Raw genomic sequence first — 113,422 nt, 5'->3', positions numbered from 1 at the left:
AGCCGGGAGGCGTAATCAAGTAGAAGCCATTCAACACTCGGCAACGGCTTTGGGTCGAAAGCAACCTGTCACCAATGGCATCACCTCCAACTCAAGGCGCATTCACCACCACATAAGTCACATCGCTGCCCTGATACTGCGGTTGATACCAGGTTGAACCGCATTGCATGTAAGCCGTGTTGTATTGGATGACTTGCACGCAACTGGTGGGCAGTTGCGCAGGCGTGAAGATGGACCCGACCACCGCTGCAGTCACCGCGACCGTTGCAGTGACGGCCGCCGCCGTGGCGATCGGATGGTAGTGATTGTCGTAGCCATAGCGGCCACGCCCGTCGACGTCGATGTCGACGTCGCGACTGTTGTCGATGTTGACGTTACGGGTGCTGTTGTTGATGTTGGTTCGGTTGCCGACAGTGTTTCCGGCGTTGACCCGATTCCCCGCATTGACCTGAGTCGCTCGTTGCGCGGTATTGCCGGTGTTGACGCGCTGCGCTCTTTGGGCAGTGGGCGCCGGCGCACGATTGACCGATGCCCTGGCGTGCCCTTGTGCGCGCTGGGGTCGGGCCTCCACATAAGTGACTAGGCTTAGCGTCAGTACCGAGGTGGTTGCGAGCGATAACAACAGGCTCCACGACATAGTCCTGTTCATCTCATTCCCCTTTCTGATCACTGGCTTTCTTCAAAGGAATCGCCACATCGCCTTTACCCGGTGCGAAGGTGAAGATCGAGTCCTTGATGCCCGGCTTCAGGTTCCAGTGGTAGATCGCGCTGTATTCCGGAAAGCCCGGCTGATCGGTGGTGGTGACCACCAGTTTGCACGGTAATGGTTTGTCGGATCGGGTGATCCACAACTGCCAGTCGATGCCTTCCTGCCGAAAGGCCAGGTGATCACAGAGTTGGCCTTTGATCGTCGATGGGCCTATGTACAGCGCCGCGTTCAGCGCATCGATCTGCGCCTGATCGCTGCCAAACAGAAACAGGTCCTCCATGGGTATCTGAATCCCGTAATGGTCTTCTATCAGGTGCAGCGTGTCGGACACTTTAGGCGGTGCATCCACGGTGGTGTAGTACTTGAGAAACGGCGAGTACTGGGTCAGTTTCTTGCCGTTGTAGAAGAACTCTCGCGTTCGAACATCACCTTCCGTCTTGGCATACATCCGATCACGACCCACCACTTTCAAGACAGTAGAGGCCTCGGTCTTGATCTTCTGGCCGGACTCCAGAACGACGTCGTGGGACACTTCGGCGTCTACCTGAAACGTCGACAGGCTGCGCAAATAGTTGCCCATATCGACGAGTTTATCGACCACCTGCGGGTTGACCGTCGGGGTGGCGTCCGGTGTTGGCGGATCGTCGGCACGCGCCACGGGGGTCAGCGTCAGGGTGAACAACAGGCAGAAAACACTCGCGTTGGCTTTCATTGATCCCGCTCCTGGCCTGTGCACGTGCTAAACGCCCGATATCAAGGCTGATTATTAAGCCTAGACGCGGCGTCATCCATTCGCCAGAAGGGCAAGAAACCCTATGGGCAAACCCGAGCGTAGCACTCTATGATTGAAGCCCATGACGACCACGCTTCCGATTCGCCCACCCTGCCCGCCCGGCGCCTGCGACTGCGGGCGTGACCCGCTGCTGGAAACACCGGGGGCGGACGTGCGCATTCTGTTCCTGACCCGTTCAGAGGAAAAGCGCCTGATCGAACGCCTGGAAAACCTCCAGAGCCTGAGTGACCTCGAGCGTCTGCAACAGCGGATGTACGAGCAGTTGGGCATCAGCGTGAGCATCGTTCCCGGTTTCAACGAAGTACGAACCATGCGCGGCATCGGTATCAATCTCGGCGATCAGCCGGGGCTATGCCGCAAAACCCGTCAGTCGATCCCGGCCGCGATTCGTCGCGGTCTGGAGCGGCGCCCGGAAATTGCCTACGCGCTGCTCAATGCCAACGACCTGTTGCGCGACGCGTGAAATCAGCCCCGCAACGAAACAGGATCAGCGGTCATACGCAGAGTCTGGGCCGCTGCTATGCCTTCTCATGGGAGTAGTGGTTTCAAGCCAGTCAGGATGAAGCTGGAAACACACGCGTGACCGTGGTCCCGGCACCAGCCAGGTGCGCGAAGAGAAACAGGTGCCAATCCGTAGCAGGAGGTGGCAGATGTTATTCATGGTCAGTTGGTCCATCAGTCCGGGAAACCGAAACGCCGTGATCAAGCGTTTTCTCGAAACCAAAGGCGCTCCACCCGAAGGCGTCAAGATGTTGGGGCGCTGGCATGCCGTCGGTGGTTCTAACGGTTTTGGCATCGCTGAAACGAGTGATGCCGTACAGATTCAGAAATGGGTGCTGCAATGGAACGACCTCATGAACATGGAAGTCCATGCGGCGTTGACCGATGAACAGGCGGCGCCGCTGCTGGCCGCCGCTGTCGGCAAGCAATAGTCGTTTGGGGCGGCGAGCCACGCTCGCCGCCTCATGCCTGCGTAGGGGCAACCGAACGTTTACCGCACGCATTCCAGAAATACCGGGTGGTGTCGTGGCCAAAGTGGTGCGTAAAGTCTTTGGCAGCACACTGTCAAACGCCAGCCAGAAGATCACCACCAAGGATTTCAAAGCGGCGATCGATAAACCGGGCACCGATTTGCAGGCGTTTATCAGGTAACTCATCAGGTAAAACCAACGTGACGCCAGCGCTCAGCGGCGTCTCGACTACTTCCTCATCCCGACCCGCCGCCGCATCTCGGCGGTGATCGACTGCCGGGTGCTCTTCAGGTCCGCCCAAGGTTCATCACCGACCTCGGCCAGGCGTTCATGCACGGTGTGCACGTTCCACTGATTCCCACCCTTGAGCTCGCCCACCTCCTCGCGAAAGATCGGCACCGACACCGGCAGCCCTTCGCGGGTGCGCACGGCGTAGGCGCAGATGGTCGTGGCGCCCAGACCGTTGCGCAGGTAATCGATGAAGATCCGCCCTACCCGGTTCTTCGGTCCGGACACGGCGGAAAAACGCTCCGGCAGCAACTTGGCCATGTGGCTGACAATCGCGTGACTGAAGTCTTTCACCTCGTCCCAACCGAGCTTGCGGGTCAGTGGCACCACCAGGTGAATCCCTTTGCCGCCGCTGGTCTTGAGGAACGCCTTGAGCCCCAACTCATCGAGTACCGACAGGGTCAGTTGAGTTGCCTCCACCATGCTTTTCCAGGGCAGCGCCGGGTCCGGGTCGAGGTCGAGGACGAAGCGGTCGGGTTTGTCGAGGTTGTCCGAGGTCGCGTTCCAGGTGTGCAGCTCAACGGTGCTCATTTGCACGGCGCCGATCAGGGCCTCGGCATTATTGATGATCATCACCGGTTGGCCGGTGAGTGCCTTGTCCAGGGTGGTGATCCCCGGAATGGCCAGGCGCTCCGCGTTTTTCTGGAAAAACAGTTCGCCGGCGATGCCGTCCGGGGCACGAACCAGCGCCACGGGTCGGTCCTTCAATTCGGGCAAAATCCATTCGGCGACGCTGGCGTAATATTCGGCCAGTTGCACTTTGGTGGTGCCGCTGCTGGCGTCGATCACCCGGTCCGGGTGAGTGATGCGCACCTTGCCCTCGCCCAGGCCGATTTGTGATGGCGCGGGCGCGGCTTGGGCGGTTTTCTTTTTGGCCGCGGCAGAGGGTTTTGCTGCGGGGGCTTGTTTAGCGGCTTTGGGCTTCACGGCTTTTGGACGCTCCTCGGTAATGTCTTCGGCAGGTTTGTCGTCACGCAGACCATGGAACACCGCATGACGGACTGAACCTTCTTTGGTCATTTCGGCAAAAGCGACCTCCGCCAGCAGCGTGGGCTTGAGCCAGTGCACACCCTTGGCGTCAAAACCGGTCGGTGGATTGACCACTGAACTCTTTTTGGTTTGCAACGGTTTCAGTTGCTCGTAGATGCGCTTGAGCGTCGTCTCGTTGAACCCGGTGCCGACCTTGCCCGCGTAACGCAATTCACCGCTGTCGCGGTCATGCAATCCCAGCAGCAGAGCACCAAAGGCATTGCGCGAACCTTTGGGATCGGTGAAGCCAACGACGACGAACTCCTGCCGATGCTTGCACTTGAGTTTGATCCAGTCGCTGCTGCGCCGTGAAACGTAAGGCGAGCCCAGGCGCTTGCCGATCAACCCTTCCATCTGCATTTGGCAGGCGCTGTTGAGCAACGCTTCCGGTTCTTCACTAAAGGCATCGGAGAAGCGCAGCAACGAGTCTTTATTGGGGGTGAGCACTGTCGACAGCGCAACCCTTCGCTCCTCGACAGGCACCTCGCGCAGGTCCACACCGTTGAGGTAAGGCATATCGAACAGGTAGTAGGCGATGTTGCCACTGCGGCCCGAGTCGAAGGCGTTTTGCAAGGCCTGAAAGTCCGGCACGCCCTGCTCGTCGGCGACCACCATTTCACCGTCGAGCCAGGCGGATTCGAGACCCAGCGAAGCCAACGCCTCGGCTTGTCTGGGCAGTTTATGGGTCCAGTCGTGACCGTTACGGGTGAAGAGTTTGACCTCGTCGTGATCGATGCGGGCCATGATCCGATAGCCATCGAATTTGATTTCATAGCTCCACTCGCCGTCCGGGGCTTTCTCGACCAGCGTCGCCAGTTCCGGCTTGAGCAAGTCCGGCAATTTGGCTTTGCGGGCGCCCGTCAATGGCGCCGACTGTTCCTTGCGCGCCGCGGCGGCGGGTTTTTTGATGGGTTTGGGTTTGGCAGCGGTCTTCGACTTTTTAGCAACGATGGTCCGATCACTGAGCACGCTGTCGGGCTCGGCGGCGACCACGTCGTAATCGCTTTCGGGTTTGGCTGCGCCGTCCTGATGCTTGATCAGAAACCATTGTTCCTGCTTGCCCGGCATGTGCGTTCGCACCAGGTTCCACAGGCCACCGAGCTTCTCACCTTGCAACTCGAACTTTAGCTTGCCCTTGGCGTACGCCTTGGCCGGGTCTTCCTGAGGAATCCACACCCCTCGGTCCCAGACAATCACGTCGCCGGCGCCGTAATGCCCCTTGGGAATGCTGCCCTCGAAGGTCGCGTAATCAAGCGGATGGTCTTCGACGTGGACCGCCAGACGCTTGACCTTGGGGTCCAGTGACGGGCCTTTAGGCACCGCCCAGCTTTTCAGCGCGCCATCGAGTTCCAGGCGAAAGTCGTAATGCAGCCGCGAGGCGTCGTGCTTCTGGATGCAGAACTGCAAGGCGTGGTCTTTCGCATTTTTTTTGCCCCCGCGTTTGGCGGCGGCCGGTTCAGAGGTCGCCGAGAAGTCGCGCATGCGATTGTAATCGTCCAGGCTCCTGGTCATGGCGCACCTGCGGACGACGTAACGATTCCCCCGATGCCTGGGCCGATGCGCGTGACGATGAGGGCGACGACGGCAATTCGTTCCACCCGTTGATAGCCAGGGGTTAACAGTTCTTCACCGAACACGTCAGGGTCGAGTTCGTGGTAAGTCCAGCCGAACATCGGCGATTCCAGACGCGGCGTCACCGCGTCCAGAAAAGGATCGAGGCCGTCAATCATCGCCACACCGGTGTACAGCACCAAAGAGCCACCGGGGGCCAACCTATACAGGGCTTGCTCGACAATGCGCAGCGACAATTGCGCGCCGAGCGCCCCGCCGCCATGCCGGTAAGCACGCTCGGCCGGGTCGGCCATGTAGGGCGGATTGGCGACGATCAGGTCGAAGTTGCCGTCGACGTCCTGCAGTACATCGCTGGCTTCAATGCTGACGTTAACCACCTCGGCGAGCGCGGCGTTGATCGCCGTCATGCGTAACGCCAACGGGTTGATGTCCACGGCCAGCACTTCGGCTTCACGGCGAGCGCGGGCAATCACAATCGCCCCAACGCCCGCACCGCAGCCGATGTCCACGGCGCGCCTGATCGGCGCGAAGCTCTGTTGCAGATGGGCGTGAATCAGCCGGGCAAAACGGTAGGTGTCGGGTCCGAAGAACACCGCATCAGCGGCGTCGGTGGGGTAGCCCGAATGCACGAACAGCAGGTCATCGAGGCTTGACCAGCGCACATGACTTCTCAGTCGACCATTGCCTTCCTCGAGGACGCCAGCCTGTTGCAACTGCCGCTGTTCATCCACTGACAACAGATCGGGTTCAAACGGCCGCGACCAGCCGAATACTTCGCGCAATGTCCGGGCGCTTTGCCCGAAGGCGCGATCATTCACCCGCTGATGGGTCAGCGGCGTTGGCGTGATGAATCGGTAACCGTCGGCCTGCAAACGGCGCCCCAGTTGCAATAAGGCCAGGTCGGGGACGCTAAGTTGTTCTTCCTGATTCATGAAGGGCTCCCTATCGAATTCCGGATTTGAGTTCGATGAACCGTCGCGTGGCCATCAGGCCAGCCGGGTGAGCGTGCCGATGGGCAGACAACCACGGAATCAAGACCTGCATTTGCTCGTCGGCGGCAAGCCCATTAAGTGTAGCTTGCAGGCGTTGGACATCCGGGTCATTGGCGGGCACTGGCGGTTCGGTCGCGACGCTGGAGCCACGTCGAACCGCTGCCGGCGAACGCTCAGGTCGCCAGTCTCCGGCGATCCAGTCGTGCAACAGCTGTTTTTCGTAGGGGCTGAACACCCCGAACATGGCCGCGCCGTTGCCATCGATCAATTGCCAGAAACGGCTGGCTTGCGGGTCTTGGTGACGTTTGATCCAGCCCTTGTTTTCCAGGGCGCTGAGGAAGCCTGGCAACTGCTCCGGCGACGACAGCCATTGATTGACAGTCTTGCCTTCAAACCGACAGTAGTCGGAATGCATGTGCTGACCAAACGGGCGCTTGCGCTCAAGCATGTTCAGCAACTCGCCGTACAAGTCGAACGACTCGATGATCGCGCGACTGCCCTGCCCCAGATCGTTGAGCCGATAACCCAACGCGACCCTGCGCAGAAAATCTTCGCGGTCACCTTCCACCGGCAGCAATTGCAGCACCGACTGCACGGCTTTTTGCGCATGACCGGTGCTGGCATTGTCGATGGTCACGTGCAGCGTGAAGTAATACGGATCGATACCCAACTCGCTGAGTTCATAGGCGCTGATCAGCAAATGCAGCGGCAATTGTTCATAACCGAGGTTGTAGCCAATCACCTCCGGCAAAAACGCGTCGCTGCAATAACCGAGCGCCAATTGCACCGCACCTTGCAGGTAACGCTCATCGGCGATGGAGCTGTTGTCTTGCAAGCCATGCTCGGCGAGCAGTTTGCGGTAGATCACCACATGATTTTGCGCCGGGTTGCCCTCGCCCAACTCTTCCAGATAGGTGCAAATCAGCCCGACGAAACGAGGGTCATGCCAGTGCCGCAGTAGGCCGTACAGCCACGCACCGTCCACCAGTTTGGTCGGGGCAACGGCTTGCAGGAAAAACAACGCGTGCGCTCTGTTAGTGAAGAACTGCCGAGGCCCGCCTTCCTTGCGCTGTTGCAGGTAGTCGGCGTATTGGCAAGCGACTTCGACGCAGTGCTGTTCGACAAAGGTTTGCAGTGCCGACAGGTCTTGCGGCATGTCCTCGGGCAGGTCCGCTGCGTGCGCAAGTTGAGCCTCGAGGAAAGTTTTGCCAAGTGCGCGCTGGTGTTCCGCATCGTCGCTCAGCAATAACTGTTCATAGATAAGCTTTACGCTGCCGGCGGTCGAAATCGAGCGTTCGTGGGCCGGCTGGGATTCAAGTCGTGTCAGGGCAGTCATGGGTGTGTCTCTCGGTCTGAGGCCAGTGGCAGGACGCTGAATCAGCACGTCTCTACATCAGCAGAGCGACATGCTTGGAAAAAAATTCCATCGGCGTTGAAATCGCCCAGACAGACGGGCTTGTGGCGAGGTGCTTGGCGGACGCTCGAGTGAATATACTCAGCGGGTGTGGACTCATCCTTCGGAGAGCAATCATGCGCACGGTTCATGTCATCGAGCCCCAGAAAACCCCCGACCCGGTCAATGTCGTGGGTGAGGCAATCACCATTCTCGCGGGCGGGGATCTGAGCAAACCCTTTGAAATGCATATTCAGGAAGGCGTTCAAGGGGGTGGGCCGCCCCCTCATTTTCACCCCTGGGACGAGGCGTTCTACGTCATTGACGGGCAGGTGGAAGTCACGGTTGCGGGCAAGTCCACCACCGTTTCACCTGGGGGGTATGTGCATATCCCTGGTGGGTCCATTCATGCTTACAAGAACATCAGCGCCACCGCGAAAATGATCGGTGTGGTGTCTGACCCGCGCGGTGGTCAGTTCTTTGCGGCGGTGGATCAGCTCAAAGTGCCGGAGGATCTGCCGCGGATACTGGAGATAGCCGAGAGTTTCGGCGTTACGTTTCTGGTGCCGAAAGCATCTGAAGCCCGGTAGAGGCCCGGGTTTCAGCAGCTTCAGTCAGTGTGATGGCGAGCGATCATCAGGCCACGCCACCTTTGGCCTGTTGCTCCAGATGCTGCCCACAGGATCAACGAACACATGGACCGCACTCTGATTGTCGTCAGCGACGTTATCGAACCTGAAGTCGAGCAAGTACTCAGCGCGGGGCTGAGTGCCTTCAATGATCAGATGACCGGAATCAACGACCGCCAGTCGCTGGCGGTAACCGTCCGCGACCCGGAGACCCATCAGGTGCTGGGCGGTATTACCGGGCGTACGTCGCTCGGCCTGCTGTTTCTCGATCTTTTCTACTTGCCCGAGTCACTGCGTGGCTCCGGGCTCGGCTCTCGACTGCTCAAGGCGTACGAAGACGAAGGTCGTCGTCGCGGTTGCCGCTCGGCGGTGCTCTATACCCTCAGTTTCCAGGCCCCGGAGTTCTATGAAAAAAACGGCTGGCAGCGATTCGGGGAAGTGCCCTGCGACCCGCAAGGCACGAGTCGGGTGTTTATGAGCAAGGTGCTGTGAATGAACCGATCTGCACCGGGTCAATCCGGAGATCGCCACATTTGAGTAAAAAGATCGCCCTGCGCCGATGTTTCATTTAATACCCCGAATTTATCCGGAGTATTTTTTTGCCGCCCAGCTAAGATTTACAGTTGGTGAACCTTATCCCCGGATACCCGGTCGATACATGCAACCTGACTTGGTTTGCCGACACCCCCAATTGAAGGGGTGATAACAGGCTTGCTTCACTTTCTGGAGAACGCCCCCGTGATATCGACCCTACACATCGCCAGGCTCAAAGCATGGGGCGCCCATGGTTTTACCGCCACTGGCGTGGTCACTGCCTTCCTCGCAACCCTTGCCTTGCTGGAAAACCAGGCCACAAACTGCTTGCTGTGGCTGGGCGTCGCCCTGATTGTCGATGGCCTGGACGGCGCGTTGGCGCGCAAGGTCAATGTCCAGTCGGTGCTGCCAGGTTTCGATGGCTCGATCCTCGATCTGGTCATCGACTACCTGACGTATGTGTTCATCCCAGCGCTGTTCATTTATCGCTACATACCTTTGCCGGACTACACGCTGCTGCTGACCGTGTCGCTGATTCTGGTCTCGTCGCTGTTTTGCTTCTGCAACGTCAACATGAAGAGCAAAGACAACTACTTCCAGGGCTTCCCCGCCGCCTGGAACGTGGTAGCCCTGTGCCTGTACATCATCGCCCCGTCGCCGTGGATCACTTTTCTCACTGTCATCGGCCTGGCACTGTTGACCGTGACCCGAATGAAGTTCCTTCACCCGTTCCGCGTGCGCAAGTTCATGCCGATCAACATCGCCGTGACGGCGATCTGGCTGCTGTGCAGTTTGTCGCTGGTGGTCAACCATCCGGTGATCAACCCGATGGTGATGGGGCTTTGGCTGCTGATGTCAGCTTATTTCCTGGGGATTTGCATCTGGCGCACGGCGCTGGAGTGGTTCGAAAGCTCGCGGGGATAATGGATTGTAGCGTGGCCGATTTCCGCCACAAACTGCAGAAATCGGCCAACGTCGCCCGCCGCGTGGCGTGCCGAAGGCCGAGGACGCCAAGGCGTGGGAAGTCTTCAAGCGAAGGACACAAGGATTGGGGTCTTCAAATGAATAACCAGATTCGACTCGCCACCCCTGACGATGCGGCAGCCATAAGCCAGGTCATCATTCAATCGCTGCGCAAGTCCAATGCCCTGGACTACCCGCCCGAAGTCATTTCGCAGGTAGAGAAAAGCTTTTCTGCCGAGGCCATCCGCGCTTTGTTGAAACAACGCTTGGTATTTGTCGCAACCATCGATAAGCGCGTGGTCGCCACGGCCAGCCTAGATCAAGACGTTGTGCGCAGCGTATTCGTCGAGCCACGCCATCAAGCGCGCGGACTCGGCAGGCAGCTGATGGCGACGCTTCATTCTGTCGCCCAAGACGCAAAAATCGAGGTACTGCGCGTCCCCTCCTCCATTACCGCAGAAGCCTTTTACTTCAAGCTGGGTTATCGAAAAGTTCGCGACGAATTTCACGGTGCCGAGCGCACGATCATCATGGAGCGGCGTCTGACACCCATTGTCGACGCCTCGAACTAATGGCTCATACGTGATTGACCTGGATATCTGAGGCAACACGACCCTGCGTCCTGCAAGCAGGCTGCAGAAACCCGAGCAAGGCCTGCTGGGTGTCATTCCAGGCCGTCGGGTGTTCCATATCAAGGAAGTGCCCGGTGTTCTTGATGGTATGGAACCGGGACTGAGGGGCGTGATCGGCGAAAAGCCGGGCGTCTTCCACCGAGGTGTACTCATCCCATTCGCCGTTGACAAACAGCAGCGGGATCTCGATGGCATCGACACAGGCGACGTAGCAATGGGTGTCTTGGGTCAGCACCTCATTGACGTGGAAATGCATCTGCCTGTACTCGTGTTCGGCCAGACTTCTGATATGGCGGTCATTAAAGCGTTTGAACAGCGATGGCAGGTGCTTGCCGATCGTGCTGTTGATCAAGCGACCGACATTGAGGCGGTCGCAGGCCTGGAGATGGTTCAGGCCGCTCTCCAGGTAATCGCGCATCGGCGTATTGATCCGCGCTGCGAATGAATTGATCACCGCCTTCTCGATTCGTCGCGGCCGCTGGGCCAGCGCCAACAAGGTAGCCGCGCCACCCCAGGAAAAGGACAGCACGTGGTGCACACAAAAGTGTTCGATTAATTCCAGCAGTATCGCTGCCTCGTCTTCCTTTCGGATCGGTTGGCCCTGGAGATTGTGTTGCCTCGACTGACCGGCGTAGGGCTGGTCATAGAGAACCACATTAAATCGCGGCTGCAGATAACGCACCGTTTGGGCAAAGGATGCAGTTGTTGCCAGCGAGCCGTTGACCAGAATGATGGTCTTGTCAGCGGCGGTGTTGAGATAGTGCTCGGTATACACCTTGTACTTCCCGCTGACCTCGACGATGGCAGTATTCGGCGTCATGTGATTTATTTCCTTGAACCCATTGGACTAAGCGCACAGCGTGAGGGATGCCCACAGGGCCCTATCGCAGAAAGCACAACACGTGGACCTGACAGTAAAGTGCCAGGCCAAAACATTAATAACTCAGGGTGGTTTTCCAGCGTCAACGCATAGGCCTCCTCGGGCTTAACCTGGCAACACGAACAAGCAACAACAGCGCGAGGGTGCTCCGATGGCTATCGTGACCAATGAGTCACTGACTGACCATTGATTCAGAGTTAAGCAGGGATTTCCTCGTCTGCAAGAACGCAGACGAGTTTTTGCGTCGGCCGCGCCTGTACCGTTCAAGAGACGGCATTTCTTAGGCGACTAGACGAGGCTCGGCCTCCTTGAGCTTTCGCAGGGATTCATCGACTCGATACTGACCGGGCGTCATACCGAACCAGCGGATGCAAGCTTTGTGGAAACTGCTGTGGTCGTGGAACCCGAGCAGGTGAGTCACGTGCTTCATATTGAAATGGGAATGGCGCAGGTAGAAGTCGGCCAACTGCCGACGCACATCGTTCAGCACGTCCTTGAACTGGGCGCCATCCTTCTCGAGTGCTCGTTGCAGCGTTCGCTTGCTGATGTTCAGCGCGGTGGCTATCGATTCCATATCACACTGCCCTTGCCCCTGACTCAGGCGCTCGGTGATCAGTCCACGAATCCTGCATACAATGGTGAAGCCGTACAATAGGTCCAGCTGAGCTTCGGCGAAACTGTCATGGAGTACAGCCAACGCCTCGTTGGCCATGCTCAACGGACGCAGAAGCTCTTGGCCATCGAACAGGATGCTGTCATAGGCCGCCCCGAAACGCAGCTCACAGCCAAACAGCCGCTGATGCTCCGAGATGTCTTCAGGTTCGGGATAGGTGAACTCCACGCTTAACGGTTGCGGCAATTTACCACCGGTCAGCCAACTACAGAATCCCAGCAGCGACGCGAGTCCGGCATCGGTGTACTGCCGTGGTTTGACCGAGTCGCACTGGTGATCCAGCCCGGCCAGTCGATAATTCTGCTCTTCTTGACCCAAGAACAGGCTAAGTCCAGAACTAATCAATGGGCTGAAACGCACGAGGCGTTCAAGCGCCCGCTTCAGATTCAAGCTGGACATCATCGTGTACCCCACAATCTGGAAGTTACTCGGATGTACATGCCCGTAGGCTTTCAGACCAATGTTCGAATCGCCAGACGCCTGCGCCGCCAATTCCCACAGACGGTAAATAACACTTCGTTTGTAGAAGGCTTGCTGCTGACTCAGAAGCATCATATCCAGCCCGGCTTCCCGGGATAAATTGATCACATCCAAGCCTTCAGCCGAGAGCGTATTCACCAACACACTGGTATAGCCTGTACCCACTCTATACATAACGACCTCAAAGACCTGTTGAACCAAGCATCCTTTAGTGAGCCATTGCGAATTTGCTCTGAAATTCATACTAATGGCCATTCATTACAGGGTCGTTATGCGAGTTGTTAAAGCCAATTCACGGCAAGCGTAGCCACGAGAGCTTGCTGCTGGCGAGCGCACGGTCCTGGGCCAGTACGCCTATGACTTCGCGCCACTCGGCATATTTCAGGTCTGTCTGGCCAACCGAACGCTGGCTGATTTTACGTAGCAACGCAGACTTCAAAACGGTGGATGCGTTTTCACACAGCCTGGGTCGAATTCGGTGGAAGACAAAACTGTCTTCGGTCTCGTCGAAATACTTGGCGATTGGCCCAGACCTTGCTTTGGTATCTTTTGCGGTGGGAGTAGACAACCGCGACGACGGAACCGACGAGATGGTCATGGTGGTGGAAGCAGCGGTGGCACTATTTATGGCTGCGCCCTGGACCTGAACATGTTGTTGATTATGGCAAACCTATAGGCGACTGCCGCCCCACTTTCAGGAATCCCCCCAACGTTGGGGAAACGCTCAGCGCGTTAATCAAATAATAAAATCTATAACAAGGGAATCCAACCTTGAAAATTTCAACGCTCTGCGTCGCGGGCATTCTTTTTGTTTCGGTCGCGGCTTCTGCTACAGGGGTTGTTCCCGTCATCGAACTGGACTTCACAAGGTCAGCTGCTGAAACGCTGAAAAAACGGGGCATCAACGACGCTTGTATCGTTGTCGCTTCAAACCCTAAAGCGTTCACTTATTGCCGAGAAGGATCGTCAACGCTCTGGAAGTATCAGGCTTTAGATCTGGAACAACAGGCGGCGATCCTGAGTGGCGAAAACCTGCACTTGACCGACTACGGGCAAATCACCGTGGTGGAAGTCGATAGCGCAGCCTGCCAACAAGATCACCCGATGCCATTCGTTAAACCGGCTATTACTCGTGGGCTGGCCTTCGGCCTGATCACCCTGTTTCTGTTGATGGGTTTGCGATACACCTACCGGGCAATCATGCACCGCCACGATGAACACGCCGCGCTTTCGGATCCCGACTTGCAGCGATTGACCGAATCCTTGCCAGCGCACAATTCAACGGCAAAGGCGTTGGGAGCGTTTGGTACCGCCGCTTCCGTGGCACTCGTTTACTTCGGCTACACAGGGTTTTGAACCCGACTGTAAATTGCGCCGCCCTTATTTGACGAGGCGCGTTTCCTTGGAAGGCCTGTATCCAAAGTACGAGCTATAGCATTTGCTGAAGTGGCTGGGCGATACAAAGCCGCAGGCAACCAACACGTCCACCTGGGACAGCTCTGTGTGCTGGAGGAGTCGACGCGCTTCGGTAATCCGCAATTCCATGTAATACCGTTGCGGCGTTGTGCCCAGTTGCTCCTTGAACAAGCGCTCGAGTTGTCGGCGAGAACGGCCTGCGTAAACTGCCAACTGCTCCAACTCCAGAGGCTCCTCGAGGTTGGCATCCATCAGTTTCACCACCTCGCGTAATGGCGCGCTCACACAGATATTTTCAGTCGGTTTTATGCGCCGATAACGAGACTCCTCGAAAGCCAGGATGTCCTCGATACCCTCGACGAGTGCTTTGTCGTGCAGCCCTTTGATCCAGTCCAACGCCATGTGGAACGCCCCCGAGGGACTGGAAGCCGTGAGCCGGTCTCGATCAATGACGTAGGGCTCACTGGTGACATGCGTCGCCTTGGAGATTTCCGCGAGTGCGGGGCGATGTTCGGGGTGAATCGCGCAACGATATCCGTCAAGCAAGCCTGCCCTCCCCAGGAACCATGCGCCATTCCACAACCCGGCCAGACTGACACCCTGGTCTGCCGCCGCTCTCAACAGACTGATGAAATCATCACTCGCCTTCAGTTCTGTTCGGTAGCCGCCGCAAATGACCAGCAAATCCAGGTCTTGGATCGCTGAACAATCGATACGGGCATCTGGCCGAATGACCAGGCCCAGATCACTGACGACTTCCCCATCGTTCAAGCCAAATGTTCGGGAACAGAACAACAGGGGTCGTAGTAGATTCGCGGTGACAATCGTATCCAGTGCTTGCGTGAATGCGGGCAGCGAGAAATGCTCGAGCAACAGAAATCCTGCTCGGACCATTTGAGTTTTCTCGTTGGGGCTCTCATTCAGATAGCGAAGATTTTTCCCCTTCATGCCTCCGCTAAATTGGCGTCGTTCGATCAATATTCGACCTACTCGGTTACGCGTTGATAAACCTCAATGCTAACTGTAGAAGTTTCAAAACCACTAGCGCCATTTTGTGATTGATCAGGCCAGCTGAAAGCCGTGACGCCGGGTAAAAAACCAAGATGATTACTCCTCGGCGAGCCGTGTCACTTTCGCTGAGGCTCGCAACTGAACCACCTGCGACTCCTCGCTCACAGTCGAGGTGACCATCGTTGCAACAAGTGACTTTAGCGCCAACTGCCCCACAGGCCGACCCTGACTGTCAGTGACCACCAATTCATCGAGTCCCGCTTCAACCAGTCGCTTGACCGCCGACTCGAGTGACGTCCCCATGGGCACTGCCAGCGTTGCTCCGGCCTTCACCCGAACAAACGGTCGCATGATGGACTCGACGCTGATCACCCGACCCCGGTTCACTTCCTTGACGAAATTGGCAATGTAATTGTCGGCAGGGCTCATGACGATCTCCTGCCGGGTGCCTTGCTGCACCACCTCACCGTCACGCAAGATTGCGATGCGATCACCAATGCGCAGCGCCTCATCAAGATCATGGGTAATGAACACGATGGTCTTCTTGATCTCTTTTTGCAGGTCCAGGAGCACTGATTGCATGTCCATGCGGATCAGCGGATCAAGTGCCGAGAAGGCTTCATCCATCAACAGGATCGGCGCGTCACTGGCCAGCGCGCGGGCCAGGCCAACGCGCTGCTGCATGCCTCCGGAAAGCTGATTCGGGTAGTGACGCTCGTAACCTTTGAGCCCTACCCGATCCAACCAGCCCATGGCGATCTCTACTTGTTTGCCACGGGGCAATCCCTGGATCTCCAGCCCATAAACCGCATTGTCGAGCACGGTCCGGTTCGGCAGCAGCGCGAACTTCTGAAACACCATGGAAATTTTATGCCGGCGAAATTCTCGCAGATCGTTCTGGCTCATCTTGAGCACATCCACGCCACCGACGATGACTTCGCCGGCCGTGGGTTCGATCAATCGGTTGATATGTCGGATCAAGGTCGATTTGCCCGAACCGGAAAGCCCCATGATCACCTGAATGCCGCCGGACGGCATGCTGATATTGATGTCCTTCAAGCCCAGTACGTGACTGTGACTGGACAGCAGTTCAGCCTTGCTCATGCCCCTTTTGACCCGTTCGATACTGGCGTGCGCCTGGTAACCGAAGATCTTGTAGAGATGCTTGATTTCGATGCCGAAATCGTTGGTCAGATTAGTGGCCATGAACCCTCTCCAGATGCTTTTGCAATCTTCTGCCATAGGCTTGGCTGACCCGGTCGAAGATCACCGCAATACCGACAATGGCCAGGCCGTTGAACATGCCCAAGGTGAAGTATTGATTGGAAATGGCTTTGAGCACCGGTTGCCCGAGCCCCTGAACCCCAATCATCGACGCGATGACCACCATGGCCAGGGCCATCATGATCGTCTGGTTGATGCCGGCCATGATCGAGGGCAACGCCAGTGGCAGCTGGACGTTTTTCAGTTTCTGCCAACTGGACGAACCAAAGGCGTCGGCGCACTCCAGCATCTCGGCGTCGACGTGGCGGATACCGAGATTGGTCAGGCGGATCATCGGCGGCAAGGCGTAGACCACGACCGCAATCAGCCCCGCAACCTTGCCGATTCCCAGCAACATCACCACCGGAATCAAATAGACAAAACTCGGCAGGGTCTGCATCACGTCCAGTACCGGGCTGACCAGGTTCTGCAAACGATTGGAGCGGGCCATGGCGATGCCGGTCGGCAAGCCGATGACAACGGATATCACCGTGCAGACGAAGATCATCGACAGGGTCTTCATCGTGTCGGACCACATGTCCAGATACCCGATAGCCATCAGCGTGAACACGCAACCCAGGACAATTTTCCAGCTACGACTGGCGAACCAGGCAATCAGGGCGACCAGCACAATGATGATCGGCCATGGCGTCGTGGTCATAAACCGTTCGGACTGATTGAGGAAAACTTGCAACGGCTGGAAAAACGCTTCGAAGCTATCGCCGTAAGTGCTGGTGAAGTTGCGAAAGGCACCGTCGATGGCCTTTTTCAAGGCCCGGAGTCTTTCGTCCTCCATATGTGGAAAGCTGAGTAACCACTCCATGACATTCCCCTTTCGTAGAAGACCGTAAAGACGCTGGCAGGTCATTTCAATACATGGGTGTTTTTATTGTTGTCTGCGCCCAAGGGCCAATGCAGCACGTCGCAACGGGCTGCATTGACCCGCGGGATTACAGCGCAGCCTTGATCTTGCCGGACGCTTCAGGCGTGACCCACTGACTCCAGAGCGCTTCGTTGTTTTTCAGGAAGTACTTGGCCCCTTCCTCACCGGTAGCCTGGTTATCGGTCATCCAGGCAATCAATTTGTTCACCGTCTCGTTGGACCAGGCGCGCTTGTTCAGGTACGCCATGACGGTCGGCGAACGAGCAGCGAAGGACTTGGTGGTCAAGGTAAAGACCCGATCGACCGGCCAGCCATTGGGTTTTGGATCAGGACAGTCGGCGACCGTATTGCAACGTTTCCACTCCGCCGGATCGACAGCATGACCATTTTCCAGCTTCACCATCGGGTACTTGCCCAACAAGGCGGTGGGCTCCCAATAAAACCCCAACCAGGGCGCCTTGCGCTCGTAGGCTTTGGCAATGGAACCATCCAGCGCCGCTGCCGAACCGGTATCCACTAGCACAAAACCGGCCTTCTCGAAGCCATAGGCCTTGAAGAACTGACTGGTCACCACGGTGCCGCCCCAACCTTGCGGGCCGTTGTAGATCGCGCCTTTTTTCTTGTCGTCAGGGGCCGGGAACAGTTCCGGATGCTTCTTCACATCATCGAAGCTCTTGATGTCGGGATGGGCGTCAGCGATGTACTTTGGAATCCACCAGCCTTGAGAACCACCGTCGGATAAGGAGCTTGCTGCCTGAACCAGGTTACCGCTTTGAATTCCCTTCTTCGCGACCTCCGGAACCAGGTCGATCCAGCCTTCGGGGGCGATATCGGGCCGACCCTTTTCAGTCATCGAAGTGATGGTTGGAACCGTATCGCCAGATACCAGATCGGCATTACAACCGTAGCCGGCATTGAGGATCAGCTTGTCGACATTGGCCATCACTTCGGCCGATTGCCAGTTCATGTTGGCGATCGTCACATCACCACACTCAGACGCTGACACCCAACCCGTGAAGGCAACAATCCCCAGTGCAAGTCCCGTCTTCGAGAAAGACTTTATAGTCATAAACGCTAACCTCGATTGCGGCCAGAGTTAAGGAGGGCCAACTACCGCGTCATTGGACCTTCTTTCGTGTCAGCAGAATGGGCAAATGGACTCATGGAACTGGCGACCGAAGCCGCCGAATCCAGACCTGCTTTTATTGTTTTATCGAAGCCGTCGGCGATCATGGCTTCGAGGCCCGCCGCCGTGACGCCGCGGTAACTGATGAGTGCCTGCAAGAGTTCGTCGACGGAGTGCCCATTGCCGATCAGTTGGCTGGCATCCACCACCACCGCATTGGCTGCGCGGTGGGCAATGGCGGGAGGCAAGCCGCTGCTCACGGCATGCTGAAACAGGCTGCGAGCCAGCAACGCCGGGTAAGCAGGCCCAGTTCCCACCAGCGCTGTCAGGTAGTTCAGTTGGTGTTCGGTAAAGACTTCATCGGCGCTACCGAAGGTTTCGAACAGCCGCTGGGCGAACGCTTTCTGCTCGTCGGTGACCTCTTGTGTGACCAACCAAGGTGTATAGGACTTGCCGATCTCTGCGGCGGCATTGGCCATGGCGCGAATCACCTGCCGACTGCCCGTACGCTGCACCACGTCTTCCAGGGACACGCCGGCCATCAACGAAATCACCAGTCGGTTTTCAGCAAAAATCTTTACGTCGACAAACTGCTCGGGGCGTACTGACACGATGACCACATCACAACGCTCCACCAGTGCCTGGTTGTCGCGCATTACCGTCACCTGCGACCACTTTGCGCCTAGCGGGTTGCTCGCGGAGCGGTTCGAAAGCACCAACGCACCGGGCTGAACAAAAGCCTTGTCGAGCATCGCCGAGGCTATCGAGCGGCCAAGCCATCCCGATCCACCGATAATACCTATCGTGGGTTCTTCGAACATTTGAACCTGCCTTCGTCAGTCAGAAGTCGCGGTCAGTCAGGGGTTGCCGATGAAACTTCATCCATCACATACCCATGGCGGGAGTAGAAGCGTTTCAATTCGCGCTCCAGGGGTTCCTCGCCGGTGAATATCTTCACGTACTCGGGAATCCGCCGCATTCGCTCCCCGACATCCTCTCGGGTGTTGGTGCTGATATAGCCAATCTGCGTCAGGTAAATCGTTCGAGCCCGCACATCGGCGGCGTCGAATGCAAAGTCGAAACGCACGAACATCCGAATCAGTGCTTCGCGCCTGGCAATGTCGGCTACCCGGATATGTTCGGCCACTTCAGCGGACTGCAAGGCCCAGCTGCGCATGGCAAATTCAAACTGTGAATCGAACAGTTCCGGGTTCAGCCAGCAGTCGAAAACGTTGAGCATCGCCTCGGCAATGCTGTCGGCATAACACTCCGTCTGGGCGATCAGATTGCCGGTGTTCTTCACCCGCCAGCGCTCGATCAATGCGGCGAGCAGCTCTTCGCGATCCTTGAAAAACCAGTAAAAACTGGTTCTCGACAACCCCAGTTTTTTGGCCAGCGGCATCACCCGCACCGTGTCGACACCGCACTCGGTCAGGCTTTCATACGCTGCATCAAGCCACCCTTCCAGGGACCCTCTCCAGCCGGTTTCTACTGCTTTGGTGTGTTCGTTCATGGCTCGATCCTAGTCGCTCACCCGACACCGCGCAAGCAAAATGTACACCTGTGTCCAGCTTGTTGACATAGGTGTACATTTCGCCCTAACGTCATTTCAACGTAGGTCCTTGCCCTCTTCCGGAGAGTCTTGACGATGCTGAATGATCCGCTCCTCCAACCCTATCAGTTGAAGTACCTGACTCTCAGAAACCGCATCATGACCACCGCCCACGAGCCGGCCTATCCCGTGGACGGCATGCCCAAGGACCTCTATCGCGCCTACCACGTTGAACGGGCGAAGGCCGGCGTGGCCTTGACCATGACGGCGGGGTCCGCTGCGGTTTCCCGGGACAGCCCACCGGTGTTCAACAACATCCTGGCCTACAAGGATGAGGTGGTCGGCTGGATGAGAGACCTCACCGACGCCTGCCACGAACATGGCGCTGCGGTCATGATCCAGTTGACCCACCTTGGCCGGCGCACGCGTTGGGACAAGGGCGACTGGCTGCCCGTGGTGTCGCCGTCATTCGAGCGCGAGGCCTCCCATCGTTCCTTCCCGAAGAAGATGGAAGACTGGGATGTGGAACGCATCATCAAGGACTATGCCGACGCCGCCGAGCGGATGAAATTTGCGGGTCTGGACGGCATCGAACTGCAAGCCTACGGGCATCTGATGGATCAGTTCTGGTCGCCGCTGACCAACGACCTCGAGGCCCCCTATGGCGGCTCCATCGATAACCGGCTGCGGTTTACCTTCGACATCCTCAGCGCCATTCGCCAGCGTGTCGGCCATGAGTTTATCGTCGGCGTGCGCTATACCGGCGATGAGCAACTGCCCGGTGGGCTGACCCCGGCCGATGGCCTGGACATCTCAAGACGCCTGAAAGACAGCGGCATGGTGGACTTTCTCAACGTTGTCCGCGGACACATCGACACCGACGCTGGCTTGACCGACCTGATTCCGATCCAGGGCATGCGCAACTCACCGCACCTGGACTTCGCTGGAGAGATTCGCGCCGCCACCGACTTCCCCACTTTTCACGCAGCGAAGATCCCGGACGTCGCCACCGCCCGCCATGCCATCGCCTCGGGCAAGATCGACATGGTGGGCATGACCCGCGCGCACATGACCGATCCACATATCGTGCGCAAGATTATCGAGGGTCGCGAAGAGGATATTCGTCCCTGTGTCGGCGCCAACTATTGCCTGGACCGGATCTACCAGGGCGGTGCTGCCTATTGCATCCACAACCCGGCCACCGGCCGTGAAACCAGCATGCCCCATGACATCCCCAAGGCGGCGAGCAAACGCAAAATCGTGATTGTCGGTGCCGGTGTCGCTGGGCTGGAAGCGGCGCGAGTGGCGGCCGAACGCGGCCATGAGGTGGTGGTGTTCGAAGCCGCCAATCAGGCCGGCGGCCAGGTTCGGCTCACCGCGCAATCGGAGCGGCGGCGGGAAATGATCAGCATCGTCGAATGGCGCATGGCCCAGTGCATGGCCCGAGGCGTCAGCTTTCGTTTCAATACCTGGGCCGAGGCCAGCACCGTCCACGACGAAAACCCGGACGTGGTGATCATCGCCACCGGCGGCCTGCCCCACACCGAAATTCTCACTGCAGGCAATGAGCTGGTGGTCTCGGCGTGGGACATTATTTCCGGGGATGTGAAACCCGGGCGCAATGTCCTGCTGTTCGACGACGCGGGCGATCATGCCGGTCTGCAAGCCGCCGAGTTCATCGCCAAAAGCGGCGCAAAAATCGAGATCATGACGCCGGACCGGACCTTCGCACCGGAAGTCATGGCGATGAACCTGGTGCCCTATATGCGCTCGCTGCAAGCCCTGGATACCACCTTCACCGTCACCTTCCGGCTGCTCGCCGTAGAACGCGACGGCCATGATCTGTTGGCGACCATCGACAGTGACTACGGCAGTGCGCGCAAAGTCCGACGCATCGATCAAGTGGTGGTCAACCACGGTACCCGACCGCTGGACGAATTGTATTTCGAGTTGAAATCCGTCTCCAGCAACGGCGGCGTGGTCGAACATCAGGACCTGATCGTCGGCAACCCACAAAGCGTGCTGACCAACCCGGACGGCAGATTCCAGTTGTTTCGCATTGGCGATGCAGTGGCTGCGCGCAACACCCACGCTGCGATCTACGATGCCTTGAGACTGGTCAAGGACTTGTAAACGAACCCAGGTGAAGAACCATGCAAAAAAATGAAACGCCATCCTGGAGAATTGCCGGGAAAAACGGCGTTCGGGGACCGGTCGAAGGTTCTCTCTATCTCTCGTCGCCGGCTGATGAATGGCTGCCAACAGCGGCCGAAGGCTTCTGGATCAAACCGCTGTTCGAGGACACCGAACACGGTGAAAAAACCCTATTGATGAAAGTCGATCCTGGCGCCCATGTCGCCAGCCATACCCACGAAGGGGAGCTTGAGCAACTGTTCGTACTGCAAGGCTCATTCTTTGATCAGGATCGAACGCTGAACGTCGGCGACTACTGTTGCCGTGCCCCGGACGCGGCACACAGTGCGGGCTCGGTACAAGGAGCCATCCTGATGGTGATCTATACACGCCGATGATCAGAAGCTGCGCGTGATGGACAGAAGCGCCTAAACGATAGCGGGATACCCATCGACACTGTCGGGCCAGCGGGTCAGAACCTCGAAGCCGTCGTCAGTGACCGCGACCATATGCTCCCACTGAGCCGAGAGTGAGTGGTCCTTGGTGACCACGGTCCAGCCATCAGCCAGCGTTTTCACATGGCGTTTGCCAGCGTTCAGCATGGGCTCAATGGTAAAGATCATGCCGGTTTTCAGTGTCAGACCCTGGCCTGGGTAGCCGTAATGAAGGACCTGCGGCTCATCGTGATAAACCTTGCCGATACCGTGACCGCAGTATTCGCGCACGACGCTGAATCCGTCTCTTTCGGCCACGGTCTGAATGGCATGGCCAATGTCGCCCAGCGTAGCGCCGGGGCGGACGACGCGAATACCGGCACACATCGCTTCATAGGTCGTCTTCGCCAGGCGTCGAGCTTCCGGGCCGGGCTCCCCCACGAAGTACATGCGGCTGGTATCGCCGTACCAACCCTCATTGATAACGGCGATGTCGATATTCACGATATCGCCATCCTTGAGTGCGTTGGCCGAAGGGATGCCGTGGCAGACCACCTGGTTGACCGATGTACACACGGTTTTCGGGAAGCCGTGATAGCCGACATTGCCGGGTATGGCTTTTTGCACGTTGACGATGTAGTCGTGACAGAGCTGATCAAGTTCGTCGGTAGTGACCCCCGCTTTGACGTGGGGAGCAATCATGGCCAGGACCTCGGCGGCCAGCGTGCCTGCAGCGCGAGACATAGCTATCTCTGCCCGGCTGTTGATAGCGACATTCGCCTTCATTGCTTGGCTCCTGGTGTTGCATGAACCTGGGAGCTTTGCGAAAAATCGGCGAGTGCGCAGAGCTGTTTTAAATCGAGGCCACCGGCCAGTTCGGCACGAATCAGCACACGGCAGAGGTCGCGGTGATCCAGGTCGGGATGTAACTCCGCAAGCATCCCTATGCGCATCCAGTGCTCAGCCTGGGCGTTGATCGAGCGACTCAGCGCATCGCTGGCGACGCGCAGATTCTCGTGCATGCCCTCTGAAATTTTTACGATACCCACTGACTCATCCAATATGAAATGCATATGAAACATATATTAATTGATGAGGGTGCGGGATTGCAATTTCACGGACAGAACGGGTGCACTGACGGCGCTGGCCGCGTTCGTCAATATCAGCGGATGTAGCCCGAATCGGTGAGAGGCTATTGAACTACTTGCGCCCTCGCTCTTCATACCACTGCATGAACGCTTCGGCGCTTACCGGTCGGCAGACGTGAAAACCCTGGGCCATGTCGCAGTGGTAACCGCCCAGCGCATCGAGCACGTCGGATGTTTCTACGCCTTCGGCGATGACCTCCATGCCAAGATTGTGACCAAGATCGACAATGCTCCGTACGATTAGCTCGTTGGCTTGATCGCTTTGCATGGCCAGTACAAAGGATTTGTCGATCTTGAGTTCACTGATCGGCAAATCCTTCAACTGAGCCAGACTCGTATAGCCGACGCCGAAATCATCGATGGCGATATGGATGCCCAGCGAATGTAACTGCCTCAGGAGGGTACGAGCAGCATCGGAATCGAGCATGATGGCAGACTCGGTCACTTCGAGTACGAGCATATTTGGGGTCAATTTGTGCTGCTTAAGCAGATCGACAATCTGAAACACCAACTTGTCGTCCAGCAGGTTGCGTGCAGAAATGTTCACGGCAACCGGTATGCATATCCCGTCGTCGGCCCAGACCCGCACTTGGGACAGCGCGAGGTTCAGCACGTAATGAGTCAGGGAGCCGATGATCCCGGTGAGTTCGGCAAACGGAATGAACTCATCCGGATTCACGAGGCCGCGCACCGGATGCTGCCAGCGCACCAACGCCTCGACTCCGGTGACTTCTCCTGTGCTCAGACTGACCTTGGGCTGGTACTCCAGAAACAATTCGCCGCGATCCAGACCTCGCCGCAGTTCGCCGAGCATTGCCAGGCGTTCCGGAGTGCGCCGATCCGCTCCCGGGTTATAGGCGAGTATGCCCTTTCCCTGCTTCTTGGCTGCATACATGGCGATGTCGGCGCGCTGCATGAGCGTCGCAGGATCGTCACCGTGCAGACCCGAAACCACTACCCCAAAGCTGGCCTCGACATCCAGTGCGACCCCATCGATTTCGAATGATGCGGTAATCACGGCGTGCAGCCGTTGCGCTGCTTTCAAAGCCCCCTCCAGGCCTTCGACGGAGGGGAGCAGAATCGCAAACTCATCACCTCCCAACCGGGCGACCGTGTCGATTTCCCGTGCTTCACTGATCAGCCGTTTGCCGATCTGGTCGAGCAGGCTGTCACCGTAGTGGTGCCCCAGGGTGTCGTTGACTTCCTTGAATCGGTCAAGGTCGATCAGCAACAGCCCCGTGGTTGACCCCTGGCGGCGCCCCAAGCGCAGTTCCTGCTCGAAACGGTCAGCCAGGAGCGTCCGGTTGGCCAGCCCGGTGAGCTTGTCATGCAGCGAAGCGTGCAAGGCGCTCTTACGTTGACTGTCGAGTTCGAAGCGCGTGCGCCGCAGTACTTGGGCGAACAGGCCGGCGAGAAGCAGCCCGGCGATAAAAACGATGGGAGTGGTACTGGCGTTGAAGGACTCCCGTGTGCGCAGCTTCTCCAGCGCCACGATAGACTCCTCGTGGTGATTGGCCGCTGCTTGCAGGACGACTTTTTCAATCTTTTCGAACCGTGGGTCGCCCTCATCATTGTCGATACGGCGCACCTCGGCATCATTCCCACGGTCAACTGCCTTGAACAACTTATTGACGCTTTCCAGATAAGGCGTCAGGGACGTGCGAACATCCTCGACAAGGAGGTGGTCGGCAGGTGACCCGGTGCGGTGAACACGATCAAGCGCACGCGTCAGCGCCTGCACGGCTCCGTTGAAGCGACGAAGCACTTGCGGCGTCGGTTCCAAGCGATACAGGCGTTCCAGCGACTCGGCGGCACCCACCGCAGTCGCAGCCGCAGTGTAGTGGTCGGACAGGACACTCGAGGCGATCGCCTCCTGCCCCAGACGTCCAGTGGTCACTGAAGACCATACCGCAAAGCCGCTGATTGCCAGCAACACGACAACCAGACCATTGCGCGCCCACCTGCTGGGAATTGTGTTGCTCCAGCGCACAAGCTTGAGTATGGCGGTCTGCTGTACAAAGACTTCAGGATGCTCCGAATTCGCTGGCGGTAAATTGCTCATGCGCTACCTCATGTAGACGTGGCTGCCTCCATTCTTACTGGCAATGCCCGCCAAAAATTGAGCATAGTCGAAAATGATAGGCCAAAGACGAGCCACACCTCTAACGCTTGCTCAAGGGACTTCAATAGCTGAGGGAATGAAGTGCTGAGCAATCATCGTTTGTACCCCTACTCGATGATGCTCAAGATTCGAGCCATAAACGGCAAATCATATTCGCCTCTTCACACCGCACTATTCGACTCAGGAGATAACAATGAATAAAACCATTTCTCGTCGTAGCGGAGGTCAGATATTGGTGGATGCCTTGCGCATCCATGGCGTCAAAAGAGCTTTTTGTGTTCCGGGAGAAAGCTACCTCGCGGTTCTCGACGCATTGCATGACGTGCAAGAAGAAATCGATCTGATCGTATGCCGTCAAGAAGGTGGGGCGGCTTATATGGCAGAAGCCTATGGCAAGCTGACGGGAGAGCCTGGCATCTGTTTTGTCACGCGTGGCCCGGGGGCAACAAATGCCTCTGTTGGCGTTCACACAGCGTTCCAGGACTCTACGCCGATGATCCTCTTCATCGGCCAGGTAGCTCGCGATCAGCAGTATCGCGAAGCCTTTCAGGAAATAGATTTTCGCCAGATGTTTGGCCCCTTGGCGAAATGGGTCGTACAAATAGACGACACCAGCAGAATCCCCGAACTGATCAGCCAGGCGTTCCACCGAGCGGTCAATGGCAGGCCAGGGCCAGTCGTGGTAGCACTGCCGGAAGACATGCTGACCGAAATGGCGGAAGTCAGTGATGCTGGCCCGTTCAAACGAGTCTTGATGACGCCAGCAGCCGAGCAAATGGCCGCCATGCAGCAACTGCTTGAGCAATCAGAGCGGCCATTGATGGTGGTGGGTGGCAGCGGCTGGGATAACGATTCAGTGCACAACATTCGTCTTTTTGCTGAGCAGCAAAATATTCCGGTGGCAGCCTCCTTTCGCTGCCAGGACCTGTTCGACAATCGACACCCAAACTATTCTGGTGATCTTGGATTCGCAGCGTCAGTACAGCTGTCGGCAGCCGTGAAAGACGCCGATCTGCTGCTGGTCGTAGGTTCTCGGATGGGAGAGGTTTCGACAGGTGGATACGCTGCTTTGGATATTCCCGTCCCCAAGCAAACCTTGATTCACATTCACCAAGGTATTGAGGAACTGGGGCGTGTCTACCAACCGGCGTTAGCGATAAACAGCAGCATGTCGAGCTTTGCGAAATTAGCAGCACGACTCCCGGCAACAACCCCGCAAAGAAACAGTGAGTGGACCCGCACGCTGAACCAAAACTATCAGCAAAACCTGGAACGCTCATCCTCCCCGGGCCCAGTCCAAATGGCCGACATCATTGAATGGTTGAATCGCAGACTTGCGGATGACGCGATCCTGACCAATGGTGCTGGAAACTATGCTGTCTGGCTTCAACGTTTCTATCAGTTCCGCCATTACCGCACCCAATTAGGACCTACCAATGGCTCGATGGGCTACGGCGTTCCTGCTGCTGTCGCCGCCAAACTGACTTGCCCGGATCGAGTGGTGGTTTCGTTTTCCGGGGATGGCTGCTTCTTGATGAACGGTCAGGAGATCGCGACTGCAGCGCAATATGGGGCCAACGTGATTTTCGTTGTGGTCAACAACGGAATGTACGGAACCATCAGAATGCACCAGGAACGCAACTACCCTGGACGCGTGTCAGGAACTGATTTGCACAACCCGGATTTCGCAGCACTTGCCCAAGCCTATGGACTGCATGGCGAGGTGGTCACAACGACGTCGGAATTTGCGCCAGCGTTCGAGCGCTGCCTTGAAATATCCCGGCCATCCTTGATTGAGGTCAGAGTCGACCCTGAAGCATTGACACCTCGACTTAGCCTGACTCAGATCAGAGAGCAATCCAGCAAAAAGTAAGCGGCCATTTCTTTTTTTTTCCTCTCTACAGACCAAGGAGCGACTGCTCCTCGGACGGTGGAGTATCGCCATCAGGGAAAAATTCGTGCGGTCGGACCGCCGGTACGTTTCGTTGCTCAAGGCTTCAAGCCCATCGACGGTCACTGGGAACGCCGACAAAATATCTCGAACTCAAGCCATATCGCTGAATCCAATGTTCAGGTCAATGGAGGTAAGCGATATGAACAACGATGACAGTGTTAACGACGTCGAAGGAGATCTTGAGGACAGGGACTCTGACGCCAAAAGTGAGGATGAAACCATTACGCCCTCTTCAACCCGAACCAAGGAGCAGGACGCTGAGGAGCTCAGTCGAAAAATAGCTGAGATAGAACGCAAGGTGGCGGACGGCAACTAGCAAGATGCTTGACGTTGGCAGGCGTCAAAAGCGGCCATTGACCTGGGTCGGGTTGGCCGCTTTTTTAGCATTGATGGATACACGTTGCCATTGCAATTGCCTGTGCCTTGAAATCAACTCATCCAGTTTCCACCGTCGACATTGTAGGTCTGAGCCACCACATATTCGCTCTCGGACGAAGCGAGGAATATCGCCATTCCCGTCAGGTCATCAGCGGTACCCATCCGTCCAAAAGGCACCTTGATCCCATGCTTGATCAGATCAATGGGCTCGGGTGAAAGGCAGGGATGGGTGAGCACCTATCCAGGGCTGACCGAACACCAGGCACTGGATGAGCTTCGCGCACTTAATCCAGTGGCTGAGATCCTGTTTACCCGAGGTGAACACGGCATGGTTCTGTACACCCCCGACGGCCGGTAGGGGCAGCCGGCTATCGCCGTAGACGTGGCAGATACGGTAGGCGCAGGAGACGCTTGCATGGCCGGTTGGCTGGCATCGGATTTGCTCGGAATGACCGATTTTGGGGATCGCTTGCGATTTTCAGCAGCCTGCGCATCCCTGTCCTGCCGCCATGCCGGAGCCCATGCTCCAACGTTAGCCGATGTGAAAGGTTTACTTGATGCGCCATAAGCTTGAAGACACGCTGCGCCTTCACCCATGTATTTGCAATGACGTTGGACGGAGCCAGGCCGGTTCCGGTGCTACGCTTTCATTTCCTCGAATAGAGAACGAAGCGATGTCCACCGAACCCTCAATCTCCAGACGTTCACGACTGCAGCCATGAAGCGGATCCTGACGGGTGGTATCACCGTGGCGATTATCGGCACGATGACGTATGGATTTTTCCAATGGAAAGTCGCCGAAAACTACAAACATGACGTTCTGTGTGGAGAGGCCAGGCAGGCTCTGAAAGGCGTGGAAATCCGAGCGCGGGCGTTGGCTGCCGGGCTGTCCGTAGACGCCTATGGCAAGGCTGAAGAAGACGAAGTGGCGACACTCATTGGTGCTCTCGACGCCGCCACTAGCGACGCAGAAGTTGACTCGGTCATCGAAGCGCACGCTGCCGCCATAGAAGCGGAGGATGCTGCAATTGACGCTGAGGTTGATACTCGAGGCGATCAGACATTCCTCGAGCAACGACTCATGAAACAGCGGATACCTGTCGATGTCAAAAAAGAACTGCAACGCGCCGCGAAGGCCGTTAACGTCACGTGTAGTTAAACATGGCCATGTTCATGCCGGCCATCGGCATCATTTTGCACATCATGCCGTCGTCCATCATTTCGCACGTCATGGTTGCCATCATCATCGGCATGCCCATCATCGGCATCATTGGCATGGTGGTATTCATCTTGGTTGTGCTCCCTGAATCATTGAATAGTTGGACGAAGCTGATGGAGCGAATGCTAAGGACTGGCGCAGGAGACCTGCAGACTCCGATCCCTGACCGCTATCCAAAGTCGCAATTTCGTAACTTCTCGCCGGTAACAAAACTTTTTTTTTCGTTGACACCGCACATGATATCAATGCGCCTTCAGTGCGCATTGCAGCAACAGACTCTGCCCCTTCGATCGCTCACCTTAATAAGGTGACTCAGGAATACCGGACTATGGAAAGTTGGAAAATCAGAACTCATCTGCTTCTACTCACCAGTGCGTTACTGCTTGGATTGTTGTGTGTCGGCGGGCTTGGACTCTTGGGCATGCAATCCGCTGTACACAGCCTGGAGACCGTCTATCTCGATCGAGTCGTCCCCCTGCGGGATCTGAAAAAAATCGCCGACCTGTACGCTGTGAACATCGTCGACGCTACCCACAAGGCGCGCAATAGCAACGTTACCAAGGCGGAGTCACTGAACCGGATCGAGCAGGCCCAGAGGGAAATCGACCAGACGTGGCAAGCCTATAAATCGACGCAACTGATTCCGGCAGAAACGCGTCTGATCGCGCAAATCAACCCACTGATGGAAGCCACCCGGGGGCCATTGGAAAATTTGCAGGGCATGCTGCGCCAGAACGACGACGCCGGTATCGCACGCTTTGCGACCGATCAGTTGTATCCGCTGATTGATCCTTTATCAGACAAATTTTCCGAGCTGATCGAGGTACAACTGGTGGAAGCCAAGACCCAGTTCGACCTCAACCAGATCGCCTACACCTCCAATCTGCAGATCAGCCTGCTGATTCTGGCGTTGGCACTGATTGCGGGCGCAGCCTATACCTTCTTTTTCTCCAGGCTGTTGAGTCGCCAGCTCGGCGCTGAACCCGCGGAACTTGCCGCCATCAGTTCAAACATCGCCCAGGGAAAACTGGCCCGTACGCAGCATGATCAGCAGCAGCCGTCGACGGGTGTTCTGCACTCCGTCCAGGCGATGCGCCACAGTCTGAGCGATATGATTGGCAAGATCAGCCAGGCCTCCGAGCAGATCGAGGGTGCCACGCTGCAATTATCTGCGTCCTCCGAGCAGGGCTTGAGCAGCGCCGCACTGCAAAGCGAGACAGCCTCCTCCATGGCGGCCACGGTAGAAGAGCTTTCCGTGAGCATCACCCACATCGCCGACAATGCTCGACAGGCTCAGAGCACCGCGCAGAAGGCGGGCGAAATCACCGGCGAAGGCATGGCGGTGATGCAAGCATCCATCCAGGAAATGGGCCAGATTGCCGATCTGGTTGCACAAAGCTCATCAGATATCGATCAACTGGCGATTCAGTCCAACGACATCAGTCTGATTGTCGGTGTGATTCGGGGCATCGCCGAACAGACCAATCTCCTTGCCCTCAATGCCGCTATCGAAGCGGCGCGCGCGGGCGAGCAAGGTCGCGGCTTCGCCGTGGTCGCCGATGAAGTGCGCAGCCTGGCCGCCCGCACAGCCCAATCCACCACGGAAATCGTTGCCTTGGTCAATGCCATACAAAACGGCATGGTCAAAGCCAAAGACAGCATGGCCGCTGGCTGTGAGCGCGTGACCCATGGCCAGAAACTTGTCGAAAGCGCGGGCCTTTCCATGAGCAGGATCAAGGGTGCACTGGACGAATCCCTTGCGGCCGTCAGTTTCATTTCGTTGTCGCTGCAGGAGCAGCGCGCCGCCAGTGAACAGGTCGCCTGCAACGTCGAAAGAGTGGCGCAAAGTGTGGAAGAAAACGCCACAGCCCAAAGCGGGATCGTGCGAACAACCCAGGAACTCAAGGCGATGTCCGACGGACTGGGCGTTATTCTGCAGCGGTTCAGTTTGTAAATGACCCTGGGAAACAAAAAAAACAGAGGACAACCTCAAGGCGTAATCGCAACCTTCATCACCCCGTCCCGCTGATGCGCAAACAACTCATAGGCGACTTCAATGTCCTCGAGTTTGAAGCGATGCCTCACCAACGACGACAGATCGACGCCACCGCGTTGTACCACCGCCATCAAGCGTCTCATGCGTTCTTTACCGCCGGGGCATAGGGTGCTGACGATGCTGAAATCCCCGAGCCCCGCGGCAAAGGCTTCGAGGGGCCAGCGGCCCGACCTCGGGGATCGGCTTGTCATCCAGCACGATGCGGTTTTTCTCAACGAATATCGCGGCTTTCATGGTTGCCATCGGGGGTTCTCCTGAGCGTTCACGTGCGCTTGAGTTCAGCACGAATCTCAGCCTGCACCCGGTTTACGGACGAGAGGTTGATCATGGTCAATACTTAGAGACTGGATGTACGTCGCACGAGCCGCACGTCGGGCGGCTAATCCCACGGGAGGTTCGTCATGTCTGGTCAATCCCGCTTCATGCTGGTTGCATCACCGCTGATGGAGCACAGCCCTGCTTTCGACAGGGCCGCTGCGCTGGCCAAGGCCGAAGACGCGGCGCTGCATATCGTCGCCTTCGATTATCTTGAGGGCCTGGCAACCGCCAGTCTGGTTAACGAAAAGGCCCTGGAACAGATGCGCCTGGGTTACGTCGATCGCCATCGCCAATGGCTTGAGGAACAGGCCCGCCCCTTGCGCAAAATCGGTGTGCACGTCACCACCGAAGTGGCCTGGGTCGAACGCCCATTGGAGGAAATCCTGATTCACCTCAAAGAGCAGCCGATGGACGTGCTGATCAAGGCGCTGGAGCACGAATCGCTGCTGTCGCGGCTGATGTTTACCCCGCTCGATGTGCATTTGCTGCGCGAATGCCCGGTGCCGCTGCATTTCGTGAGCCACGCCGTGCACGCCTTGCCGCGAAAGATCGTCGCGGCGGTCGACCCCTTTCATCGCGATGACCATTACAAAACCTTCAACGACCGAATTCTTCACGAAGCGGCGAAACTGGCGAGCGCCTGTAATGCCGAGCTCGATGTGGTCTACGCCTATGACCTTTCATCCATCAGCGCCGACGAATTCGGCTTCGACAACGGTTCGGCGTTCTTCTCGTCGGGCAAGGCCAAGACCGTGTTCGATTACCAGGAGGATGCCTTCAACGAACTGGCCGAGCGCAACGGCATCGGGCCGGAGCAGCGGCACATGATCATGGGCAACCCGGCCAAGGTCCTCACCCGCTTTGCCGATGCTTATGACGTCGACGTGATTGTCATGGGCCGGATCGGCCATCGCGGCATGGGCCGGCTGATTGGCAGTACGGTGGAGCATCTGCTGTACAAAATGCCGTGCAGTGTTTGGGTGGTGTACACCGAGCGGCTGGATGAGTGATTGATCTACCGGACAACACAAAACCCTGTGGGAGCAAGCTCGCTCCCACAGAGAGTTTTGTGTTGTGAGGTCAACGCCGGGTGATGACGACCTCAAGGTATTCACTCGGCACCACCAGCGATTTTTCTCCCGCTCTGTTCAGGCGGTTGATCAGTTCAGTCAGGTCGTTGTCCAGTGCCTGGGCGCCTTCAGGAGGCAGCGCCGCGAATGCCTTATGGACCGGGCCGTACCAGGTGCGGAACGTGTCGATGAAATGCGCGGCCGAGCGGTAACGGAAATTGAAGGCCTTGCGCGTCACCTGAACCAGAAAGTCACTTTCGTCAAAATGCGTGTGCAACCAGGCTTCGGTGCCCCACTGCGAAGGCGGTTGTGCCCCCGGCGGTGGCGGTAGGTGGCGACCGAGGGTCTTGAACATCTGGCCGACGAAACCTTCGGGCGTCCAGTTCGCCAGGCCGATCCGCCCTCCAGGTCGACAGACCCGCGCCAGTTCTGAAGCGGCCTTGGGCTGGTCCGGCGTAAACATCACGCCGAAGGTCGACAGCACGGCATCGAAGCTCGCATCCTCGAACGGCAAGGCTTCAGCGTCGGCCACTTGAAACATCACATCGAGGCGTTCTGCCCTGGCCCGGTCTTCGCCGCGTTCAAGCAGCGCGGCCACGTAGTCGGTAGACGTGACGTGGCAACCACGGCGCGCAGCCGCGAGCGTCGCGTTACCGTTGCCGGCGGCCACGTCGAGCACGCGTTCATCGCAAAGCAGGTCGCAGGCCTCGGCCAGTTGCTCGCCGACAATCTGCAAGGTGGTGCCGATCACGGCATAGTCGCCACTGGCCCACGAGGCCATCTGACGGTTTTTCAAGGCAGTAAGATCAATGGGTGTACTCATGAATTCCGCTCCGTTGCGGGCTGGACCTCTCATCTTGTTATTGATGACAGGGTCGGCAGACCCTGTTTGCCAACTATCGCGCCGGGCAACGCTGGCGTCCTGCCCGATCGTCGGCCAACCCTGTCCGATCGTCCGGAGATTTCACGCTCTGGCGCGACAGGCGCACAATCAAGCTCACCACCGGCGGCGTGGCGGCGCAGTCAGGAGAAAAAACCAATGGCCCACGGCGCGGAGCCTGTGAGCCATTGATTTGAAGCATTACGCAGCGGGCGCTTTAGCCTCTTCCAGCAACTGCTGGATCATCTTTTCTTGAGTCTCGTAGCGACCTTCACCAAAGTGGGTATAACGCACCTGACCTTTGGCATCGATCAGGTAGTGAGCAGGCCAGTACTGGTTGTCGAAGTTGCGCCAGATGGCGTAGTTGTTGTCGATGGCCACCGGGTAGGTGATGCCGAGCTTTTTCACCTGATCCTTGACGTTGCCGATGATGCGTTCGTAACCGTATTCAGGGGTGTGCACGCCGATCACGACCAGGCCGTCCTTCTCATATTTCTTCGCCCAGTCCTTCACGTAAGGCAAGGTGTGCTGGCAGTTGATGCAGTCGTAGGTCCAAAAGTCCACCAGCACCACTTTGCCTTTCAGCGAATCATTGCTCAGCGCCGGCGAGTTGAGCCATTCGACCGCACCGGACAGCGACGGCATGGCGCCTTTGGCGTTGTCCATGGACGAGTCTGCCTTGACCTTGCTGACGAAGTAATCGACGACTTTCGGTACAGTTTCCAACACGCGTTGTTCAACCGTGGTGACGCCTTCGGACGAAGTGCCGGCCAGCAGTGTTTTATCGGCACCGGTGGAAATCACCGCCGCAGCCGCCAGCACCGCAACACCGGTGCCGCGACGCAGCCAACCGGTAATCGGGATCGACGATTTCAAGCGATTGACCAGGCCGCGACCGGCAAAGATCAAGGTACCCAGGGACAGCGCGCTGCCCAAGCCGTACGCCACCAGTAACAGGCTGGTTTGAGCGTTTGCACCTTGCAGCATGGCGCCCGTGAGGATAACCCCGAGGATCGGCCCGGCACACGGTGCCCAGAGCAGGCCGGTGGCTACACCGATCATGACCGAACTCAACGGGCCGGACATTGTGCGGATGTCGGGGTTGATGCGATTGCCCAGCGCCACGAAAGGACGGGCCAGCCAGTCACCGACACGGGCGGAAATCAGCGACAGGGCGAACAGCACCATCACGATGAGGGCCACATGACGGCCGGTGTTGCTGGCGTGTACCACCCACTCGCTGCTGACCACGGCCAGGCTGGAGATCAGGGCAAAGGTCAGCACCATGCCGCCGAGGGTGAGCAAGATCGAGGAACGTGTACGTTTAACACCGGCGAACAGGAACGGCACGACCGGGAGGATGCAAGGGCTGAGGACGGTCAATATGCCGCCGAGGAAAGCGATGAGAAACATGGCTGTCACCTTGAAAATGGTGGTTAGGATTCGAAATCCACCCCTCACCCTAACCCTCCCGAAACGTCGGACCGCCCCAGAGGGGCGAGGGGGTTGATTGAGTGGTTTGTCCGAGCTGCTGCGACGTGAAATACCGAGTCGAACTCAGATTTTGAAAAGCATGGAGATCTGCCCCCTTTCCCCCTCTCCCCCATGGGGAGAGGGCTGGGGTGAGGGGTCGATTCCACTGACACCCTCAAGCAGTCTGGGTATCCAACAACTGCCCCTGCGGAGTCCGGCTACCACCGTTCTCTACCAGAAAGGCATTGCCACCCTTCTCCCCCACCGGCGTCAGTTGAAAGCAAGTCGTGCTACCACAGCTTTTCTGTTCAACAGCAGCGTTGGCATGGGCAGCGGCGCCAGCCACGGAGAAGGCAATGGCAGTCAAAAAGCGGGTGACGTTGTTCATGATGTTCTTCCTGTTTCAATTGGGATGGGCAATGGGTCAGCGCAGGACTCAGTTGTCTGAGTTGCAACCATCAGCAAATTTGCGGTAGTCCAGAAACTGGGTTTTGTTATGGGAATCCAGGTAGGTCAGTTGGGCATCCACAATTCCGCAGGAAGGTGAGGCGTCCTGTTTCAGCGACACCACTTTCTTGATGTCCAGGTGCGTGCCGTAGGTGTAGGTTTCAGGGGTGACATCGGCTTCAGCGCGGGCCGACAAGGTGCAGATGTTCAGGGCGGCAAACAGGCAAGCGGCGTAGACGGCTTTGGTGTTCATGGTGGTTTCCTCAAGGCTTCAATAGGTCAATCGTTTACTGGGCCGAGGCGACTTGGCTTGCCTCGATGGAACCTATTAGAAGCTCGCAAGGTATCCCGACTGTGTCGGGAACAGGCGCGTGTAAATCGGTACGTATCAGAACCGGCTCGGGATACAGACCGATACAAAAGCCCTGAAAATGAGTGTTTTTGCGTCCACGTGTATCCGTCGATACGCCAGATACACTGCAATACAAAGGGCGGCGGGCGAACGGGCCAAGGCTCGATAGACTGCGCGGCATCCCCCATCTACAGAGGCATGGCCAAATGGAACACGTCGATCACATTCTCATCGTGGACGATGACCGCGAGATCCGAGAGCTGGTAGGCAACTACCTCAAGAAAAACGGCCTGCGCACCACCGTCGTGGCGGATGGACGGCAAATGCGCGCCTTCCTGGAGTCCACGCCGGTGGACCTGATCGTGCTCGACATCATGATGCCGGGCGACGATGGCCTGATGCTTTGCCGTGAGTTACGCGCCGGCAAACACAAGGCCACGCCAGTGCTGATGCTCACCGCGCGCAACGATGAAACCGACCGCATCATCGGCCTGGAAATGGGCGCCGACGATTACCTGGTCAAGCCGTTCGCTGCTCGTGAATTGCTCGCCCGCATCAACGCCGTGCTGCGCCGCACGCGGATGCTGCCGCCGAATCTGGTGGTCACCGAAAGCGGTCGTCTGCTGGCCTTCGGGCGCTGGCGACTGGACACCTCGGCCCGGCACTTGCTCGATGAAGACGGCACCATGGTCGCGCTCAGCGGCGCGGAATATCGGCTGCTGCGGGTGTTCCTCGATCACCCTCAGCGGGTGCTCAATCGCGATCAATTGCTGAACCTGACCCAGGGCCGCGACGCTGATCTGTTCGACCGTTCCATCGACTTGCTGGTCAGCCGTTTGCGTCAGCGCTTGCTGGACGATGCCCGCGAACCGGCCTACATCAAAACCGTGCGCAGTGAAGGCTATGTGTTTTCCCTGCCGGTGGAAGTGCTCGGGGCGCCCTCATGAAACGCTCGATTCGTTGGCCTCGCACCCTGGCCTCGCGACTGTCGCTGATCTTCCTGATCGGCTTGATTCTCGCGCAGGCACTGTCCTTCGGCGCGCAGTACTACGAGCGATACGAAAGCACGAAGAACACCATGCTGGGCAATCTGGAAACCGACGTCTCGACCTCCATCGCCATCCTCGACCGCTTGCCGGCTGAAGAGCGCATGAGTTGGCTGCAACAACTGGATCGACGTAACTACCGCTATTTGTTGAACGAAGGCTCGCCCGGCATACCCATGAGCGATTCGCCAATAGCGATGACTTCGATCAAAGAGGCCATCGGCAAGGATTACCCGATGACGGTGACCGACATTCCCGGGGCGAATAAACATTTTCAGGTCCACCTGAAGCTGGCGGACGGCAGCCCGCTGACCATCGACGTGCGACCCTCGATGGTGCCGTTGTCGCCGTGGTTACCCATCGTATTGCTGGGGCAACTGGCACTGATGATCCTCTGCACCTGGCTGGCCGTAAGAATCGTCATTCGCCCCCTCACCCGTCTGGCTCAGGCCGTAGAAACTTTGGACCCCAACACCCATGCAGTGCACCTGGATGAAAAAGGCCCGACCGAAGTCGCGCATGCCGCCAAGGCGTTCAATTCGATGCAGGCGCGCATCGCCGCTTACCTGAAGGAGCGCATGCAGCTGCTGGCGGCGATTTCCCACGACCTGCAAACCCCGATCACCCGCATGAAACTGCGCGCCGAATTCATGGATGACTCCGCCGAGAAAGACAAACTCTGGAACGATCTTGGCGAGATAGAACACCTGGTGCGCGAAGGCGTGGCCTATGCCCGCAGCGTTCATGGAGCCACCGAGGAAAGTCGCCGCACCCATCTGGATTCGTTCCTCGACAGCCTGGTGTTCGACTATCAGGACATGGGCAAAGACGTGCAGCTCGGAGGCAAAAGCGACACGGTGATCGATACCCGACCGCACGCCTTGCGTCGGGTGCTGGTGAACCTGACGGACAACGCACTAAAGTTCGCGGGTGCCGCCGAGTTGTGGGTGGAAGAGAAGGCTGACGGCAGTTTGTCGGTGAAGGTGATGGACCGCGGGCCGGGGATTGCCGAGGAGGAATTGGCTCAGGTGATGGAACCGTTTTATCGCGTGGAGAACTCGCGTAACCGCAGCACCGGCGGGACCGGGTTGGGCTTGGCAATTGCGCAGCAGTTGGCGTTGGCGATCGGGGGATCGTTGACGTTGAGTAATCGTGAGGGGGGTGGGCTGTGTGCGGAGCTTAGATTGCCGGCTCAGTAACATGAGCATTCCCACGCTCTGCGTGGGAATGCCTCAAGGGACGCTCCGCGTTCCAGCTCTCGAAAGGGACGCGGAGCGTCCTGGGCTGCATTCCCACGCGGAGCGTGGGAACGATCATGCTACCGAGCCCAAAACCCCTTCTTCATGCATCTGCCGCAACAACCCCGCCCCACCCTCCATAAACTCCGGCGACCCAGCCATCCCCGCCTCCGCCGCCAACCCTTCCAGCTGCGCACGCCCGTCCAGCTGAGGAAACTCTTCAATCCGCTGCAACAACCGCCACGCCAACGGACTTAACTCGGAGAACTTCACGCTCCAGTCCTCAGCTCGACGAACCAATAACAACGTCGGCTGAGCCGGCGCCATCTCCGGTCGATAATCCGGCGCCACCAACTGCACTGGCCAGCCATACGCCAACGGCCAGGCCAGCGGCGACACCTGCAACGGTCGGTCCAGCAACGACCCGGCGTCGCTCAGCGGCAACGGCTCGGCCTCGGACTGCTGCAACACCATCTCAACCCACTCGTAATGCGCCAGCTCCACCATGAACGGCGGCCACGGCCCATCGCTCAACGCTTGCGGTTCCGAGGCCAGGAACTCGACAAGTTCCTTGGCTATCTCGCCGAATTTCGGCGTCTGCGCACGGTAGTCCCGCAGGAATATCCGCACCAGCGAACGCCAGCCATCATCGCCCAGGATTTTCACCAACACCGGAAAGGTGCCGCTGAGCAGCGATGACAGGTTGGAGAACACGAGGTCGCGGTAAACCTGCGCCCGTGCCACGTCCATTTCAGCCGGTGGCGCACAATGATCGGGATCGCGCAGGTACAGGCCCAAGGTGTTTTGCTGCTCAAACAAACTCGGCTTATCCACGGTTTACCCCCTCGGTTTGCAGACGGCGAATGGTCTGCAACTCAGCCACCAGTTCGGAAAAGGCCGGAAAGTTGAAATCCCGTTCTAGCAGTGTCGGTTGCGCACCGAATCGAGCGTAAGCCTCAGCCAGCAACGACCAAACCACCGGCTTCACTGAAGCGCCGTGGGTGTCGACTTTCAATGTATCGGACTCATCGAAATGCCCGGCCACGTGCATGGCAACCACCCGGTCCGAATCGATGCCGGCCAGAAATGCCTGCGGATCGAAACCGTGATTGATCGAGTTGACGTAGACATTATTGACGTCCAGCAACAGGTCGCAATCGGCTTCGCGCAGCACCGCATTGGTGAAGGTCTGCTCGTCCATGTCCTGCTGTGGCGCGGCGTAGTAGGAGACGTTTTCCACCGCCAGACGCCGACCCAGAATGTCCTGGGACTGACGGATTCGCGCGGACACGTGGTGCACCGCTTCTTCGGTAAAGGGTAACGGCAGCAGGTCGTACAGGTGGCCGTCATCGCTGCAGTAGCTCAAGTGCTCGCTGTACAGCGGCACGTTGTATTGATCGAGGAAAACCCGGACTTCCTGCACAAATTCAACGTCCAGCGGCGCCGGGCCGCCCAATGACAGGGACAAGCCATGACAGGACAACGGATAACGCTCGGCCAGGGCACGCAACGCATGGCCATGAGCGCCCCCGATGCCGATCCAGTTTTCCGGGGCAACTTCCAAAAAATCAAAATCGCCGGTGCGGGCGGCTTGAAGGTCCTTCATTAAACCGCGACGCAAGCCGAGCCCGACGGTCGCTTTCGCGGAGAGGGTGGGAGTTTGCATGATGTCGATCTCAATGATTGTCAGAACGGAATCACAGTTAATCGAAGCGGTGTATCGAGTCTGTGTTCGGCAGTGTCCTGGTGTTGGGGGGAACTGTATCGGGACGGGGGTTGGATACAGTGGGATACACGCCACAATCCCCCTGTCGGTGGCAGACAGGGAAATGTGGTCCGCAGGACTTTCGTCGCTCCGAGCAGCGCTGTACGGACCCCGGACTAAACTTACTGCACGCAGGGCGCGCTTATCGTCCTGATCATTCCCACGACCACCGCCCAGAGGTGAACGCCTCGAAAAAACAAGGCTTCTGGACCGTGATCCTGCTGAAGGAGCACACGTAATGGACGAGGCCAGACTCAATGATTTCATGGGTAAACTGGTGAACGACATGGGCGGCGCGGCGATGCTCGCCAATGTCATCCTCGGCGAAGAACTCGGACTGTACCGGGCCATGGCCGACAGTCAGCCAATTACCCCTGAAGCCCTCGCTGACAAAACCGGCTGCAACACCCGCCTGCTGCGCGAATGGCTCAGTGCCCACGCCGCTTCCGGCTACATGGAACACACCGACGGTCAGTTCCGCCTGCCCGAAGAGCAAGCCCTGGCGCTGGCGATCGAAGATTCGCCGGTCTATATAGCGGGCGGCATCGGGGTGGTCGCATCGTTTTTCCATGACAAGGACAAACTGGTCAAGGCCATGCGCGGCGACGGTGCCCTCGCCTGGGGCGATCACCATCCGTGCATGTTCAGCGGCACGGAGCGGTTCTTCCGGCCAGGTTATAAAGCGCATCTGGTCGCCGAATGGCTACCGGCTCTCGAAGGCGTGGTCGCCAAACTGGAGGCTGGCGCCAAAGTGGCGGATATCGGCTGCGGCCACGGCGCATCCACCGTGATCATGGCCCAGTCGTTTCCGGATTCGCGGTTCGTCGGTTTCGACTACCACGCGCCCTCCGTCACCGTCGCCACCCAGCGCGCCGAAGAAGGTGGCGTGTCCGGACGTGCGCGATTCTTCCAGGGCACGGCAAAAAGCTTCCCCGGCGATGACTACGATCTGGTCTGCTACTTCGACTGCCTGCACGACATGGGCGACCCGGTAGGCGCGGCGCGGCACGCTTATGACGCACTGAAACCGGACGGGACGGTGTTGCTGGTGGAACCGTTCGCCAATGACTCGCTTGACGACAACATCACCCCCGTTGGTCGGTTGTTCTACGCCGCCTCGACCTTCATCTGCACACCGAACTCGCTGTCCCAGGAAGTCGGCCTCGGGCTCGGCGCCCAGGCTGGCGAGGCGCGACTGCGCAAAGTCTTCACCGAGGCGGGGTTCAAGACGTTCCGTCGGGCCACGGAAACACCGTTCAACCTGATTCTGGAGGCGCGTAAATAGGTGCCGGATCATCACCCGGACGGCCAACCTGTCCGGGTGACTGGCAGATGCTACCCTGCAAGCACTCATGGCCCCCGGAGTGCTGAACATGCCAGGCAGCCCCATCCACGAACAACTCGACCGCCTCCAGCGGCTAATGGCTGACCAGCCGTTTGTGGTCCTGACCGGTGCTGGCATCAGCACCCCGTCGGGCATTCCGGACTACCGTGACAACCAAGGCGTGCGGCGTGGGCGGCAACCGATGATGTATCAGGAGTTCCTCGCCGCCCCCGAATCCCGACGGCGCTATTGGGCGCGAGCGATGCTCGGTTGGCCACGGGTGCGCCAGGCTCAGCCGAACGTGGCCCACGAGGCCTTGGCCAGTTTGCAAAGTTCGCAGCAGATCAGCGGGCTGATCACTCAAAACGTCGACACCCTGCACGACCAGGCCGGCAGCCATGACGTCATCGAACTCCACGGCAGCCTGCACCGGGTCCTGTGCCTGGACTGCGGGAAGCGCAGCGAACGGGATTCGATCCAGCAACTGATGGAAGTGCAAAACCCGTATCTGGCCGGGGTGGACGCAGTGCAGGCACCGGATGGCGATACCCTGCTCGACGCGGCGTTTGAGGCGCGCTTTCAGGTGCCGCATTGTCCGCACTGCGCCGGGGAACGGATGAAGCCGGACGTGGTGTTTTTTGGCGAGAACGTGGCACAGGCGACGGCGGCCAAGGCAATGGCGGCGGTCGAAAAGGCGGCGGGATTGTTGGTGGTCGGGTCTTCATTGATGGCGTATTCGGCGTTTCGGTTGTGCCGGGTGGTGGCGGATCAGGGGAAGCCGTTGATTGCGATCAATTTGGGGAAGACTCGGGCGGATGACATCCTTGATTTGAAGATTGAGGGGCCGTGTGAACAACTTTTGCCCCTGCTGACACAACACCTGTCCCGATGATCGTTCCCACGCGTGGGAACGATCAGTGGAGGCGCTGGCCGAGGTTTTCTTCCTTGAGAATGTCGAACAACGCCTGAGCAGCCGCCGACAGTTCAACCCCAGGCTTCGTCAACACCCCAATCGCCCGCTCCACCACCGGGTCCCGCAACGTAATACACCGCGCGCCCAACTCGCGCATCTGCCCGGCGCACAACGCCGGCACTGCACTCACCCCCAACCCGCTGGCCACCATCCGCCCCACCGTCGCCAATTGATGACTCTCAAACTCCACCGGCAACTTCATCCCTCGAGCCTGCAAGTGTTCCTCCAGCATCACCCGCACCGTCGACGGACGCTGCAAGGTAATGAACGGCTCCTTGAGCAAGGTCTGCCAATCGATGTCTTCCAGTTCGGCGAAAGGAGAATCCTTCGGCACCACTGCAACAAACCGATCCATATACAGCGGCGTGAATTCCAGCGATGAACTCTGAGTCGGCTCAAACGCCACCCCCAGCTCAACCTGTCGATCACGCACCATTTCCAGCACCTGCTCGTTGATCACGTCGTTCACCGTGACATTGACCTTGGGATACCGCGCGCGGAAGGTTTTCAGGATCGGCGGCAGCAAGTTGCCGGCAAACGACGGCATTGCCGCCAGCGTCACGCGACCGCGCTGAAGCGTGAAACGCTGCCGCAGTTCATCCTCGGCATTGTCCCAATCAGCAATCAGCCGCCGAGCCAGTGGCACCAGCGACTCGCCTTCAGCCGTCAACGCCACATTGCGCGTATTGCGGGTGAACAGACGCCCGCCCAGCCCCTCCTCCAGCGCCTTGATGGTCAGGCTCAACGCCGATTGCGACAGGTGCAACCGCTCGCAGGCCACGGCAAAACTCAAACTCTGGGCCACGGCCAGGAACGCGCGGATCTGCTTGACTGTCATGACCGGTGTCTCCAACGTAGTACGAGGCAATTGATTGGTGAGTTTTATCTATCAATCAACCTTAAAAATCAACTTAACAAATGAATCCACTGCAGAGACACTCAACTCATTCGGCTAGCCAGCCGCCCACAAAGAATAAAAGAGGTGCATATGGCAGGTTTCGACAAGCGCGTGAGTTCCTATGAGGAAGCTCTGGCAGGTCTTGAAGACGGCATGACCGTGATCGCCGGCGGCTTCGGTCTGTGCGGGATCCCGGAAAACCTCATCGCCGAGATCAAGCGCAAAGGCACACGTGACCTCACCGTGGTTTCCAACAACTGCGGCGTCGACGGTTTCGGCCTCGGCGTGCTGCTGGAAGACCGGCAGATCCGCAAGGTGGTGGCCTCCTACGTCGGCGAGAACAAAATGTTCGAGGAGCAACTGCTCAGCGGCGCTATCGAAGTGGTCCTGACCCCCCAAGGCACCCTCGCCGAAAAAATGCGCGCTGGCGGCGCTGGCATCCCGGCGTTCTTCACCGCCACCGGCGTCGGCACTCCCGTTGCCGACGGCAAGGAAGTCCGCGAATTCCATGGCCGCCAGTACCTGATGGAAGAGTCCATCACCGGTGACTTCGCCATCGTCAAAGGCTGGAAAGCCGACCATTTCGGCAACGTCATCTACCGCCACACCGCCCAGAACTTCAATCCGCTGGCCGCCACCGCCGGCAAGATTACCGTGGTCGAAGTCGAAGAAATCGTCGAACCCGGCGAGCTGGACCCGTCGCAGATCCACACCCCTGGCATCTACGTCGACCGGGTCATTTGCGGCACGTTCGAGAAGCGCATCGAACAGCGCACCGTGCGTAAGTGATCCCCTGCCCCCGGACCGAATGAAGGAATAACAACAATGGCACTTTCCCGCGAACAAATGGCTCAACGCGTCGCCCGCGAAATGCAGGACGGCTTCTACGTGAACCTGGGCATCGGCATTCCGACCCTGGTCGCCAACTACATTCCTGAAGGCATGGAAGTCATGCTGCAGTCGGAAAACGGCCTGCTGGGCATGGGTCCCTTTCCTACTGAAGAAACCATCGATGCCGACATGATCAACGCCGGCAAACAAACCGTGACCGCGCGTATCGGCGCGTCGATCTTTTCCTCGGCCGAGTCCTTCGCGATGATCCGCGGTGGTCATGTCGACCTGACCGTGCTGGGCGCCTTTGAAGTAGACGTGCAAGGCAACATCGCCTCGTGGATGATTCCCGGCAAACTGGTCAAGGGCATGGGCGGTGCAATGGACCTGGTGGCCGGCGCAGACAACATCATCGTTATCATGACCCACGCCTCCAAGGACGGTGAGTCCAAGCTCCTGTCCAAATGCAGCCTGCCGCTGACCGGCGCCGGTTGCATCAAGCGTGTGCTGACCGACCTGGCTTACCTGGAAATCGAAAACGGCGCGTTCATTCTCAAGGAACGTGCACCGGGTGTCAGCGTCGAGGAGATTGTCGCCAAGACCGCCGGTAAACTGATCGTGCCGGATCACGTTCCGCAAATGCAGTTCGCTGCCCAGTGAGGAATCATTCCATGCAAGAAGTCGTCATTGTCGCCGCCACCCGCACCGCCATCGGCAGTTTCCAGGGTGCCCTGGCGAATGTTTCCGCCGTTGACCTCGGCGCTGCGGTGATCCGCCAGCTGCTGGCACAAACCGGCCTGGACGTTGCTGAAGTCGATGAAGTGATCATGGGCCAGGTGTTGACCGCCGGTGCCGGGCAAAACCCTGCGCGACAGTCGGCGATCAAGGCCGGCCTGCCGTTTACCGTGCCGGCCATGACCCTGAACAAGGTCTGCGGCTCGGGCCTGAAAGCGTTGCACTTGGCGACCCAGGCGATTCGCTGCGGCGACGCCGACGTGATCATTGCCGGCGGCCAGGAAAACATGAGCCTGTCCAACTACGTCATGCCCGGCGCCCGCACCGGTCTGCGCATGGGTCACGCACAAATCGTCGACACCATGATCAGCGACGGCCTGTGGGATGCGTTCAACGATTACCACATGGGCATCACCGCCGAGAACCTGGCGGAGAAGTACAGCCTGACCCGCGAGCAACAGGACGCCTTCGCCGCGGCCTCGCAGCAGAAAGCCACGGCCGCCATCGAAGCCGGGCGTTTTGCCGACGAGATCACGCCGATCCTGATTCCTCAGCGCAAGGGCGATCCGGTTGCTTTCCAGGTTGACGAACAGCCTCGAGCAGGTACCACCGCAGAAGCACTGGGCAAACTGAAACCGGCCTTCAAGAAGGACGGTTCGGTGACCGCCGGTAACGCCTCGTCCCTGAACGACGGTGCCGCCGCCGTGATCCTGATGAGCGCGGAAAAGGCCAAGGCCCTCGGCCTGCCCGTGCTGGCGAAAATCGCGGCTTATGCCAATGCGGGCGTAGACCCGGCGATCATGGGCATCGGCCCGGTCAGCGCGACTCGTCGTTGCCTGGACAAGGCCGGCTGGTCCATCGACCAACTGGACCTGATCGAAGCCAACGAAGCGTTCGCTGCGCAATCTCTGGCGGTGGCCAAGGACCTGGAATGGGACCTGAACAAGGTCAACGTCAATGGCGGTGCCATCGCGCTGGGTCACCCGATCGGTGCATCGGGTTGCCGAGTACTGGTGACGCTGCTGCATGAAATGATCAAGCGTGACGCCAAGAAAGGCCTCGCCACCCTGTGCATCGGTGGTGGTCAAGGCGTGGCACTGGCGATCGAACGGGCGTAAAGCGTTCAACGGACGGCGCGGGGACCCACGAATATCCGTTCGCCGTCTGGCAAAACACCCGGTGCGACTCACGTCGCACCGGGTTCTTTTTGTCTGGCTGTCAGGCAAATTTCACCAGATTCAGCACCGGCAGCGGACCACCTGGAAACTGCACCAGCCGCGCCCCGATGCTCAATCCCCCAAGATCAATCCCGAAGAAGCCCAGCTGTTCGATCAGCGCCGCCACTTGAGCTTTCGCATCGGCATCATCCCCCGAGAGAAACAGCACTCGCCGCCCTCCCTCCACCGCCGGATCGCTTTCCAGAAAACGCGCCTGTAGGTGATTGAACGCCTTCACCACCCGCGCACCGGGCACCCATTCGGCAAACACTTCGCTGGACGTCCGCCCCTGCAAATCCACCGCCTTGAACGACGGCGCCTCGATTGAGTTGTTGGCGTCGATGACAATCCGTCCGCCAAAATCCGCCAGACCGGCGAGCGCGGTCGGCAACTTCGACCAGTTGACCGCAACCAGCACGATAGCTTGTGCGGCGGCCTCCTCGCGGGTTCCGGCACGCGCCGTTGGCCCGAGTTCTGCCACCAGCGAGGCCAGGCTTTGCGGGCCACGGCTGTTGGCGATAACCACTTCAATGCCTTGCCGAGAGAGTGCCCTGGCAAAGGCTGCGCCGATTGCGCCGGCGCCGATGATTCCGATGGTGCTCATGGTTGTTCACTCCGAGGGTTGTCGTTGGAGTGATACTGCGCTTGCCATTAGCGCTTGATTAGAGGGTAATGCCTTGAATGATCTTCAAGTATGACTAGCAGGAGCCTGCCATGGAAACCCTCGCCAACCTCGAATCCTTCGTACGCAGCGCCGAAACCGGGAGTTTTTCCGCCGCCGCACGGGTGCTCGCGCTGACCCCTGCCGCTGTTAGCCGCAACGTGGCGATGCTCGAACGCAACATCGGCGTGCGGCTGTTCCAGCGCTCGACCCGCAAGCTGTCCCTGACCGAAGCAGGGGAAAGCTTTTTGACGAGTATCGGCGGCAATCTGCAAGCATTACAGACAGCAATCAGCTCGGTGAGCAGTGACCGAGGCGAGCCGGCGGGAGTGCTCAAAGTCAGCCTCGCACCGACCTTTGGCATCGGTCATATCTTGCCGCTGCTGCCGGCGTTCCTGGCACGCTACCCGCTGATTCGCCCGGAATGGCACTTCGAAAACCGTCCCGTGGATTTGATTGCCGAAGGGTATGATGCGGCCATTGGCGGCGGTTTCGAGTTGACTCCCGGGGTGGTGTCACGGACGTTGGCGGCGGCGCATGTCGTGGCAGTCGCCTCACCGGCGTACCTCGCGCAACGCAGCCTGCCCGACAGTCCGACGGACCTGTCCGGACACACCGGCATTGTGATGCGCGGCACCCGCACCGGGCGGATTCGCCAATGGCTGATGCACGATGGCACGGGCAATGAAGCACCGGCCAATTTGGACGAAAACATTGTGCTCAATGACCCGGCCGCCATGCGCGAAGCGGCGATACTCGGCTTGGGCGTGACACTGCTGGTACTGCCGGATGTGCTGGCGAATATCCAGCGTGGCGAACTGGTGCGCCTGCTGCCCGATTGGCACGCCGACGCGGGACCGATTTCGCTGTATTACCCGAGCCGGACGTTGATGCCGGCCAAGACCCGGGTGTTCATCGACTTTGTGGTCGAGGCGTTTAAGCACAATTGAAGTCCTGATATTTGTATACAAAATCACGACATCTATAGAGCAATCACCCACCCGCAATGCTAACGTTGCCGCCTCACTCAGGTCGGAGGTGCGTGCGTGCTGATGCTCAAACTGCTGGTCATCCCAGGATTTCTCTTGTTGATTTCCCTGGCCGGTAAACGCTGGGGACCGAGTGTCGCCGGTTGGCTGTCGGGGTTGCCGGTGGTGGTCGGGCCGATTCTGTTCTTTCTCGCCATCGAACAGGGCCAGGTGTTCGCCGCTCAATCGGCGACGGCAGCACTGTCGGCGATGTTCGCGATGATTGCCTTTTGCGTGACCTACGCTCAGGTTGCACAACGCGCGAGTTGGCCGTGGGCGCTGGTGATTTCGCTGTCGGTCTGGGCCACGGCGGCCGTTGTGCTGTCGTTGATTCCACCGTCCCTGATGTTCTCGGTGATCGCCGCCGCGACTGCCCTGCTGGCGGCGCCGTATCTGTTTCCCTCGGTACAGCCAATCGTTTCAGGTCCGGTGCCGAAGTCCGACAAACTGCTGTTGCGCATGATTGCCGGCGCCCTTCTCACCCTCGCGGTCACGTTGTTGGCCAGCACCGTCGGCGAACGCTGGAGCGGCCTGCTTGCCGTGTTCCCGGTGCTGGGCAGCGTGATGGCGGTGTTCTCCCAGCAAACCCGCGGTCCGGCGTTTACCGCTGCTTTGCTGCGGGCGACGGCGACCGGAATGTATTCGTTCGCGGCATTTTGCCTGGTGTTGGCGTTGGCCTTGCCAGGCATGGGTCTGAGCGCGTTCGCCCTGGGCGTCGCGGTGTCAGTGGGGATGCTCGGGGTGACCAAGCGCTTGTTGGCCAAGCCGGCGGGCCCGGTACCGGACGCTGGACGTACGGCGATCAAACGCTAAGCTGCTTGATGTCATCGGGCCAGGATGGTCGCCCGTTCATCGCGCTGAAGGAACAGACATGACTCCGCTTCGAAACAGCCACAGCGCTACGGCCGTCGGCGTGATTGCGATAGTGCTCTGGTCCTCCCTGGCCTTGCTGACCACCCTCACCGAAGGCATTCCACCGTTTGAGTTGCTGACGCTGGGTTTCGGCGCTGCGTTCGCGGCGAGCCTGGTGATTCTGGGCCGACGCGGGATCGCCGGGTTCACCAGTTGGCGCCAGCCTTGGGCTGTATGGGCGACCGGGGTCGTCGGAATTTTCGTTTATCACGCGCTGTACTTTTTCGCACTCAAAGCCGCCCCGGCGGCCGAAGCCAGCCTGATCAACTACCTTTGGCCGCTGTTGCTGGTGTTGCTGTCGGCGTTCTCGGCCGGAGAAAAGCTGCACAAGCGGCAATTGCTCGGCGCACTGCTGGGCTTGGCCGGCACGGCGTTCATCATGCAGCAGCGTGCCCCGAATGCTGGCGCCGCGATGCCCATCGCCGGTTATCTCGCGGCGTTCGGTTGTGCGCTGATCTGGTCGGTTTACTCGGTGATCAACCGCCGGTTCAGCGAAGTACCGAGCAGCATCATTGGTGGAATTTGCGGCCTGGTCGCCGTGGCCGGACTGGTCTGTCACCTGGCGTTTGAAACCACGGTACGGCCCGACTTCAGCCAATGGACCGCGATTGTCGTCCTCGGTCTGGGGCCGGTCGGCCTGGCGTTTTTTGCCTGGGACCACGCCACCAAACACGGCAGTCTGGCGACGCTGGGGGCGCTTTCCTACTTGGCGCCGCTGATTTCCACGTTGTTGCTGATCACCGTCGGGCGCAGCCATGCCAGCCCGATTCTGATCGTCCCTGCGCTGCTGATTATTGCCGGTGCAGCCATCGCCACCTCGCGATCAACCGCCAAAGTGCCGATAACACGTTCGATAGTTTCGAATGAGTAAAGCAAAAAGCTCAATCTAACGGGTTTCACCCACCATCAGCCTCAGTTCAACACTCCGTGGCGAGCCCCCTCGCCACAGAAGCTCTTTCGATACAACGCGCTGGAATGCGTCACAACCTCCATGGGATGATCGCCCTCAAAGCGCGACCATCCCCTGGAGTTTCCAATGTCATTGTTTAGTAAAAAAGCCGTTGTCCTGTTGTTGACGGCGGTTGCCAGTCTGGGAGCGCTGAATGCGCAGGCCGCCAAGGCCACCGCCAGCGATACCGCGCCAGCACAGAAAGTCTCGATGCTCGGCGGCAAGTTCAAGTTCACCCTGCCCAAGGGCTTCGTCGCCAACCCGTTGCCCGCCGGCGACGCGGCCACCGGTACCGCCGGGGCAACGGGCACCATGTACACCAATCAGGCCACCAAAACCGTAGTGATCGCGGCTGAAAACACCATCCCCGGCGGCCTCAACGTCAAAGACAACGACGGTCAGTTCCTCGACTCGGCGGCGTCCGACTTCGCCACCGAACAAGCCCAGGCGCTGCCGGACTTCACCAAGCTCAGCGAAAAAAGCCTGACCCAGAAAGGCACCGGCCTGGGACTACGGCAGATCGACAGCTCCGCCACCCAGGGCGGCGGAAAAACCCTCGACACCACGCTGATGGCGGCGTCCAACACGCGCATGGCGATCGTTCAGGTGATTTCCCGCCTCAGTGACAATGCTGGCCACGAGACGCTGGTCAAACAGATCGTCACTGGCAAGTAACAATCAGGGATTGAGACGCTGCAACCACTTGCTCAAGTCCTGCATCTCGGCAGCACTGATGCTGTGACCGACGCCAGGGTAGGCATGAAATTCAGGCTTGAGCGCCAGGCTCTGCAACAGGCTGTTGGCGTCCGTGCCGTCATTGTAGGGAAGGCGTTTGTCTGCAGTGCCATGACCGATGAAAATCGCCAGCTTCTGGCGGTTTTCATCCGGCTTCAGCTCGGACCTGAGCACCGGCAAAATCCGCCCGCTCAACGCCGCGATCCCGCCCACCGCCTCGGGATGACGCAGCGCCACCTCGTAGGACATCATCGCGCCCTGGCTGAAACCCACCAGGAACACCTTGTTCGGTTCGGTGTGATATTTCTTCGCAGCCTGTACGACAAAATCCAGCAATACGGCGCCGCTGGTCTTCAGATCATCCGTCTCACCGTCGTAAGCGCCATCACCTTTCTGGCGGAACCACTGATAACGGCCCTCCTCTATCACCTTCGGTGCGCGTACCGACAGATAGTTGTATGACTCGGGCAGTTCATCCTTGATGTCGAACAGGTCCTGTTCGTTACTGCCGTAACCGTGGAGGAAAATCACCAGGGGCTGATTACGCGATTCGGGGTTGACCTGCTCCAGGTACTTGAGCGGCAGATCGGTTTGCAGCGGGGTTTGAGCGTGGACGGCGGCGGACGCCAGGAGTGTCAGCAGAGCGAGAAACTTCAACATAAACCTTCCTTCACAAGTGCAGGATTCGGGGCAGAGCCTAACACTGTGAAGCTTGCCGGGGGATTATGGGTGTTGCTGATGCCGCCATCGCGAGCAAGCTCGCTCCCACACTAGATCTCCAGTGTTCACACGATCCCTGTGGGAGCGAGCTTGCTCGCGATAGCGGCCTCAAAAGCGGTGAAGATTGAGCGGTTAATCATTGATAAGTTTTCCGACCCGAATCGGCTCGCGCCCCGCGACCTTCGCCTGCCAGGTGCCCGGCTGGGTATAGCGCCCGCGATCGATGGCAAACAACACGCCACTGGTCCCGGCGCAAACAGTCGTGACCCGATCATTCAGCGGGTCGACCACTTCAAACAGCGCATCCCCCTTCTCCACCCACTCACCCGAATCGCGCAGAAAACTGACGACCCCGTGATGCGGCGCGAACAGATATTGGGTGCCTTCGAACGGCATGCCTTCACAGCATTCGCTCGGTGCCGCTGGCCAAGTGCCTTTGATGAAACCCTGCTCGGCGAGGAAGCCGAGAATCGCCTCGCAATTGGCTTGTGCCTGATCGACTCGCGTATCACCCATGCTGCCCAGCTCCAGCGTCGTCGCCAGATTGGCCGGCGGGATCGCGGCCTCAGGGAAAGCCCTGGCCAGACGCAACCACGGCGTTGAACACGACTCATCGAATGAGCTGCCGCCGGAGTCTTCACAGAGCAACGCCACCCCAGCCTTCAAACGTGCGGCCAGGGATTGCCACTGCGGCCAGTGTTGCGGCAAGGCATAAAGATGAATCGCCGCGTCGAAATCACAATGCAGATCGAGGGTGATGTCGGCATCGCAGGCGTGGCGCAGCAACAAGCGGTGCATGGCTTCAAGTTGCGAGGCCGGTGTCGGTAAGCCGTCGAGTACCAGGCCCATGGTCTGGCGAATCAGCAGAATGTTGGCAGCAGCATCACTGCCCAACCGATCGCCGATCAACTCGGCAACCGGTGTGCTGAGTTCAACGAAGGAGCGGTTGAAATTCTTGCCACTGCCCAGCTCGAAGCGGCCCATGTGGCTGCCTTGCAGGTGCTGATCGAGACCAATGGGATTGGCCACCGGGACCAGTTCAATCACGCCCTGCAACTGGCCTTGGGTGTCGAGTTCGGTCAGACGCTTCTTCAGCTCCCACGCCGTGCGCATGCCTGGCAGTTCATCAGCGTGCAGGCTGGCCTGAATATAGACCTTGCGAGTGCCCGCGCCATACCGAAACACGCTGAGGGTGCGTTCGGTGCCCAGGTGACTCCAGGGCAGTGGATGGTCGATGCGTTGCATGGCGTGCTCCTGTATTCGTGTTCTGCGCAGAATAAATCATGAAGGCATAAAAAAAATGGCAACCGCGTCAACGGTTGCCACTTTTTTGAACGGCGTGATTACTGGCCGTAAACGTCAAAGTCGAAGTACTTGTCTTGCACTTGCTTGTACTTGCCGTTGGCGCGGATTTCGGTGATGGCGGTGTTGAATTGGTCCGCCAGCTCTTTATCACCCTTGCGCACAGCAATACCGGCGCCGCCGCCGAAGTACTTGGCGTCTTCGTAGGTCGGGCCCGCGAAAGCGAAGCCTTTACCGGCGTCGGTTTTCAGGAAACCGTCATCCAGGTTGACCGAGTCGGCCAGCATCGCATCGAGACGACCGGCGACCATGTCCAGGTTGGCTTCCTGCTGGGAACCGTAACGAACCAGATTGATACCGGCCGGCACCAGCACTTCAGTGGCGAAGCGGTCGTGGGTACTGGCGCGCAGCACACCGACTTTCTTGCCTTTGAGCTCAGTCAACGGGTCTTTGACGTCGGTGCCGGCCTTCATCACGAAGCGCGCCGGGGTGTGGTAGTACTTGATGGTGAAATCGACGTTCTTTTTGCGATCGTCAGTGATGGTCATGGACGACAGGATCGCGTCGATTTTCTTGACCTTCAGGGCCGGAATCAGGCCGTCGAACTCTTGCTCGACCCAGGTGCACTTCACTTTCATCTGCTCGCACAGCGCGTCGCCGATGTCCACGTCGAAACCGGTGAGTTTGCCGTCAGGGCTTTTCATCGAGAATGGCGGGTAACCGGCTTCGATACCGAGGCGGATCGGCTTGGCGTCTTCGGCCACAGTCGTCAGGGACAACATCGACAGTGCCAGGGCACCGAACATCACTAGCTTCTTCATTTATAACTCCTGTATGCGAAGGCTTTTATTGGCAGCTTTCGGTAGGCTGCGTCCAGTTGGAGAGCACCGAAGTGGCCGGCAGTCTAGAGCGGCTTCAGGAGCGCAAATTGTGTTTAAGCGACAAATACTTATAGAAAAGTGGCCGGCGAATTCAAGCCCCTTGAAGCGTGCGCCAAGCCGGTGCAAAGGCTGTAGGACAAGCCATTTTTTCAGACAAAACCTACAAGCAAAACTACAAGTGAGCCCTGATGCCAACGTTGAATCTGATCCAGCACCACCCCGCCGAAGGTCCGGGCGCCATTGCCGACTGGGCCAAGTCCCGAGGACTGACGCTGAACGTCTTTCGCGCCGACCTCGGCCAATTGCCGCCAGTCAGTGTGGCACCCGTGATCCTGTTAGGCGGGCCTTATGAATCCAACGGCGGGCCGGCCTGGCTGGAAGCCGAACGTCAGTGGTTAGCGGGCAGTCTGGATCAAGGCGCGGCAGTGTTCGCGATTTGTCTGGGGGCGCAGCTGCTGGCGTTGAGCCTGGGCGGGAATGTGCGGCGGATGGATTGCACGGAAACCGGATGGACGCCCGTGACCTTTGTCGATGGCCAGACGTTGCAGGTGCTGGAATGGCACGAAGACGCCATCGACCTGCCGCCCAACGCGCAGTTGCTGGCCAGCAGTGATCACTGCGCGCAGCAGATGTATTGCGTCGGGCCGACGCGGGTGGGTTTGCAGTTTCATCCGGAGTGGAATGCTGAATCAGTGGCGACGCTCAATACGCATTTTGCCGACGAGTCACCGCTGCCCCGGGGGCAACAGGACAGCGCAGCCTACGCAACCGTGTTCGAGTGGTTGCAGGCGACGCTGGATGGGTGGTGGATGGCGCAGGCTACAGCCTGATCAGCACTCGCAGCCGATCACAGCATTCACCGACCGTTGCACCGCAGTGCTCAACTCAAACCCTTCATCCAGCCACCCGGTCACCCCGCCGATCATTTCCTTGACCGGGTAACCCAGCGCGGCCAGTTTCACTGCGGCCTTGTTGGCGCCGTTGCAGTGGGGCCCGGCGCAATACACCACGAACAAGCTGGTTTTCGGGTAAGCCGCCAGACCTTCAGCGGTCAGCAGTCGCCCCGGTATATTGATCGCTCCCGGCACATGGCCACGTTCAAAGGCGAGCGGACCGCGCACGTCCACCAAGACAAAATCCACCTCGCCGGCCTGTTGACTGCCATGGACGTCGGAACAATCGGTTTCGAACGTCAGACGGTTGCTGAAATGCATCAAGGCGATGGCCGATGGGGCGGCGGGAATCTCGCGGACCAGGCTGGTCATGGGCTGTACTCCAAAGTCTCGGTGGGTGTGAGAAGACTTTATCCGCCCGACGCTTGCGGCTACAGTGGCGCACAAGACACTCACCGGGAACTTTCCGCCAAATGCAGCCCACCCCTGGATTGGTCGCTATTCTGGCCTACGACGGCCTCTGTACGTTCGAATTCGGCATCGCCGTGGAGATCTTCGGCCTGGCACGTCCGGAGTTCGACTTCCCTTGGTACGAGCATCGGATCGCCGCTGTCGATCAAGGCCCGATGCGCGCCATGGGCGGCATTCAGGTGCTGGCCGATGGCGGCATGGAACTGCTCGAGGACGCCCGGACCATCATCATTCCCGGCTGGCGTGATCGCAGCGCCCCGGTGCCTGACGCATTGATCGCGGCCCTGGGCCAAGCCCATGCACGGGGCGCGCGGCTGCTGTCGATCTGCTCGGGCGTGTTCGTGCTGGCGGCCACCGGTTTGCTCGACGGTCGCGGCGCCACGACGCACTGGCGTTACACCGCTGAGTTGGCAGAGCGTTTTCCGAACATTCTGGTGGACGCGGACGTTCTTTACGTCGATTCAGGTCAGCTGATCACCTCGGCCGGCAGCGCTGCCGGTATCGATGCCTGCCTGCACTTGGTAGCGCGGGATTTCGGTACGCAAGTGGCCAACTCGGTGGCGCGGCGGCTGGTGATGTCGCCGCAACGCACCGGCGGCCAGGCGCAGTTCATTCCGACACCGGTCAGTCCTACGCCACGTAGCGATTTGTCGCGCGTCATGCAGTGGGCACGCGAGCGTTTGCACGAACCGCTGGAGGTTCGCGAGCTGGCGAGTGAAGCGGCCATGAGTGAACGGACGTTTCTGCGTCGGTTTACCGAAGCCACTGGCATGCCGCCTAAAGCCTGGTTGCAGCATGAGCGCCTGGGCCGGGCCCGCGAGCTGCTAGAGAGCACGAATCAGAACACCGACCAGATTGCCCAACGCTGTGGGTATCGCTCGGTGGAGAGTTTTCGGGTGGCGTTTCGTGGGGTGGTCGGCGTGCCGCCGTCGGTGTATCGGGAGCGGTTTGGACGTGGGGTTAAAGCAATAATTTGAGGTGTGTTTGAGGGCCTCATCGCGAGCAAGCTCGCTCCCACAGTTGACCGAGTTGTCTGGACGGATGCGGTCTAATGTGGGAGCGAGCTTGCTCGCGATGAGGGCAGCCCAGACACCAATTTTCTCAAGGCTTACGCAGTAAATAGGTATCCATAATCCACCCATTGGCTAACCGAGCCGCCTTGCGCACCCGTTCGATCTCATCCGCCACCTCCTTGAGCTTGCCGCTGATCAAAATCTCATCCGGCGTCCCGAGGTAGGCCCCCCAGTAAATCTCTGTCTCCTGATCCGCCACCCGATGGTAGGAATCCTCCGCATCCAGCATCACCACCAGGCTGTCGGCATCGCTCACCTGCCCCGCCGCCAGGCGCCGACCAGTGGTGATTTCAATCGAGCGGCCAATGCGGTTCAGTGGCACCTTATGCTGCGCCGCCAGCGCCTGGACACTGGTGATGCCGGGAATCACTTCGAACTCGAAGACGCACCGACCGGAGACCAGAATCGCCTGCAAGATCCGGACAGTGCTGTCGTACAGCGCCGGATCGCCCCACACTAGAAAACCGGCGCACTGGTCGTCATTCATTTCCTCGTTGATCAGCCGTTCGAAGGTCTGCTGCTTGGCCAGGTTCAAGTCTTCCACGCTGGCCTTGTAGTCCACATCACCACGCTCGCGCTCCGGGCTGTGGGCTTCGACAAAGCGGTAGTCGCGATCGGTGATGTAGCGCTCGCAGATCTCGCGGCGCAGGTCGATCAGTTTGTCTTTGCTCTGGCCCTTGTCCATGAGGAAAAACACGTCGACGAGGTTCAGCGCTTTCACGGCTTGCATCGTGATGTAGTCGGGGTTGCCGGCACCGATGCCGATGACCAGAAGTTTTTTCATCAACGTGTTCCCTCGGGGTCAGTGCCCAGCAAGCGCAGGCGCCAGCGGCCGTTGAACCGCAACTCGATGGCCGACAGCGGTTCAACGTCGATCAGGTTAAACGCTGCGCCTTGCAGCACCTGCGTCAGCGCGGCGCGAATGACAAACGGATGGGTGATGGCAACGATATGCCCCGGTGTTGCCTCCAGCGCTTTCAGCCAAGCGGCCACCCGCTCACCGAGTTGCGCCACCGACTCGCCACCGTGGGGTGCCGAATTCGGGTCATCGAACCAGATCTGCAGCGTTTCGGCTGCGGATTTTTGCAGATCGTCGATCCGCGCGCCTTTCCAGTTCCCGAAATCGCAATCCCTCAGTGCGCAGACAACCTCCACGTCGCTGCCGAACAGCTCGGCGGTTTGTCGAGTTCTCAGTTCAGGTCCACACACCAGTCGCGGCGTCCCTTTGAACTGAGCACTACGAGATCCCCTTGCCGATTGCCAATCCATTTCCAACGGCTCATTCGTAGGAAAACGCGCCAATTTCTGTGCGACAGTTCGAGCGTGGCACATCAGGGTCAAACAGGTTGCCTGCACGAAGGATCACTCGGTCGATGGGAATGGAAAGCGGCGCCACGCCGCGACAATTGCCCAATTGTGCCGCAAGAAGCGCGATCCAGGGCGTTTCGTTTGATCCAGTCATACAAGATCGAAAACTTATTTCACCTCAAAGAATCGGCGATATCCGACACCACTATGGGCGATGACCTACACACTCAGTCGACATCCATGTAGCCCACGGCCCACGGGGTTTTCGCCCTGTTTTGGGGCTTTAAAAAACCATTGAAAAATTCACTAGACATGTTGAGTCCGCTACATAAATACTGTTTTAGCAATTTATGAAATGAAACCGACATATCCATCCAGCAGGAGCCCGGATGCCTTCTCTCAGAGACCTGATCACCGATCCCGGCCTGGAACTTACGCCGTCAGAACGCAAAGTCATACGTGCCTTGCTGGACCAGTACCCGCGTAACGGACTGGGCCCGATGTCACGTTTGGCCGAACATGCCGGTGTCAGCGACCCCACCATCGTGCGGCTGGTGAAAAAACTGGGTTTCAGCGGTTATGCCGATTTCCAGGATGCCCTGCTCAGCGACATGGACCACCGCCTCCGTTCCCCCAGCACCCTGTTGCAGCCTCGTTCTCATCTTCCGAAAGGCGACGCCTGGAGCCATTATCTGGCGGACAGCCATCGCGCGCTGGTGGACACCCACGCCCTGACCCAGCCCGAAGATGTGCGGATTCTGGTGGAATGGCTGCTCGACACCCGCCATCAGGTACATTGCTTCGGCGGGCGCTTCAGCAGTTTCCTCGCCAATTATTTGCTCAACCACCTGCGCCTGTTGCGTCCTGGCTGTTTCGCGCTGGAGGACAACGCGCAACTGCCAGACCGATTGTTCGACGTGCAGCGTCAGGACGTGGTGCTGGTATTCGACTATCGTCGCTACCAATCACAGGCCCTGCGCGTGGCCAATGCGGCGAAAAGTCGATATGCACGCGTGGTGTTGTTCACTGACATCTATGCTTCACCGCTGCGGGAAATGGCCGACCTGATTATCAGTGCGCCGGTGGAATCGGTGTCGGCCTTTGACTCCATGGTCCCAGCGCTGGCTCAGGTCGAGGCGCTGATTGCCTGCCTGACCCTGCGCAGTCCGGATCTGGCCGTTCGCCTGGAAGGCATCGACGCCCTGCGGACCGACTTCGACACCCACCTGCTGGAGGAAAAATAAGGATGTTCACGCTCCCCCACCACTCGCCTCGGGATTTGCCGTTCGTCACCGATCACACCGCGCTGTTACTGGTGGACATGCAACGCGCCTGGCTTGAGCCGCAGTTCGACCCGCACCTCAACGGGCCGGACGCCGAGTACTTCCTGACCCGCGCCCGCCTGCAGGTGATGCCCAATCAACGCCGGCTGCTCAGCGCTTTTCGCAACGCCGGGCAAAACGTGCTACACACGATCATCGAAAGCCTCACCGCTGATGGCCGCGACCGCTCGCTGGACCACAAACTCTCGGACATGCACTTGCCCAAGGGCAGCCCGCAAGCGCGGATCATCGACGACCTGACCCCGGCAGAAAACGAAATCGTGCTGCCCAAGACCTCGTCCGGGGTCTTCAACTCCACCAACATCGACTACGTGCTGCGCAACCTCGGGACGCGGCACCTGATCATCGCCGGCATCGTCACCGACCAGTGCGTGGACATGGCCGTGCGTGATGCCGCCGACCGCGGTTACCTCGTGACGCTGGTGGAAGATGCCTGCGCGACTTACACCGCCGAGCGGCATCAGGCCTGCCTGAATGCAATCAAGGGTTACTGCTGGATCACCGACACCCAGACCGTGCTCGGCCGGTTGCAGGAGATGCAGCCATGAGCGAGCATCTGTTACCACTGTCCATGACCACCCTCGTCACCACCGACCTGATTGGCGTGACTCGCGGGCGCTCCTTTCCCACGGACGAACTCGAGCACTATCAAAGGGCGGGGTGTGGCTGGGTGCCGGCCAACAGTGCCCTGACCCCGCAAGACATCATCGCCTCCACCAACCCGTGGGGCGCTTATGGCGATTTGCGGCTGATGCCCGATCTGGCCAGCCGAGTGACGGTCAATAACGGACCGGATCCCGACGCCCCGGCGCTGGATTTTATTCACAGTGACATTCGCGAAACCGATGGCCGCCCGTGGGGTGCTTGCCCGCGTACGCTGTTGCGCAACGAGGTAGAGCGTTATGGCGCCGAGCTGGGTTTGCAGGTCAATGCAGCGTTCGAGCATGAATTCAACGTGAACGCCGGCGAAGTTGAACACCTGGCGTTTTCTCTGCAAGCCCAGCGTCAGGGTGCCGAGTTTGGCGGTTGGCTGCTCAGCGCCCTGCGCGCCGGTGGCGTCGAACCGGAAATGTTCCTGCCCGAGTACGGCAAGCATCAATACGAAATCACCTGTCGCCCGACCCTTGGGGTGGCCGCTGCCGACCGCGCGGTGAACGTTCGTGAAATCACCCGCGAGATCGCCAGGCAAATGGGCCTGGACTTGAGCTTCGCGCCCAAGGCCTCGGAGCAGGCGGTGTGCAACGGCGTGCACCTGCACGTCAGCCTGCTGGACCTGGCCGGCCAACCGGTGATGTACGACGCCGGCACCACCAATGGCTTGTCGACCCTCGGCCAGCACTGGGCCGCCGGCATCCTGCATTACCTGCCAGCGCTCTGTGCGTTTACCGCACCGACGCCGGTGTCCTACGAGCGTTTGCAACCCCATCACTGGAGCGCGTCCTATGCATGCCTCGGGCAACGCAACCGCGAAGCGGCGCTGCGAATCTGCCCGACGACGAGCCTGGGCGGCAAATCGGTGGCGACGCAATACAACCTGGAATTTCGCGCCATGGACGCCACGTCCTCGCCACACCTGGCCATGGCCGCGCTGCTGATTGCCGGTCGGTTGGGCATCGAGCAACGCCTGGCCTTGAACGCCATCACCGATGAAGTCCCCGACTCCCTGAACGAAGAACAACGCCAGGCGCGCGGCATCGTCGCCCTGCCCGCTTCCCTTGCCCAGGCCCTGGACTGCCTGCGCAACAGCGAGGCACTGATCGAAGCCCTGCCGAGCGCGTTGCTGGACACCTACTTTGCCCTTAAAAACGAGGAACTGACGCTGACGGAACAGCTGTCGCCCGCCGAACGCTGTGAGCACTATGCGCGCCTGTACTGAATCTGCTGAGCTCGGTCTTTACACCGAGCCCGCGTACACCCTGAGCCGGGAAGACTCCGGGCACCCGTTGATTCTGGTGTGCGAACACGCCAGCTGTTTTATCCCGGCCGGGTTAAATGACCTGGGCTTGAGTCACGAGGCGGCCCGCGACCACATCGCCTGGGACATCGGTGCCCTGGCGCTGGCCGAGGGTTTGTCGCAGGCATTGGGCGCAACGCTGTTGGCGGCCAAATATTCGCGACTGTTGGTCGACCTCAACCGACCGCGCCAAGCCCCGGACAGCATTCCGGCGCAGAGCGAGATTTATCAGGTACCGGGCAACCGGGATCTGGACGAAGCCACCCGCGAGCACCGTCGGCAATGCCTGTTCGAGCCCTTTCATGCTCGACTGCACACCTTGATTGACCAACGTGTCGCTCAAGGGCGGCCGGTACGGGTGGTGGGCATTCACAGTTTCACGCCGGTCTATCACGGCCAGCCACGCATGCTGGAAATCGGCGTGTTGTATGGGCAAGCCACGACCTATGCCCAGCGTTTGATTGACGGTTTGAGCCAGCACCCTTTGAAGGTTGCCGGTAATGAGCCGTACAAAATCAACCCGCTGGGCGATATGACCGTGCCGGTCCACGGCGATGCACGAGGCCTGGAGTCGGTGTTGATCGAGGTACGCAACGACCTGCTGCGTACGCCTGAAGACGTCAATCGCTTTACCGAATACCTGGCGCCGCTGTTGTAAAGGAATCGCTTCAAACTCGCAGCTTGCAGCTGCTTTCATCCCAAGGAGAATGGCTTCATGGAACTAGAAGAATTTGGCTACAAGCAAGAGTTGAAACGCAGCCTGTCGCTGACCGACCTGGTGGTGTACGGGATGATCTTCATGATCCCCATCGCACCGTTTGGTGTTTATGGCTACGTCAACGCCGAAGCGCCGGGGCTGGTACCGCTGGCCTACATCATCGGCATGGTGGCGATGCTCTTCACTGCCCTGAGTTACGGCAGCATGGCTCGAGCCTTTCCGATTGCTGGCTCGGTTTACTCCTACGCCCAGCGGGGCCTGAACCAGCACGTAGGGTTTATCGCCGGTTGGCTGATGCTCCTTGATTACCTGCTGATTCCGCCGCTGCTGTATGTGTACGCGGCCATGGCGCTGAATCATTTGTACCCGGACATTCCGAAGGTCGGTTTCATCCTGGCCTTCCTGGTCAGTGCGACGTTCGTCAACTTGCGGGGCATCACCTTCACCGCGCGGATGAACATCATCTTTCTGCTGGCGCAACTGGTGGTGCTGGGGATCTTCCTGTTTTACGCCTGGAACGCGCTGCACAGTGGCGGCGGTAACGGTCAGCTGACACTGGCGCCGTTGTACAACCCCGAAACGTTCAACTTCGCCCTGCTGATGCAAGCGGTGTCGATTGCGGTGCTGTCGTTCCTCGGTTTCGATGCGATTTCCACCCTCGCCGAAGAGATCAAGGGTGACCCGGGCCGCAGCGTCGGCAAAGCAGCGCTAATTACGTTGGTGGTCATGGGCGTGATTTTCGTCGTGCAGACCTGGATTGCGACAGACCTGGCGGCCGGCATGGGTTTCAAATCGGCCGACACGGCTTTTTATGAAATCGCTGAACTCGCGGCCGGCAGCTGGCTGGCAACCCTGACCGCCGTGGCGACGGCGCTGGCCTGGGGTGTAGCGGTGGCAATCACCTCCCAAGCGGCAGTGTCTCGTCTGCTGTTCGGCATGGCCCGGGACGGCAAGCTGCCAAAGGTACTGGCCAAGGTTCACCCCAAACACAACACGCCGTACGTGAGCATCTACCTGGTGGCCGTGCTGTCGCTGGTGATCTGCTACCTGTTCATTAACTCGGTGGACACCCTCACCTCGCTGGTGAATTTCGGCGCACTGAGCGGTTTCATGTTGCTGCACCTGACGGTCATCAACTACTACTGGCGTCGGCAAAAATCCGGCCAGGTGATCCGTCACCTGATCTGCCCGGTGATCGGCTTCATCATCGTCGCGGCAATCATGTACAACATGGGCGTCGATGCACAGAAACTCGGCCTGATCTGGATTGCCCTGGGCCTGGTCTACCTGTTTGTACTCAACAAACTGGGCACCCGTACGGTACTGTCCGACCCAAGCAACGTCTGACAAGAAAAAGAGCGGCGTCTGACAACAATTCAGGCGACCGCCGATATATCGCGTGGAAACCGACAGTGATAGTCAGGTTCGGTACCAACCGCCGAACCCTTTGATACAGGAGTGCATCCATGCTGGTCTTACGCCCAGTCGAGTTAACCGACCTGCCCCAGTTGCAGCAACTGGCGCGCGACAGTCTGGTAGGCGTCACGTCTTTGCCGGACGACACTGAATGCCTGCGCGAGAAGATTCTCGACTCCTGCGCCTCATTCGAAAAAGACGTTGAGGGTCATGGCCCGGAGAATTATTTCTTCGTGCTGGAAGATCTGACCCGAGAGCACTTGGTCGGCTGCTCGGAGATCCTTGCCACCGCCGGTTTCAGCGAGCCGTTCTACAGCCTGCGCAACCGGCACTTCACCAGCGCCTCGCGGGAGCTGAACATCGAGCACGGCGTGCCCGCGCTGTCGTTGTGTCACGACCTCAGTGGCCATACCTTGCTGCGAGGTTTTCATATTGACGCAGCGCTGGTGCGAACACGGTTCTCTGAACTGCTGTCCCGGGCGCGGCTATTGTTCATCGCCGCCCACTCGCAGCGCTTTTCCGAAGCCGTCATCACCGAAATTGTCGGCTTCAGCAGCGATGAAGGGCACTCGCCGTTCTGGGATGCGGTGGGCAAGCATTTCTTCGACCTGCCCTACGTCGAGGCCGAGCGGCTTTGCGGCCTGGAAAGCCGAACCTTCCTCGCCGAACTGATGCCGCAATACCCGATCTACGTGCCGATGCTGCCCCTGGCCGCGCAGGACTGCATCGGCCGTATCCACCCCGACGGCCAGGAGGCCTTCGATATCCTCGAGCGCGAAGGGTTCGAGACCAACAGCTACATTGACCTGTTCGACGGTGGTCCGACGCTGTATGCGCGCACCCCCGGCATTCGCTCTATCGCCCAGAGCCAGGCCGGCACGGCTCGGTTGGATTCGTCCATCGACGCACGCGGCAGCTTTCTGGTCAGCAACGATTCGCTAAAGGACTATCGCGCCATCGTCGCCGATCTGAATTACCAGGCCGGGCAACCTGTGGGGGTGAGCGCCGAGATGTGCGCCGCCCTGAACGTGACCGAAGGCAGCCCGATCCGGCTGATCGCCCTGTGAGCATCACCCGGCCCCGCGCCCAACGACAGCGCCCGAGCGGGCGTGCAGAAGGAGTTGCATCATGATTGTCCGCCCGGTTCACGTCACCGACCTGCCCGCCTTGCTGAACCTGGTGCACCAGGCCGGCCCCGGCTTCACCACCCTGCCGGCCAACGAGGAACGCCTGAGCCACCGGGTGCGCTGGGCCCAACGAACCTTCGCCGAACAGGTCGAACGCGCCGATGCCGATTACCTCTTCGTGCTCGAAGACGACGATCAGCAACTGGTGGGCGTCAGTGCCCTGGTGGGCGCCGTGGGCCTGCGCGAGCCCTGGTACAACTACCGGGTCGGGCTCACGGTCAGTTCGTCACCGGACCTGGGTATCCGGCGACAGATTCCGACGTTGTTCCTGAACAATGAAATGACCGGCCAATCGGAGATTTGCTCGCTGTTTCTGCGACCCGATCAACGCCAGGGCAGTAACGGTCGATTGCTGTCATTGGGACGTTTGTTGTTTGTGGCCGAGTTTCCGCACCTGTTCGGTGACAAACTCATCGCTGAACTGCGTGGCAGCGCTGACGAACATGGCTGTTCACCGTTCTGGGACAGCCTGGGCCGGCACTTCTTCAAGATGGATTTCAGCCACGCCGATCACTTGTCGGGGCTGGGCAGCAAGTCGTTCATCGCTGAACTGATGCCACGCCAACCGCTCTACACCTGCCTGCTCACCGAACAGGCCCAGGCCGTGATCGGCAAGGCGCACCCGAACACGGAACCGGCGCTGAGAATCCTCACCGCCGAAGGGTTTGCCCATAAGGGTTACATCGACATCTTCGACGCCGGCCCGGTGATTGAAGCCCCGGTCTCGAGTATCCGTACCGTGCGCGACAGCCAACCGCTGATGCTGGCCATCGGCACGCCCGACGAGCAGGCTCCGGTATGGATGATCCACAACCGTCGCCTGGAAAACTGCCGCATCACCGCCGCCCAGGCCAGACAGGTGGGTAACAGTCTGATCGTCGACCGCCTCACCGCCAAACGCCTGCAACTGCAACCCGGCAACTCGGTGCGCGCCGTGCCGTTGCTCAATCAACAGCAGCAAGCGGTGGCGGCGTGATCGGTGTTTAAACCCTCCCGCACACTTGTGTGTTGATCACACGTCTTGCAAATTCGTCATCATCTTCCCCCCGCCCGCGTGCTAGCCTTTTGTTCCTTCGGCGTTGACACTTTTGCTCAAGCCCTTCCATTCCCATTGCAGTGGTGGAACTCATATGTCCAGGCTTTCTCATCAAGATTTACGCCGTAACTTTCGCAAGCTGTTCGCTTCCAACGCCTGCTATCACACGGCGTCGGTCTTCGACCCGATGTCGGCCCGTATTGCCGCTGACCTGGGTTTCGAAGTGGGGATCCTGGGCGGTTCGGTTGCGTCCTTGCAGGTACTGGGCGCACCCGACTTTGCCTTGATCACCCTCAGCGAGTTCGCTGAGCAGGCCACCCGCATCGGCCGTGTTGCCCAATTGCCGGTCATCGCCGACGCCGACCACGGCTACGGCAACGCACTCAACGTCATGCGCACCATTGTCGAACTCGAACGCGCCGGCGTGGCCGCCCTGACCATCGAAGACACGCTGCTGCCGGCCCAGTTCGGCCGCAAGTCCACCGACCTGATCGGGGTGGCGGAAGGCGTCGGCAAGATTCGTGCGGCGCTGGAAGCCCGGGTCGACTCGGAGATGGCGATCATTGCCCGCACCAACGCGGGGATTTTGCCGATTCAGGAAATCATCAGCCGCACAAAGCACTACCAACAGGCCGGTGCGGACGGGATTTGCATGGTGGGTGTGCAGGACTTTGACCAACTGGAACAGATCGCCGAGCACCTGAGCGTGCCGCTGATGCTGGTCACCTACGGCAATCCACTGTTGCGTGACGATAAACGCCTGGCCGAACTGGGCGTGCGGGTCACCATCGACGGCCACGGCGCCTACTTCGCCGCGATCAAGGCCACGTATGACAGCCTGCGGGAACAACGGCAGATCTTTACTCAGGCGTCGGACCTGAATGCGACCGAATTGACCCACACCTATACGCAGCCTGAGGAATACATCCGTTGGGCGGAAGAGTTTATGAGCGTTAAGGAGTAACTACAGCGAGATTGTTTACCGGTGGCGACGGAGCTTAACTCCCTCGCCACAGAACTCACTCGCCTGTCAGGCCGGAGTCTTGAACTCCACCTCCCGCTGCAACGCCCGCGCCTGAACCACATTCAGCATTGCGCAGCCTTCGCGCATCAGCAGATGAACCGCCCGGGTAACGCGCGTCAGATCGCAATCGGAAATGTCTTTGAGGTTCAGGCTGGACAAGGTGTCCGCCAGATCACGAACCACGGTGAATCGATGCGCAGCGCAAGCGGCGATGTCGCTGAGTTCTTTGTGGGTGTTGATGAAGAGCACCGGGGTTTCGGCGTCGTAGGTGTCGATGGGGAGGTAACGGGGCATGACTTGGTCGAACATGGGTGTAACTCCAAATAGAGCAACCACCGTTCGCGGCCAAGCGAATTAGGTGGCAGCTGTGTGCAGGTTGGCCGACCGGCACACCCTAAATCCGGCACACCCGAGGGTGTCCCGCGCACAGCTGCCATAACACGATGTTCAGACATAAAAAGGTCTAAACAATGACGCTGATGCGTTTGGGGTGACCGACCGGCCAAGGTCGTTCGCGGTGTTTTCCGCGAGCCCGAACTATAGGGGTCGATGCCGAAACGCGGCAACAGGGTACGTTGTAGGAAACGTCTTGGAAAGTTGTGGGGTGGTTTTGGCGGCGGTGTCCGGCGGGAAAAACACCCCTCACCCTAACCCTCTCCCCAGAGGGGCGAGGGGACTGACCGTGGGTTTCTTGAGGAATCCGGCGACGTGAACGAGCGAGTTGAATGCGATTTTTAAGTGATTTGCTGTTGGCCGAATCCAAGTTCGACTCAATCTCTCAGGTCGCAGTAAATAGCCAAAACAACTCGGTCAGTCCCCTCGCCCCTCTGGGGAGAGGGTTAGGGTGAGGGGTCAATCCAACTGACCCATCACCACCCCCAAACCGCACGCAAATCAGTGAGCCTTAGCCAACTCCATAATCATCCGCGACAACAGATAAATCCGCGGCGCCACGCTCTCAACCTCCGCGTATTCCTCCGGCGTATGAATATTCCCGCCAACAATCCCGAACCCATCCAGCGTCGGCGTACCCACACCCGCTGACAGGCTTGCATCCGCCGCCCCACCACTTCCCTCTTCCGTCAACTTACGGCCAATTTCCCCGTAAATCCCCTGAGCCATGGCCATCAACCGATCGGATTCCGGCGTTTGCGGCATCGGCGGCAACCCACGCTGAAGTGTGGTGGTGACTTCTGTGTCAGCAATCAGCTTGTCTTTCGATACCCGAGCCAGGTCCTTCTCGATCCGGTCAAACTCCTCCGGCACCGCCGCCCGCACATCGGCCTTGGCGGTGGCTTGATCCGGAATCACGTTGGTGCGGTCGCCGGCCTTGAGCACGGTGAAGTTGATGGTGGTTTTCTTCTCTGCGTCGCCCAGTTTGCCGAGCTGCAAAATCTGGTGCGCCGCTTCCATGGCGGCGTTGCGTCCCAGCTCTGGCGCGACCCCGGCGTGAGCCGCCTTGCCCTTGACCTCGACCACTGCAGTGGCACTGCCTTTGCGCCACACCACCAGGCCATCCGCCGGGCGCCCGGGTTCGAGGTTGAGGGTGACGTCATGGGCCTTGGCGGTTTTCTTGATCAGGTCGGTGGCGATGTCAGAGCCGGTTTCTTCGCTGGCGTCGAGCAGGAAGGTGATTTGCGCGTAGTCCTTGAAGTCGAGGTTTTTCAGGACTTTCAGCGCATAGATCCCGGCAACGATGCCGCCCTTGTCGTCCATCACGCCCGGCCCGTAGGCGCGACCGTCCGTGATGTGGAACGGACGTTCGGCGGCCGAACCTTCCTTGAAGACGGTGTCCATGTGCGCCATCAGCAGGATTTTCGCCTTGCCCGTGCCTTTCAGGGTCGCGATCACGTGGCTGCTTTTGTCCGGGGTATTGGGCACCCGTTCGATGGTCGCGCCGAGTTTCTTCAGTTCGTCGATGGCGATGTCGCTGACTTTCGTCAGGCCCGGCTCATAGCCGGAACCGGAGTCGATGTTTACCAAACGTTCCAGTAACTTCAGGGCTTCGCCCTTGTACTGTTCGGAATCGGCGAGGACTTGTTTGTGCGGTTCGGCGGAAACTGCGGGAGCAAAAGCGCCGAGGGCGAGGGTCAGGCCAAGGCTGGTGGCCAGCAGGGAGCGAGGGAGATTGAACGTCATGAATCGATCCTTGTTTCGTGTCGGGGGGTGAAAAACACCCTACCTGACTACGGCGCAAGGCTCTAGATCGAATGCGACACTTAAAACCGAAGAGGGGACGCGGAGCACCCGGGGCTGCATCCCCACGCAGGAGCGTGGGAACGATCACGTTTCAGACCGAATCAAGTAATTGGAGATGCGGTTTGCCATTGCCGCAACAGATGACGCGGTTGCGACCGGTGGCTTTGGCTTCGTAGAGTGCCAGGTCGGCGTCGTTGAGCCACAGCGTCGCGTCGGTGTGGGCCGGGTCGAAGGCGGCCAGGCCGATGCTCAGGCTGACTGTCAGCGCCGGGCTCTGCTCGTAGCCCAAGGTGGCGAAGCGATCACGCAGGGCATCCATGACGGCCGCAGCGCTCGTGAGCGGAAGGTCCGGGAGGATCACGCAGAACTCGTCGCCACCGTAGCGCCCGGCAACATCAGCCGCGCGCAGGTTCAGCTTGAGCATTTTGCTCAACTGACGCAGGACGATGTCCCCGGCAACGTGGCCGTACGTGTCGTTGATGGTTTTGAAATGGTCGATGTCGATCAGCGCAATCGCCCCGCCCTGCTGCTGACGTTTGCAACGCTGGAATTCGACTTCCAGTTGATCCTTCCAGGCGCCGTGGTTCAGCAGGCCGGTGAGGCTGTCGGTGCGGCTCAGGGCCAGCAACTCACGCTTTTGTCGGCCGAGGGTGTGAGCCTGGCGGAAGCAGATCCAGCCCAATGCCAGCGGATACAAACACATTAAGGGTAGGCAGGCATACAGCTGCATTTGGCTGGTTTGCGGGATGAATGCGGGGGTGAAAATCAGCAGTCCGACACCTATCCCGAGAATCTGCGCCACGGTTCCCGCCAACAGGAAACGCAAACCGCCAATGGCCACATTGTTCATCGCCATCATGGCCAGGGTCGTCGCGCTGGGCAGCGGATTGAACTGCATGGCAGCGACCCAAAAGCCGCCGAGAAAGGCGTCCACCAGCAGGTTGCGGTGTTCGGCGTGATAAGGCACTTGCGCGCGGCGCGCCCATTGATAAGCCAGGTGCGGCCAGAGTACGGCGTTGAGCAGCATCGCCACCCAGACCCACGGTGCCGGGTTGAGTGGATACATCGCCGCGCTCACGAGCAACAGCCCCAAAGCTAATCCCAGGATTCGCGATGTATAAAGCCTCCTGGCCAGTGAAAGTCCTTTTCCTCCCGTTTTTCCCATAGGAGCCTCTGCGCCACAGAACGGAACCTGAAAACACAAGGTTTCAAGTGTGGTGAGAGTCTATCAGGGCAACGGCAAATAGCCATCACCGGCTGGCGGTCTGAATACCCAGGCATAGCCATGAGGCGGGCGCCCAATGTTTGGCTATACATGAAAGGAGGGTTCGATCAAAACGATAAAGAAGGAGGCTCATGCAAACCTTTCAAGTGTTGATCATCGGCAGCGGTTTTGGCGGCCAGTGCGCGGCGATCAATTTGCTCAAGGTAGGCATCAGTGATTTCCGCCTGCTGGAACGGCGGGACTTTTTCGGCGGCACCTGGTGCCAAAACACCTACCCAGGTGCCGCGGTCGACGTGCCCTCGCCGCTCTATTCGCTGTCCTTCGCGCCCTACCGCTGGACGCAAATGTTCGCCGAACAGGCCGAACTGCACCACTACACCCACTACACCCACTACACCCACTACGTGGTGGAGCACTTCGGCTTGCGAGACAAGGTGGAACTGCAGGCCAATGTCGAGCGCATCGAATGGGACGACGACGGCAAACGCTGGGCGGTGCACACCGCCAGCAAAGGCATGAAACCCGAGTGATTGCCTTCAAATACTCACGGCCAGCAATCCGTTTGGTCCAGCAACACGCACTTCGCGTTCTCAAACGGCAAGTGCCCGATCCGGAACTGAGGCGAAAACTGACGCCGGATTACGCAATCGGCTGCAAACGGATAATCGTCTCGAGCACCCTGTACCCGGCACTCGGTCGCAGTAATGTGACGCTACACAGCCGCGAGCAAGGCATCGTTTCCATCGACGAAACCGGCATCGTCACCCAGGACGGCCAACACATCGACCTGGACCTGATCGTCTGGTCCACCGGTTACGACGCCACCGATGGGGTGATTTCCTACCCGGTCACCGGAAAAAACGGCAAGCAACTCAGCGATTTCTGGGCGCAGTACCCGCGGGCCTATCTCGGCACCAGCCTGCCGGACTTCCCCAATCTGTTTATCGTCACCGGCCCCAACACGGGCATCGGCCCCACCTCGGCGCATTTCATCATCGAATCACAGATGAATTACATTCTTGATTGCATCCGCACGTTAAAAGAACACGGTTTGCGCAGCATCGAAGTACGCCCCGAAGCAGAACGTACCTACACTGAAATGATCCACCGGGAGATGGAACGCGCCGTATGGAAGTCCGGGGGCTGCCACAGTTGGTATCAAAGCAAGAGCGGCCATGTGATTGCGATGTTTCCGGGGTTCAGTTTCAGCTATCACTGGTTGACCCGGGCGCTGAAACCCGCCGATCACATTCTGTCCTGATCACGTAAAAGGAAGATGCCTGATGCTTGTGTTGGTTGTCGCAATCGCAGTTTTCGTGGCCTGGAGCTGGTTGAGTTACCCGGCCATCGGTCATTGGCTCTATGACTTGAGCATGTCTGTAGAGGCGAAGCTGTATCGACTGCACAAAATTGTTGTGCCGATCGCCGAAATGACCGTTTCGACCTGGCAAGGCGGGCCGTACGAAGCGTCCAGCAGTGTGCTGATGCTCCACGGTTTCAGCGCCGACAAGAACATCTGGCTGCGTTTTGCCCGGCACTTTGTCGGCAGCTACCGGGTGATCATCCCCGACATCGCCGGCCATGGCGAAACCGGCTTCAAGGCGGGCGGCGGCTACGACATTCCTTTGCAGGCCAAGCGGATGATCCAGTTGCTCGATGTCTGCGGCGTCGAGAAAGTCCATGTGATCGGCAACTCGATGGGCGGTTACATGGCGGCGTGGCTCGCGGCCACGTATCCCGATCGCATTGTTTCGGTCGCCCTGATCGACCCGGCGGGCGTCACCGCCCCCGAAGTCAGCGACCTGGAGCGACATTTGGCCAAGGGCCACAACCCGTTCCTTATTCATTCACGGGAAGAATTCCAGCGTTTCTACGCCATGACCATGGCCGAACCACCGTGGGTGCCCAAGGTGGTACTGGACGCCATCGCCCAACGCTATGAACAGCAATGCGAGGAACTGGAAGAAATCTTCACGGAATTGCGCGCCAGCCCGCCGATGGAGCCGAAACTACCCGACATCAAGTGCCAGGCGCTGTTGCTGTGGGGGCACAAGGACCGCTTGATCGATGTCAGCAGCGTGGCGATCTGGAGCAAAGGCATCGCTGATCTGCGAGTGGAAGTCTGGGACCACACCGGTCATATGCCGATGGTGGAACAGCCCACGAACACAGCACGGTTATATCGGGAGTTTTTGGCATCGCTGCGTTCGGAAAGCCCCCAGGATCAGCGGCTGCACTGAACCAGCAGTCCTTTGCAGAATGAAGTTCGTAAGATTCTTCGTTTGTCGGCGCCGCGCAAGGCTGCGATCTTTTCTCGCATCCTTTACGTCACCGCACCAGGAATTTTTCATGAGCCACCCGAACTTCATCAGCCCTGACCTGATCCGCCAACGCTTCTCCAAAGCGATGTCCGACATGTACCGCGAAGAAGTGCCGCTGTACGGCACGCTGATGGAATTGGTGGAACAGACCAACCGCCATGTGCTGGACAGCAATCCGCAGATCGCCCGACAGTTGGACAGCACCGGCGAAATCCAGCGCCTGGACCTGGAGCGGCATGGCGCGATCCGCGTCGGCACTGCCGATGAACTGGCGACCCTCGCCCGTCTGTTTGCGGTGATGGGCATGCAGCCGGTGGGTTATTACGACTTGACCCCGGCCGGCGTGCCGGTGCACTCCACGGCTTTTCGCGCGGTGCATGAGGCGGCGTTGCAGGTCAGCCCGTTCCGGGTCTTCACCTCCCTGCTGCGCCTGGAACTGATCGACGACCTGGAACTGCGAGCGTTCGCCCAATCGGTGCTGGATAAGCGTTCGATCTTCACGCCCACCGCGCTGACCCTCATCGATCGCGCCGAAACCCGGGGAGGCCTCACCGAACAAGAGGCCCGGAACTTCGTCGAGCAGGCGCTGGAAACGTTCCGCTGGCACCACAGCGCCACCGTCACCGCCGAGCAGTACCGCAAACTTATCGCCCAGCATCGCCTGATCGCCGACGTGGTGGCGTTCACAGGCCCGCATATCAACCACCTGACGCCGCGCACCCTGGACATCGACATCGTCCAGGCGCAAATGCCTGCCCATGGCATCACCCCCAAAGCGGTGATCGAAGGCCCACCCCGCCGTCAGTGCCCGATTCTGCTGCGCCAGACCAGTTTCAAAGCCCTGGACGAACCTGTCTCCTTCACCGATCAAACCGAGACTCGCGGCAGCCACAGCGCCCGTTTCGGCGAAATCGAGCAACGCGGCGCCGCACTCACCCCCAAGGGCCGGACGCTTTACGACCGCTTGCTCAATGCGGTCCGGGACGAACTCAAGGACTTTCCCAATGAGGGCAATGCCGCACGTTACAACGCGCTGATGGCGCAGCACTTCAGCGAATTTCCTGACACCTACGAAGGCATGCGCCAACAGGAACTGGCGTACTTTCGCTACTTCGTCACGGAAAAAGGCTTGGGGGCCGATGAGCTGAAATCGTTGTCGCTGGAGGATTTGCTCAGCGGCGGGTATTTGCGGGTTGAACCGTTGGTGTACGAAGATTTCCTGCCGGTTAGCGCAGCGGGAATTTTTCAGTCGAACCTGGGGGATGCGGCGCAAACCCACTATGGCGTGCATTCGAACCGGCAGGTGTTCGAGAAGGCCCTGGGGCGATCGACGGTTGATGAGCTGGCGTTGTACGCCGAGACGCAGCGGCGCTCGATCAAGGAATGTTTCGCCGCATTGGGCGATTAAACGTTAACGCCTCAAAAAGATCGTCCGAAGCCTCGAGTGCTTTCGGACGATCTTTTGATTTTAGTTCAGCTTCGCCAACAACGCCTCGGCGGCGGCCTCAGACGACGCCGGATTCTGACCGGTGATCAGCAAACCATCTGTGAGCACATAGCTCGCCCAGTCAGCACCTTTGGAATAGACACCCCCCTTCTCCTTAAGCATGTCCTCCACCAAAAACGGCACGACGTCCGTCAGTTGCACAGCCTCTTCCTCAGAGTTGGTGAAGCCCGTCACGCGCTTGCCTTTGAGCAGCGGCTGGCCGTCCACACCCTTGACGTGACGCAACACACCCGGTGCGTGGCAGACGGCCGCGACCGGTTTGCCCGTCTTGTAAAACGCCTCGATCAGGGCGATCGAAATTTTGTCTTCGGTCAAATCCCACAGTGGGCCATGGCCGCCCGGGTAGAAAATCGCATCGTAATCTTCAGCTCTCGCGCTGCTCAGCAAAGCGGTAGACGCCAATGCGGACTTGGCGGCGGAGTCTTTACGAAAGCGCTCGGTGGCCGCGGTTTGCGCGTCCGGCTCGTCGCTTTTTGGGTCCAGCGGCGGTTGGCCGCCCTTGGGCGAGACCAGGGTCAGCTGAGCGCCGGCGTCTTTGAAGGCGAAATACGGAGCGGCGAATTCTTCCAGCCAGAAGCCGGTTTTCTTACCCGTATTACCCAATTGATCGTGGGACGTTAAAACCATCAGGATTTTCATCTCGTTCTCCTTGAGTTCGCAGATGTGCATTCATCTCGGCGCTGAGTTTGACCTCCAGGCGGCACTCTTCGTTGCACCTGTCACCCTAGCGGTTCTGCTAAAGGTTTTCGGCCAACAAGACGATTGGTCACCCGGATGATGGCTAACCGCCTTGATGCGCAAGAAGTTGCGCACTCAACGCTGCGAAAGCCGTTCCCGGGGCGCTGATCTCCCGGCCAGTCAGGCGCTCCAGCCAAGTGCGCAAGAAGTTGCGCAGTACTGCGCAACTTCTTGCGCACATTCACAGGCGAGCTCTGCCAAAAATTCTCCACAAACGCTGAAAAACATCTCAACCACTTGATTTATATAGCATTAACCGTTTATGGCACGGACCTTGATAACAGTCAGGCACCCACCGGGCGATACCGCCTCCCGGGCACCCTCACTATTTAGCAAGGAGAGCATCCATGGCTACACCAGCGTATATGTCCGTCACTGGCGAGAAACAAGGTCTGATCACTGCCGGCGCGTTCACTGCCGACTCGGTTGGCAACACCTACCAGGAAGGTCACGAAGACCAGGTCATGGTTCAGGCGTTCAGCCACGACGTGATCATCCCGCGTGACCCGCAGTCCGGCCAACCGACCGGTCAGCGCGTACACAAGCCAGTCGTGATCACCAAGGTATACGACAAGGCTTCGCCACTGCTGCAGGCGGCTCTGACCTCCGGCGAGCGCATGAGCGAAATCGTTATCCAGTGGTACCGCACCTCGGCTCAAGGTACCCAAGAGCACTACTACACCACCAAACTGGAAGACGCGATCATCGTCGCCATCAACAACAAAATGCACAACTGCCAGGATCCGTCGAACTCGCACTTCACTCACCTGGAAGAAGTGCAATTCACCTACCGCAAAATCACCTGGACCCACGAAGTATCCGGTACTTCGGGTTCCGATGACTGGCGTCAGCCGGTCGCCTGATTCAGGCCGACCGTCTCAAGCATCGGCCAGCTCTGCTGGTCGATGCTGTTTTCGCCCTTCCAGAATTTTGCGTCTGCTGATTCCTTTTTCCGGTATTGGCGAACGCAGCAAGCATGCACGAGGAACAAGGGATGTTCGCGCCGGCCAATCAAACTCACTTTGCCCTGACTATCGAAGGTCTGGACAACGATCTCCAGGTTCTTTCCCTGCAAGGTCGAGAAGCCATCAGCCAGCCTTTTGTGTTTGAGGTGGAGCTGGTCAGTGAACAGCCGTCCCTGGACCTCGAGACCCTGCTGCACAAACCGGCCTTTTTGCAGCTCTCGCCTGACGGCTGCGGCATCCATGGCCAGATTTATCGCGCAGCCCAGGGTGATTCCGGCAAACGCCTGACCCGCTACGCGGTGACCCTGCGCCCGCAACTGTCATACCTGGCGCACCGCATCAACCAACGTATCTTCCAAAACCTTAGCGTGCCGAAAATCATCGGCAGTGTCCTCGAAGAGCACGGCATCCAAAGCAATGCCTACGAATTCAAAGTCGGGGCGATTTATCCGGAGCGCATCTACTGCGTTCAGTACGATGAATCGGACCTGCAGTTCGTCCAGCGTCTGTGCGAGGAAGAAGGTATCCATTACCACTTCCAGCACAGCGCCACCGCCCACAAGCTGGTATTCGGCGATGACCAGACGGTGTTCCCGAAACTCGCGCCCGTGGCCTACCAGCAAGACTCCGGCATGGTCGCCAACAACCCAGTGATCAAGCGCTTCGACCTGCGCCTGGAAACCCGCACCAGCCGCACCACCCGCCGCGACTACGACTTCGAAAAACCGCGCCTGACCCTGGAAAGCGAAAACCGCGGCGACGCCCTGCCCGACCTCGAAGACTACGACTACCCCGGCCGTTTCATCGACCGCGAACGCGGCAAGCACCTGGCTAAACGCGCCCTCGAACGTCACCGCAGCGACTTCCAGCTCGCCGAAGGCAAAAGCGATCAGCCGTTGCTGGTCAGCGGCCACTTCCTGGCCCTGACCCAACACCCGAAAGCCAAATGGAACGACCTGTGGCTGCTGACCGAAATCCTCCACGAAGGCAAACAGCCGCAAGTGCTGGAAGAGTCGGTCACCAGCAACACGACCAAACTCAAGGACGATTTCCACCAGGGCTACCGCAACCGCTTCCAGGCCACCCCGTGGGACGTGCCGAACCGCCCGCCGCTGAACCACCCCAAACCGCGAATCCTCGGTAGCCAAAGCGCCGTCGTCACTGGACCAAAAGGTGAAGAGATCCACTGCGACCAATACGGCCGCGTCAAAGTGCAATTCCACTGGGACCGCGAAGGCCAGGCCGACGACAAAACCAGCTGCTGGCTGCGCGTCTCCTCCGCCTGGGCCGGCGCCCACTACGGCGGCATCGCCATCCCGCGCATCGGCATGGAAGTGCTCGTCACCTTCCTCGAAGGCGACCCCGACCAACCGCTGATCAGCGGCTGCCTGTACCACAAGGAAAACGTCGTCCCGTACGCCCTGCCGGCGAACAAAACCCGCAGCACCTTCAAAACCCTGAGCTCCCCCGGTGGCGGCGGTTACAACGAACTGCGCATCGAAGACAAAAAAGGCCAGGAACAGATCTTCCTGCACGCCCAGCGCGACTGGGACGAGAACGTCGAGCACGATCAGAAAATCCGCGTCGGCAACGAACGCCATGACACCGTCGAGCAAAACAGCTACAGCGAATTCAAGGCTGAAGAACACCACACCGTCTACGCCGACCGCAAAGTCGAAACCCGCGCCAACGACCACCTCACCGTGGGCGTCAACCAACATATCAAGGTTGGCACTGGGCAATTCATTGAAGCGGGCCAGGAAATCCACCTGAGCAGCGGTCTTAAAGTCGTACTGGAAGCAGGTAGTGAGTTGACCCTGATCGGCGGCGGCAGCTTCATCAAGATTGATGCCGGTGGTGTGACCTTGAGCGGGCCGGTGATCAACATGAACTCGGGTGGTGGGCCGGGTAGCGGGACGGGGGCGGCGCCATTGTTGCCGGGGCCGTTGAAGCAGGCGGATGCCGACAAGGCCGGGCAATTGTTGGTGCCGGCACAGCGGCAAGCGTTGATGCAGAAGAAGCCAATCTGTGCGATCTGCGAGAAGGCCAAACTGGAGGCGCAAAATGCTTAAATCCGAGTGGCCGCTGGAAAATGGGTTGCCTCAAGGCCTGCCGTGGAATGGCACCGTCGGTTTGCTACTGGATGGTGTCAGCGTCGAGAAACTGCCTCAACACCTTTATCAATGGTCGGATAATCCGGTTTTCGAGCCACTCTACCTCGGCACCCCATGGGCTGAATTGGGAGACGTTTCGCCGTGTCTGGTTCAGATAAAAGCACAGAACGATCCCATCCTGACAAAGTTTCTGGCTGAGCCTCGCCAAGAATGGGGCTACCTCGTGTTCAGCGATCAACCCTGGGAGCACATGGTCGACCACTTTCGCTGGCTCACCAGTGTCATGCACCCACAGGGTGAGGAAGTGCTGCTGCGTGTCGCTGATCCGGCCGTGGCCCATGCGCTGCTCGACTACGGCGAGAGCATCAAGGACCCTACCCTGTTCGGCCCTTGCTCACAGGTCGTCGGCGCCGACGCGGCGCTGGGCTGCTGGCACATCAACCAGCGCCCCGGCAAAGCCCCCGAGCCGAACCACAGCAAACGCTACCGCTTGAGCGACGAGCAACTCAGCCAACTGGATGAAGTGAATTTCCGCAGCATCGTCCTTCGCCTCGACGAACACATGCACGAATACTTTCCGTCCTATCAGTCGCAATCAATGCCGTTGCAGCGCTGGGAACACCTGCATGCATTGGCTTCGACTTCATATGATCGAGGCTTCAACACCGAGCTCGACATCACCCTCTACGCCAACATTCACGGCTTCCTCGGTGACCAAGCGCTGGAGGAGCATCCAGACCTGGATGCAATACTCAAGACTCCGTCGGAACAAACGCCCGCCCAGCGACTCGAACGGGTCGCTGATATTGCCCAGGAACGGGCTGAAACCCTGCACAGGAGCCAAGGATGACCACGCCAACATCGGCCGGCAAAAGCCCGAACAACGTTGCAAAAAGCCAGGACGACGGCAAGTGCGCCATGGGCGGCTGCTCTCTGATGAAGGCCAAGATCCAGCTCATCCCTCTCCGCTACGGTCTGGTCGAACGACTCGACCCATCCAGCGCACTGTCGATGCCGTACAAAACCACCTCCCGCCCACTGGGCATTCGCTTGATCCGCGACGGCTGGCTCTACGTCATCGTCGACAAAAAACCTCAAGCGGTCATGCATGAATACCGAATCCAGAACGGCATCGTGACCCAACTGCTGTGGGAAAAAGGCGAAATCACCGCCAACAAACGCGAAAGCAACGTGGGCGAGGCCGTGCTTGTCTTCCCGCGTTTGAGCAAGCTCTACGTCAACTACTCCGAAGTGCAATGGACCGCCGCCAAATGCGCGCAGGTCATCAAGCACAAATCCGAACGTGAATACTTCATGCAGGCAGTGGACCTGACCAAGACTGATCCGGAGAAAGGCGCGGCTAATCTGTTGACGCCAAGTCAGGCGGAAAAATGGATTGCGGAAGTTGCGGAGCAGCCGAGTAAAGAGCCGGCGGTTACGGGTGCCAAGCCTGAGGAAAGCCAGGACTATCTCTGGGAGCAAGCGTCGCACTTCAAGAAAACTCAGTTGGGCGCGCTCAAAAAGCAAGTCAAGGCAGAAAATGAGCGTGACCATCTGTACTTGGTCTTACAGGATGACTTGGGCGTGCTGCGCGATCTCGCCGAGCATCAGGATTTGGTCACTGGCTGGATCAGTAACTGGAGTGACGCTGAAGCCAATCAAAAGAAGTATGTGTTTGGTTGCTACATCGAGTCGTTGTACACCGTAACCGGCGAAACCATTCTAAATGCCGCCCAAGGCGACCCTCGTTTTGCCAAACTCAAGGACGAAACAAGCGAAGAGCAGCGGCAATCGATCGTCGACTACGTCAACGTTAAAAATCAAACCCAATATTCCGGTGCAGGTACGCATCGTGGGGCTATTGCAGCTTCAAAGTCGCGGATGCGTACGAGTCTTGGACCTTTGCATTCCAAGTACGAAGACCTGATAGAGACCATCGAAGACAATGCTCATGAAGCGCTCAATGGCGCAAAAATGGGACAAGAAGGTATCAACGACCTGATTGACCGACCGGCGATGGAAGCCTTTCTTAAACAACAGCGAGCACAATTAAGCCGTTGGAATAAACGGCTGGATTTGATAACTGATGATCGAATAAAAATTGTATTCGAAAAGCGCTTCTATAAATCTGCTTGGTATTTTGATCCAAAATTTGGAACCCAACTTGAATCGGCGCTTGCTACTGAATACGCATGCATGAGAGATATATGTCGCACCGACAAGGCTACCGAAGCGATTGCAGACCTAATAGAAAAAGAGCCAGGCTTTACAGTTCCAACCTTCTTTACTGCAAGTTTGACCGACCAGAAGGATCTCTTTGCGAAAATTGGATCATTAATAAAATCGGCTCGAGATATACCCCTTTCAGCAAAGGACTTCCAAGGACTGCAAAAAATTAGCCGGGAGTTCGTAACGCTCCTGACCCAAGATCTCGCGGCATCAATTAATCTAAGCAACGATGGTATAACTTTCGATCAAGCACGAAACACAGCTTATGAACCTGCCAAACAACTCCGCTTGGCGAATGCTCTAGAAGAAGCTATAGAAGGACTACGCAGCGGCCGGGCAATAGACCCAGCTAAAGTTCTACGAAATATTCCCGGTTCAGCATGGATCGACGTACTAAGAACATTTGGCAAAAGAGGTATTACTCTTGAGTTTGCGTCTGCAAGCCAGCTTCATGCGTTCGAAGCTGACATGGCGAAACTCACCGAACTCCGCCAGCAAATGTCCTCGCTCAAAAACAAGATCAGGGAGACATTAGCTAATGAACGAAAAGGTCGAGCCCCCAAGGGAAGCTATCGATCTTTAGTCGCACAGCGTAAATCTGTTCAGCAATCCGTCGCCCCGTTAGAGAAAAAAATCGCGCCTGCAATGATTGCTGTTGGCGAAGGCCCGAGTAAAGCAAGTATAAAAATTAAAGGCCTAACCAGCGCCCAGGAAGCAGAATTCCACCGAATGGCCGAAGATCACCGCTTAAACACAGGCGACAAGGTAAGAGGATTAGGAAAAGATATATTTCAATCCGCGGGAGGCGACATCTTCGCATCAGCTGTATTTGTCGTGCAATTAATTAGCTTCGTCACTGTTTACTCAGAGTTAAGAAGAAAAACCAGCTGGGATAAAACTGATTACATTGCATTTGGCAATGCGTTCTTCTCTGCAAGCGGAGGAGGCTTTGCGGCTGCGCAGGGGATATCTGCCACTACTCTAAACGTAGTCAAAAACAATTATTCAAGCGCAGCCGGAAAAGTTCAATTAGCCGCGCGTATGGGAAAGCTCACGGGGGGGCTGGGGCTAGCAGCTTACGGGTTCGGTATGGCGGCGGCAGCCACAAGTCTGTATGGGGAAAAAGGCTCTGTCGCTCGTTGGACAGAAGCCTTGAGGTCGGGAGATAGTGCAAAGCTGGCTGGTGCCAGCATGACAATCGCGGGCGACTCTGGACAGTTCGTTGTTAACGGTTGGGCAGTTGCACGAACAGGGCAATATATGTTTGAGGCGGCTTCAAATGTTACCCAAGCAAGAGCTGTCGCTTGGGTCACAGCAGGTGGCAAACTTCTGAGCGTTGCTGCGAGAGCCAATTTAATAGGGTTAGGTTTGACGGTGTTGCAGCTAGGTGGCGAGTGGATTTACAACCGAAATAATAAAACAAAGCTTGATAACTGGCTTCAACAGGGCGCGTGGGGGAAAAAGAACCAAAATCGCGGATTCCAAGAAGATCGCATGCAATTAGCAGAGATCACTTCAACCCCTCAGGTCGGTCTGAGACAAATAAACAACAGACCTATTGCCGTGATTAGCATTCCAAATATCACGATTCGAGAGCTGGATGATGTTGGATTTGGCCTTACCGCGTATTGGTCAAGCAATCTCCAGCGCAATGACTGGGAGCCTTGGACTGAACCTTTGCTATATCAACTCAATTTACTGAGCCCACCAGACGCACCACTCCAATTGGGGTTAGAAATTTTTGCACATGAGGCCAACGCCCAGCATGGTCTTGCCATAAAGTTGCGCTACCATCCACTCCCCGGAGCCCCAAAATACCAGGAAATAATGTTTGAAACCAAGACACTGAACGTTGGAAGCGGGAAGGAATTCTCAACAACTGGGTTTCTCAGCGCACGAAATACCACCGCTCAAGCAATCATTGTGACCACCGACACGCTGACTGTGCTCGATTCATCAAAACAAGCCGGGCAAACCTAATGTCTTCAATAAATGAGCAATCCAGCGACGATCTCAATCTCAAAAAAATGCGGCCAGTGGCTGGTGAGAAGCGTAGATTCGCGACAGGTGAAGCACTGTTCCTCTCCCCGCTTCCGATACCAACGGGCAACGCTCCCATGGATTTGGGCGGAAGCTTTGTTGAGGTTAATGACACATTCCTTGACGTAGGCAGTAGTAATTTCGGCAAGGCTTTCCAAGCTAGGGCAATGATTGGACTCGGTATGATGTTTATTTTTTCATGCCTGATTGTTCTGCCTTTGCTTGCAGGATCTACTACCTGGGGAAACCCATTTTCCGAGTCCTTTTGGGACAGAGCAGCAGGCATGCTCAATTTCGGTGTGACCTTTAGTATTTGGGGAGGAGGAATAGCTGCGCTCCTGGGTACTTACGTTATCTTGAGCACTACCAGAGCAAAGTCGCGTACCCGTCCTATTCGATTCAACCGCCAACGTCGTGAAGTCTGTTTCTTTCCCGAAGGTTCTGACGTCCCCGTCATTCAACCATGGGAAGAGATAGTATCTTGGCTTTCAATCAGTACAGGTGTTACTGGAGTAGGAGTAACAAGCGCCTATACCTTTGGTATGGCGTTCGACGATTCCAAAGCTGACGTAGTGCATTTTGTGAGACAAGGCGTGATGACTCCTGCTCATGGCTTAGGTAAGTGGGAAGCCATACGTGTCTATATGGAAAAAGGTCCAGAGTTCTGCCCTGGCAAAGCACCATACGAAAGCCGAGGCACCTTCGATAAAGAACGACAAGAGATGCATGAGGAGCACCAACACAACGAACGTTCCGCTTTCGGGGTTGGCTGGTGGTACCTGACACACTTGATCACTTGGTGGCGTTTTCCGTACTGGGTAGCCGAATGGGACCATCGTTTCAGTATGAAATCTCTACCTGATTCCATTGCTGAGTGGTCAAAATCTATACCGACTGAGCAGTGGGCCAAGCCGAGCCATGAGTTGAAAGAGCAAAGCGCCAAGATCGAAAAGGCTTTTGCTCAGGGACAAGATTTCATGACGTACTTCAAGGCGAACCTAAATGAAATCAAGACAGAAGAATCGATAAATAATTGAATGGAAACGATGAGCCGCGTCCTTGATGCATAAATGTAATCGACTACCTCATGCCGGAGATGCACTTTATGGTTATCCTGCATGACACCTACCTCTCCGCAGTACGACGAGTTCGATATTCGACAGCAGCACCCCGTCGCTGGGGAAACTCGTCGCTTCCCCACAGGCGAAGCATTGTTCCTTTCACCTCTACCTGTTCCTACCGGGCAAATCCCAATGGATCTCGGCGGAAGTTTTGTTGAAGTCAACGACACCTACCTGGACTTGGGTAGCAGCAATCTCACCAAGTCTTTCCAAGCACGATTAGCTGTGTCACTCCCTACAGTCGTAGTCATCGTTTGTCTAGTTGTTCTCCCAACCTTGATGGGCTTCGCAGCATTCATAAATCCATTCGGCAGAAGCTTTTGGTTTTACTTCAACGATTTTTTTGAGTTCGGAATATCACTAGCGCTCTGGTGTGGAGGGGGAGCAGCGCTGATTGGCCTGTACGCGATTATCAGCACCACAAGAAACAAATCCCGCGCCCGCCCCATCCGATTTAACCGTCAACGCCGAGAGGTCTGTTACTTCCCGAATGGCTCCGACGAACCCGTGATCCAGCCTTGGGAAGACACGGTTGCGTGGATCTCAGTCAGCACCGGATTCACCGGAGTAGGCGTAATCAGTAGCTACACCTTTGGCATGGCCATAGATAATCCCAAGGCCGATACTGTGCACTTTCTCACACAGGAGGTCATGACTCCTGTTCATGGACTAGGCAAATGGGAAGCCATACGTGTCTACATGGAAAAAGGACCAGAGTTTTGCCCTGGTAAAGCACCATACGAGGGTCGCCACACTTTCGATCAAGAACGACAGGACATGCACGAGGAATACCAGCACAACGAACGTTCCGCATTAGGAGTTGGTTGGTGGTACCCCCCCGGTGTCAGGATAGTTGTCGCCTCTCCGAATTTTCCTGAAAAAGCATATCGGGGGCGGAAAGAGACTGGTCGTGCCGTACTATTCACCTGAACGCAAAGCCGCATTACTCAAGATGCTGCTTCCCCCGCTGAACCTGACGATGGCCGAGGTTTCCCGGCGTGAAGGGGTTAGCGAAATGTCTTTGTCCAACTGGCGCAAGAAGGTCAGTTCTGAAGGAAGCGCAGTGCCTGAAGACAAGCCACTCCCCGAGAACTGGTCTGCTGAAGCCCGGTTCGCTGTCGTCCTTGAAACCGCCGGTCTGTCGCAGCTCGAACTGGGTGAGTACTGCCGACGAAAAGGTCTGTACCCCGAACACGTCAGCGCCTGGCGCCAAGCCTGTATCACGGGGCAGCAGAGTGTTCAGAACCAACAAAAGGTCGACCGCGAACAATCTCGCAAGGACAAGAAACGTATTCAGCAACTTGAGCGCGAACTGCTGCGTAAAGACAAGGCGCTGGCCGAAACCGCCGCGTTGTTGGTGCTGCGAAAAAAGCTCAACGATTACTGGGGGATCGACAACGAGGACACCTGACCTCTTTGCCGGAACGGCAGTTGTTGGTGGCTTGGTTGATCGAAGCCATCGAGGCCGGTGCTCGAAAAATCAGAGCGTGCCAAGAGGTGGGGCTGTCGCTCAGAACCTTGCAGCGATGGACGCAGAGTGAGGATCTTCAAGCCGATGCCCGCACAACCACCGTGCGGCCCACGCCGCGTAATGCGTTGAGCGAGATCGAACGACAAGCGATCGTGACGCTGTGTAACAGCCCTGCGTATGCCCATTTGCCGCCGAGTCAGATCGTACCGAGGCTGGCTGACGAGGGGCGTTATCTGGCGTCGGAAGCGACGTTTTATCGCATCCTGCGTGCAGCCGGTCAGCAACATCATCGGGGCCGTAGCCAGCGACCCAGACGGCATGCGGCACCGACGACGCATGTCGCCAAAGCGCCCAATCAGGTGTGGTCGTGGGACATCACGTATTTGCCGTCGCCGATACGCGGCAAGTACTACTACCTGTATTTGATCGAAGATATTTACAGCCGCAAGGCCGTGGGCTGGGAAGTTTACGAAGAAGAAAGCGGCGAAAAAGCGGCTGCGCTGCTGCAACGCAGCGTGATCGGCGAGCAGTGTTTACACGAGCCGCTGGTGCTGCACTCGGACAATGGTGCGCCGATGAAATCGCTGACGCTGTTGAGCAAGATGTACGACCTGGGTATCACGCCGTCCCGTGGCCGACCGCGAGTGAGCAACGACAATCCGTACTCGGAGTCGCTGTTTAGAACGCTGAAATATTGCCCGCAATGGCCGCAGGAGGGTTTTGCCAGCTTGGACGCCGCACGCGCGTGGGTGAGAGATTTTATGCGTTGGTACAACAACGAGCACCGGCATAGCCGGATCCGCTTCGTGACACCGACGGAGCGGCATCGAGGGCTGGACCAGCAGATCCTGGCGCGGCGGCATGAACTGTACCAGCGAGCGCGCAAGAAAAGCCCGGAACGTTGGTCAGGCCAGACGCGGAACTGGGAGCCGATAGGAGCGGTGATGCTGAATCCGGATCGGGAGCAGCAGGACGAGAAAAGAGCGGCATAGTTGAACGGTTGACGCGACAACTACCTTGAAAAACGCCGTACCTGACACACCTGATCACTTGGTGGCGTTTTCCGTATTGGGTAGCAGAATGGGACCATCGTTTCAGCATGAAATCTCTACCTGATTCCATTGCTGAGTGGTCCAAACCTCTTCCGCTTGAACAATGGGCCAAGCCAAGCCCAGCACTTAAAGAGCAAAGCTCGAAAATCGAAAAAGCCTTTGCTCTAGGGCAGGATTTTATGACGTACTTCAAGGTAAACCTAAACGAAAGCAAGGCAGAAGAATCAACAAACAACTGAGCTATATAATTGCCAAAAATCAAATAGCCCGATAACCGTCAGGTCAAGTCTGAGCTTTTACAAAACTTGAAGACGCGATCATCGTCGCCATCAACAACAAAATGCACAACTGCCAAGCCCCGTCGAACTCGCACTTCACCCACCTGGAAGACGTGCATTTCACCTACCGCAAAATCACCTGGACCCACGAAGTATCCGGTACTTCGGGTTCCGATGACTGGCGTCAGCCGGTCGCCTGATTCAGGCCGACCGTCTCAAGCATCGGCCAGCTCTGCTGGTCGATGTTGTTTTCGCCCTTCCAGAATTTTGCGTCTGCTGATTCCTTTTTCCGGTATTGGCGAACGCAGCAAGCATGCACGAGGAACAAGGGATGTTCGCGCCGGCCAATCAGACTCACTTTGCCCTGACTATCGAAGGTCTGGACAACGATCTCCAGGTTCTTGCCCTGCAAGGTCGGGAAGCCATCAGCCAGCCTTTTGTGTTTGAGGTGGAGCTGGTCAGTGAACAGCCGTCCCTGGTATCCGCTCCATGAACTCCACATTCCAAGCGGATAGCTGACGGCTGATGCTGTGCTCCCGATTTCCATCAGGAGCCCATCACCATGATGCGTCCCAATGCCAGCGTTGAAAAAGTGTACCTCTACCCGAAGCCTGTAGATTTTCGAAAGTCCATCGACGGCCTGGCTGCATTGGTCGAACTGGACATCAAAGTTGCGGTGTTCGACCCTGTGCTTTTCGTCTTTCTAAATCGCCACCGCAACCGCGTCAAAGTGTTGTACTGGGAGCGCAACGGCTTCTGCCTTTGGCTCAAGCGCCTGGAGTCTGAACGTTTCAAACTTTCCCCTGATGAGGTCGACGAGGCGATCGTGCTGACTGTCCAGGAATTGAACTGGTTACTGGATGGCTTTGATCTCTGGCGCAATCGTCCTCATAAGGTTTTAACGCCAAGATTCGTCGCCTGACGGGTATAATCCCCGGCATGAATTTGATACCCGAAGACCTTCCCGATGATCCTGTTTTGCTCAAGCAAATGTTGCTTGAGGCACTCAGTCGTCAGCAAGTAACGGCTGAGGCATACCAGACTCATATCGTCGATTTGAAAGAACAGATCAAGCTGCTGCGCGACCGTTTGTTCGGTCGAAAATCCGAGCAGACCATCGAGCCCAACACGCCGCAACTGGCGTTGTTCAATGAGCCCGAAAGCGAGCCGATGCTTCCAGTCGGCGACGCTGACGAAGAAGTTGTTGCTTCGACGCCACGTCGCGGCAAACGCAAGCCACTGTCGGCTGATCTGCCACGCTTCGAAGTGACCCACGAACTGCCCGAGCACGAACTGACCTGCGCTTGCGGCTGCCGCAAACACGTCATCGGTGAAGAAACCAGCGAACAGCTGGAGATCGTGCCGATGCAGATTCGCGTACTCAAACACATACGCAAAGTTTACGGTTGCCGCGGTTGTGAAACCGCGCCGGTCACCGCAGACAAACCCGCTCAGATGATCGAAAAGAGCATGGCCAGCCCCAGCGTATTGGCCATGCTCTTAACCACCAAGTACGTCGATGGCCTGCCGTTGCATCGTTTCGAAACCGTGCTGAGTCGCCACGGTGTGGTTATTCCAAGGCAAACACTGGCGCGCTGGGTCATCCAGTGCAGCGAACACTTCCAGCCCTTGCTGAATTTAATGCGCGACCGATTACTGGAAAGTCCGGTCATCCACTGCGATGAAACAAGAGTCCAAGTATTGAAAGAGCCGGATCGAGACCCAACCAGCCAATCGTGGATGTGGGTGCAGGCCAGCGGGCCGCCGGATCGAAAAGTTGTGCTGTTTGACTACACCTCCAGCCGTGCGCAGGAAGTGCCTCTACGCCTGCTGGAAAGTTATCGCGGCTACGTGATGACCGACGACTACGCGGGTTACAACGCGTTGGCGTTGCAGCCAGGTGTTGAGCGGTTGGCGTGCATGGCGCATGCACGACGTAAGTTTGTCGACGCGCAGAAAGTGCAGCCCAAGGGCAAGAGCGGACGTGCCGATATCGCGCTGACGATGATCAACAAGCTGTATGGCATCGAGCGTGAACTCAAGGACGTCAGCGATGAACAGCGATTTATCGGTAGACAAGAAATGAGCCTGCCGATCTTGGCCCAGCTGAAAAGCTGGCTGGATAAAACACAGTCACAGGTGACGCCACAAAGTGTGTTGGGTAAGGCCGTGAATTATCTGGCGAACAACTGGAGTCGGCTGGAGCGCTACGTGGAGGCTGGGTTTTTACCAATCGACAACAACGCCGCCGAAAGAGCGATAAAGCCTTTTGTTATCGGGCGCAAGGCATGGCTGTTTAGTGACACGCCCAAAGGCGCGGCGGCCAGTGCACAGATCTACAGCTTGGTCGAGACCGCCAAGGTCAACGGCCAGGAACCCTATACGTGGCTGCGCCACGTACTGGAGCGGCTGCCGCAAGCGCAGTCGTTGGAAGACTATGAAGCGCTGTTGCCGTGGAACTGCTCGCCAGAGATGCCACGGTAAACGACTGCCTCATCTTGAGGTAGGTGTAGTTCGTGGATCGGTTACTCAGCATCGACTCAGAAACACTCCTAAGCCACACCTGCGAAACCCTCGCCTCGCTTAACGGACTCACCACCGACCTGGCCTGTGAACTCGAAGGTTCGCACCGCAGCCTGGCTGCTATCAATTCAGGCTCAGATTTAAAGGGGGCAAAAAAAAACGGGCGATCTTAAGATCACCCATTTTTTTATATTCCAACCGGCATTTCAAGTCGCACCTAATCAACCGCGTACTTAACCACCACCCGATTCTTATAATGCCGCTCACCCGTTGATAAACGTGATACCGCAACGCCTGATCCCACAATAACTCCCCTTCCAACTGTTGCTAGGCGACATTGAGCTTCAACTGAAAATGGCGATCGGTCGGGTTGACGGGTGGGTCGGCCCACCAGGCGGCAGAAGGAAAAGTATTCTCGGGTGCGATGACGACGCAGTCGATGCTGGCTACCGCGAGATTCAGGGTGATGACTTCGTTGTGCTGCAGGTGTGTATCGCACGTCGAAAAAGGTGTTCGCCCAGTGTAATGGCCTGGCAATCCATGCACCGGTAAAGAGCCCTGACACTGGGCGAACGGGAAGTATTTTAATTGAAGTTTTCGAATATGTCCGCGTCTATGAACATGAAATTTATCGAAACAACATTGATTAAATGTCGGCCTAAATACTATTTAAAGACCACCAAAACTCACCAGTTAGACCATTAAAACTGATTGTTCTTATACAGAAAAGTTGTACAAGAACAATCAATAATAGAGCTAATATTCAACTTCAGTGTTTGCTGGTCACTGTCAATATGTCGGTATAGGTCACAACGACACTCTGTCCAACTTTCAGATCTTTCAATTTCGCTTGAACTTCGGGTCTTACGACGTCAACGGTCTTGGACCGGCCGGCGGGGTTTTCGAAGGTGACCTGGTTTTTCTTCACGTCGATTTTGGTGATTTTCAGTTGGACCTGCACCTGACGGTAGGCTTCGCCGCCCGAGTTGTCGCTGCCGGGAGCTGCGCGGACTTCGCCAGCGCGTTCGACGGTGCCTGGCAGGCCTTTGTCGACATCGGTGTCGAGGTAGGCGGCGACAGCGCTAGTAACCTTGACATCGACTTGGTCGCCGACTTTCAAGTTGCCGAGGTTTTTGGCCTTGTCGGTCAATTGCACATGGACCTGACGACCTTCCGGTCCCTCCAGGACGACCCGGTGATTGGCAGCATCGACCGAGACAACTTTGGTGGTGACCTGATCCGCCTCCACAACGGCAGACAGCGGGATGTCCGCAGCCATGGCGCTAAGGCTGGTGGCAGACAGCAGCGTTGCGAGGGTGATGGCTTTGGTCAGTGCGTGAAGTTTCATAAGCGGTACATTCCCTGTGATTTGGAGGCAGCAACGATCGCTGAACCACCGTCCAGCGCCCTCTGCGCAGATGAGCATAGACGCTGATCAGGGAGTGTTCGCAGTTTCTTGGAGCGCTCCTCAAGCCTCGGGATCGTCAACCTCTTGGGCGACGTTCACGGCAGGCGAATCTTTATTGGATTGATCGGCCTTGGCCTTCAAGGCTTGCCACTGTTCCAGGTCAATGGCGCCCTGCCCCAGCAAGTCGTCGGCCACTCGCAGCAGTTCGGCGTAATGGGCGTCGGGGGATTGTTGCCAGTAGGCCTTGTCTTCAAACAGGCGCTGCCACGAATCAAGGTCAGGCGGTTTCAGGTCTTCACTCATGGCGGGCTCCTGTGAATGGGCTTCTAAAATTAGGAGGCCATCGCTCTGCCGAGAGTTCCGACTCAATACCCGGTCATTTCCAGATAACCCTGCCCACCGTGGCTGCCGCTCAATTGCACCGGTCCTTCCCAATAGGGAATGCGCAAAGCCATCCACGCATTGGGGTTGAGGGCGCTGATCGTGATGTCGAGGTGTTTGTCGGGGATTTTGATCGACCAGCGCACAGGCATCGAGCGTCCGGCGACTTTGGCGGTGTCTTGCGGTGTGAGGCTGATGTCGGCGGCGTTCAGCAACTGTGTCTGGCCCTGAGCGTCGATCCAGGTGCCAGTGAGGTATGGCGCGCCGTCCTTCTGCCGCATGCGGTAGAGCATCACCTGTTCGCCGCTGTCCAGATGCAGGGAAAACCAGTCCCAGCCAGTCTGGTTGGCGGTCAGGGGTTGGCTGCTCCATTCGCGGTCGAGCCAGGCCGGACCGCTGACTTGATACGTTTTTCCGTCGATTTCCAGCGTGCCGCGGGCCTGAAAAAACGGCTGGCTGTAGTAGTACGACGCCTGCCCTTGTTCGGACTTCTGACTGAAGCCTTTGTCTCCCTGAAGCACCAAAGGACGTGTGGAGGTCAGCCGCAGTTTATAGCCAAAATTCTTGTCCCGGGCGCTGAGTTGAAGATCCGCCATAGGGTCGGAGCCCTGACTGCTGAAATGCCAATCATCGATCCACGCGTTGAACGGCGTGAGGCTCACACCAGCCTGGCCAACGCCACCACGGGCGTAACGCTCGGCGGCGTGATGCACTGTCGCCGATGTCACGGCCGCGTGGCCAAGCCAGATAATTTGATTGCTCCAGCCAGACTGCTCGGGCGTAGCTTTCAAGGCGCTGCGAAACAACGTCCACTGCGCGCCAAACTCGCGACCCTGATCGTCCTTGAGGTTGGCGGTGACGTACCACCATTCAATGCGAAAACCGTCATGAGGCCCGTGATCCGCCGGAAAGCTGAACACCCGACCGGGTACTACCGGGGTGAACGCGGCGGCCTGATGACCCAGCCCCGCGAAGCCTTTCTCAACAGGCGCCGAGTTATCGCACCCGCTCAATAACGCCAATAGCAACACGCCGACCTTAATCTTCATGAGCAAACGTCCTCAGCAGATCCGCCGGTTGCGTGCGATACAGCGAATACAGCGGCCACGCCGACGCCAATAAAGTCGCCAACAGCGCCAACCCCATCAACTGCAACAGCTGCAGCGGAAACACCCGCAGCGGCAAGCGCCAGCCGAAGGCCTGAACGTTGATCACCGTGTCCAGGCACCACGCCAGCGCGATCCCCAACGGCAACGCCAGCACCAGGGTCAGCACCGCCAGCAACCAGGTCTGCCCGAGATTGAGCAGCATCAATTGCCGGCGAGTCACGCCGAGCGCCCACAGGGGGGCGAGTTGCCCGAGGCGGCTCTGGCTTTGGGTCAACAGGCTGATGAACAGCGCCACGCCCGCCACACAGAGGGTCAGGCTGTTGAGCGCGGCGGTCGCGGCAAAGGTGCGTTCGAAGACTTGCGTGGACCAACCCTTGAGCCGGGCCTGGTCGACGATGCGGCTGTCCTCCAGCGTGAAGCGGGTTTGCAGCGCGGTCTGGAAGGCAGGGATCAACGTCGGGGCGATGCGCAGGTTGAAACGGCTCGGTGTCAGCTGCGGCCAGCCGCGCAGCAGATGGTTGACGTTGACCAGAATGTGGCCCTTGGGATTGCCGTAGTCGGCGTAAATGCCGACGATCCGTGGCGACCATATGCCGTTCGGTGTGGCAATCGTCAGGTGATCACCAAGGCGCACCTTCAGCCGACGGGCCAGTTGTTCGCTGAGCATCAGTGCGTCGTCCTTGGCCAGTCGGTCCCAAGGGTTGTCGCCCAAGCCTTCCAAGAGTGGCCAATGCTGGCGATACGTCGGGTGATCGATCACGCCGAAGACGTCCGCCGGCCAGCCTTGCAACTGGATCGACACTTGCCAGTTGGGCAGCACCGCCGTGAGTCCGGGTTGCTGCTTGAGCCAGGTTTGCAGCTCCCTGGCCTGGGCCGGATTTCGCGGATTAACGTACAGCTCGGCGGTCAAGCGTTGTTCGAGCCAATCGCTGAAGGTCTGACGAAAACCGGCCGTCATGCTCCCCGCACCAATGTTCGCCGCCAATGCCAACAACAGCGCCATCAGCGCCAGGCTCAGGGCCGGCAGTTGCTGACGGCAGTCGGCGAGAAACCATTGGCCGAGCACCGAACGACTGCGATGCAGCACCCGGTTCAACACCCAGTTGAGCACCACCGGCAACGCCAGCGCAGCGCCGATCAACAGTGCCGCCATCAGCACGAAGCCACTGCTCAGGCTGTCGCCAAAGATCAACGCCAGCAGCGCGACCACCGCGGCAATCACGGCGACCCAACCCTGGCGCCGCAACCAGCGCGCGTGAGCCTGATGCCAGGCTTGCGGATCGGCCAGGGCCAGCAAAGGCAGACGCGCTGCCCGCAACAAACTGTTGGCACCGGCCAACAACGCACCGAACAGGCTCAGGCCGACGCCGCTGAGCCACCACCACGGACTGAGGCTCAACTGCCCCGCCACTTCGGCGCCGTACAACCCGCGCAGACTGGCGGCGACGTCCGGCAACAGCACACTGGCCAGCAGGTAGCCGCTGGCGACCCCGGCCAGTCCGCCGATCAACGCCAAGCCACCCAGTTCAACTGCCAGACAGCTAATGAGCATTCGCGCACTGACGCCACAGGCACGCAGGGTTCTGAGCAAGCCACGGCGTTGTTCCAGCGCCAGGCCGATCGCGGCGTGGACGATGAACAGGCCGACCACGAATGACAGAAAACCCAGAGCGTCGAGGTTCAAATGAAAACTCTCGGTCAGGCGCGACAAATTGTTCTCTTCGTCGCTGGTCTTGAACTGCAGTTGTCCCTTGAATTGATCAGGCAGGGTCGCGGAGAAATCCTTCGGCAGCAGCAGGCGTGACAGTTGATCCGGCAGGCCGAGAATCTGCTGGGCGAAGCCGATGTCCACCAGCAACACACCGGGGGCCATATCGGACTGCGCATGCAGCGGCGGCAATGCCTGACCACTCAAAGTCACCGGGCGTTCGCCCTCGTGCAGACCCAGTGCCTGTAACGTCTGCGGCGCAATCCAGGTACTGCCCGGCGGGCTGAAAAACTCGACAATCTGCTCAATCGCCAACGCCTGCCCGGCCACTGCGGAGCCGGCGGGCAGCGACACCGGCTCGATCCCCATCAGTTGCAAGCGCTGCTCGTCATGGCCCTTGAGCGTCACCCGGCCTTGCAGGACCGGCGACACCGGCCAGCCCGCACGGCGCAGGTCGACAAACACGTGCTGGGAAAAAGTTGCGCCACTGGGCGCACTGAGGCTGGCCTGGGGTTCGCCGCCAATCAGCTGACTGGCCCGGGCATAACTTTCACGCGCCTGGCTGTTCAGCGCCTGCACGCCGGTCAGCAGGCTGGTGGCGAGCCAGAGCCCGGTCAGCACACTGAAAAACTGCACCGGATGCTGCCGCCAATGACTGAGCAGCGCCCGCAGCGTCTCGCGAAAGACCCGCACCTCAGCGCTCGTCCGCGCCAGCCAGACGGCCACCGTGGAGCACCACTTTTTCTGCCATTCGCGCGGCAACCCGTGGGCTGTGAGTGACCATTAATAAAGTGGTGGGACTGTCGTCGAGCAACTCCAGTAATAGCTTCAAGACCTCATCGCTGGTGGCTTCATCGAGGCTGCCGGTCGGTTCGTCGGCCAGCAGCAGTTTTGGCCGGGACGCCAAGGCCCGGCCCAAAGCGACCCGTTGCTGCTGGCCGCCGGACAGCTGTTCCGGATAACGCCGCAGCAAATCCCCCAATCCCAGACGTTGCACCAGATGCGCCTGCCAGCGCGGATCATGCCGTCCCGCCAATCGCGCCTGGAATGCCAGATTATCCTCCACGCGCAAACTGCCGATCAGGTTGAACTGCTGAAACACCAGGCCGATTTCGGTCCGCCGCCAGTTCGCCAGTTGCCCTTCGCTCATCTGTTCCAGCCGATGTTCGCCGCTGCGGATGCTGCCGCGATCGACCTTGTCCAGCCCGGCAATCAAGTGCAGCAAAGTGCTTTTACCGCTGCCTGATTCGCCCATCAGCGCCAGGCTGCTGCCGGGTTTCAAGGTGAGGTCGACACCTTGCAGAACCGGTAATGGGCCCTGGGGAGTGGCGTAGCTTTTGAAGACGCCTTGGACCGTAAGCATGGGGAAAACCGTTCGATGTGCGTGGAGCAAGGATAGCGGACGGCAGCGGCACCGCGTTATCGATGCAGGCGATGCGGTTTTAGATCTTCACCGCCACCCACGTAAAACACAACGGCAGCTGCGCCGTTTGCTGCTCATACCGATCATAGAGTGCCTCGCGGTTGGAATGTGGGTACTCCTTGAAGTGGCTGACCTGCAATCCGGCGTCGATCGCCCCAGTGAAGATGGCGCCCAGGGTGTGGACAAACCAGTAGGACGAAGGCGCCTGCTGGTCGACTTTGCCTTCGTAGACGATCGGCTGATTCTGCACGAAGGGTTCACTGCGAAAGTACGAGCTGTCCGGCCGATACGGATCGGCTGACTCGGGGTCGAACATTTCCAGGAAAGGGTGGGTTTCGTACACCACCAGGCTGCCGCCGGGCTTGAGGGTTTGTGTGACATGGCGGAAGAATTCGGCGATGTCCGGCATCCAGTTCAACACGCCAATGGTGATCAGCGCCACGTCGAAACGGCTGTGTAGCTCAAGCGGCAGATGATGAATATCAGCCTCGATGAACTCAGGCGCATGGGGCGAGCGTGACGCCAGTTCCCGCGCCTGATCGAGGAAGGCCTCGGACTGGTCGACGCCCACGACGCTGTGGGCCCCCAACGCAAACAGCGAGATACTTTCACGCCCGTTGTTGCAGCCCAATTGGACGACGTCCTTGCCGTCGACACCCACTTGCTCCAGCAAACCGCGGAGGGTGTCGTCCAGGCAGCAAAAATCCCCATAACCAACAGCTGTCAAACGGGCCTGCCATTCAGGGGTGTCTTTATGGTGTCGGGCGGAGTCATTCCAGGCATCGCGGTTGCTGGCGATGGCCTTTTCCTTTGACGGCATTTCCATTGCACGCTCCAGACTGGGGTCTTGATTGACCGGCACGAGTCTAGATCAGGGTTTTGAAAAATCCCATTGAGTCTTTGTTGAAATCTTGTAATCCAGGCATCGCGAACGCGTCCCCGTACGGCAGCTATAGTTAATGACCTTGGGGAAATGCGGGGAAAACCGATTTCGCAGGTGTCGCCATGAAAAAAACCGATTTGACGCTATTGTTCGCCCTCTGCCTGACCGCCACAACCGGGGCTCACGCGGACGACAGGCTGCCCCCCACTAGCGATTACAGCAGTGAGTTCAACTATTACGGGGACGACCAACCCTTTGCTCACCCCGTACCTCCGTCCCTGAGCACGGTGCCCCCCGGGTCGTACATCCCGACAGCGCCTCAGGACTTCATCCCCATTTCGAGCCAGCATGAGTTCTACGACTCAAGATTGCCGACGGTAGCGGATGCCACTGTGCGCGTGTTCATCCGCTCTTACGATCAGGAACGCGGTGTCTACGCGAACGAAGAAGTGCTCGACCCCACGTGCCTGCTCGCGTGCCTCAGCCGTCAGGGGCCAGTGATGCAATAGGCCTACCACTGGCGTTTGTCCGGGCGCGCGAGGCCGAGTTTTTCGATCCGGTAACGCAACATGTCGCGGCTCAGGCCCAACAGTCGTGCGGACTTGGTGACGTTCCAGTCGGTCTTGTCGAGCATCTTGCGCACCATGTCGCGCTCCACTTCCGGCAGGTTCATGGACTCGGTGCCGTTGTAGGCCGGACGCGGCTCGCTGTGTTGCGGCTCTTGTTGAAACATCAGCGGCTCATCCACCAGGCTCAGGCACACATTCAACTGATGCGCGGCGATGGTGTCGCTCTGGGCCAGCAGCACGGTTTGCTCAAGCATGTTGCGCAACTCGCGCACATTGCCAGGCCAGCTGTAACTGAGCATCAACGCTTCGGCCTGGTCGCTGAAATGCAGGTGCGGCTTGCCATAACGTTTGCCGTGGATCGCGAGGAAATGCCGGGCCAGCAACAGGATGTCTTCGCCGCGGGCATACAGGCGCGGCACCTTGATCGAGATGATCCGCAAACGGAAGAACAGGTCGCGACGGAACTTGCCCTGCTGGACCATTTGTTCGAGGTTGCAGTTGGTGGCGCTGATTACCCGCAAATCGACCTTGCGCTCCTTCACCGAGCCAACCCGGCGGATGGTCCGGTCCTCCAGCAGCTTCAGCAATTTGGCTTGCAGCAACAGGTCCATCTCGCCGACTTCATCGAGAAACAGCGTTCCGCCATCGGCCGCTTCCACCAGCCCGACGCGGCGGTCCTTGGCGTCGGTGAAGGCGCCCTTCTCATGGCCGAACAGTTCCGACTCCACCAGGTTGGACGGAATCGAGGCGCAGTTGAATTCGATGAACGGGCCTTTGGCGCGCGGGCCATCGAAGTGCAGCGCCCGGGCCACCAGTTCCTTGCCGGTGCCGGTCTCGCCTTCCACCAACACCGGCGGCAGATCGGTATTGGCCATGCGCCGTTCGGCGTCGAGTAGCTGGCCAATGGTGCTTTTGAGGTACTGCATCGGTGCCGATTCGCCAATCAATGCCTGCACCCCTGACTTCTGCGCTTCGCGCTCCTGATAGAACGACAGCGTGCGTTCCATTCGGTCGGTGGCCAGGGCCTTCTCCAGCAGCAGCTTGAGCTCCGGCAAAGCCACCGGTTTGGTGACGTAATGGAAAGCGCCCTCTTTCATCGCCACCACGGCGTCTTCGACGTTGCCGTAGCCGGTCATCATGATCACTTTCAGATCCGGCGCGCTGATGCGCAGCTTCTGGATCAGGTCGTGACCGCTCATGCCTGGCAGCGAGTTATCGGTCAGCACCACGTCAGGGACGAAAGTGCCCAATTGCTTCAGTGCATCCTCCGCCGAGTGGCAGACCGTCACCTCGAAGTCCTTGCGTTCCAGGTAGGTCTGAATATTCTCGGCGAGGAGTTCGTCATCCTCGACCAGCAGAATGCTGTGCTCCATATACCCCTCCCGTTGCCACTTTAAAATTGAGACAGACGCGGGTTCCTTCCTGCTCGCGGCTGGTCAATTCGACCGAGCCCTCGAAACGCTCCATTATTCTTTTGACCAGGGCCAGGCCCACGCCCAACCCTCCTTGTTTGGTGGTGAAAAACGGCTTGAAGGCCATTTGTTGTTGCTGTGGGTTCATGCCCTTGCCGGTATCGCTCAGGGTCATGCGCACCATCCCGGGCTGCGGCGTTTCGATATCGATACTCAGCACGCCGCCCTTGGGCATGGCTTCCAGGGCATTGGAAAACAGGCTATTAAGAATTTGCGTGAGCAGCACCTGTTGGCTGACGACCGGCGGACAACTGCGAGGCGTGAAACGCACGTCGACGTCGGAGCGTTTAATCAGCGCGTCGAACGCACTCAGCGTGTCGTCGATGACCAGCACCAGGTCTACCGTTTCGTAGTCGTCGTTCATGGGTCGCAATGACACCAGCAACTCGCGAACCCAGCGCGACATGCGATCGACCTGACTGATGATGTCGCCGATGTTCTTCTGCGCGTTCTGGCTGGCGATTTCCTGAGCCAGTTCGGCGCTGGAACGAATGTTGGCCAACGGGTTACGCAAGCTGTGAGCCACTGCCGAGGACATTTCCCCCAGCGCCACAAAGGTCTCATTGTTGATCAGTTGTTTTTGCTGGCTCTGCAGCAGCCTTGCCGCACGCCGCACAATCCAGAACAGCCCGAGGTAGATGGCCAGACCGCCGAGCAAGGTTGCCAGCCAGATCGACCTGAAACCGCGCTGGATACGTTCCACCAGGTCCACGGGTTCCTTGTAGATCTCCACCATGGCGATCACTTTGCTCTTGTCGGCATTGAACATCGGGATGTAGGTCTCGATGAACAGGTATTCAGGCTCACGAAGCAGCCTTTGCTCGGGACGCTCCTCATCGATTTCGTGATAGCTGGTGGACACCGGTTCCTTCATTTCGAAAGATTCGTCCAGTTCTTGGTCATCTTTGATGCGCACGCCAATCAGCTCCGGATTGGTCGACCAGACCACGGTGCGATCCAGGGCGTACACCGTGGCCAACAGAATGTCCGGCAGATGCTCCACATGATCGAGAAACTCGATGCGCGAAGCCGCGCGGGATCCTGGATTCACGTCGGGATAGGCGTTGTCCTGGCGCGGGTCGAGCATTTCACCCATGGTTCTGTTCGGGGCAATCGAGGCATGGCGAATTTCGGCATCACCAATGGACTGGATGAACTGCGCGGTCAGCATTGAATCGCGCTCGATGCTCTCCTCGACCACGAAGCGCGTGGAAATGTAGCCCAACCCCAGCGCCACAGCAGCGATGATGAAAAAGCTGGCCAGGGAAAACCAGCGCAGCAAATTGAACTGTCCTCGCCAGTCCTTGCCGACTGCTGCCGACGTAACCGGCGCAGGTATTTTTTGTTGTCCTGATATCTGCATAGGACCTTCCCGGATGCCTTGCATCAAGCCTTTTCAGCCGTGTTTCGGATCAGTGTAGGTGGCATTGGTCGAGACTGACGGCGCCAATGATAGTATTTCGCCGCTATTGCGCTTGCGCTGCCTGTAGCGGTTGCTGACGATCGGTTTCTTCTTGCAAAAATCCAATAATTGACTGCGCTGCGTTCTCATCCAGTCGCAGGTTGGGCATGGGGATTTTGTCGAAACGTTCAAACAGTTCCATCGCGATCGGGTCTTTTTCCGCCAGCATGCGGTCCGGCTCGCGAATCCAGCGACTCAGCCATGCCGGATCACGCTGGCGAGTGACGCCGATCAGGTCCGGGCCGATGCTGCGCATGCCGATGCCCTGCCCGTCCATCGGACCCAGGCTGTGGCACGACGCGCAACGGGTGCGAAACAGTTCTTCGCCATTGCTGGGTGGGCGAATCTCGGGCGCATTCGCGTAGTTTTCTTCAACGCTGGGCTGCTTCCAGTTCTGCAGCGTGTTGGCCAACTGATCGGCCAGGATCCACGGATTTTCGAAAGGTGAAGCTTTCATCCAGCGGCCTGTGGTCTGGTTGCCGACGATCAGGCTCAGGTTGTGGTCCTTGCTGCGGCCGTTATCGACGCCTTCGATGAACAGCCCGAGTTTTTTGCGCAGGTCGGTAACGGCCTCGAACTCCCCGGTGAGGAACTGCCAGCCTGGCCCGACCTTGAAGCGCTGCGCATAGGCTTTGAGTACTTGCGGTGTATCGCTCAACGGGTCGATGCTGATCGAGTAGAAAAAGATGTCTTGGCCGACCCGGTCCCCCAGCAACTGTTGCACCTGGCGCAGGCGCGCGGTTTCCAGCGGACAGGAGTCGCTGCACGTGGTGAAGATGAAGTTGATCACCACCACTTTGCCCTTGATCAGGTCATCGAAAAAACGCACCTGCCGACCGTCCTGATCGGTCAGCAAGGTGTTGGGGAAGTAATCGCCACCCCAGGGTGTCGCCGATTCCGTCGGCGACGGTGCACCTTCATGAGCGAGCAGCACCCAAGCGGCCAGCACACAGGTAACCAGCAGCAAAATCAGGTGCATGCCCAGGGCGCGGGAGCGCGGCGTACGTGATGTCATGTCGGCTCCCCTGCGGATCATGGTGTGACCTCTGCTTTGGTGCCGTGGCCGTCGCCGGTGCGGAAGGTTGGCAGCGCGGCGGAGTTCACGTAGCGCACACCATCCCAACTTGGCAGCGGTGTCGGCATCAGCTGGAATTGCCCGGGTTTCTCAACGTCCCAGCGCAGCAGCATCGAGTTGTCCTCATGCTGAGTGTTGTGACAGTGCTCCATGTACGTCCCGGCGAATTCGCGGAAGTGAATCGCGATCTCGACGTTGTCCAGGCCATCCTTTTCCGGGCCGATGCGGTACACGTCCTTGCGTGCCCATTTTTCCCATTCCGGTGGTGCCTTGCCGCCGCGACTGAGAATGATCCCCTCCTCGAAGTGCACATGCACCGGGTGGCTCCAGCCTGTATCGCTGCCCTTGATGTGCCACACTTCCAGCGTGCCGAAACCCGTGACGCCGGCGTCGGTCGGACCGCTGGCCAGTTTGGTCGAGACGCTCAGCCGGCGCGGGTCCATGCGAAACCCGAAACCGCCGTCGGTCTTGATCGTCCAGGGCGCTTCATCGGTGCCATCGGAACGGCCGAAGGTAAAGGTGCGGTGGCGGGCTTTGGCCAGCAGCGCCTTGTCGGCAGCATTGTCGCGGTGAATCTTCAGCGGGATCATCACCAGGCCTTCAGCCTTGCCCGGTTTGGCCGGTTCATAAGCGGCCGGGTCCATGGCCAGGTCCTGACCGGTGTAAGCCTTGACGTTGAGTTGCAACACCTTGCCTACCGCCGGATCACCGTTCTCCCACTTCGGCCCCTTGCTGGTTTGCTTGAGGATCGCCCGGTATTTCTCGGACAGCACGTCAGCCAGGGAGACGGGTTCTTCCGGGCTCTTGCCGTCTTCGTGCACCAGCAGGTTGACGAAGAACAGCTTGTCGCCCGGTTTGACCCCGTTTTTCGAGAAGTTGACGATGATGTCGAAACGCTCGGCGATGCCCAGGGTTGGCAGGATCGCGTTGTGGTTCTGTTTATCACCGTCGGCATCCAGGTCCATGCTGCCGTCGAACGGCACGCTGTGTTCCATGATATTGCCGTCGTTGGCAATCATGTGGAACGGCACCCGGGCATACGACACGCCCGACCCGGCAGGCCCTTGGAACTCGCCGCTGGTGCCCTTGATCTCGCGCACCAGCGCCATTTTGAAGTAGCGCGACACTGAGCCATTGAGCATGCGCAAGCGATAGCTGCGGGCGCGCACGTCCAGGGTCGGTTTCCACTTCCAGTTGACCAGCACCTGGTCACCGAGGAAGCCGTCAGTGTTGAAGGGGTTGAACCACAGTTGACCGTTCTTGTCCCACGCCTTGTCGGCAAACATCAGGTTGACGTCGTAGTCGCGGTTACCCCAGGGCAAGGCGCTGCCGCTGGGGAGGCGCAGGTTGACGCCGTCATTCACCGATTCATTGCCGCGGTCGAGGGCGCTATAGTAGTTCATCATCGCCGCGTTGCCCTTGTAGACGTTCTGCGCGGTGAAATCGAGCATGTGGTCGTGGAACCAGTGGGTGCTCATGGTTTCGCGCCAGTCGCCGCGGACCTTGATCATGCCGTTGTCGCAGGTCTTGCGGCTGGGGGTGAGGTCGTTGGTCCACAGGGTTTCGCCCGCCGCGCACGGAAATGCTGCACGCGGGTCTTCAGCCTTGGTGTTGATACTGTCGTAGCCGGCCAACTGGATCGGCCAGCGATAGTCGTAAAACTGCCCGGGGAAGAAAAACGCGTTGGCAAAACCGTCGCTTTCCGCGGGTGCGTGACCGTTGTGTTCGTGGGTGGAGATGGTGTGCAGGCCAAACCCCATGTTTGCCGACGGGTCGATCGGCAAGCCATTGTAATGGCGCATCAACACCGGTTGTCCGTACCGAACCATGAGCAATTTGGGCGGCAGGGTGCCGTCGAAGGTCCATACCGAGTTGTGTTTCTGCACCGGCATTTTGGGGTGAAAACGCGGTTCAACGCCTTTGGAGGTGCCTGCGGTCGCCGGCACGCCCGCCACATTGTAATAGAGGCCACTGGGGCCAAACTCACCCAAGGCATAGCGGTGCATCTGCCGACTGTCACGCAAGCCGGTGTTCACCCGTGCGCCGGTTTGCACGGTCTTGTAGGCCACCTGCGGGTAAAACTCGTTCCAGCGCTGGTGCGACCAGCCTTTCCCTGGCGGCCGGCCTTCCGCCGACGAGCCGATACGGCGGTTGAGGAAAAACTCAATCTGCTTCTGCCAAGGGTTGCGGTCGACCACGTTGGAATAATGGCTGGGGAACGGAGTCAAGCCTGGTTGACGCAAGAACGCGTCGAGCGCCGCACTCGGCGGAGCGCTGCGTGCGACGCTGGTGGGATCTTGTTGCGGCAGCGGGCCGATGGCGGCGGGTGGAAACGGCAACAGTGCCGCCGGTGTCGTGGGGTCGAGTTTTTCCAGACCGAATTCTTCGAACAGCGCCATTTGCTGAGTGAACGGCAGCGCACCGTACAGTGGGCTGGGTTTTCCGTTAGTAGGGTAATTGAAACTGGTCTGCAGCGCTGGCGGCAGGATGTTTTCCTGGCGCGGGGTGTTTCGGCTGCCTTTGACGCCACCCGGCAAGTCGAAGGAATCCAGGTTAGCCGGGGGCATGGTCAAAATGGCGTTCAAGGCGCCTGCTTTGTCAGCCGGTTCGTCGTAATACGCTGAAGGGTCGGACGGTTCGGGCTGTCGCTCATCGTCGATCGGGCTGGCATGTAGAGTCGCTGTGCCCAGCGTCATAGACAGAAGGACGCTTACACGCGTCAGGTCGAACCATTTGAGGGGATACCGCGCTTTTCTGTCCATTACCAGCCGCCTCGAAGTCGTGAAGGGGTAATGGGGCTTGTGCAAGGAACTCGCCAGATTTGTAACGGTTTTTTACGAAAGCATTAAGACTAATAAAACAATGGCTTATCAACATCAATTTGCCATGACCGGGGAAACGACTGGGGAATGGCACCCGCTAACGGGGAAAGTTCACCCCCGTTTTCAGGGGACCAAATTGAACGACAGACGGACACTCGTGCCCTCGCCTTCACGGCTTTCCAGGGTCACCGTACCGCCGAACCGTTCCATGATCCGCTTGACCAGTACCAACCCAACACCGAGCCCGCCTTGCTTGGTGGTGAAAAACGGCCGGAAGGCCATGCTGCGCTGTTCTTCGTTCATGCCTTTGCCGGTGTCGCTCACCACCACGCTGATGCCATGGGAATCGGTCGGCTCCAGCGTGATGGTCAACGCGCCGCCCTTGTCCATGGCTTCCAGTGCATTGGCCAGCAAACTGTTGAGGATCTGCGTCAACTGCACCTGCTGGCTCAGGACCATCGGCGTCAGCTGCGGGTCGAACACCACGTGGACCGAGGCTTTTTCGATTTGGTGCTCGAAAGCCATCAGACTGTCATGCAGCGCCGCCACCAGATTCACAGGCTCAGCCTCGTCGTTGAGCGGGCGCAAGGATTGCAGCAGCTCCCTCACCCACTTCGACATGCGATCCACCTGGCCGATGATGTCGTTGATGTTCTTGTGGGCCGGGCCGCTGTCGAACTCCAGCGCCAGTTCGGCACTGGAGCGGATGGTCGCCAGCGGATTACGCAAACTGTGGGCCACCGCCGACGACATCTCGCCCAGGGCGACAAAGGTTTCGTTGGTGATCAGTTGCTTTTGTTGCGCCGCCAGCAAAATCGCCGCCCGGCGCACGATCCAGTACAGCCCCAGATAAATCAGCCCGCCGCCCAGCGCAGTGGCCAGCCAGATCAGGACCAGACCGCGCTCCATGCGGCTGATCAGGTCCTTGGGTTCCTTGTAGATCTCGACCATCGCCGTGACTTTGTCGCCGTCGGCATCGAACAGCGGAATGTAGTTCTCGATAAAGATGTATTCCGGGGGCGTCACGAACTTCTGCTCCATGCGGCTCTCGTCCACATCGTGATAACTGGCCGACACAGGAGTCTTGGAGGAAAAGGCTTCATGCAGGTCTTCGTCGGCATGGATCGTGGTGCCCATTAACGCCGGGTTGGTCGACCAGATCACCATGCGGTCGGGGGCGTAGATGTTCGCCAGGATCACGTCCGGCAAGTGCTGGATATGGTCGAGGAATTCGCCCCGGGCATCGGCTCGGGCCAGCGGGTCGACGTCGGGAAAGTCCTTGTCTTTGCGCGGATCGAGCAGTTCACCCATGGTCCGCACGTTAGGAATCGACACATGACGCACCTCGGCCGAGGCAATCGCCTGAATGAACTGGGACGTCAACAACGCATCACGCTGCACGCTTTCGGTAATCACAAACCGCGTGGACACCGATCCCAACGCCACCGCCACTGTGCCAATCACCGCCAGGCTGATGACCGAAAACCAGCGCAGTAAATTGAACGGTGGCTTGCGCGCGCTCAGGCGAACATCACCCTCCTCGTACTGGAGTGTTCTAGTTGGCATGTCCATGGACGTGTTCCCGACGATTCCCCTATAGGGTTATAGCGCACTCATGGCCGTTTGCCCGACGTTGGGTCTTGTCCCCCCACTTCTTCCTTATCCCCATCTACCCCCAATGCTGGGGACAGTGGCCCGCTCCCAAAACTCGCGGTCTGACGCTGTTTGTGCATGACACGCCCATGGCTCGGGCCTCTGCCGGCCGTTTTAGCCGGTTGGTATGGAAGTTGCCGAACGACCTCTCAACTGACCCGTCTCCCTGGGCAGGCATTTTGATAGAGGGCTTAACTCATGCACCCTTTACTGTCCAAAACCGCGGCCGCCCTGGTCGTTAGCGCACTGGCCCAAGGCGTCGCTCAAGCGGCGCTTTATGCCGTCGACCCCGGCCCCTATGTACCCGCCAACGGCTCGTTCGCCGCCTGGTATCAGGACACTCACGGTCGAACCCTCGATCTTTGCCTGTCCAAGGCCGTCAGCTCACGGGTCCCCGGTGCGCCGGGCGCTCCTTCGTACATGTGCACGCTGCTGCCGACACCCGGGGTATTCGACGACGCGCAACCGATCGTCTTCCCGACCAACTTCCCCGACGAAGCATTCTGGTTCACCGCCGATGGCGCGATCGTCGATGCCGCCAGGGGGATCGACCTGGGGTATGTCAGCGCTATCGAAGCCGCCTTCGCTGCCGAAGAACCGATTGAAGGTGACCAAGTCAGCTTCGCCCGCGTGCGCATTCGCGTCGACGTGCCCACCGCCGGCACCTACGTCATCACCCACCCCTACGGCGTCGATGTCTTCAACGTCGATACCCCCGGGCGGCGGGCGATCAACATGACCCGGGACATTGGCATCGGCGTGCCGAAAACCTACGACGGTGCCCTTAAGGGCGACGTCGGGCCGTTCCTGCGCAGCGTCAACGGACCCTACACCGAAACCAATCCGGTGACCGGCGCGGCCGAACAGTTCATCGGCGACCCGAACCTCCCGGAAGCCGTCACCGGCAGTCCGTTCAACACCAACTTCATCCGCATCGAAGGGCCCAATGGCCTGGACCTGCGTACGACCGTCTTCGCCATCTCCGGCAAGTTGTCGACCCTGGTCCGGCCGACACCGATGATCACCCAGCGCAGCACTTACTCGCGCAAGGCGGGTGAAAGCGCGCCGGTGGCCCAGCAAGACGTGTTCGTCATGGCCCCACCACCACCGGCCATCGTGACGCTGGACAGCAACAGTCCGGCACTGCACCTGACCGAAGCCGACACCACCGGCAACTGGTACGCGCAATCCTCGGCCAACCCGACCTTGCCGAGCACCTTGCAGGTGACTGCCGACAACCACCTGGCCGTCCCCAGCAGCACACCGACGACCTTGTCCATGGTCCTGACCGACCTGGTGATGATCCAGCGTGCCGAGTACAGCCTGAGCTCCGGGCAACTGACGCTCGTGGCTTCGACCAGCGATGAAACGTCGCCGCCGGTGCTCACCGCCACCTCTGGCTCCGGTGCCGCCATCGGCGCCCTCAGTGGCGACGGCGCGGTGAAAACCCTGGCCACCGGCATCTCGCCGATTCCACCGACCAAGGTTCGGGTGACGTCATCCAATGGCGGCAGCGATACCGAAGAAGTGGTCATCGTGCAATGAACGCTCACATGCCCAGATCCTCATCAGGAGGCATCATGAACAACTGGCCACGCCTGGCGCTCAACGCCCTGGGACTGACTCTATCGCTGTCCGGCAGCGCATTCGCGCAACTCGCTGTCGTCGACCCCGGTCCTTACACCTTTGCCACGGGGAAATTCCCCATGTGGTATCAGGACAACAATCAACTCTCGATGGAACTGTGCCAGTCCCGGGCCGCAAGCTCGCGGGTGCCGGCCACCGTGCCACCGTCCTACATGTGCATACTCGCGGCGGAACCGGGCGTCTACGACGACGCCCAACCGATGATCTTCCCCGACAACTGGCCTGGAGAAGCATTCTGGTTCGCGGCGGAAACCGCGATCCCGCAAGTCGGCAACAGCGGGTATGAACTGGAAGTGTATGTGGCCGCTGTCGAGGCGGCATTCAGCTCCGAAATCCCCGTAGATGGTGATCAGGTATCCTTCGCGCGGATCCGCCTGCGCGTATCGGTGCCGACGCCCGGGGTCTATACCATCACCCACCCGTACGGGGTGGAAACGGTTAACGTCACCACCACTGGCCAGCGCGCCATCAACATGACCCGGGACATCGGCATCGGTGCGCCAGGTAATTTCAGCGGTGTGCTGAATGGCAACGTCGGTCCGTTCCTGCGTAGCGTCAATGGACCCTACACCGAGGTGAACCCGGATACCGGGGCCGTCGAAACCTTCGTCGGCGATCCGAACCTCACCGAGCAGGTCACCGGCAGCCCCAACGACACCAACTTCGTCCGTATACAGGGACCGGCCGGGACCCTCCAGACCAACCTGTTTACTGTGTCCGGCAAAGTCCTCGATAACCGCGCGCAAACACCGGTGGAGATTGACCGTGCCACCTACCGGCGCACCGGCAACAGCGCTCGGGTCGAAGTCTTTGGCAAATCGGACAACAGTTCGAGCCTGTGCTTCCGCGAAAGCGTTGCCCTGGTACCCGGCCCACCGCTTTCGCCGTGTCTGATCAACATGACCGGCGACAACAATGGATTGTTCTTCGGCCAACGTCTGTTCACCGGCAACGTGCCTCCGGTCGTAGTGGTCACCGCCACCAACCCGACGGGTACAACCCGGCCAACGGCGGTATCGAGCAAGCTCACTGACGTGGTGAAAATCCAGACCGCCCGCTACAACTGGAGCGATCACAGCCTGCTGATCGAGGCGACTTCCACTGACGAAGTGGCCGTGCCAGACATGGTCGCGCAGGGTTACGGACGTCTGTCGAAATCCGGCACCTTGCAACGCCTGACCATCGCCGACCTGACTCAGCCACCGGCCAGCGTCACGGTCAAATCCGCGGCAGGCGGCAGCGATACCGAGCCCGTCGTGGTCGTCGGTACCGCACCGGATACCGGCGAGAACCAGGCGCCGCTGACCGTTGCCGATACCGGCAGCACCAGCTTCGGCGTGCCAATCACCCTCAACCTGCTGGCCAACGACAGCGACCCGGACGGCAACACGCCACTGAGCATCACGGCGCTGACCCAACCGGCCGCCGGCCAAGGCACGGTGGCATTGAACGGAGCGGCATCGGTGGTCTATACCCCACCCGCCGTGGTCAATGCACCGCTGACCACGACCTTCACCTACAAGGCTCAAGACGTCAAAGGCCTGGCCTCGACCGCTGCGGCGACCGTGACCATTACCGTTGCGCCTAACCAGTCTCCGGCGGCGGTCGCCGACAGCATCGCAACCCTGGGGGTGGCGGTTCCGATCAACGTGTTGGCCAACGACACCGATCCGGAAGGCAACGTGCCTCTAGCGGTCGCCAGTTTCACCCAACCACCGGCAGGTCGCGGCACCGTCAGCAGCAACGGCACGGTGATCACCTACACCCCACCGGCCACGGTCACGACGGCCTTCACCACGACCTTCACCTACATCGCCCGGGACAGCTTCGGCGCCCTGTCGACGTCACCGGCCACGGTCACGGTGCAAGTCTCGCCAAGACCTGCTGCGGAAACCTTTGCGGTGACCACGGCAACGGTGTCGGCCCGCTCCAACAACCGCTTCACCTGGGACTTTGCGGGCACCTCATCGGTGACCACCGGCAACACCATCACCGTGCAGGTCACCACCCCGACCGGGCTGGTAACCCTGGGCACCACCACGGTGCCGGTGACCGGGCGCTGGCGGTTGACGGTGAGCAACAGCACCACGGTGATTCCGTCGGCTAATCCGACGGCGACCATCCGCTCGTCCCAGGGCACCGTGCGCACGGTGTCGGTGATCTCCAACTGAGCCCCTGCCCCACCCGCCGATTCGGTGGGTGGGGCCGGCCTCTTCCTAAAGGACGCCGCCATGAAAACGCCGACCGCCGCCCTGCTCTGCCTGCTTCTGCTCTGCAGCAGTGCGGGCGTGCGCGCCGACGATCTGATGGAGAACGACGACCTGGCCCCCAGCGCCGACCTCGGTGAGTTACCACCACCGATTGGCCAGCAAGCACTGATCGATCAGAACGGCCAGGCCAACGTTGCGCTGCTGCAACAGAACGGCCAGTCGCTGCTCGGTCGCATCGTCCAGTCGGGCAGTAATCAGGAAGCCTACATCCTGCAACAAGGCAGCGATCTGATGGCAATGATCACTCAGCAAGGTTCTGGCAACGCCGCCTCGATCACTCAGACCGGCAGCCACAACCGCGCGCAGATTTCCCAGAACGGCAACAACAACGACGCCAGCATCGACCAGGCCGGTACTGGGCTTTCAAGCGCCGTGACCCAATCCGGAAACGGCATGAGCGTTTCGGTCAAACAATACCGCTAAAGCACTGCACCATTTGGAGGTTTCATCATGTTCAAACTGACGCCCCTCACCGCCGCCATCCTGGTCATTGTCAGTGCCCAGGCGATGGCCGACGACAGCGTTTCCACCCAGGACCAGCTCGGTACCGCCAACGTCGCTGATGTGAAACAGACCGCGGCTCCGTTCAGTACCGCCACCCAGCAGCAACTCGGCCAAGGCAACGATGCCGCGGCGGTGCAAGACAACGCCACCGACACCATCACCCAGGATCAAGTCGGCGACTACAACGCCGGTTACGCCGAGCAACTGTTCGAGAACGGCAGCACCATCACCCAGCAACAGGTAGGCAGCTCCAACACCAGCCACGCCAGCCAGTCGATAGGCGTGGGCGGCAACGAAGCGCTGCAACAACAGCAAGGCACCGGCAACTTCTCGTTCATTTATCAGGACACTCAGGAAGGCACCCAAGCTCAAACCTTCCAGTTTGGTGACAGCAACGAGGCCAATATCGAACAGATCCAACTGGGCACAGCCAACAACGCAGTGATCATCCAGTACGGCACCGCCAACTACGCCACCGCCGAACAGATCGCCCACATGGGTGGCCAGATCAATCTCAACCAGGCGGGCGAAGGAAACTACGCCTATGGCGACCAGCGCGATGGCAACGGCGGCACCGTGTCCATCAACCAGTTCGGCGACTTCAACGGCGCCGAAGTCTGGCAAGGCGGGCAAACCGCCAGCGAGGCCACCGTCAACCAGTACGGGCAAACCAACGAGACCGTGGTCGACCAAAGCTTCGGCGAAAACAACGTCGCCCAGGTGCTGCAAGTCGGCGACCTCAACGCGATTTATGCCGACCAGTTCGAGTCCGTCGGCTCGACCCTGGCGCTGTACCAGCAAGGCACCGGCAACGTGCACTTCACCTACCAGAACGGCGACAGCCATGTGCTGAATGCCACCTCCGTGGGTAGCGATAACAAGGTCTACGCCAGCGACTGGAAAGGCCCGGAAAAGGGTGGCCAGTTCGGCAGCAACCAACGTGCAACCGTCAACCAGAACGGCACCAACAACACCGCCAACTTCACCCAGAGCGGCATCGGCCACCTCATGACCACCAGCCAGACCGGTACCGGCAACAAAACCACCGTCAAACAGGCTGAAAACTACAACGAGCTGTACTTCGACCAGAATGGCAGCGACAACATCCTCATCGCCGACCAGCGCGGCACCACCAACCTGGCCCAGGGCAGCAGCACCGGCATCGGCAACACCACCAACTTCGACCAGTCCGGCAGCATGAACGTGGCCTACGTCACTCAGGGCGGCACCGGCAACATTGCCAGCGTCACTCAGAGTGGCATGACCCAGACTGCGACGGTGCAGCAGTTAGGTGCTGACAACAAGGCGACTGTGCTGCAGCAATAATCACAAGGCGTAAAAAAACCGCGACCCTGGGTGGGGGGCGCGGTTTTTTTGGGCTTGTGAACACGATCCCTGTAGGAGCATGGCTTGCCCGCGAAGAACGATGACACGGTCAAGCTCCCTCGCCACAATGGTTCAGCGGTTAGCCCTGCGGATCGATGTTATCCAGCGCCCGATTCACCGCCAGGTCGGCCAGCATGATGACCTGCTGTATGCCCAACAACATGCTGCGCTGTGGCCCCTCCACAAACACCGCAAAATCACTGGCCATGACACTCGCCGAAGCCAGCGATTCACAGGCGTGGGCCAACAGGCTTTCGGTGTCCATGTCCGCGACGATAGCGAACATTCTGCTGGGATTGTGCGGGGCGGTGTTTTTGAGAATGGCGGGGTTGAGGTGGAGGTTGGCGGTAGTGCTTTCGGTTTCTGATTCGGGGGGATTGGGTGTGGGTTTGAACATGGTGAAGCTCCTTTGGAAAATAGCGCCACCAGAACCTGTCGCTAAACAAGTAAGGGGGGCGACTGTATGCAGGTTAGCGAACCGGTCAAAGGCACCCGGTAGACCCGAAGATCTCCCGCATACAGCCACCATAACGTAATTGCAGACGTCAAAAGTCTGCAAGGAAGTCTGGAGCACTGATGCACTTTGAATAGTCCGGGTCGCTAAACCCGGCCGCTGAATTCAGCGGCCCGGAAACGATAAAGACCAGGTACAAAGCGCACAAGCCGGCGGATTCTGGCGCAGTCGTAGGCAACGGCGCAAGGATCTGTAGCTTTCAGGAAGTAACGCTAAACGCCATTAAACACGCCCCTCGAATCAGCACACATTCCCTGTGGGAGCGAGCCTGCTCGCGATTGCGGTGTGTCATTCAACATTGATGTCAGCTGACCCATTGTCATCGCGAGCAAGCTCGCTCCCACAGGGGATTGAGTACGTCCGGGAACAACTGCTCGGCTGTCAGGCCGTCTCGCGTGTTTTGTACACGACGCGGATCAACTGTGGGAGCGTGGCTTGCCCGCGATTGGCCCTGTCATTCAGCCAGTAACCCGCTGACAAACCACCCTCCCCCAAACACCGAGAAAAATTCGGACTTCCCCTACAAGCCAAACAGAATCCCCCGGCATCCATCCCAGAGCCTGATCGCCAAAGTGCCCCGTTTCCAAGGACTGGGCGACAAGCGTGACCAAACTCATCCCCCAACACCAACTCGCCGGCCAGAGCGGCCAAGTACTCGACAGCCATCAAGCTGCCGATGCTCTTCGTCAGGCCCTGAACTACCCGTACGACTTGCAAGGCTTCGACGACCTGCTGAATGCCGTGGGCGCCAACCACTCCAACTACATGCAGGCCGCCCACCAGCAAAAACTGATCAACGCCGTGAGCAACGGTGATTGGGTCATGGTCACACCTCGCGCCGATCCAGATAACGGTGGCGCTTCATGGAACGGCTTCAAGAACAAACCCGAGCCACCACCGGCTCAACATCTGGTCGAAGACCATGCCTTCACACAACCCAAACCGGCGGAATCGGGATTTTATATTGTTGAAAAACCCATGAGTCTTGAGTCGCTGGAACGCTCGCTGTACGAGAGTTCGCCAAGTGATGCACTACGTCGCGAATTTCGTTCGATCAATCGCCATCTGGGTGAACACGTGAAACCGGGGCAAATGGTGATTTTGAGCGACTCACGGCATTACATGTGCCGGCGTGAAGAGGCGCAGATGATGATCGCTGCCGAAAAGGTCAACGAGGCGCTCAAGGATCTGAGTGATGAAGAGGCGTCGTTTATGGTTGAGCACCATGAGGTTATAGAGCCGTTTCTGGAAGTGTCGGCGGGATCGTTGGGTGTGGCGTCGTTCATGATTGGGCAGCATCTGGAGGGCTTGAAAAATGCCCTCAAAGAACTGGAGGAGCTGCATCAGCAACAATATCGCCAGTATCGCAATCTGCATTCGCCAGAGTTTTTTTCCAAGCGCAAACGACTTATGGCGAAGCTTGATGCCAGCTTTGGGTCACTCGTACGCAAAGGTACCGGCATTGCGGATCACCCGAAACTCAAGCGAGCCTTGGGGTTATCAACTCGCAGAACGATTCATCGTTGGGACAAGGCTGGGGCACCAACACAGTTGCCTGGGTCGGCGTTTTTCAAGGTAGTTGTCGCGTCAACCGTTCAACTATGCCGCTCTTTTCTCGTCCTGCTGCTCCCGATCCGGATTCAGCATCACCGCTCCTATCGGCTCCCAGTTCCGCGTCTGGCCTGACCAACGTTCCGGGCTTTTCTTGCGCGCTCGCTGGTACAGTTCATGCCGCCGCGCCAGGATCTGCTGGTCCAGCCCTCGATGCCGCTCCGTCGGTGTCACGAAGCGGATCCGGCTATGCCGGTGCTCGTTGTTGTACCAACGCATAAAATCTCTCACCCACGCGCGTGCGGCGTCCAAGCTGGCAAAACCCTCCTGCGGCCATTGCGGGCAATATTTCAGCGTTCTAAACAGCGACTCCGAGTACGGATTGTCGTTGCTCACTCGCGGTCGGCCACGGGACGGCGTGATACCCAGGTCGTACATCTTGCTCAACAGCGTCAGCGATTTCATCGGCGCACCATTGTCCGAGTGCAGCACCAGCGGCTCGTGTAAACACTGCTCGCCGATCACGCTGCGTTGCAGCAGCGCAGCGGCTTTTTCGCCGCTTTCTTCTTCGTAAACTTCCCAGCCTACGGCCTTGCGGCTGTAAATATCTTCGATCAAATACAGGTAGTAGTACTTGCCGCGTATCGGCGACGGCAAATACGTGATGTCCCACGACCACACCTGATTGGGCGCTTTGGCGACATGCGTCGTCGGTGCCGCATGCCGTCTGGGTCGCTGGCTACGGCCCCGATGATGTTGCTGACCGGCTGCACGCAGGATGCGATAAAACGTCGCTTCCGACGCCAGATAACGCCCCTCGTCAGCCAGCCTCGGTACGATCTGACTCGGCGGCAAATGGGCATACGCAGGGCTGTTACACAGCGTCACGATCGCTTGTCGTTCGAGCTCGCTCAACGCATTACGCGGCGTGGGCCGCACGGTGGTTGTGCGGGCATCGGCTTGAAGATCCTCACTCTGCGTCCATCGCTGCAAGGTTCTGAGCGACAGCCCCACCTCTTGGCACGCTCTGATTTTTCGAGCACCGGCCTCGATGGCTTCGATCAACCAAGCCACCAACAACTGCCGTTCCGGCAAAGAGGTCAGGTGTCCTCGTTGTCGATCCCCCAGTAATCGTTGAGCTTTTTTCGCAGCACCAACAACGCGGCGGTTTCGGCCAGCGCCTTGTCTTTACGCAGCAGTTCGCGCTCAAGTTGCTGAATACGTTTCTTGTCCTTGCGAGATTGTTCGCGGTCGACCTTTTGTTGGTTCTGAACACTCTGCTGCCCCGTGATACAGGCTTGGCGCCAGGCGCTGACGTGTTCGGGGTACAGACCTTTTCGTCGGCAGTACTCACCCAGTTCGAGCTGCGACAGACCGGCGGTTTCAAGGACGACAGCGAACCGGGCTTCAGCAGACCAGTTCTCGGGGAGTGGCTTGTCTTCAGGCACTGCGCTTCCTTCAGAACTGACCTTCTTGCGCCAGTTGGACAAAGACATTTCGCTAACCCCTTCACGCCGGGAAACCTCGGCCATCGTCAGGTTCAGCGGGGGAAGCAGCATCTTGAGTAATGCGGCTTTGCGTTCAGGTGAATAGTACGGCACGACCAGTCTCTTTCCGCCCCCGATATGCTTTTTCAGGAAAATTCGGAGAGGCGACAACTATCCTGACACCGGGGGGGGTACGCAACGAACATTGAGGGTGTCTCACGAGCGGCAAAATATATGAAAGCCGGTGGTTATGTCGGGATTGGTCTGCAGTTAGGCGCATCCAGTTTAAAAATTCATGAGGTATGCACTACTGGTCGCGAGGATGAATGCAAGCAAATGAAATTTGTTGAGGGCGCAAAAATGGTGGGCGGTACAGCCGGAGCTGTCGCCGGGGGTGCAGCAGGCTCGAAAATAGGCACCGCTGTGTGTGCAAAAGTAAAAGGACTCGGAAAACTCGTTTGTGTACTCGTTGCCGGCGCGGTAGGCGCCACCGGAACCGGAACGCTGATGACCGACGGCAGCGAACTGATTGGGCAAGAACTCTATGAGCATTCTGAATAATGGAACTCAGTAGAACAACACTCGCCTGGGTCTGGGGAGCGCTGATCCTGCTGAGCCTTTTCGACGTAGCTATCATTTTTTATGCTACTCACACAAAACTCGAAGCGCTGGAAAAGCATTTCAAGCAACTGGATTCCATATGCGTCAACCGCCTCACATGGGGCACGGGGCATCATGGAAGAATTTTTCGTCTGGCCGCAATCAGCGCTTTAATCTCGTCTAAAAAAATTCAGCGCCAGGAACCCTTATCAGTTGAAGAAGTGAAACGGTTGCCTAAAAGGCTCAAGCGCTGGGCAGCGTATCCATTTCATATTGCCTATTTCGTTACAGGGGCGGTGGTGGT

103 protein-coding genes and 9 pseudogenes (1 of these 112 running past the window's edge) are annotated in these 113,422 nt (G+C 58.6%); 61 read left to right on the top strand and 51 right to left on the bottom strand.

Annotated features, from left to right (window positions below; genetic code table 11):
* Positions 1 to 91: 91 nt before the first annotated feature.
* Both ACYZT7_RS13160 and ACYZT7_RS13155 read right to left on the bottom strand, forming a co-directional pair.
* Entirely contained in the window at positions 92 to 649 is a 558-nt protein-coding gene (locus ACYZT7_RS13160) for a hypothetical protein (RefSeq protein WP_462041344.1), read from the bottom strand.
* 1 nt (position 650) lies between these two features.
* Entirely contained in the window at positions 651 to 1,421 is a 771-nt protein-coding gene (locus ACYZT7_RS13155) for a DUF2092 domain-containing protein (RefSeq protein ID WP_462041343.1), read from the bottom strand.
* Between the two features lie 142 nt (positions 1,422 to 1,563).
* Here ACYZT7_RS13155 and ACYZT7_RS13150 point away from each other — a divergent pair, with 142 nt between their 5' ends.
* From ACYZT7_RS13150 to ACYZT7_RS13140, 3 genes and pseudogenes are all read left to right on the top strand, one after another.
* On the top strand, positions 1,564 to 1,965 hold the full coding sequence (locus tag ACYZT7_RS13150) for a hypothetical protein (RefSeq protein WP_461972806.1): 402 nt from the start codon (positions 1,564 to 1,566) through the stop codon (positions 1,963 to 1,965).
* 187 nt (positions 1,966 to 2,152) lie between these two features.
* Positions 2,153 to 2,434 carry a DUF3303 domain-containing protein gene (locus tag ACYZT7_RS13145; protein ID WP_462041342.1) on the top strand — a complete coding sequence of 94 codons (282 nt, stop codon included), beginning with the start codon at positions 2,153 to 2,155 and terminating at the stop codon, positions 2,432 to 2,434.
* A 94-nt stretch (positions 2,435 to 2,528) separates the two neighbouring features.
* Positions 2,529 to 2,654: pseudogene (locus tag ACYZT7_RS13140) on the top strand (DUF3313 domain-containing protein); the annotation flags it as partial.
* 47 nt (positions 2,655 to 2,701) lie between these two features.
* Here the strand turns inward: ACYZT7_RS13140 and ligD are convergent.
* Genes ligD through ACYZT7_RS13125 form a run of 3 tightly spaced genes read right to left on the bottom strand, consistent with a single transcriptional unit; the run spans position 2,702 to position 7,690 of the window.
* Positions 2,702 to 5,302, bottom strand: coding sequence for a DNA ligase D (ligD, locus tag ACYZT7_RS13135; protein WP_462041341.1), 2,601 nt, complete (start codon positions 5,300 to 5,302; stop codon positions 2,702 to 2,704).
* Positions 5,299 to 6,294 carry a methyltransferase gene (locus ACYZT7_RS13130; RefSeq protein ID WP_462041340.1) on the bottom strand — a complete coding sequence of 332 codons (996 nt, stop codon included), beginning with the start codon at positions 6,292 to 6,294 and terminating at the stop codon, positions 5,299 to 5,301. Before ACYZT7_RS13130 ends, ligD begins: the two co-directional genes overlap by 4 nt.
* A 10-nt stretch (positions 6,295 to 6,304) precedes the next feature.
* Positions 6,305 to 7,690: an iron-containing redox enzyme family protein gene (locus ACYZT7_RS13125; RefSeq protein WP_462041339.1), complete on the bottom strand. Its 1,386-nt coding sequence runs from the start codon at positions 7,688 to 7,690 to the stop codon at positions 6,305 to 6,307.
* Between the two features lie 194 nt (positions 7,691 to 7,884).
* Here ACYZT7_RS13125 and ACYZT7_RS13120 point away from each other — a divergent pair, with 194 nt between their 5' ends.
* From ACYZT7_RS13120 to ACYZT7_RS13105, 4 genes are all read left to right on the top strand, one after another.
* Entirely contained in the window at positions 7,885 to 8,337 is a 453-nt protein-coding gene (locus ACYZT7_RS13120) for a cupin domain-containing protein (RefSeq protein WP_462041338.1), read from the top strand.
* A 105-nt stretch (positions 8,338 to 8,442) separates the two neighbouring features.
* Positions 8,443 to 8,868 carry a GNAT family N-acetyltransferase gene (locus ACYZT7_RS13115; protein WP_462041337.1) on the top strand — a complete coding sequence of 142 codons (426 nt, stop codon included), beginning with the start codon at positions 8,443 to 8,445 and terminating at the stop codon, positions 8,866 to 8,868.
* A gap of 246 nt (positions 8,869 to 9,114) precedes the next feature.
* Positions 9,115 to 9,834 carry a phosphatidylcholine synthase gene (gene pcsA, locus ACYZT7_RS13110; protein ID WP_462041336.1) on the top strand — a complete coding sequence of 240 codons (720 nt, stop codon included), beginning with the start codon at positions 9,115 to 9,117 and terminating at the stop codon, positions 9,832 to 9,834.
* A 137-nt stretch (positions 9,835 to 9,971) separates the two neighbouring features.
* Entirely contained in the window at positions 9,972 to 10,445 is a 474-nt protein-coding gene (locus tag ACYZT7_RS13105; RefSeq protein WP_462041335.1) for a GNAT family N-acetyltransferase, read from the top strand.
* A 4-nt stretch (positions 10,446 to 10,449) separates the two neighbouring features.
* Here the strand turns inward: ACYZT7_RS13105 and ACYZT7_RS13100 are convergent, their stop codons facing one another.
* The 3 genes from ACYZT7_RS13100 to ACYZT7_RS13090 form a co-directional block, all read right to left on the bottom strand.
* Positions 10,450 to 11,325, bottom strand: coding sequence for an alpha/beta fold hydrolase (locus ACYZT7_RS13100; RefSeq protein ID WP_462041334.1), 876 nt, complete (start codon positions 11,323 to 11,325; stop codon positions 10,450 to 10,452).
* 340 nt (positions 11,326 to 11,665) lie between these two features.
* Positions 11,666 to 12,793, bottom strand: coding sequence for an AraC family transcriptional regulator (locus ACYZT7_RS13095; RefSeq protein ID WP_462041333.1), 1,128 nt, complete (start codon positions 12,791 to 12,793; stop codon positions 11,666 to 11,668).
* A 37-nt stretch (positions 12,794 to 12,830) separates the two neighbouring features.
* A complete protein-coding gene (locus tag ACYZT7_RS13090; protein WP_462041332.1) occupies positions 12,831 to 12,965 on the bottom strand; it encodes a hypothetical protein in 135 nt (44 codons plus the stop codon).
* 344 nt (positions 12,966 to 13,309) lie between these two features.
* Here ACYZT7_RS13090 and ACYZT7_RS13085 point away from each other — a divergent pair, with 344 nt between their 5' ends.
* Entirely contained in the window at positions 13,310 to 13,894 is a 585-nt protein-coding gene (locus ACYZT7_RS13085; RefSeq protein ID WP_462041331.1) for a hypothetical protein, read from the top strand.
* Positions 13,895 to 13,918: 24 nt separating this feature from the next.
* On the opposite strand, the gene ACYZT7_RS13080 is transcribed toward ACYZT7_RS13085, so the two are convergent.
* The 6 genes from ACYZT7_RS13080 to ACYZT7_RS13055 all read right to left on the bottom strand — a co-directional run bounded on the left by ACYZT7_RS13080 (position 13,919) and on the right by ACYZT7_RS13055 (position 19,750).
* On the bottom strand, positions 13,919 to 14,932 hold the full coding sequence (locus ACYZT7_RS13080) for a GlxA family transcriptional regulator (RefSeq protein WP_462041330.1): 1,014 nt from the start codon (positions 14,930 to 14,932) through the stop codon (positions 13,919 to 13,921).
* Positions 14,933 to 15,061: 129 nt separating this feature from the next.
* Positions 15,062 to 16,171, bottom strand: coding sequence for a quaternary amine ABC transporter ATP-binding protein (locus ACYZT7_RS13075; RefSeq protein WP_462041329.1), 1,110 nt, complete (start codon positions 16,169 to 16,171; stop codon positions 15,062 to 15,064).
* Positions 16,161 to 17,024: an ABC transporter permease gene (locus tag ACYZT7_RS13070; RefSeq protein ID WP_462005807.1), complete on the bottom strand. Its 864-nt coding sequence runs from the start codon at positions 17,022 to 17,024 to the stop codon at positions 16,161 to 16,163. Before ACYZT7_RS13070 ends, ACYZT7_RS13075 begins: the two co-directional genes overlap by 11 nt.
* 154 nt (positions 17,025 to 17,178) lie before the next feature.
* Positions 17,179 to 18,180: an ABC transporter substrate-binding protein gene (locus ACYZT7_RS13065; RefSeq protein WP_462041328.1), complete on the bottom strand. Its 1,002-nt coding sequence runs from the start codon at positions 18,178 to 18,180 to the stop codon at positions 17,179 to 17,181.
* 41 nt (positions 18,181 to 18,221) lie between these two features.
* Complete coding sequence (locus tag ACYZT7_RS13060) at positions 18,222 to 19,058, bottom strand: pyrroline-5-carboxylate reductase family protein (RefSeq protein ID WP_462041327.1); 837 nt, start codon at positions 19,056 to 19,058, stop codon at positions 18,222 to 18,224.
* A gap of 32 nt (positions 19,059 to 19,090) precedes the next feature.
* A complete protein-coding gene (locus tag ACYZT7_RS13055) occupies positions 19,091 to 19,750 on the bottom strand; it encodes a TetR/AcrR family transcriptional regulator (protein WP_462041326.1) in 660 nt (219 codons plus the stop codon).
* Positions 19,751 to 19,885: 135 nt separating this feature from the next.
* Between ACYZT7_RS13055 and ACYZT7_RS13050 the strand changes: the two genes are divergently transcribed.
* Both ACYZT7_RS13050 and ACYZT7_RS13045 read left to right on the top strand, forming a co-directional pair.
* On the top strand, positions 19,886 to 21,922 hold the full coding sequence (locus ACYZT7_RS13050; protein ID WP_462041325.1) for an oxidoreductase: 2,037 nt from the start codon (positions 19,886 to 19,888) through the stop codon (positions 21,920 to 21,922).
* Positions 21,923 to 21,942: 20 nt separating this feature from the next.
* Positions 21,943 to 22,320, top strand: coding sequence for a cupin domain-containing protein (locus tag ACYZT7_RS13045; protein ID WP_462041324.1), 378 nt, complete (start codon positions 21,943 to 21,945; stop codon positions 22,318 to 22,320).
* 30 nt (positions 22,321 to 22,350) lie between these two features.
* Here ACYZT7_RS13045 and map read toward each other — a convergent pair whose 3' ends face one another.
* From map to ACYZT7_RS13030, 3 genes are all read right to left on the bottom strand, one after another.
* Entirely contained in the window at positions 22,351 to 23,142 is a 792-nt protein-coding gene (gene map, locus ACYZT7_RS13040) for a type I methionyl aminopeptidase (RefSeq protein ID WP_462041323.1), read from the bottom strand.
* Positions 23,139 to 23,405: a ParD-like family protein gene (locus ACYZT7_RS13035; protein ID WP_462041781.1), complete on the bottom strand. Its 267-nt coding sequence runs from the start codon at positions 23,403 to 23,405 to the stop codon at positions 23,139 to 23,141. The genes map and ACYZT7_RS13035 overlap by 4 nt, the downstream gene beginning before the upstream one ends.
* Before the next feature lie 151 nt (positions 23,406 to 23,556).
* A complete protein-coding gene (locus ACYZT7_RS13030; RefSeq protein WP_462041322.1) occupies positions 23,557 to 25,566 on the bottom strand; it encodes a putative bifunctional diguanylate cyclase/phosphodiesterase in 2,010 nt (669 codons plus the stop codon).
* 253 nt (positions 25,567 to 25,819) lie between these two features.
* Between ACYZT7_RS13030 and ACYZT7_RS13025 the strand changes: the two genes are divergently transcribed.
* Both ACYZT7_RS13025 and ACYZT7_RS13020 read left to right on the top strand, forming a co-directional pair.
* Positions 25,820 to 27,499: a thiamine pyrophosphate-binding protein gene (locus tag ACYZT7_RS13025; protein ID WP_462041321.1), complete on the top strand. Its 1,680-nt coding sequence runs from the start codon at positions 25,820 to 25,822 to the stop codon at positions 27,497 to 27,499.
* A 220-nt stretch (positions 27,500 to 27,719) separates the two neighbouring features.
* Positions 27,720 to 27,896, top strand: a complete 177-nt coding sequence (locus ACYZT7_RS13020; protein WP_462041320.1) for a hypothetical protein — start codon at positions 27,720 to 27,722, stop codon at positions 27,894 to 27,896.
* Between the two features lie 113 nt (positions 27,897 to 28,009).
* Here ACYZT7_RS13020 and ACYZT7_RS13015 read toward each other — a convergent pair.
* A pseudogene (locus ACYZT7_RS13015) lies at positions 28,010 to 28,144 on the bottom strand (SDR family oxidoreductase); the annotation flags it as partial.
* A 52-nt stretch (positions 28,145 to 28,196) separates the two neighbouring features.
* Between ACYZT7_RS13015 and ACYZT7_RS13010 the strand changes: the two are divergent.
* Together ACYZT7_RS13010 and ACYZT7_RS13005 are read left to right on the top strand one after the other, a co-directional pair.
* A pseudogene (locus ACYZT7_RS13010) lies at positions 28,197 to 28,526 on the top strand (PfkB family carbohydrate kinase); the annotation flags it as partial.
* A 150-nt stretch (positions 28,527 to 28,676) separates the two neighbouring features.
* A complete protein-coding gene (locus ACYZT7_RS13005) occupies positions 28,677 to 29,117 on the top strand; it encodes a hypothetical protein (RefSeq protein ID WP_462041319.1) in 441 nt (146 codons plus the stop codon).
* Here the strand turns inward: ACYZT7_RS13005 and ACYZT7_RS13000 are convergent.
* Positions 29,116 to 29,247 (bottom strand): annotated as a pseudogene (locus tag ACYZT7_RS13000) (hypothetical protein); the annotation flags it as partial. The gene ACYZT7_RS13005 and the pseudogene ACYZT7_RS13000 overlap by 2 nt on opposite strands.
* 258 nt (positions 29,248 to 29,505) lie before the next feature.
* On the opposite strand from ACYZT7_RS13000, the gene ACYZT7_RS12995 reads away from it, so the two are divergent.
* A complete protein-coding gene (locus ACYZT7_RS12995) occupies positions 29,506 to 31,131 on the top strand; it encodes a methyl-accepting chemotaxis protein (protein WP_462041318.1) in 1,626 nt (541 codons plus the stop codon).
* A 35-nt stretch (positions 31,132 to 31,166) separates the two neighbouring features.
* Here ACYZT7_RS12995 and ACYZT7_RS12990 read toward each other — a convergent pair.
* A pseudogene (locus tag ACYZT7_RS12990) lies at positions 31,167 to 31,391 on the bottom strand (NAD(P)-dependent alcohol dehydrogenase); the annotation flags it as partial.
* 243 nt (positions 31,392 to 31,634) lie between these two features.
* Here ACYZT7_RS12990 and ACYZT7_RS12985 point away from each other — a divergent pair.
* Positions 31,635 to 32,561, top strand: coding sequence for a universal stress protein (locus ACYZT7_RS12985; protein ID WP_462041317.1), 927 nt, complete (start codon positions 31,635 to 31,637; stop codon positions 32,559 to 32,561).
* A 70-nt stretch (positions 32,562 to 32,631) separates the two neighbouring features.
* Here the strand turns inward: ACYZT7_RS12985 and ACYZT7_RS12980 are convergent, their stop codons facing one another.
* From ACYZT7_RS12980 to ACYZT7_RS12965, 4 genes are all read right to left on the bottom strand, one after another.
* Complete coding sequence (locus ACYZT7_RS12980) at positions 32,632 to 33,444, bottom strand: class I SAM-dependent methyltransferase (RefSeq protein WP_462041316.1); 813 nt, start codon at positions 33,442 to 33,444, stop codon at positions 32,632 to 32,634.
* 258 nt (positions 33,445 to 33,702) lie between these two features.
* A complete protein-coding gene (locus ACYZT7_RS12975) occupies positions 33,703 to 34,914 on the bottom strand; it encodes a cytochrome c biogenesis protein DipZ (RefSeq protein ID WP_462041315.1) in 1,212 nt (403 codons plus the stop codon).
* Between the two features lie 235 nt (positions 34,915 to 35,149).
* Complete coding sequence (locus tag ACYZT7_RS12970) at positions 35,150 to 35,362, bottom strand: hypothetical protein (protein ID WP_462041314.1); 213 nt, start codon at positions 35,360 to 35,362, stop codon at positions 35,150 to 35,152.
* A 48-nt stretch (positions 35,363 to 35,410) separates the two neighbouring features.
* A complete protein-coding gene (locus tag ACYZT7_RS12965; protein ID WP_462041313.1) occupies positions 35,411 to 35,674 on the bottom strand; it encodes a DUF2790 domain-containing protein in 264 nt (87 codons plus the stop codon).
* Between the two features lie 305 nt (positions 35,675 to 35,979).
* Here ACYZT7_RS12965 and ACYZT7_RS12960 point away from each other — a divergent pair, with 305 nt between their 5' ends.
* Together ACYZT7_RS12960 and ACYZT7_RS12955 are read left to right on the top strand one after the other, a co-directional pair.
* Positions 35,980 to 36,720: a response regulator gene (locus ACYZT7_RS12960; protein WP_282382256.1), complete on the top strand. Its 741-nt coding sequence runs from the start codon at positions 35,980 to 35,982 to the stop codon at positions 36,718 to 36,720.
* Positions 36,717 to 38,018 (top strand): ATP-binding protein, encoded by a 1,302-nt coding sequence (locus tag ACYZT7_RS12955; RefSeq protein ID WP_462041312.1) that lies wholly within the window; start codon positions 36,717 to 36,719, stop codon positions 38,016 to 38,018. Before ACYZT7_RS12960 ends, ACYZT7_RS12955 begins: the two co-directional genes overlap by 4 nt.
* 114 nt (positions 38,019 to 38,132) lie before the next feature.
* Here ACYZT7_RS12955 and ACYZT7_RS12950 read toward each other — a convergent pair whose 3' ends face one another.
* Together ACYZT7_RS12950 and ACYZT7_RS12945 are read right to left on the bottom strand one after the other, a co-directional pair.
* Positions 38,133 to 38,891, bottom strand: coding sequence for an HvfC family RiPP maturation protein (locus tag ACYZT7_RS12950; protein WP_462041311.1), 759 nt, complete (start codon positions 38,889 to 38,891; stop codon positions 38,133 to 38,135).
* The gene (locus ACYZT7_RS12945; RefSeq protein ID WP_462041310.1) at positions 38,884 to 39,723 is read right to left on the bottom strand and encodes an HvfB family MNIO-type RiPP peptide maturase; all 840 of its coding nucleotides are present in this window, start codon (positions 39,721 to 39,723) and stop codon (positions 38,884 to 38,886) included. The genes ACYZT7_RS12950 and ACYZT7_RS12945 overlap by 8 nt, the downstream gene beginning before the upstream one ends.
* A gap of 337 nt (positions 39,724 to 40,060) precedes the next feature.
* Here ACYZT7_RS12945 and ACYZT7_RS12940 point away from each other — a divergent pair, with 337 nt between their 5' ends.
* Positions 40,061 to 41,107 carry a class I SAM-dependent methyltransferase gene (locus ACYZT7_RS12940; RefSeq protein ID WP_462041309.1) on the top strand — a complete coding sequence of 349 codons (1,047 nt, stop codon included), beginning with the start codon at positions 40,061 to 40,063 and terminating at the stop codon, positions 41,105 to 41,107.
* Between the two features lie 88 nt (positions 41,108 to 41,195).
* Entirely contained in the window at positions 41,196 to 42,038 is an 843-nt protein-coding gene (locus ACYZT7_RS12935; RefSeq protein ID WP_462041308.1) for an NAD-dependent protein deacetylase, read from the top strand.
* Positions 42,039 to 42,060: 22 nt separating this feature from the next.
* Here the strand turns inward: ACYZT7_RS12935 and ACYZT7_RS12930 are convergent, their stop codons facing one another.
* Positions 42,061 to 42,957: a LysR substrate-binding domain-containing protein gene (locus ACYZT7_RS12930; RefSeq protein ID WP_462041307.1), complete on the bottom strand. Its 897-nt coding sequence runs from the start codon at positions 42,955 to 42,957 to the stop codon at positions 42,061 to 42,063.
* A gap of 150 nt (positions 42,958 to 43,107) precedes the next feature.
* On the opposite strand from ACYZT7_RS12930, the gene ACYZT7_RS12925 reads away from it, so the two are divergent.
* The 3 genes from ACYZT7_RS12925 to ACYZT7_RS12915 are packed head-to-tail and all read left to right on the top strand — an operon-like array spanning position 43,108 to position 45,701.
* The gene (locus ACYZT7_RS12925; protein ID WP_095131224.1) at positions 43,108 to 43,806 is read left to right on the top strand and encodes a CoA transferase subunit A; all 699 of its coding nucleotides are present in this window, start codon (positions 43,108 to 43,110) and stop codon (positions 43,804 to 43,806) included.
* A gap of 36 nt (positions 43,807 to 43,842) precedes the next feature.
* Complete coding sequence (locus ACYZT7_RS12920; RefSeq protein WP_129443353.1) at positions 43,843 to 44,508, top strand: CoA transferase subunit B; 666 nt, start codon at positions 43,843 to 43,845, stop codon at positions 44,506 to 44,508.
* A gap of 11 nt (positions 44,509 to 44,519) precedes the next feature.
* Entirely contained in the window at positions 44,520 to 45,701 is a 1,182-nt protein-coding gene (locus tag ACYZT7_RS12915; protein WP_111452097.1) for an acetyl-CoA C-acetyltransferase, read from the top strand.
* Positions 45,702 to 45,801: 100 nt separating this feature from the next.
* Here ACYZT7_RS12915 and ACYZT7_RS12910 read toward each other — a convergent pair whose 3' ends face one another.
* Positions 45,802 to 46,404, bottom strand: coding sequence for an NADPH-dependent F420 reductase (locus ACYZT7_RS12910; RefSeq protein ID WP_462041306.1), 603 nt, complete (start codon positions 46,402 to 46,404; stop codon positions 45,802 to 45,804).
* A 110-nt stretch (positions 46,405 to 46,514) separates the two neighbouring features.
* Here ACYZT7_RS12910 and ACYZT7_RS12905 point away from each other — a divergent pair, with 110 nt between their 5' ends.
* The 4 genes from ACYZT7_RS12905 (at position 46,515) to ACYZT7_RS12890 (ending at position 50,025) form a co-directional block, all read left to right on the top strand.
* A complete protein-coding gene (locus ACYZT7_RS12905) occupies positions 46,515 to 47,411 on the top strand; it encodes a LysR family transcriptional regulator (protein WP_462041305.1) in 897 nt (298 codons plus the stop codon).
* A gap of 96 nt (positions 47,412 to 47,507) precedes the next feature.
* Positions 47,508 to 48,302, top strand: a complete 795-nt coding sequence (locus ACYZT7_RS12900) for a hypothetical protein (protein WP_462041304.1) — start codon at positions 47,508 to 47,510, stop codon at positions 48,300 to 48,302.
* A 58-nt stretch (positions 48,303 to 48,360) separates the two neighbouring features.
* Positions 48,361 to 49,272 (top strand): aromatic amino acid exporter YddG, encoded by a 912-nt coding sequence (gene yddG / locus ACYZT7_RS12895; RefSeq protein ID WP_462041303.1) that lies wholly within the window; start codon positions 48,361 to 48,363, stop codon positions 49,270 to 49,272.
* 165 nt (positions 49,273 to 49,437) lie between these two features.
* On the top strand, positions 49,438 to 50,025 hold the full coding sequence (locus ACYZT7_RS12890; RefSeq protein ID WP_462041302.1) for a DcrB/PsbP domain-containing protein: 588 nt from the start codon (positions 49,438 to 49,440) through the stop codon (positions 50,023 to 50,025).
* A gap of 3 nt (positions 50,026 to 50,028) precedes the next feature.
* Here ACYZT7_RS12890 and ACYZT7_RS12885 read toward each other — a convergent pair whose 3' ends face one another.
* From ACYZT7_RS12885 to ACYZT7_RS12875, 3 genes are all read right to left on the bottom strand, one after another.
* Entirely contained in the window at positions 50,029 to 50,745 is a 717-nt protein-coding gene (locus ACYZT7_RS12885; RefSeq protein ID WP_462041301.1) for an alpha/beta hydrolase, read from the bottom strand.
* A 192-nt stretch (positions 50,746 to 50,937) separates the two neighbouring features.
* Positions 50,938 to 52,050, bottom strand: coding sequence for a succinylglutamate desuccinylase/aspartoacylase family protein (locus tag ACYZT7_RS12880; RefSeq protein ID WP_462041300.1), 1,113 nt, complete (start codon positions 52,048 to 52,050; stop codon positions 50,938 to 50,940).
* 98 nt (positions 52,051 to 52,148) lie between these two features.
* Complete coding sequence (locus tag ACYZT7_RS12875; protein ID WP_462041299.1) at positions 52,149 to 52,928, bottom strand: ABC transporter substrate-binding protein; 780 nt, start codon at positions 52,926 to 52,928, stop codon at positions 52,149 to 52,151.
* Positions 52,929 to 53,176: 248 nt separating this feature from the next.
* Between ACYZT7_RS12875 and ACYZT7_RS12870 the strand changes: the two genes are divergently transcribed.
* Entirely contained in the window at positions 53,177 to 53,818 is a 642-nt protein-coding gene (locus tag ACYZT7_RS12870; protein WP_462041298.1) for a type 1 glutamine amidotransferase, read from the top strand.
* Here ACYZT7_RS12870 and ACYZT7_RS12865 read toward each other — a convergent pair whose 3' ends face one another.
* Positions 53,819 to 54,253, bottom strand: a complete 435-nt coding sequence (locus ACYZT7_RS12865; protein WP_462041297.1) for a rhodanese-like domain-containing protein — start codon at positions 54,251 to 54,253, stop codon at positions 53,819 to 53,821.
* 101 nt (positions 54,254 to 54,354) lie between these two features.
* On the opposite strand from ACYZT7_RS12865, the gene ftrA reads away from it, so the two are divergent.
* Positions 54,355 to 55,329, top strand: a complete 975-nt coding sequence (gene ftrA, locus ACYZT7_RS12860; RefSeq protein WP_462041296.1) for a transcriptional regulator FtrA — start codon at positions 54,355 to 54,357, stop codon at positions 55,327 to 55,329.
* A 124-nt stretch (positions 55,330 to 55,453) separates the two neighbouring features.
* On the opposite strand, the gene cobF is transcribed toward ftrA, so the two are convergent.
* Together cobF and ACYZT7_RS12850 are read right to left on the bottom strand one after the other, a co-directional pair.
* Complete coding sequence (gene cobF, locus ACYZT7_RS12855) at positions 55,454 to 56,209, bottom strand: precorrin-6A synthase (deacetylating) (protein WP_462041295.1); 756 nt, start codon at positions 56,207 to 56,209, stop codon at positions 55,454 to 55,456.
* The gene (locus ACYZT7_RS12850; protein WP_462041294.1) at positions 56,209 to 56,781 is read right to left on the bottom strand and encodes a histidine phosphatase family protein; all 573 of its coding nucleotides are present in this window, start codon (positions 56,779 to 56,781) and stop codon (positions 56,209 to 56,211) included. The genes cobF and ACYZT7_RS12850 overlap by 1 nt, the downstream gene beginning before the upstream one ends.
* A 341-nt stretch (positions 56,782 to 57,122) precedes the next feature.
* On the opposite strand from ACYZT7_RS12850, the gene ACYZT7_RS12845 reads away from it, so the two are divergent.
* The 8 genes from ACYZT7_RS12845 to ACYZT7_RS12810 all read left to right on the top strand — a co-directional run bounded on the left by ACYZT7_RS12845 (position 57,123) and on the right by ACYZT7_RS12810 (position 65,351).
* Positions 57,123 to 57,977, top strand: coding sequence for a MurR/RpiR family transcriptional regulator (locus tag ACYZT7_RS12845; RefSeq protein ID WP_462041293.1), 855 nt, complete (start codon positions 57,123 to 57,125; stop codon positions 57,975 to 57,977).
* Between the two features lie 2 nt (positions 57,978 to 57,979).
* A complete protein-coding gene (locus tag ACYZT7_RS12840) occupies positions 57,980 to 58,624 on the top strand; it encodes a cysteine hydrolase family protein (protein ID WP_462041292.1) in 645 nt (214 codons plus the stop codon).
* Positions 58,621 to 59,952, top strand: coding sequence for a type I glutamate--ammonia ligase (locus tag ACYZT7_RS12835; RefSeq protein ID WP_462041291.1), 1,332 nt, complete (start codon positions 58,621 to 58,623; stop codon positions 59,950 to 59,952). The genes ACYZT7_RS12840 and ACYZT7_RS12835 overlap by 4 nt, the downstream gene beginning before the upstream one ends.
* Positions 59,936 to 60,688 carry an N-formylglutamate amidohydrolase gene (locus ACYZT7_RS12830; protein WP_462041290.1) on the top strand — a complete coding sequence of 251 codons (753 nt, stop codon included), beginning with the start codon at positions 59,936 to 59,938 and terminating at the stop codon, positions 60,686 to 60,688. The genes ACYZT7_RS12835 and ACYZT7_RS12830 overlap by 17 nt, the downstream gene beginning before the upstream one ends.
* A gap of 57 nt (positions 60,689 to 60,745) precedes the next feature.
* Positions 60,746 to 62,095: an APC family permease gene (locus tag ACYZT7_RS12825; protein WP_462041289.1), complete on the top strand. Its 1,350-nt coding sequence runs from the start codon at positions 60,746 to 60,748 to the stop codon at positions 62,093 to 62,095.
* A 119-nt stretch (positions 62,096 to 62,214) separates the two neighbouring features.
* A complete protein-coding gene (locus ACYZT7_RS12820) occupies positions 62,215 to 63,231 on the top strand; it encodes an arginine N-succinyltransferase (protein WP_462041288.1) in 1,017 nt (338 codons plus the stop codon).
* A gap of 61 nt (positions 63,232 to 63,292) precedes the next feature.
* The gene (gene astA, locus ACYZT7_RS12815; RefSeq protein WP_462041287.1) at positions 63,293 to 64,327 is read left to right on the top strand and encodes an arginine N-succinyltransferase; all 1,035 of its coding nucleotides are present in this window, start codon (positions 63,293 to 63,295) and stop codon (positions 64,325 to 64,327) included.
* Positions 64,328 to 64,481: 154 nt separating this feature from the next.
* Complete coding sequence (locus tag ACYZT7_RS12810; RefSeq protein WP_462041286.1) at positions 64,482 to 65,351, top strand: isocitrate lyase/PEP mutase family protein; 870 nt, start codon at positions 64,482 to 64,484, stop codon at positions 65,349 to 65,351.
* Between the two features lie 66 nt (positions 65,352 to 65,417).
* Here the strand turns inward: ACYZT7_RS12810 and ACYZT7_RS12805 are convergent, their stop codons facing one another.
* The 3 genes from ACYZT7_RS12805 to ACYZT7_RS12795 form a co-directional block, all read right to left on the bottom strand.
* Entirely contained in the window at positions 65,418 to 65,720 is a 303-nt protein-coding gene (locus tag ACYZT7_RS12805; protein WP_033053983.1) for a hypothetical protein, read from the bottom strand.
* Between the two features lie 585 nt (positions 65,721 to 66,305).
* On the bottom strand, positions 66,306 to 67,550 hold the full coding sequence (locus ACYZT7_RS12800; RefSeq protein ID WP_462041285.1) for a M20/M25/M40 family metallo-hydrolase: 1,245 nt from the start codon (positions 67,548 to 67,550) through the stop codon (positions 66,306 to 66,308).
* A gap of 151 nt (positions 67,551 to 67,701) precedes the next feature.
* Positions 67,702 to 68,775: a diguanylate cyclase gene (locus ACYZT7_RS12795; RefSeq protein ID WP_462041284.1), complete on the bottom strand. Its 1,074-nt coding sequence runs from the start codon at positions 68,773 to 68,775 to the stop codon at positions 67,702 to 67,704.
* 191 nt (positions 68,776 to 68,966) lie between these two features.
* On the opposite strand from ACYZT7_RS12795, the pseudogene ACYZT7_RS12790 reads away from it, so the two are divergent.
* The 3 genes and pseudogenes from ACYZT7_RS12790 (at position 68,967) to hglS (ending at position 72,564) form a co-directional block, all read left to right on the top strand.
* Positions 68,967 to 70,096 (top strand): annotated as a pseudogene (locus ACYZT7_RS12790) (flavin-containing monooxygenase).
* Positions 70,097 to 70,118: 22 nt separating this feature from the next.
* Entirely contained in the window at positions 70,119 to 71,075 is a 957-nt protein-coding gene (locus ACYZT7_RS12785) for an alpha/beta fold hydrolase (RefSeq protein ID WP_462041283.1), read from the top strand.
* A 109-nt stretch (positions 71,076 to 71,184) separates the two neighbouring features.
* Positions 71,185 to 72,564, top strand: coding sequence for a 2-oxoadipate dioxygenase/decarboxylase HglS (gene hglS / locus ACYZT7_RS12780; protein ID WP_462041282.1), 1,380 nt, complete (start codon positions 71,185 to 71,187; stop codon positions 72,562 to 72,564).
* A 60-nt stretch (positions 72,565 to 72,624) separates the two neighbouring features.
* On the opposite strand, the gene ACYZT7_RS12775 is transcribed toward hglS, so the two are convergent.
* On the bottom strand, positions 72,625 to 73,302 hold the full coding sequence (locus ACYZT7_RS12775) for a type 1 glutamine amidotransferase domain-containing protein (RefSeq protein ID WP_462041281.1): 678 nt from the start codon (positions 73,300 to 73,302) through the stop codon (positions 72,625 to 72,627).
* 446 nt (positions 73,303 to 73,748) lie between these two features.
* Between ACYZT7_RS12775 and ACYZT7_RS12770 the strand changes: the two genes are divergently transcribed.
* The 13 genes and pseudogenes from ACYZT7_RS12770 to ACYZT7_RS12710 all read left to right on the top strand — a co-directional run.
* Positions 73,749 to 74,264: an Hcp family type VI secretion system effector gene (locus ACYZT7_RS12770; RefSeq protein ID WP_054051032.1), complete on the top strand. Its 516-nt coding sequence runs from the start codon at positions 73,749 to 73,751 to the stop codon at positions 74,262 to 74,264.
* Between the two features lie 131 nt (positions 74,265 to 74,395).
* Positions 74,396 to 76,438: a type VI secretion system Vgr family protein gene (locus ACYZT7_RS12765; RefSeq protein WP_462041780.1), complete on the top strand. Its 2,043-nt coding sequence runs from the start codon at positions 74,396 to 74,398 to the stop codon at positions 76,436 to 76,438.
* Positions 76,431 to 77,330 (top strand): DUF4123 domain-containing protein, encoded by a 900-nt coding sequence (locus ACYZT7_RS12760; RefSeq protein ID WP_462041280.1) that lies wholly within the window; start codon positions 76,431 to 76,433, stop codon positions 77,328 to 77,330. Before ACYZT7_RS12765 ends, ACYZT7_RS12760 begins: the two co-directional genes overlap by 8 nt.
* On the top strand, positions 77,327 to 80,689 hold the full coding sequence (locus ACYZT7_RS12755; protein ID WP_462041279.1) for a toxin VasX: 3,363 nt from the start codon (positions 77,327 to 77,329) through the stop codon (positions 80,687 to 80,689). The genes ACYZT7_RS12760 and ACYZT7_RS12755 overlap by 4 nt, the downstream gene beginning before the upstream one ends.
* A complete protein-coding gene (locus ACYZT7_RS12750; protein WP_462041278.1) occupies positions 80,689 to 81,786 on the top strand; it encodes a DUF6708 domain-containing protein in 1,098 nt (365 codons plus the stop codon). Before ACYZT7_RS12755 ends, ACYZT7_RS12750 begins: the two co-directional genes overlap by 1 nt.
* 81 nt (positions 81,787 to 81,867) lie before the next feature.
* A complete protein-coding gene (locus tag ACYZT7_RS12745; protein WP_462041277.1) occupies positions 81,868 to 82,800 on the top strand; it encodes a DUF6708 domain-containing protein in 933 nt (310 codons plus the stop codon).
* Positions 82,781 to 84,333 (top strand): IS3 family transposase gene (locus ACYZT7_RS12740; RefSeq protein WP_462037356.1). Its coding sequence is split into 2 segments (ribosomal slippage): positions 82,781 to 83,243 and positions 83,243 to 84,333, totalling 1,554 coding nucleotides; the frame shifts between segments, so codons are not numbered across the junction. The genes ACYZT7_RS12745 and ACYZT7_RS12740 overlap by 20 nt, the downstream gene beginning before the upstream one ends.
* Before the next feature lie 107 nt (positions 84,334 to 84,440).
* Entirely contained in the window at positions 84,441 to 84,632 is a 192-nt protein-coding gene (locus ACYZT7_RS12735; protein ID WP_462041276.1) for a hypothetical protein, read from the top strand.
* A 59-nt stretch (positions 84,633 to 84,691) separates the two neighbouring features.
* Positions 84,692 to 84,871: pseudogene (gene tssD, locus ACYZT7_RS12730) on the top strand (type VI secretion system tube protein TssD); the annotation flags it as partial.
* A 131-nt stretch (positions 84,872 to 85,002) separates the two neighbouring features.
* A pseudogene (locus tag ACYZT7_RS12725) lies at positions 85,003 to 85,149 on the top strand (hypothetical protein); the annotation flags it as partial.
* 84 nt (positions 85,150 to 85,233) lie between these two features.
* Positions 85,234 to 85,593, top strand: coding sequence for an IS66 family insertion sequence element accessory protein TnpB (gene tnpB / locus ACYZT7_RS12720; RefSeq protein WP_225924317.1), 360 nt, complete (start codon positions 85,234 to 85,236; stop codon positions 85,591 to 85,593).
* A 17-nt stretch (positions 85,594 to 85,610) separates the two neighbouring features.
* Positions 85,611 to 87,155 carry an IS66 family transposase gene (gene tnpC / locus ACYZT7_RS12715; RefSeq protein WP_462038953.1) on the top strand — a complete coding sequence of 515 codons (1,545 nt, stop codon included), beginning with the start codon at positions 85,611 to 85,613 and terminating at the stop codon, positions 87,153 to 87,155.
* A gap of 41 nt (positions 87,156 to 87,196) precedes the next feature.
* Positions 87,197 to 87,313 (top strand): annotated as a pseudogene (locus ACYZT7_RS12710) (DUF6124 family protein); the annotation flags it as partial.
* Between the two features lie 650 nt (positions 87,314 to 87,963).
* Here ACYZT7_RS12710 and ACYZT7_RS12705 read toward each other — a convergent pair.
* From ACYZT7_RS12705 to ACYZT7_RS12680, 6 genes are all read right to left on the bottom strand, one after another.
* Complete coding sequence (locus ACYZT7_RS12705; RefSeq protein WP_462041275.1) at positions 87,964 to 88,542, bottom strand: hypothetical protein; 579 nt, start codon at positions 88,540 to 88,542, stop codon at positions 87,964 to 87,966.
* 120 nt (positions 88,543 to 88,662) lie between these two features.
* Positions 88,663 to 88,905, bottom strand: a complete 243-nt coding sequence (locus tag ACYZT7_RS12700) for a hypothetical protein (protein ID WP_462041274.1) — start codon at positions 88,903 to 88,905, stop codon at positions 88,663 to 88,665.
* 62 nt (positions 88,906 to 88,967) lie between these two features.
* Positions 88,968 to 90,032 (bottom strand): lipocalin-like domain-containing protein, encoded by a 1,065-nt coding sequence (locus tag ACYZT7_RS12695; RefSeq protein WP_462041273.1) that lies wholly within the window; start codon positions 90,030 to 90,032, stop codon positions 88,968 to 88,970.
* Positions 90,022 to 92,493: an FtsX-like permease family protein gene (locus ACYZT7_RS12690; protein ID WP_462041779.1), complete on the bottom strand. Its 2,472-nt coding sequence runs from the start codon at positions 92,491 to 92,493 to the stop codon at positions 90,022 to 90,024. Before ACYZT7_RS12690 ends, ACYZT7_RS12695 begins: the two co-directional genes overlap by 11 nt.
* A 1-nt stretch (position 92,494) precedes the next feature.
* Entirely contained in the window at positions 92,495 to 93,163 is a 669-nt protein-coding gene (locus ACYZT7_RS12685) for an ABC transporter ATP-binding protein (RefSeq protein WP_462041272.1), read from the bottom strand.
* Between the two features lie 79 nt (positions 93,164 to 93,242).
* Positions 93,243 to 94,049, bottom strand: coding sequence for a class I SAM-dependent methyltransferase (locus tag ACYZT7_RS12680; RefSeq protein ID WP_462041271.1), 807 nt, complete (start codon positions 94,047 to 94,049; stop codon positions 93,243 to 93,245).
* Between the two features lie 179 nt (positions 94,050 to 94,228).
* Between ACYZT7_RS12680 and ACYZT7_RS12675 the strand changes: the two genes are divergently transcribed.
* Entirely contained in the window at positions 94,229 to 94,615 is a 387-nt protein-coding gene (locus ACYZT7_RS12675) for a hypothetical protein (protein ID WP_462041270.1), read from the top strand.
* A gap of 2 nt (positions 94,616 to 94,617) precedes the next feature.
* On the opposite strand, the gene ACYZT7_RS12670 is transcribed toward ACYZT7_RS12675, so the two are convergent.
* The 5 genes from ACYZT7_RS12670 to ACYZT7_RS12650 all read right to left on the bottom strand — a co-directional run bounded on the left by ACYZT7_RS12670 (position 94,618) and on the right by ACYZT7_RS12650 (position 103,078).
* On the bottom strand, positions 94,618 to 96,048 hold the full coding sequence (locus ACYZT7_RS12670) for a sigma-54-dependent transcriptional regulator (RefSeq protein ID WP_462041269.1): 1,431 nt from the start codon (positions 96,046 to 96,048) through the stop codon (positions 94,618 to 94,620).
* Complete coding sequence (locus tag ACYZT7_RS12665) at positions 96,017 to 97,510, bottom strand: sensor histidine kinase (protein ID WP_462041268.1); 1,494 nt, start codon at positions 97,508 to 97,510, stop codon at positions 96,017 to 96,019. The genes ACYZT7_RS12670 and ACYZT7_RS12665 overlap by 32 nt, the downstream gene beginning before the upstream one ends.
* A gap of 103 nt (positions 97,511 to 97,613) precedes the next feature.
* On the bottom strand, positions 97,614 to 98,624 hold the full coding sequence (locus ACYZT7_RS12660) for an SCO family protein (protein ID WP_462041267.1): 1,011 nt from the start codon (positions 98,622 to 98,624) through the stop codon (positions 97,614 to 97,616).
* A gap of 17 nt (positions 98,625 to 98,641) precedes the next feature.
* Positions 98,642 to 101,446 carry a multicopper oxidase domain-containing protein gene (locus ACYZT7_RS12655; protein WP_462041266.1) on the bottom strand — a complete coding sequence of 935 codons (2,805 nt, stop codon included), beginning with the start codon at positions 101,444 to 101,446 and terminating at the stop codon, positions 98,642 to 98,644.
* 183 nt (positions 101,447 to 101,629) lie between these two features.
* Complete coding sequence (locus ACYZT7_RS12650; RefSeq protein ID WP_462041265.1) at positions 101,630 to 103,078, bottom strand: sensor histidine kinase; 1,449 nt, start codon at positions 103,076 to 103,078, stop codon at positions 101,630 to 101,632.
* 279 nt (positions 103,079 to 103,357) lie between these two features.
* Between ACYZT7_RS12650 and ACYZT7_RS12645 the strand changes: the two genes are divergently transcribed.
* Genes ACYZT7_RS12645 through ACYZT7_RS12630 form a run of 4 tightly spaced genes read left to right on the top strand, consistent with a single transcriptional unit; the run spans position 103,358 to position 108,906 of the window.
* Positions 103,358 to 104,704, top strand: a complete 1,347-nt coding sequence (locus ACYZT7_RS12645; RefSeq protein WP_462041264.1) for a hypothetical protein — start codon at positions 103,358 to 103,360, stop codon at positions 104,702 to 104,704.
* A gap of 35 nt (positions 104,705 to 104,739) precedes the next feature.
* A complete protein-coding gene (locus ACYZT7_RS12640; protein ID WP_462041263.1) occupies positions 104,740 to 106,977 on the top strand; it encodes an Ig-like domain-containing protein in 2,238 nt (745 codons plus the stop codon).
* Positions 106,978 to 107,037: 60 nt separating this feature from the next.
* Complete coding sequence (locus tag ACYZT7_RS12635) at positions 107,038 to 107,499, top strand: curlin (RefSeq protein ID WP_462041262.1); 462 nt, start codon at positions 107,038 to 107,040, stop codon at positions 107,497 to 107,499.
* A 27-nt stretch (positions 107,500 to 107,526) separates the two neighbouring features.
* Positions 107,527 to 108,906, top strand: a complete 1,380-nt coding sequence (locus tag ACYZT7_RS12630) for a curlin (RefSeq protein WP_462041261.1) — start codon at positions 107,527 to 107,529, stop codon at positions 108,904 to 108,906.
* Between the two features lie 139 nt (positions 108,907 to 109,045).
* Here the strand turns inward: ACYZT7_RS12630 and ACYZT7_RS12625 are convergent, their stop codons facing one another.
* The gene (locus ACYZT7_RS12625; RefSeq protein WP_462041260.1) at positions 109,046 to 109,363 is read right to left on the bottom strand and encodes a DUF6124 family protein; all 318 of its coding nucleotides are present in this window, start codon (positions 109,361 to 109,363) and stop codon (positions 109,046 to 109,048) included.
* Between the two features lie 720 nt (positions 109,364 to 110,083).
* On the opposite strand from ACYZT7_RS12625, the gene ACYZT7_RS12620 reads away from it, so the two are divergent.
* The gene (locus ACYZT7_RS12620) at positions 110,084 to 111,166 is read left to right on the top strand and encodes a hypothetical protein (RefSeq protein ID WP_462041259.1); all 1,083 of its coding nucleotides are present in this window, start codon (positions 110,084 to 110,086) and stop codon (positions 111,164 to 111,166) included.
* On the opposite strand, the gene ACYZT7_RS12615 is transcribed toward ACYZT7_RS12620, so the two are convergent.
* Positions 111,080 to 112,632 (bottom strand): IS3 family transposase gene (locus tag ACYZT7_RS12615; RefSeq protein WP_462038636.1). Its coding sequence is split into 2 segments (ribosomal slippage): positions 111,080 to 112,170 and positions 112,170 to 112,632, totalling 1,554 coding nucleotides; the frame shifts between segments, so codons are not numbered across the junction. The two genes, ACYZT7_RS12620 and ACYZT7_RS12615, sit on opposite strands and share 87 nt — an antisense overlap.
* A gap of 120 nt (positions 112,633 to 112,752) precedes the next feature.
* Here ACYZT7_RS12615 and ACYZT7_RS12610 point away from each other — a divergent pair.
* Together ACYZT7_RS12610 and ACYZT7_RS12605 are read left to right on the top strand one after the other, a co-directional pair.
* Positions 112,753 to 113,079, top strand: coding sequence for a hypothetical protein (locus ACYZT7_RS12610; RefSeq protein ID WP_462041258.1), 327 nt, complete (start codon positions 112,753 to 112,755; stop codon positions 113,077 to 113,079).
* On the top strand, positions 113,079 to 113,422 hold the 5' portion of the coding sequence (locus ACYZT7_RS12605; RefSeq protein ID WP_462041257.1) for a hypothetical protein. It continues 40 nt past the right edge of the window; the window shows 344 of its 384 coding nt (coding positions 1–344); it begins with the start codon at positions 113,079 to 113,081; its stop codon lies beyond the right edge, outside the window. The genes ACYZT7_RS12610 and ACYZT7_RS12605 overlap by 1 nt, the downstream gene beginning before the upstream one ends.

Source organism: Pseudomonas sp. RT4P38 (genome assembly GCF_054897765.1).
Note: the sequence above shows the minus strand (reverse complement) of the source record. Positions and strands in the feature narration are given on the sequence as shown.

Excerpts from the sequence above, each read along its gene's own strand:
- ACYZT7_RS13160 (WP_462041344.1), bottom strand. The coding sequence starts at position 649 with ATGAACAGGACTATGTCGTGGAGCCTGTTGTTATCGCTCGCAACCACC.
- ACYZT7_RS13155 (WP_462041343.1), bottom strand. The coding sequence starts at position 1,421 with ATGAAAGCCAACGCGAGTGTTTTCTGCCTGTTGTTCACCCTGACGCTG.
- ACYZT7_RS13150 (WP_461972806.1), top strand. The coding sequence starts at position 1,564 with ATGACGACCACGCTTCCGATTCGCCCACCCTGCCCGCCCGGCGCCTGC.
- ACYZT7_RS13145 (WP_462041342.1), top strand. The coding sequence starts at position 2,153 with ATGTTATTCATGGTCAGTTGGTCCATCAGTCCGGGAAACCGAAACGCC.
- ligD (WP_462041341.1), bottom strand. The coding sequence starts at position 5,302 with ATGACCAGGAGCCTGGACGATTACAATCGCATGCGCGACTTCTCGGCG.
- ACYZT7_RS13130 (WP_462041340.1), bottom strand. The coding sequence starts at position 6,294 with ATGAATCAGGAAGAACAACTTAGCGTCCCCGACCTGGCCTTATTGCAA.
- ACYZT7_RS13125 (WP_462041339.1), bottom strand. The coding sequence starts at position 7,690 with ATGACTGCCCTGACACGACTTGAATCCCAGCCGGCCCACGAACGCTCG.
- ACYZT7_RS13120 (WP_462041338.1), top strand. The coding sequence starts at position 7,885 with ATGCGCACGGTTCATGTCATCGAGCCCCAGAAAACCCCCGACCCGGTC.
- ACYZT7_RS13115 (WP_462041337.1), top strand. The coding sequence starts at position 8,443 with ATGGACCGCACTCTGATTGTCGTCAGCGACGTTATCGAACCTGAAGTC.
- ACYZT7_RS13105 (WP_462041335.1), top strand. The coding sequence starts at position 9,972 with ATGAATAACCAGATTCGACTCGCCACCCCTGACGATGCGGCAGCCATA.
- ACYZT7_RS13100 (WP_462041334.1), bottom strand. The coding sequence starts at position 11,325 with ATGACGCCGAATACTGCCATCGTCGAGGTCAGCGGGAAGTACAAGGTG.
- ACYZT7_RS13095 (WP_462041333.1), bottom strand. The coding sequence starts at position 12,793 with ATGGCCATTAGTATGAATTTCAGAGCAAATTCGCAATGGCTCACTAAA.
- ACYZT7_RS13075 (WP_462041329.1), bottom strand. The coding sequence starts at position 16,171 with ATGGCCACTAATCTGACCAACGATTTCGGCATCGAAATCAAGCATCTC.
- ACYZT7_RS13070 (WP_462005807.1), bottom strand. The coding sequence starts at position 17,024 with ATGGAGGACGAAAGACTCCGGGCCTTGAAAAAGGCCATCGACGGTGCC.
- ACYZT7_RS13065 (WP_462041328.1), bottom strand. The coding sequence starts at position 18,180 with ATGACTATAAAGTCTTTCTCGAAGACGGGACTTGCACTGGGGATTGTT.
- ACYZT7_RS13060 (WP_462041327.1), bottom strand. The coding sequence starts at position 19,058 with ATGTTCGAAGAACCCACGATAGGTATTATCGGTGGATCGGGATGGCTT.
- ACYZT7_RS13055 (WP_462041326.1), bottom strand. The coding sequence starts at position 19,750 with ATGAACGAACACACCAAAGCAGTAGAAACCGGCTGGAGAGGGTCCCTG.
- ACYZT7_RS13050 (WP_462041325.1), top strand. The coding sequence starts at position 19,886 with ATGCTGAATGATCCGCTCCTCCAACCCTATCAGTTGAAGTACCTGACT.
- ACYZT7_RS13045 (WP_462041324.1), top strand. The coding sequence starts at position 21,943 with ATGCAAAAAAATGAAACGCCATCCTGGAGAATTGCCGGGAAAAACGGC.
- map (WP_462041323.1), bottom strand. The coding sequence starts at position 23,142 with ATGAAGGCGAATGTCGCTATCAACAGCCGGGCAGAGATAGCTATGTCT.
- ACYZT7_RS13030 (WP_462041322.1), bottom strand. The coding sequence starts at position 25,566 with ATGAGCAATTTACCGCCAGCGAATTCGGAGCATCCTGAAGTCTTTGTA.
- ACYZT7_RS13025 (WP_462041321.1), top strand. The coding sequence starts at position 25,820 with ATGAATAAAACCATTTCTCGTCGTAGCGGAGGTCAGATATTGGTGGAT.
- ACYZT7_RS13020 (WP_462041320.1), top strand. The coding sequence starts at position 27,720 with ATGAACAACGATGACAGTGTTAACGACGTCGAAGGAGATCTTGAGGAC.
- ACYZT7_RS13005 (WP_462041319.1), top strand. The coding sequence starts at position 28,677 with ATGAAGCGGATCCTGACGGGTGGTATCACCGTGGCGATTATCGGCACG.
- ACYZT7_RS12995 (WP_462041318.1), top strand. The coding sequence starts at position 29,506 with ATGGAAAGTTGGAAAATCAGAACTCATCTGCTTCTACTCACCAGTGCG.
- ACYZT7_RS12985 (WP_462041317.1), top strand. The coding sequence starts at position 31,635 with ATGTCTGGTCAATCCCGCTTCATGCTGGTTGCATCACCGCTGATGGAG.
- ACYZT7_RS12980 (WP_462041316.1), bottom strand. The coding sequence starts at position 33,444 with ATGAGTACACCCATTGATCTTACTGCCTTGAAAAACCGTCAGATGGCC.
- ACYZT7_RS12975 (WP_462041315.1), bottom strand. The coding sequence starts at position 34,914 with ATGTTTCTCATCGCTTTCCTCGGCGGCATATTGACCGTCCTCAGCCCT.
- ACYZT7_RS12970 (WP_462041314.1), bottom strand. The coding sequence starts at position 35,362 with ATGAACAACGTCACCCGCTTTTTGACTGCCATTGCCTTCTCCGTGGCT.
- ACYZT7_RS12965 (WP_462041313.1), bottom strand. The coding sequence starts at position 35,674 with ATGAACACCAAAGCCGTCTACGCCGCTTGCCTGTTTGCCGCCCTGAAC.
- ACYZT7_RS12960 (WP_282382256.1), top strand. The coding sequence starts at position 35,980 with ATGGAACACGTCGATCACATTCTCATCGTGGACGATGACCGCGAGATC.
- ACYZT7_RS12955 (WP_462041312.1), top strand. The coding sequence starts at position 36,717 with ATGAAACGCTCGATTCGTTGGCCTCGCACCCTGGCCTCGCGACTGTCG.
- ACYZT7_RS12945 (WP_462041310.1), bottom strand. The coding sequence starts at position 39,723 with ATGCAAACTCCCACCCTCTCCGCGAAAGCGACCGTCGGGCTCGGCTTG.
- ACYZT7_RS12940 (WP_462041309.1), top strand. The coding sequence starts at position 40,061 with ATGGACGAGGCCAGACTCAATGATTTCATGGGTAAACTGGTGAACGAC.
- ACYZT7_RS12935 (WP_462041308.1), top strand. The coding sequence starts at position 41,196 with ATGCCAGGCAGCCCCATCCACGAACAACTCGACCGCCTCCAGCGGCTA.
- ACYZT7_RS12930 (WP_462041307.1), bottom strand. The coding sequence starts at position 42,957 with ATGACAGTCAAGCAGATCCGCGCGTTCCTGGCCGTGGCCCAGAGTTTG.
- ACYZT7_RS12925 (WP_095131224.1), top strand. The coding sequence starts at position 43,108 with ATGGCAGGTTTCGACAAGCGCGTGAGTTCCTATGAGGAAGCTCTGGCA.
- ACYZT7_RS12920 (WP_129443353.1), top strand. The coding sequence starts at position 43,843 with ATGGCACTTTCCCGCGAACAAATGGCTCAACGCGTCGCCCGCGAAATG.
- ACYZT7_RS12915 (WP_111452097.1), top strand. The coding sequence starts at position 44,520 with ATGCAAGAAGTCGTCATTGTCGCCGCCACCCGCACCGCCATCGGCAGT.
- ACYZT7_RS12910 (WP_462041306.1), bottom strand. The coding sequence starts at position 46,404 with ATGAGCACCATCGGAATCATCGGCGCCGGCGCAATCGGCGCAGCCTTT.
- ACYZT7_RS12905 (WP_462041305.1), top strand. The coding sequence starts at position 46,515 with ATGGAAACCCTCGCCAACCTCGAATCCTTCGTACGCAGCGCCGAAACC.
- yddG (WP_462041303.1), top strand. The coding sequence starts at position 48,361 with ATGACTCCGCTTCGAAACAGCCACAGCGCTACGGCCGTCGGCGTGATT.
- ACYZT7_RS12890 (WP_462041302.1), top strand. The coding sequence starts at position 49,438 with ATGTCATTGTTTAGTAAAAAAGCCGTTGTCCTGTTGTTGACGGCGGTT.
- ACYZT7_RS12885 (WP_462041301.1), bottom strand. The coding sequence starts at position 50,745 with ATGTTGAAGTTTCTCGCTCTGCTGACACTCCTGGCGTCCGCCGCCGTC.
- ACYZT7_RS12880 (WP_462041300.1), bottom strand. The coding sequence starts at position 52,050 with ATGCAACGCATCGACCATCCACTGCCCTGGAGTCACCTGGGCACCGAA.
- ACYZT7_RS12875 (WP_462041299.1), bottom strand. The coding sequence starts at position 52,928 with ATGAAGAAGCTAGTGATGTTCGGTGCCCTGGCACTGTCGATGTTGTCC.
- ACYZT7_RS12870 (WP_462041298.1), top strand. The coding sequence starts at position 53,177 with ATGCCAACGTTGAATCTGATCCAGCACCACCCCGCCGAAGGTCCGGGC.
- ACYZT7_RS12865 (WP_462041297.1), bottom strand. The coding sequence starts at position 54,253 with ATGACCAGCCTGGTCCGCGAGATTCCCGCCGCCCCATCGGCCATCGCC.
- ftrA (WP_462041296.1), top strand. The coding sequence starts at position 54,355 with ATGCAGCCCACCCCTGGATTGGTCGCTATTCTGGCCTACGACGGCCTC.
- cobF (WP_462041295.1), bottom strand. The coding sequence starts at position 56,209 with ATGAAAAAACTTCTGGTCATCGGCATCGGTGCCGGCAACCCCGACTAC.
- ACYZT7_RS12845 (WP_462041293.1), top strand. The coding sequence starts at position 57,123 with ATGCCTTCTCTCAGAGACCTGATCACCGATCCCGGCCTGGAACTTACG.
- ACYZT7_RS12840 (WP_462041292.1), top strand. The coding sequence starts at position 57,980 with ATGTTCACGCTCCCCCACCACTCGCCTCGGGATTTGCCGTTCGTCACC.
- ACYZT7_RS12835 (WP_462041291.1), top strand. The coding sequence starts at position 58,621 with ATGAGCGAGCATCTGTTACCACTGTCCATGACCACCCTCGTCACCACC.
- ACYZT7_RS12830 (WP_462041290.1), top strand. The coding sequence starts at position 59,936 with ATGCGCGCCTGTACTGAATCTGCTGAGCTCGGTCTTTACACCGAGCCC.
- ACYZT7_RS12825 (WP_462041289.1), top strand. The coding sequence starts at position 60,746 with ATGGAACTAGAAGAATTTGGCTACAAGCAAGAGTTGAAACGCAGCCTG.
- ACYZT7_RS12820 (WP_462041288.1), top strand. The coding sequence starts at position 62,215 with ATGCTGGTCTTACGCCCAGTCGAGTTAACCGACCTGCCCCAGTTGCAG.
- astA (WP_462041287.1), top strand. The coding sequence starts at position 63,293 with ATGATTGTCCGCCCGGTTCACGTCACCGACCTGCCCGCCTTGCTGAAC.
- ACYZT7_RS12810 (WP_462041286.1), top strand. The coding sequence starts at position 64,482 with ATGTCCAGGCTTTCTCATCAAGATTTACGCCGTAACTTTCGCAAGCTG.
- ACYZT7_RS12805 (WP_033053983.1), bottom strand. The coding sequence starts at position 65,720 with ATGTTCGACCAAGTCATGCCCCGTTACCTCCCCATCGACACCTACGAC.
- ACYZT7_RS12800 (WP_462041285.1), bottom strand. The coding sequence starts at position 67,550 with ATGACGTTCAATCTCCCTCGCTCCCTGCTGGCCACCAGCCTTGGCCTG.
- ACYZT7_RS12795 (WP_462041284.1), bottom strand. The coding sequence starts at position 68,775 with ATGGGAAAAACGGGAGGAAAAGGACTTTCACTGGCCAGGAGGCTTTAT.
- ACYZT7_RS12785 (WP_462041283.1), top strand. The coding sequence starts at position 70,119 with ATGCTTGTGTTGGTTGTCGCAATCGCAGTTTTCGTGGCCTGGAGCTGG.
- hglS (WP_462041282.1), top strand. The coding sequence starts at position 71,185 with ATGAGCCACCCGAACTTCATCAGCCCTGACCTGATCCGCCAACGCTTC.
- ACYZT7_RS12775 (WP_462041281.1), bottom strand. The coding sequence starts at position 73,302 with ATGAAAATCCTGATGGTTTTAACGTCCCACGATCAATTGGGTAATACG.
- ACYZT7_RS12770 (WP_054051032.1), top strand. The coding sequence starts at position 73,749 with ATGGCTACACCAGCGTATATGTCCGTCACTGGCGAGAAACAAGGTCTG.
- ACYZT7_RS12765 (WP_462041780.1), top strand. The coding sequence starts at position 74,396 with ATGTTCGCGCCGGCCAATCAAACTCACTTTGCCCTGACTATCGAAGGT.
- ACYZT7_RS12760 (WP_462041280.1), top strand. The coding sequence starts at position 76,431 with ATGCTTAAATCCGAGTGGCCGCTGGAAAATGGGTTGCCTCAAGGCCTG.
- ACYZT7_RS12755 (WP_462041279.1), top strand. The coding sequence starts at position 77,327 with ATGACCACGCCAACATCGGCCGGCAAAAGCCCGAACAACGTTGCAAAA.
- ACYZT7_RS12750 (WP_462041278.1), top strand. The coding sequence starts at position 80,689 with ATGTCTTCAATAAATGAGCAATCCAGCGACGATCTCAATCTCAAAAAA.
- ACYZT7_RS12745 (WP_462041277.1), top strand. The coding sequence starts at position 81,868 with ATGACACCTACCTCTCCGCAGTACGACGAGTTCGATATTCGACAGCAG.
- ACYZT7_RS12735 (WP_462041276.1), top strand. The coding sequence starts at position 84,441 with ATGAAATCTCTACCTGATTCCATTGCTGAGTGGTCCAAACCTCTTCCG.
- tnpB (WP_225924317.1), top strand. The coding sequence starts at position 85,234 with ATGATGCGTCCCAATGCCAGCGTTGAAAAAGTGTACCTCTACCCGAAG.
- tnpC (WP_462038953.1), top strand. The coding sequence starts at position 85,611 with ATGAATTTGATACCCGAAGACCTTCCCGATGATCCTGTTTTGCTCAAG.
- ACYZT7_RS12705 (WP_462041275.1), bottom strand. The coding sequence starts at position 88,542 with ATGAAACTTCACGCACTGACCAAAGCCATCACCCTCGCAACGCTGCTG.
- ACYZT7_RS12700 (WP_462041274.1), bottom strand. The coding sequence starts at position 88,905 with ATGAGTGAAGACCTGAAACCGCCTGACCTTGATTCGTGGCAGCGCCTG.
- ACYZT7_RS12695 (WP_462041273.1), bottom strand. The coding sequence starts at position 90,032 with ATGAAGATTAAGGTCGGCGTGTTGCTATTGGCGTTATTGAGCGGGTGC.
- ACYZT7_RS12685 (WP_462041272.1), bottom strand. The coding sequence starts at position 93,163 with ATGCTTACGGTCCAAGGCGTCTTCAAAAGCTACGCCACTCCCCAGGGC.
- ACYZT7_RS12680 (WP_462041271.1), bottom strand. The coding sequence starts at position 94,049 with ATGGAAATGCCGTCAAAGGAAAAGGCCATCGCCAGCAACCGCGATGCC.
- ACYZT7_RS12675 (WP_462041270.1), top strand. The coding sequence starts at position 94,229 with ATGAAAAAAACCGATTTGACGCTATTGTTCGCCCTCTGCCTGACCGCC.
- ACYZT7_RS12670 (WP_462041269.1), bottom strand. The coding sequence starts at position 96,048 with ATGGAGCACAGCATTCTGCTGGTCGAGGATGACGAACTCCTCGCCGAG.
- ACYZT7_RS12665 (WP_462041268.1), bottom strand. The coding sequence starts at position 97,510 with ATGCAGATATCAGGACAACAAAAAATACCTGCGCCGGTTACGTCGGCA.
- ACYZT7_RS12660 (WP_462041267.1), bottom strand. The coding sequence starts at position 98,624 with ATGACATCACGTACGCCGCGCTCCCGCGCCCTGGGCATGCACCTGATT.
- ACYZT7_RS12655 (WP_462041266.1), bottom strand. The coding sequence starts at position 101,446 with ATGGACAGAAAAGCGCGGTATCCCCTCAAATGGTTCGACCTGACGCGT.
- ACYZT7_RS12650 (WP_462041265.1), bottom strand. The coding sequence starts at position 103,078 with ATGGACATGCCAACTAGAACACTCCAGTACGAGGAGGGTGATGTTCGC.
- ACYZT7_RS12645 (WP_462041264.1), top strand. The coding sequence starts at position 103,358 with ATGCACCCTTTACTGTCCAAAACCGCGGCCGCCCTGGTCGTTAGCGCA.
- ACYZT7_RS12640 (WP_462041263.1), top strand. The coding sequence starts at position 104,740 with ATGAACAACTGGCCACGCCTGGCGCTCAACGCCCTGGGACTGACTCTA.
- ACYZT7_RS12635 (WP_462041262.1), top strand. The coding sequence starts at position 107,038 with ATGAAAACGCCGACCGCCGCCCTGCTCTGCCTGCTTCTGCTCTGCAGC.
- ACYZT7_RS12630 (WP_462041261.1), top strand. The coding sequence starts at position 107,527 with ATGTTCAAACTGACGCCCCTCACCGCCGCCATCCTGGTCATTGTCAGT.
- ACYZT7_RS12625 (WP_462041260.1), bottom strand. The coding sequence starts at position 109,363 with ATGTTCAAACCCACACCCAATCCCCCCGAATCAGAAACCGAAAGCACT.
- ACYZT7_RS12610 (WP_462041258.1), top strand. The coding sequence starts at position 112,753 with ATGAAAGCCGGTGGTTATGTCGGGATTGGTCTGCAGTTAGGCGCATCC.